Annotated in this window: 101 protein-coding genes, 2 tRNA genes and 1 pseudogene (1 of these 104 running past the window's edge); 46 read left to right on the top strand and 58 right to left on the bottom strand. The window is 50.1% G+C overall.

The features are described from left to right. Window positions 1-350: 350 nt before the first annotated feature. The 3 genes from E3U44_RS14950 to E3U44_RS14940 are packed head-to-tail and all read left to right on the top strand — an operon-like array spanning window position 351 to window position 2,670. Window positions 351-899 (top strand): HPF/RaiA family ribosome-associated protein, encoded by a 549-nt coding sequence (locus E3U44_RS14950; RefSeq protein WP_134358921.1) that lies wholly within the window; start codon window positions 351-353, stop codon window positions 897-899. Window positions 900-914: 15 nt separating this feature from the next. Beyond that, complete coding sequence (corA, locus tag E3U44_RS14945; protein ID WP_338040769.1) at window positions 915-2,009, top strand: magnesium/cobalt transporter CorA; 1,095 nt, start codon at window positions 915-917, stop codon at window positions 2,007-2,009. 25 nt (window positions 2,010-2,034) lie between these two features. Next, window positions 2,035-2,670 carry a DUF599 domain-containing protein gene (locus E3U44_RS14940; RefSeq protein ID WP_134358920.1) on the top strand — a complete coding sequence of 212 codons (636 nt, stop codon included), beginning with the start codon at window positions 2,035-2,037 and terminating at the stop codon, window positions 2,668-2,670. Here the strand turns inward: E3U44_RS14940 and E3U44_RS14935 are convergent. The 4 genes from E3U44_RS14935 to E3U44_RS14920 form a co-directional block, all read right to left on the bottom strand. Then, window positions 2,565-5,834: an efflux RND transporter permease subunit gene (locus E3U44_RS14935; RefSeq protein WP_134358919.1), complete on the bottom strand. Its 3,270-nt coding sequence runs from the start codon at window positions 5,832-5,834 to the stop codon at window positions 2,565-2,567. The two genes, E3U44_RS14940 and E3U44_RS14935, sit on opposite strands and share 106 nt — an antisense overlap. 192 nt (window positions 5,835-6,026) lie before the next feature. Beyond that, window positions 6,027-7,229, bottom strand: a complete 1,203-nt coding sequence (locus tag E3U44_RS14930; RefSeq protein WP_240761533.1) for an efflux RND transporter periplasmic adaptor subunit — start codon at window positions 7,227-7,229, stop codon at window positions 6,027-6,029. Between the two features lies 1 nt (window position 7,230). Further along, window positions 7,231-8,628, bottom strand: a complete 1,398-nt coding sequence (locus E3U44_RS14925; RefSeq protein WP_134358918.1) for a TolC family protein — start codon at window positions 8,626-8,628, stop codon at window positions 7,231-7,233. Window positions 8,629-8,751: 123 nt separating this feature from the next. Further along, a complete protein-coding gene (locus E3U44_RS14920; protein ID WP_134358917.1) occupies window positions 8,752-9,252 on the bottom strand; it encodes a hypothetical protein in 501 nt (166 codons plus the stop codon). Between the two features lie 265 nt (window positions 9,253-9,517). On the opposite strand from E3U44_RS14920, the gene E3U44_RS14915 reads away from it, so the two are divergent. Next, window positions 9,518-12,646 (top strand): DEAD/DEAH box helicase, encoded by a 3,129-nt coding sequence (locus E3U44_RS14915; RefSeq protein ID WP_134358916.1) that lies wholly within the window; start codon window positions 9,518-9,520, stop codon window positions 12,644-12,646. Between the two features lie 3 nt (window positions 12,647-12,649). Continuing rightward, a complete protein-coding gene (locus E3U44_RS14910) occupies window positions 12,650-13,519 on the top strand; it encodes an SWIM zinc finger family protein (protein ID WP_134358915.1) in 870 nt (289 codons plus the stop codon). Here the strand turns inward: E3U44_RS14910 and E3U44_RS14905 are convergent. Both E3U44_RS14905 and E3U44_RS14900 read right to left on the bottom strand, forming a co-directional pair. Then, window positions 13,514-14,167 carry a PIG-L deacetylase family protein gene (locus tag E3U44_RS14905; protein ID WP_134358914.1) on the bottom strand — a complete coding sequence of 218 codons (654 nt, stop codon included), beginning with the start codon at window positions 14,165-14,167 and terminating at the stop codon, window positions 13,514-13,516. The genes E3U44_RS14910 and E3U44_RS14905 overlap by 6 nt on opposite strands. A gap of 388 nt (window positions 14,168-14,555) precedes the next feature. Next, window positions 14,556-15,128 (bottom strand): hypothetical protein, encoded by a 573-nt coding sequence (locus E3U44_RS14900; protein ID WP_134358913.1) that lies wholly within the window; start codon window positions 15,126-15,128, stop codon window positions 14,556-14,558. Window positions 15,129-15,263: 135 nt separating this feature from the next. Here E3U44_RS14900 and E3U44_RS14895 point away from each other — a divergent pair, with 135 nt between their 5' ends. After that, entirely contained in the window at window positions 15,264-16,949 is a 1,686-nt protein-coding gene (locus tag E3U44_RS14895) for a SagB/ThcOx family dehydrogenase (RefSeq protein ID WP_134358912.1), read from the top strand. On the opposite strand, the gene E3U44_RS14890 is transcribed toward E3U44_RS14895, so the two are convergent. The 3 genes from E3U44_RS14890 to E3U44_RS14880 form a co-directional block, all read right to left on the bottom strand. Beyond that, window positions 16,915-17,439, bottom strand: a complete 525-nt coding sequence (locus E3U44_RS14890) for a urate hydroxylase PuuD (RefSeq protein ID WP_134358911.1) — start codon at window positions 17,437-17,439, stop codon at window positions 16,915-16,917. The two genes, E3U44_RS14895 and E3U44_RS14890, sit on opposite strands and share 35 nt — an antisense overlap. A 460-nt stretch (window positions 17,440-17,899) precedes the next feature. After that, a complete protein-coding gene (locus E3U44_RS14885) occupies window positions 17,900-19,990 on the bottom strand; it encodes a PAS domain-containing hybrid sensor histidine kinase/response regulator (protein ID WP_134358910.1) in 2,091 nt (696 codons plus the stop codon). A gap of 93 nt (window positions 19,991-20,083) precedes the next feature. Then, window positions 20,084-20,368: a hypothetical protein gene (locus E3U44_RS14880; protein ID WP_134358909.1), complete on the bottom strand. Its 285-nt coding sequence runs from the start codon at window positions 20,366-20,368 to the stop codon at window positions 20,084-20,086. Between the two features lie 28 nt (window positions 20,369-20,396). Between E3U44_RS14880 and E3U44_RS14875 the strand changes: the two genes are divergently transcribed. The 4 genes from E3U44_RS14875 (at window position 20,397) to E3U44_RS14860 (ending at window position 25,674) form a co-directional block, all read left to right on the top strand. Continuing rightward, entirely contained in the window at window positions 20,397-21,875 is a 1,479-nt protein-coding gene (locus E3U44_RS14875) for an AAA family ATPase (protein ID WP_134358908.1), read from the top strand. A gap of 21 nt (window positions 21,876-21,896) precedes the next feature. After that, the gene (locus E3U44_RS14870) at window positions 21,897-22,886 is read left to right on the top strand and encodes an alpha/beta hydrolase (RefSeq protein ID WP_134358907.1); all 990 of its coding nucleotides are present in this window, start codon (window positions 21,897-21,899) and stop codon (window positions 22,884-22,886) included. A 132-nt stretch (window positions 22,887-23,018) separates the two neighbouring features. Next, window positions 23,019-23,573, top strand: coding sequence for a peroxiredoxin family protein (locus E3U44_RS14865; protein ID WP_134358906.1), 555 nt, complete (start codon window positions 23,019-23,021; stop codon window positions 23,571-23,573). Continuing rightward, window positions 23,539-25,674: a PhoX family protein gene (locus E3U44_RS14860; protein WP_240761531.1), complete on the top strand. Its 2,136-nt coding sequence runs from the start codon at window positions 23,539-23,541 to the stop codon at window positions 25,672-25,674. Before E3U44_RS14865 ends, E3U44_RS14860 begins: the two co-directional genes overlap by 35 nt. A gap of 34 nt (window positions 25,675-25,708) precedes the next feature. Here E3U44_RS14860 and E3U44_RS14855 read toward each other — a convergent pair whose 3' ends face one another. The 3 genes from E3U44_RS14855 to E3U44_RS14845 form a co-directional block, all read right to left on the bottom strand. Continuing rightward, the gene (locus tag E3U44_RS14855; RefSeq protein WP_134358904.1) at window positions 25,709-26,755 is read right to left on the bottom strand and encodes a DUF6635 family protein; all 1,047 of its coding nucleotides are present in this window, start codon (window positions 26,753-26,755) and stop codon (window positions 25,709-25,711) included. 13 nt (window positions 26,756-26,768) lie between these two features. Beyond that, window positions 26,769-28,046 carry a PQQ-dependent sugar dehydrogenase gene (locus E3U44_RS14850; protein WP_134358903.1) on the bottom strand — a complete coding sequence of 426 codons (1,278 nt, stop codon included), beginning with the start codon at window positions 28,044-28,046 and terminating at the stop codon, window positions 26,769-26,771. Between the two features lie 151 nt (window positions 28,047-28,197). Beyond that, window positions 28,198-28,668: an SRPBCC family protein gene (locus E3U44_RS14845; RefSeq protein WP_134358902.1), complete on the bottom strand. Its 471-nt coding sequence runs from the start codon at window positions 28,666-28,668 to the stop codon at window positions 28,198-28,200. A gap of 120 nt (window positions 28,669-28,788) precedes the next feature. On the opposite strand from E3U44_RS14845, the gene E3U44_RS14840 reads away from it, so the two are divergent. Next, window positions 28,789-29,328, top strand: coding sequence for a GlcG/HbpS family heme-binding protein (locus E3U44_RS14840; RefSeq protein WP_134358901.1), 540 nt, complete (start codon window positions 28,789-28,791; stop codon window positions 29,326-29,328). Window positions 29,329-29,355: 27 nt separating this feature from the next. Continuing rightward, on the top strand, window positions 29,356-30,552 hold the full coding sequence (locus tag E3U44_RS14835; protein WP_134358900.1) for a hypothetical protein: 1,197 nt from the start codon (window positions 29,356-29,358) through the stop codon (window positions 30,550-30,552). A gap of 26 nt (window positions 30,553-30,578) precedes the next feature. Here the strand turns inward: E3U44_RS14835 and E3U44_RS14830 are convergent, their stop codons facing one another. Both E3U44_RS14830 and E3U44_RS14825 read right to left on the bottom strand, forming a co-directional pair. Next, window positions 30,579-31,337: a DnaJ domain-containing protein gene (locus E3U44_RS14830; RefSeq protein ID WP_134358899.1), complete on the bottom strand. Its 759-nt coding sequence runs from the start codon at window positions 31,335-31,337 to the stop codon at window positions 30,579-30,581. Between the two features lie 5 nt (window positions 31,338-31,342). Beyond that, the gene (locus E3U44_RS14825) at window positions 31,343-32,059 is read right to left on the bottom strand and encodes a vWA domain-containing protein (protein ID WP_134358898.1); all 717 of its coding nucleotides are present in this window, start codon (window positions 32,057-32,059) and stop codon (window positions 31,343-31,345) included. 96 nt (window positions 32,060-32,155) lie between these two features. Here E3U44_RS14825 and E3U44_RS14820 point away from each other — a divergent pair, with 96 nt between their 5' ends. Further along, window positions 32,156-33,028 carry a class I SAM-dependent methyltransferase gene (locus tag E3U44_RS14820; RefSeq protein ID WP_134358897.1) on the top strand — a complete coding sequence of 291 codons (873 nt, stop codon included), beginning with the start codon at window positions 32,156-32,158 and terminating at the stop codon, window positions 33,026-33,028. Between the two features lie 114 nt (window positions 33,029-33,142). Here E3U44_RS14820 and E3U44_RS14815 read toward each other — a convergent pair whose 3' ends face one another. Continuing rightward, window positions 33,143-33,871, bottom strand: coding sequence for a glycosyltransferase family 4 protein (locus E3U44_RS14815; protein WP_240761526.1), 729 nt, complete (start codon window positions 33,869-33,871; stop codon window positions 33,143-33,145). A gap of 150 nt (window positions 33,872-34,021) precedes the next feature. Here E3U44_RS14815 and E3U44_RS20115 point away from each other — a divergent pair, with 150 nt between their 5' ends. Then, entirely contained in the window at window positions 34,022-34,183 is a 162-nt protein-coding gene (locus E3U44_RS20115) for a hypothetical protein (RefSeq protein WP_240761524.1), read from the top strand. A gap of 12 nt (window positions 34,184-34,195) precedes the next feature. Here E3U44_RS20115 and E3U44_RS14810 read toward each other — a convergent pair whose 3' ends face one another. The 3 genes from E3U44_RS14810 to E3U44_RS14800 are packed head-to-tail and all read right to left on the bottom strand — an operon-like array spanning window position 34,196 to window position 36,692. Then, window positions 34,196-34,576 (bottom strand): 6-pyruvoyl trahydropterin synthase family protein, encoded by a 381-nt coding sequence (locus tag E3U44_RS14810; RefSeq protein WP_134358895.1) that lies wholly within the window; start codon window positions 34,574-34,576, stop codon window positions 34,196-34,198. Between the two features lie 14 nt (window positions 34,577-34,590). Beyond that, a complete protein-coding gene (locus E3U44_RS14805; protein ID WP_134358894.1) occupies window positions 34,591-35,622 on the bottom strand; it encodes a zinc-dependent alcohol dehydrogenase in 1,032 nt (343 codons plus the stop codon). After that, on the bottom strand, window positions 35,598-36,692 hold the full coding sequence (locus tag E3U44_RS14800; RefSeq protein WP_134358893.1) for a RibD family protein: 1,095 nt from the start codon (window positions 36,690-36,692) through the stop codon (window positions 35,598-35,600). The genes E3U44_RS14805 and E3U44_RS14800 overlap by 25 nt, the downstream gene beginning before the upstream one ends. 50 nt (window positions 36,693-36,742) lie before the next feature. On the opposite strand from E3U44_RS14800, the gene E3U44_RS14795 reads away from it, so the two are divergent. The 5 genes from E3U44_RS14795 to E3U44_RS14775 all read left to right on the top strand — a co-directional run bounded on the left by E3U44_RS14795 (window position 36,743) and on the right by E3U44_RS14775 (window position 41,077). Beyond that, window positions 36,743-37,492: a CDP-alcohol phosphatidyltransferase family protein gene (locus E3U44_RS14795; protein ID WP_134358892.1), complete on the top strand. Its 750-nt coding sequence runs from the start codon at window positions 36,743-36,745 to the stop codon at window positions 37,490-37,492. A 10-nt stretch (window positions 37,493-37,502) separates the two neighbouring features. After that, window positions 37,503-37,877: a hypothetical protein gene (locus E3U44_RS14790; RefSeq protein ID WP_206054807.1), complete on the top strand. Its 375-nt coding sequence runs from the start codon at window positions 37,503-37,505 to the stop codon at window positions 37,875-37,877. 85 nt (window positions 37,878-37,962) lie between these two features. After that, window positions 37,963-38,553 (top strand): ATP-dependent zinc protease family protein, encoded by a 591-nt coding sequence (locus tag E3U44_RS14785; protein WP_134358891.1) that lies wholly within the window; start codon window positions 37,963-37,965, stop codon window positions 38,551-38,553. 41 nt (window positions 38,554-38,594) lie between these two features. Beyond that, window positions 38,595-40,139 carry an inactive transglutaminase family protein gene (locus E3U44_RS14780; protein ID WP_134358890.1) on the top strand — a complete coding sequence of 515 codons (1,545 nt, stop codon included), beginning with the start codon at window positions 38,595-38,597 and terminating at the stop codon, window positions 40,137-40,139. Then, window positions 40,136-41,077 (top strand): alpha-L-glutamate ligase-like protein, encoded by a 942-nt coding sequence (locus tag E3U44_RS14775; protein WP_134358889.1) that lies wholly within the window; start codon window positions 40,136-40,138, stop codon window positions 41,075-41,077. The genes E3U44_RS14780 and E3U44_RS14775 overlap by 4 nt, the downstream gene beginning before the upstream one ends. A 15-nt stretch (window positions 41,078-41,092) precedes the next feature. Here the strand turns inward: E3U44_RS14775 and E3U44_RS14770 are convergent, their stop codons facing one another. The 3 genes from E3U44_RS14770 to slyD all read right to left on the bottom strand — a co-directional run bounded on the left by E3U44_RS14770 (window position 41,093) and on the right by slyD (window position 43,729). Then, window positions 41,093-42,391, bottom strand: coding sequence for an APC family permease (locus E3U44_RS14770; RefSeq protein ID WP_134358888.1), 1,299 nt, complete (start codon window positions 42,389-42,391; stop codon window positions 41,093-41,095). Window positions 42,392-42,417: 26 nt separating this feature from the next. Then, window positions 42,418-43,002: a uracil-DNA glycosylase gene (locus tag E3U44_RS14765; protein ID WP_134358887.1), complete on the bottom strand. Its 585-nt coding sequence runs from the start codon at window positions 43,000-43,002 to the stop codon at window positions 42,418-42,420. Window positions 43,003-43,243: 241 nt separating this feature from the next. After that, window positions 43,244-43,729, bottom strand: a complete 486-nt coding sequence (gene slyD / locus E3U44_RS14760; protein ID WP_134358886.1) for a peptidylprolyl isomerase — start codon at window positions 43,727-43,729, stop codon at window positions 43,244-43,246. 310 nt (window positions 43,730-44,039) lie between these two features. On the opposite strand from slyD, the gene E3U44_RS14755 reads away from it, so the two are divergent. Further along, window positions 44,040-44,528 carry a hypothetical protein gene (locus tag E3U44_RS14755; RefSeq protein WP_134358885.1) on the top strand — a complete coding sequence of 163 codons (489 nt, stop codon included), beginning with the start codon at window positions 44,040-44,042 and terminating at the stop codon, window positions 44,526-44,528. A gap of 62 nt (window positions 44,529-44,590) precedes the next feature. After that, window positions 44,591-45,703 (top strand): M42 family metallopeptidase, encoded by a 1,113-nt coding sequence (locus E3U44_RS14750; protein ID WP_134358884.1) that lies wholly within the window; start codon window positions 44,591-44,593, stop codon window positions 45,701-45,703. A gap of 231 nt (window positions 45,704-45,934) precedes the next feature. On the opposite strand, the gene E3U44_RS14745 is transcribed toward E3U44_RS14750, so the two are convergent. Further along, window positions 45,935-46,537: a MarR family winged helix-turn-helix transcriptional regulator gene (locus tag E3U44_RS14745; protein ID WP_134358883.1), complete on the bottom strand. Its 603-nt coding sequence runs from the start codon at window positions 46,535-46,537 to the stop codon at window positions 45,935-45,937. A 234-nt stretch (window positions 46,538-46,771) separates the two neighbouring features. Between E3U44_RS14745 and E3U44_RS14740 the strand changes: the two genes are divergently transcribed. Then, a complete protein-coding gene (locus E3U44_RS14740) occupies window positions 46,772-47,362 on the top strand; it encodes a protoglobin domain-containing protein (protein ID WP_134358882.1) in 591 nt (196 codons plus the stop codon). Window positions 47,363-47,725: 363 nt separating this feature from the next. After that, a complete protein-coding gene (locus E3U44_RS14735) occupies window positions 47,726-48,151 on the top strand; it encodes a nitrosocyanin (protein WP_240761522.1) in 426 nt (141 codons plus the stop codon). 113 nt (window positions 48,152-48,264) lie between these two features. Here E3U44_RS14735 and E3U44_RS14730 read toward each other — a convergent pair whose 3' ends face one another. The 4 genes from E3U44_RS14730 to E3U44_RS14715 all read right to left on the bottom strand — a co-directional run bounded on the left by E3U44_RS14730 (window position 48,265) and on the right by E3U44_RS14715 (window position 55,275). Beyond that, window positions 48,265-51,036 carry a valine--tRNA ligase gene (locus E3U44_RS14730; protein ID WP_134358881.1) on the bottom strand — a complete coding sequence of 924 codons (2,772 nt, stop codon included), beginning with the start codon at window positions 51,034-51,036 and terminating at the stop codon, window positions 48,265-48,267. Between the two features lie 364 nt (window positions 51,037-51,400). Further along, the gene (locus tag E3U44_RS14725) at window positions 51,401-52,204 is read right to left on the bottom strand and encodes a DUF374 domain-containing protein (RefSeq protein ID WP_134358880.1); all 804 of its coding nucleotides are present in this window, start codon (window positions 52,202-52,204) and stop codon (window positions 51,401-51,403) included. Between the two features lie 216 nt (window positions 52,205-52,420). Beyond that, entirely contained in the window at window positions 52,421-53,089 is a 669-nt protein-coding gene (locus E3U44_RS14720; RefSeq protein ID WP_134358879.1) for an SOS response-associated peptidase, read from the bottom strand. After that, the gene (locus E3U44_RS14715) at window positions 53,089-55,275 is read right to left on the bottom strand and encodes an acetyl-CoA hydrolase/transferase C-terminal domain-containing protein (protein WP_134358878.1); all 2,187 of its coding nucleotides are present in this window, start codon (window positions 55,273-55,275) and stop codon (window positions 53,089-53,091) included. The genes E3U44_RS14720 and E3U44_RS14715 overlap by 1 nt, the downstream gene beginning before the upstream one ends. Window positions 55,276-55,503: 228 nt before the next feature. Here E3U44_RS14715 and E3U44_RS14710 point away from each other — a divergent pair, with 228 nt between their 5' ends. From E3U44_RS14710 to fadJ, 3 genes are all read left to right on the top strand, one after another. Continuing rightward, complete coding sequence (locus tag E3U44_RS14710; protein ID WP_134358877.1) at window positions 55,504-57,780, top strand: acyl-CoA dehydrogenase; 2,277 nt, start codon at window positions 55,504-55,506, stop codon at window positions 57,778-57,780. A 105-nt stretch (window positions 57,781-57,885) separates the two neighbouring features. Beyond that, window positions 57,886-59,178, top strand: a complete 1,293-nt coding sequence (gene fadI / locus E3U44_RS14705) for an acetyl-CoA C-acyltransferase FadI (RefSeq protein ID WP_134358876.1) — start codon at window positions 57,886-57,888, stop codon at window positions 59,176-59,178. Further along, on the top strand, window positions 59,175-61,418 hold the full coding sequence (gene fadJ, locus E3U44_RS14700; protein WP_134358875.1) for a fatty acid oxidation complex subunit alpha FadJ: 2,244 nt from the start codon (window positions 59,175-59,177) through the stop codon (window positions 61,416-61,418). The genes fadI and fadJ overlap by 4 nt, the downstream gene beginning before the upstream one ends. A gap of 71 nt (window positions 61,419-61,489) precedes the next feature. On the opposite strand, the gene E3U44_RS14695 is transcribed toward fadJ, so the two are convergent. Further along, window positions 61,490-62,275, bottom strand: coding sequence for a metallophosphoesterase family protein (locus E3U44_RS14695; protein ID WP_134358874.1), 786 nt, complete (start codon window positions 62,273-62,275; stop codon window positions 61,490-61,492). A gap of 192 nt (window positions 62,276-62,467) precedes the next feature. Then, window positions 62,468-63,376 carry a V-type ATP synthase subunit E family protein gene (locus tag E3U44_RS14690; RefSeq protein WP_240761517.1) on the bottom strand — a complete coding sequence of 303 codons (909 nt, stop codon included), beginning with the start codon at window positions 63,374-63,376 and terminating at the stop codon, window positions 62,468-62,470. A gap of 377 nt (window positions 63,377-63,753) precedes the next feature. Here E3U44_RS14690 and E3U44_RS20790 point away from each other — a divergent pair, with 377 nt between their 5' ends. Both E3U44_RS20790 and E3U44_RS14680 read left to right on the top strand, forming a co-directional pair. Then, entirely contained in the window at window positions 63,754-63,849 is a 96-nt protein-coding gene (locus tag E3U44_RS20790; protein WP_476703565.1) for a small membrane protein YohP, read from the top strand. Between the two features lie 436 nt (window positions 63,850-64,285). After that, the gene (locus tag E3U44_RS14680) at window positions 64,286-65,719 is read left to right on the top strand and encodes a sodium/proline symporter (RefSeq protein WP_134358873.1); all 1,434 of its coding nucleotides are present in this window, start codon (window positions 64,286-64,288) and stop codon (window positions 65,717-65,719) included. A 119-nt stretch (window positions 65,720-65,838) separates the two neighbouring features. Here E3U44_RS14680 and E3U44_RS14675 read toward each other — a convergent pair. Further along, window positions 65,839-65,915 (bottom strand) — tRNA-Glu (locus tag E3U44_RS14675). A 53-nt stretch (window positions 65,916-65,968) separates the two neighbouring features. Continuing rightward, window positions 65,969-66,044: transfer RNA gene (locus E3U44_RS14670), tRNA-Ala, on the bottom strand. Between the two features lie 134 nt (window positions 66,045-66,178). On the opposite strand from E3U44_RS14670, the gene E3U44_RS14665 reads away from it, so the two are divergent. The 4 genes from E3U44_RS14665 to rsmA all read left to right on the top strand — a co-directional run bounded on the left by E3U44_RS14665 (window position 66,179) and on the right by rsmA (window position 71,567). Continuing rightward, window positions 66,179-68,389 carry an LPS-assembly protein LptD gene (locus tag E3U44_RS14665; protein WP_134358872.1) on the top strand — a complete coding sequence of 737 codons (2,211 nt, stop codon included), beginning with the start codon at window positions 66,179-66,181 and terminating at the stop codon, window positions 68,387-68,389. A 95-nt stretch (window positions 68,390-68,484) separates the two neighbouring features. Beyond that, window positions 68,485-69,762, top strand: coding sequence for a peptidylprolyl isomerase (locus E3U44_RS14660; RefSeq protein ID WP_134358871.1), 1,278 nt, complete (start codon window positions 68,485-68,487; stop codon window positions 69,760-69,762). Window positions 69,763-69,786: 24 nt separating this feature from the next. Next, window positions 69,787-70,773 carry a 4-hydroxythreonine-4-phosphate dehydrogenase PdxA gene (gene pdxA / locus E3U44_RS14655; protein WP_134359859.1) on the top strand — a complete coding sequence of 329 codons (987 nt, stop codon included), beginning with the start codon at window positions 69,787-69,789 and terminating at the stop codon, window positions 70,771-70,773. Beyond that, the gene (gene rsmA / locus E3U44_RS14650) at window positions 70,770-71,567 is read left to right on the top strand and encodes a 16S rRNA (adenine(1518)-N(6)/adenine(1519)-N(6))-dimethyltransferase RsmA (protein WP_134358870.1); all 798 of its coding nucleotides are present in this window, start codon (window positions 70,770-70,772) and stop codon (window positions 71,565-71,567) included. The genes pdxA and rsmA overlap by 4 nt, the downstream gene beginning before the upstream one ends. 6 nt (window positions 71,568-71,573) lie before the next feature. Here rsmA and E3U44_RS14645 read toward each other — a convergent pair whose 3' ends face one another. The 4 genes from E3U44_RS14645 to E3U44_RS14630 are packed head-to-tail and all read right to left on the bottom strand — an operon-like array spanning window position 71,574 to window position 77,099. Continuing rightward, the gene (locus E3U44_RS14645) at window positions 71,574-72,164 is read right to left on the bottom strand and encodes a Maf family protein (protein ID WP_134358869.1); all 591 of its coding nucleotides are present in this window, start codon (window positions 72,162-72,164) and stop codon (window positions 71,574-71,576) included. Then, a complete protein-coding gene (gene oadA / locus E3U44_RS14640; protein ID WP_134358868.1) occupies window positions 72,161-73,987 on the bottom strand; it encodes a sodium-extruding oxaloacetate decarboxylase subunit alpha in 1,827 nt (608 codons plus the stop codon). Before oadA ends, E3U44_RS14645 begins: the two co-directional genes overlap by 4 nt. A gap of 23 nt (window positions 73,988-74,010) precedes the next feature. After that, window positions 74,011-75,429, bottom strand: coding sequence for an acetyl-CoA carboxylase biotin carboxylase subunit (locus E3U44_RS14635; RefSeq protein WP_134358867.1), 1,419 nt, complete (start codon window positions 75,427-75,429; stop codon window positions 74,011-74,013). A 35-nt stretch (window positions 75,430-75,464) separates the two neighbouring features. Further along, a complete protein-coding gene (locus E3U44_RS14630; protein ID WP_134358866.1) occupies window positions 75,465-77,099 on the bottom strand; it encodes an alpha-D-glucose phosphate-specific phosphoglucomutase in 1,635 nt (544 codons plus the stop codon). A gap of 176 nt (window positions 77,100-77,275) precedes the next feature. Between E3U44_RS14630 and htpG the strand changes: the two genes are divergently transcribed. From htpG to E3U44_RS14615, 3 genes are all read left to right on the top strand, one after another. Then, window positions 77,276-79,177: a molecular chaperone HtpG gene (htpG, locus tag E3U44_RS14625; RefSeq protein ID WP_134358865.1), complete on the top strand. Its 1,902-nt coding sequence runs from the start codon at window positions 77,276-77,278 to the stop codon at window positions 79,175-79,177. 80 nt (window positions 79,178-79,257) lie between these two features. Further along, on the top strand, window positions 79,258-79,875 hold the full coding sequence (locus E3U44_RS14620) for a response regulator transcription factor (RefSeq protein ID WP_134358864.1): 618 nt from the start codon (window positions 79,258-79,260) through the stop codon (window positions 79,873-79,875). Window positions 79,876-80,099: 224 nt separating this feature from the next. Next, window positions 80,100-80,405, top strand: a complete 306-nt coding sequence (locus E3U44_RS14615) for an STAS domain-containing protein (protein WP_134358863.1) — start codon at window positions 80,100-80,102, stop codon at window positions 80,403-80,405. A 102-nt stretch (window positions 80,406-80,507) separates the two neighbouring features. Here the strand turns inward: E3U44_RS14615 and E3U44_RS14610 are convergent, their stop codons facing one another. Continuing rightward, a complete protein-coding gene (locus E3U44_RS14610; RefSeq protein ID WP_134358862.1) occupies window positions 80,508-80,918 on the bottom strand; it encodes an Rrf2 family transcriptional regulator in 411 nt (136 codons plus the stop codon). 124 nt (window positions 80,919-81,042) lie between these two features. Between E3U44_RS14610 and E3U44_RS14605 the strand changes: the two genes are divergently transcribed. The 3 genes from E3U44_RS14605 (at window position 81,043) to E3U44_RS14595 (ending at window position 83,586) form a co-directional block, all read left to right on the top strand. Continuing rightward, complete coding sequence (locus tag E3U44_RS14605; RefSeq protein ID WP_134358861.1) at window positions 81,043-82,173, top strand: GNAT family N-acetyltransferase; 1,131 nt, start codon at window positions 81,043-81,045, stop codon at window positions 82,171-82,173. Between the two features lie 100 nt (window positions 82,174-82,273). Then, complete coding sequence (locus tag E3U44_RS14600; RefSeq protein WP_134358860.1) at window positions 82,274-82,912, top strand: L,D-transpeptidase family protein; 639 nt, start codon at window positions 82,274-82,276, stop codon at window positions 82,910-82,912. A gap of 35 nt (window positions 82,913-82,947) precedes the next feature. Continuing rightward, entirely contained in the window at window positions 82,948-83,586 is a 639-nt protein-coding gene (locus E3U44_RS14595) for an MBL fold metallo-hydrolase (protein ID WP_134358859.1), read from the top strand. 13 nt (window positions 83,587-83,599) lie between these two features. Here E3U44_RS14595 and E3U44_RS14590 read toward each other — a convergent pair whose 3' ends face one another. After that, window positions 83,600-84,010, bottom strand: a complete 411-nt coding sequence (locus tag E3U44_RS14590) for a cytochrome c (RefSeq protein WP_134358858.1) — start codon at window positions 84,008-84,010, stop codon at window positions 83,600-83,602. Window positions 84,011-84,679: 669 nt separating this feature from the next. Between E3U44_RS14590 and E3U44_RS14585 the strand changes: the two genes are divergently transcribed. Then, on the top strand, window positions 84,680-86,221 hold the full coding sequence (locus E3U44_RS14585; RefSeq protein ID WP_134358857.1) for an alkaline phosphatase D family protein: 1,542 nt from the start codon (window positions 84,680-84,682) through the stop codon (window positions 86,219-86,221). Window positions 86,222-86,247: 26 nt separating this feature from the next. Here E3U44_RS14585 and E3U44_RS14580 read toward each other — a convergent pair whose 3' ends face one another. From E3U44_RS14580 to E3U44_RS14565, 4 genes and pseudogenes are all read right to left on the bottom strand, one after another. Next, a complete protein-coding gene (locus E3U44_RS14580) occupies window positions 86,248-86,625 on the bottom strand; it encodes a thiol-disulfide oxidoreductase DCC family protein (RefSeq protein WP_134358856.1) in 378 nt (125 codons plus the stop codon). A 3-nt stretch (window positions 86,626-86,628) separates the two neighbouring features. Beyond that, window positions 86,629-86,967 (bottom strand): YkvA family protein, encoded by a 339-nt coding sequence (locus E3U44_RS14575; RefSeq protein WP_134358855.1) that lies wholly within the window; start codon window positions 86,965-86,967, stop codon window positions 86,629-86,631. Window positions 86,968-87,040: 73 nt separating this feature from the next. Beyond that, window positions 87,041-87,181: pseudogene (locus tag E3U44_RS20110) on the bottom strand (GFA family protein); the annotation flags it as partial. A 23-nt stretch (window positions 87,182-87,204) separates the two neighbouring features. Beyond that, complete coding sequence (locus E3U44_RS14565; RefSeq protein WP_240761834.1) at window positions 87,205-87,633, bottom strand: methyltransferase family protein; 429 nt, start codon at window positions 87,631-87,633, stop codon at window positions 87,205-87,207. 42 nt (window positions 87,634-87,675) lie between these two features. Here E3U44_RS14565 and E3U44_RS14560 point away from each other — a divergent pair, with 42 nt between their 5' ends. Further along, on the top strand, window positions 87,676-88,062 hold the full coding sequence (locus E3U44_RS14560) for an LOG family protein (RefSeq protein WP_134358853.1): 387 nt from the start codon (window positions 87,676-87,678) through the stop codon (window positions 88,060-88,062). Here the strand turns inward: E3U44_RS14560 and E3U44_RS14555 are convergent. Next, entirely contained in the window at window positions 88,046-88,423 is a 378-nt protein-coding gene (locus tag E3U44_RS14555; protein ID WP_134358852.1) for a YbaN family protein, read from the bottom strand. The two genes, E3U44_RS14560 and E3U44_RS14555, sit on opposite strands and share 17 nt — an antisense overlap. Before the next feature lie 311 nt (window positions 88,424-88,734). On the opposite strand from E3U44_RS14555, the gene E3U44_RS14550 reads away from it, so the two are divergent. After that, entirely contained in the window at window positions 88,735-90,039 is a 1,305-nt protein-coding gene (locus tag E3U44_RS14550) for a glycerophosphodiester phosphodiesterase family protein (protein ID WP_134358851.1), read from the top strand. Window positions 90,040-90,210: 171 nt separating this feature from the next. On the opposite strand, the gene E3U44_RS14545 is transcribed toward E3U44_RS14550, so the two are convergent. Together E3U44_RS14545 and E3U44_RS14540 are read right to left on the bottom strand one after the other, a co-directional pair. Next, window positions 90,211-90,945 carry a ZIP family metal transporter gene (locus E3U44_RS14545; protein WP_134358850.1) on the bottom strand — a complete coding sequence of 245 codons (735 nt, stop codon included), beginning with the start codon at window positions 90,943-90,945 and terminating at the stop codon, window positions 90,211-90,213. Window positions 90,946-91,034: 89 nt separating this feature from the next. Then, window positions 91,035-91,352, bottom strand: coding sequence for a methyltransferase domain-containing protein (locus E3U44_RS14540; RefSeq protein WP_134358849.1), 318 nt, complete (start codon window positions 91,350-91,352; stop codon window positions 91,035-91,037). A gap of 322 nt (window positions 91,353-91,674) precedes the next feature. Here E3U44_RS14540 and E3U44_RS14535 point away from each other — a divergent pair, with 322 nt between their 5' ends. Continuing rightward, complete coding sequence (locus E3U44_RS14535; RefSeq protein WP_134358848.1) at window positions 91,675-92,184, top strand: DUF1269 domain-containing protein; 510 nt, start codon at window positions 91,675-91,677, stop codon at window positions 92,182-92,184. Window positions 92,185-92,569: 385 nt separating this feature from the next. Beyond that, window positions 92,570-93,079 (top strand): DUF1269 domain-containing protein, encoded by a 510-nt coding sequence (locus E3U44_RS14530; protein ID WP_134358847.1) that lies wholly within the window; start codon window positions 92,570-92,572, stop codon window positions 93,077-93,079. 138 nt (window positions 93,080-93,217) lie between these two features. On the opposite strand, the gene E3U44_RS14525 is transcribed toward E3U44_RS14530, so the two are convergent. The 6 genes from E3U44_RS14525 to E3U44_RS14500 form a co-directional block, all read right to left on the bottom strand. Beyond that, on the bottom strand, window positions 93,218-93,733 hold the full coding sequence (locus tag E3U44_RS14525) for an Hsp20/alpha crystallin family protein (RefSeq protein ID WP_134358846.1): 516 nt from the start codon (window positions 93,731-93,733) through the stop codon (window positions 93,218-93,220). A gap of 140 nt (window positions 93,734-93,873) precedes the next feature. Beyond that, complete coding sequence (locus E3U44_RS14520; RefSeq protein WP_134358845.1) at window positions 93,874-95,472, bottom strand: glycerol-3-phosphate dehydrogenase/oxidase; 1,599 nt, start codon at window positions 95,470-95,472, stop codon at window positions 93,874-93,876. Between the two features lie 8 nt (window positions 95,473-95,480). Beyond that, window positions 95,481-96,992, bottom strand: a complete 1,512-nt coding sequence (gene glpK / locus E3U44_RS14515; RefSeq protein WP_134358844.1) for a glycerol kinase GlpK — start codon at window positions 96,990-96,992, stop codon at window positions 95,481-95,483. 133 nt (window positions 96,993-97,125) lie between these two features. Next, entirely contained in the window at window positions 97,126-97,821 is a 696-nt protein-coding gene (gene asd / locus E3U44_RS14510) for an archaetidylserine decarboxylase (protein WP_206054806.1), read from the bottom strand. Between the two features lie 880 nt (window positions 97,822-98,701). Further along, window positions 98,702-99,226 carry a cytochrome P460 family protein gene (locus E3U44_RS14505; protein ID WP_134358843.1) on the bottom strand — a complete coding sequence of 175 codons (525 nt, stop codon included), beginning with the start codon at window positions 99,224-99,226 and terminating at the stop codon, window positions 98,702-98,704. Window positions 99,227-99,532: 306 nt separating this feature from the next. Beyond that, window positions 99,533-100,099, bottom strand: a complete 567-nt coding sequence (locus tag E3U44_RS14500) for a CIA30 family protein (protein WP_206054805.1) — start codon at window positions 100,097-100,099, stop codon at window positions 99,533-99,535. A 50-nt stretch (window positions 100,100-100,149) separates the two neighbouring features. On the opposite strand from E3U44_RS14500, the gene E3U44_RS14495 reads away from it, so the two are divergent. Continuing rightward, the gene (locus tag E3U44_RS14495) at window positions 100,150-100,347 is read left to right on the top strand and encodes a DUF3565 domain-containing protein (protein WP_134358842.1); all 198 of its coding nucleotides are present in this window, start codon (window positions 100,150-100,152) and stop codon (window positions 100,345-100,347) included. A gap of 18 nt (window positions 100,348-100,365) precedes the next feature. On the opposite strand, the gene E3U44_RS14490 is transcribed toward E3U44_RS14495, so the two are convergent. After that, window positions 100,366-101,043: a TIGR04283 family arsenosugar biosynthesis glycosyltransferase gene (locus E3U44_RS14490; RefSeq protein ID WP_134358841.1), complete on the bottom strand. Its 678-nt coding sequence runs from the start codon at window positions 101,041-101,043 to the stop codon at window positions 100,366-100,368. A 257-nt stretch (window positions 101,044-101,300) separates the two neighbouring features. Between E3U44_RS14490 and E3U44_RS14485 the strand changes: the two genes are divergently transcribed. Both E3U44_RS14485 and E3U44_RS14480 read left to right on the top strand, forming a co-directional pair. After that, the gene (locus E3U44_RS14485) at window positions 101,301-102,524 is read left to right on the top strand and encodes a hypothetical protein (protein WP_134359857.1); all 1,224 of its coding nucleotides are present in this window, start codon (window positions 101,301-101,303) and stop codon (window positions 102,522-102,524) included. A 297-nt stretch (window positions 102,525-102,821) separates the two neighbouring features. Beyond that, on the top strand, window positions 102,822-105,359 hold the full coding sequence (locus E3U44_RS14480) for a putative bifunctional diguanylate cyclase/phosphodiesterase (protein ID WP_134358840.1): 2,538 nt from the start codon (window positions 102,822-102,824) through the stop codon (window positions 105,357-105,359). 81 nt (window positions 105,360-105,440) lie between these two features. On the opposite strand, the gene E3U44_RS14475 is transcribed toward E3U44_RS14480, so the two are convergent. The 8 genes from E3U44_RS14475 to nuoG form a co-directional block, all read right to left on the bottom strand. Beyond that, entirely contained in the window at window positions 105,441-106,877 is a 1,437-nt protein-coding gene (locus E3U44_RS14475; RefSeq protein ID WP_134358839.1) for an NADH-quinone oxidoreductase subunit N, read from the bottom strand. A gap of 3 nt (window positions 106,878-106,880) precedes the next feature. After that, the gene (nuoM, locus tag E3U44_RS14470; protein WP_134358838.1) at window positions 106,881-108,377 is read right to left on the bottom strand and encodes an NADH-quinone oxidoreductase subunit M; all 1,497 of its coding nucleotides are present in this window, start codon (window positions 108,375-108,377) and stop codon (window positions 106,881-106,883) included. Continuing rightward, a complete protein-coding gene (gene nuoL / locus E3U44_RS14465; protein ID WP_134358837.1) occupies window positions 108,374-110,347 on the bottom strand; it encodes an NADH-quinone oxidoreductase subunit L in 1,974 nt (657 codons plus the stop codon). Before nuoL ends, nuoM begins: the two co-directional genes overlap by 4 nt. Before the next feature lies 1 nt (window position 110,348). Next, on the bottom strand, window positions 110,349-110,657 hold the full coding sequence (gene nuoK / locus E3U44_RS14460) for an NADH-quinone oxidoreductase subunit NuoK (RefSeq protein ID WP_134358836.1): 309 nt from the start codon (window positions 110,655-110,657) through the stop codon (window positions 110,349-110,351). Continuing rightward, window positions 110,654-111,160 carry an NADH-quinone oxidoreductase subunit J gene (nuoJ, locus tag E3U44_RS14455; protein ID WP_134358835.1) on the bottom strand — a complete coding sequence of 169 codons (507 nt, stop codon included), beginning with the start codon at window positions 111,158-111,160 and terminating at the stop codon, window positions 110,654-110,656. The genes nuoK and nuoJ overlap by 4 nt, the downstream gene beginning before the upstream one ends. A gap of 107 nt (window positions 111,161-111,267) precedes the next feature. After that, the gene (gene nuoI / locus E3U44_RS14450) at window positions 111,268-111,810 is read right to left on the bottom strand and encodes an NADH-quinone oxidoreductase subunit NuoI (RefSeq protein ID WP_134358834.1); all 543 of its coding nucleotides are present in this window, start codon (window positions 111,808-111,810) and stop codon (window positions 111,268-111,270) included. Between the two features lie 18 nt (window positions 111,811-111,828). After that, window positions 111,829-112,788: an NADH-quinone oxidoreductase subunit NuoH gene (gene nuoH, locus E3U44_RS14445; RefSeq protein WP_134358833.1), complete on the bottom strand. Its 960-nt coding sequence runs from the start codon at window positions 112,786-112,788 to the stop codon at window positions 111,829-111,831. Then, window positions 112,785-115,343 carry the 3' portion of an NADH-quinone oxidoreductase subunit NuoG gene (gene nuoG / locus E3U44_RS14440; protein WP_134358832.1) on the bottom strand. Its footprint extends 159 nt past the window's final position, so the window shows 2,559 of its 2,718 coding nt (coding positions 160-2,718); its start codon lies off the right edge, out of view; its stop codon occupies window positions 112,785-112,787. The genes nuoH and nuoG overlap by 4 nt, the downstream gene beginning before the upstream one ends.

Here is a 115,343-nt window from a genome sequence, read left to right as displayed (position 1 = left end):
ATGGTCAGATTGATACTGCCACATTCGGGACGTTTACACTCGCCGCCCATTACGCCGCACGAGGCCTCTCCAATCCTGGATTCAGCAAGGCCCGTTCCAGAATCGTGCCGAAACAGCGACGTTCCTATGTCATGGTCTTTAGCTGCCCAACTTGCGTCTGCAATCCCCCGATATTTTTTACCTGCGTCGTGGGAGACGCGCCGGTTTGTCGCTCCTTCAGTGCCAGAAACTGTTTACCCAGAGGGTGCCTTTGGACGGGGGCTGGATAGCGAAGTTTTAACACAGGGCGCTCCTGCCTCGAATAAATTCGAGGGGTTTCGTGCCTGTGCTAACCTGAAACGGAGATTTCTATGAAACTACCTTTGGAAATTACTTTTCGTAATATGGAACCTTCGGAGGCCCTGGAAGCCAATGTCCGTGAACATGCAGGGAAATTAGACCAATTCTATGATCGAATCATGAGTTGTCGGGTGGTGGTGGAGCAGGACCATAAACACCACCGTCAGGGCAATCTTTATCATGTCCGAATAGATTTGACTGTGCCCGGTAAAGAATTGGTCGTCAGTCGGGAGCCTGAAAAGCACCAGGCCTATGAAGATGTCTATGTGGCGGTCCGGGATGCCTTCCGCACCATGCGCCGTCAGCTTAAAGAATATGCTCAGCGCCAGCGGGGTCAGGAGAAATACCACGAAGCTCCTCCCCAGGGGCGTATTGCAGCCTTATTTCCTGCTGAAGACTACGGCATCATCGAAGCTTCTGCTGGAGAGGAAATCTATTTCCATAGAAATAGCGTTTTGGGTGCGGATTTTGAGCAATTGAAAGTAGGTAATGAGGTCCGCTTTCACCAAGAGCAAGGAGAGAAGGGTCCCCAGGCCAGTACCGTAAAATTGATAGATTGATTGGGAAACAGCATATTGCTGAATAGGCGGATAGTGGATTACTTCACCAAAAGTTACCATCCCCCCGGTACCCCTCCTGGTACTTTAGTGGCAGTAGAAGGCGGCGTGGAGGCGCCGCTTTCAATCCGCCTGGTTGACTATACTGCTGCTGAACTCAGAGAGCAGGAGTTGGCCAATGCCGGTGAGTGCCAACCCTACCTCCAGGGACCCAGCAATACTTGGATCCATATTCAAGGCTATGCAGAACCTGCCGTTCTGCACCATCTAGGGGAATTGTTTAATCTTCACCCTTTGGCGATGGAGGATGTCCTCAATACAGGGCAACGTCCCAAGGTGGAAAGCTATGATGAGCAGTTGTTTGTCATCTTAGGCTTAGCTGTCTTTAACGATTCAACCATAAAGACAAGGCAAGTCAGCCTGTTTTTAGGTGAACACTATATCGTGAGTTTTTGCAACGGTAATCGTGATCCCTTTGGGCCAGTCAGAAAAAGACTACGAAAAAACGGTAAACGCTTTCAGTCCCGCCCCATAGATTATTTGTTTTACACTTTGATTGATGTGGTGATTGATGGGGGATTCCCTGTATTGGAGAGTTTTGGCGAGGAGCTAGAAGATCTCGAGGTGGAACTTTTACGGTGTCCAACGCGGGATACCTTGGCCTGGATTCACCGGATTAAACGGGAATTATTATTGCTGCGCCGAATATTTTGGCCCCAGCGTGAAGTGGTCAATGGGTTGCTGCGAGAGGATCACTGCCCAATTAGCGAGGGAACCAGAATATATTTACGGGACTGCTATGATCACAGCATCCAGATCATGGAGCTACTGGAAACCTATCGGGAGATGACCAGTAGTATGTTGGATGTTTATCTCTCCAGTGTCAGTCATCATACCAATGAAATCATGCGGGTATTGACCATCATTGCCACTATTTTCATCCCCTTGACCTTTATTGCGGGCGTGTATGGTATGAATTTTGGCAACAATTCTGACAGCCCTTGGGCGATGCCAGAGCTTAATTGGTATTACGGTTACCCCTTGATATGGCTAGTGATGATTGGGGTGGCTGTCTTGCTGTTAGTCTTTTTTAAACGTCGAAAGTGGTTTTAATGCGGGACGGTCCTTGTTTTTAAACATGCCGTACTGGGAATATGGGATAACGCTGTTAGCCTTCATTTTGTTAGGAGCTTATCATATTCGGTTGCGTCGGCAAATACGCAGGCAGCCTTTATCAACGGCAGTGGGCTTGTCTCAACGCATCCGCAGGCTGTGGGTAGAAAAGGTCATGGAAGAAGGACGGGACATTCTGGCCGTCCAAACCTTGCGTAATTGGACCATGGCGGCGACCCTGCTTGCTTCCACTGCAATTTTGCTTGGTCTTGGCATACTCAATGTGGTTTTTACCACCGAACAACAACCCCCTCTGTCCAAGTTGCTAAATTACCTGGGCTACGACAGTGAGTTATTGTGGCTGCTGAAGTTCGTGATACTGAGTGGGAATTTCTTTTTTGCTTTTTTTAATTTTACTTTGGCGATTCGCTACTACAATCATGTGGGTTTTATGATTAATGTTTCCGAGTGCCAGGAAGCCGGTGTTAGCGCCGAAGCGGTCACGGAGATACTGCAACGGGGAGCAAACCACTATAGTTTAGGGATGCGGGGTTATTATTTTGCCATTCCCTTATCTTTATGGTTATTGGGCTCCCTTTGGTTGCTTGGGGGGACACTGCTCTTATTGGGGGTGCTATATCGCTTGGATCGGTTGGTATAGACCCAGTCATAGAGGGCAGGCAGGACCAGCAGGGTGAGTAGCGTAGAAGAGAGGATGCCGCCGATGACTACAGTGGCTAGTGGGCGTTGCACCTCTGCTCCGGTGCTGGTGGCCAGGGCCATGGGTACAAAACCTAAAGAAGCCACCAGGGCAGTCATCAGCACCGGACGCAGCCGGGTCAGCGCCCCTTGCCGAACGGCTTCGTCTAAGGGTAAGCCATCCGTGCGCAGTTTTTTTATAAACGAAATCATCACCAAGCCGTTAAGCACTGCCACCCCGGAAAGGGCAATGAAGCCTACTCCTGCAGAGATGGACAGGGGAATATCCCGCAGCCAAAGGGCCAGTACTCCACCTGTCAGGGCAAAGGGAACGCCGGTAAATACCAGCAGGCCATCCTTAAGGGTGCCAAAGGTGCTATATAGGAGGATGAAAATAAGAAGGAGGGCAATGGGAACCACAATCTCAAGGCGCTGGGCCGCAGCGATCATTTGTTCGAATTGACCGCCCCACGTGGTCCAATAGCCTGCAGGGATTGCCACCTGGTCCTGAATTTTGGCCTGGGCTTCTGTCACAAAAGAACCCAAATCGCGGCCACGGACGTTAGCGGTAACGGCTAGACGGCGTTTGCCGTTCTCTCGGCTAATTTGGTTGGGCCCTGGGGTAACTTCCAAGGTTGCCACGGTACTGAGGGGAATATAACTGGGGCGGGGTAATGGTTTGGTAGCGTCCTGTAAAGCAAATTGTGGTGGTGCCGATCCCCCGGAGGGAAGGGGGATCGGGAGACGGTTTAAGGTCTCAAGATCACCGCGCAGGTGTTCAGGAAGGCGAACCACTAGGGGAAAACGGCGATCCCCTTCGTAGATCATACCGGTGCTGCCTTCCCCGATAGGGGTTTTTCCTCCCAGTGCCACGGTGACTACTTCTTGGACGTTAGCCACATTAAGCCCATAGCGGGCCATGGCTTGCCGTTTCATTTTTACAGTGACGACCGGCAAGCCTGTCACCGGCTCAACCCGGACATCCGCCGCCCCGGGTACGGTTCTCAGCACTGCCGCAATGCGCTCACCGGTGGTGAGCAAGATATCCATATCATCGCCAAAGACTTTGACCGCAATATCCGCCCGAACGCCAGAAATAAGTTCATTGAAACGCAATTCAATAGGTTGGGTAAACTCATATTTGTTGCCCGGCAGCTGGGTAATGCTGGCTTCCATTGCCCGGAGCAAGTCGATCTTGGGACGTTCCGGATCGGGCCATTCCACCCTGGGTTTGAGCATGATAAGGGTATCGGAGACATTGGGAGGCATAGGATCATTGGCAATTTCTGCCGTCCCAATGCGGGCGACGACCGTTTCCACTTCCGGAAAATCCATGATTTTTTTCTCCAGGGTACGCTGCATCTCCACCGACTGAGACAGACCGGTTCCAGTTGCCCGAATGGCTTGGACGGCAATATCCCCTTCATCCAGGGTAGGCACAAATTCGGTCCCCATGCGGGTCGCTAGCAGTCCGCTCAAGACCACGATTACTGCCGCCACAGTGATCACCACTGCTCTGTTGTTTAGGGCAAAATTTAGCGTTGGCAGATAGGCTTTTTTGGCCAGCCGCAGGGCAGGATTTTCTTTTTCCGTAATACGGCCGCTGACAAAGATAGCCACCGCCGCTGGAATAAAAGTTATCGAGAGAAGCATCGCCCCGAGCAGGGCGGCGACGACTGTAAAGGCCATGGGATGGAACATTTTCCCCTCCACTCCGGTCAGGGTAAAGATGGGAAGATAGACGACTATGATAATGGTTTGTCCAAAGAGGATCGCCCGGCGGGCTTCTTCAGAGGAGTTGAAGACGACCTCCAAGCGTTCAGCAAGAGTCAGGGTACGCCCTCGCCGTTGCTGTTCCTCCGCCAAATGTCGGATACTGTTTTCAACGATGACTACTGCCCCATCCACAATAATTCCAAAATCTAGCGCTCCTAGGCTCATGAGGTTGGCGCTGACCTTCTCGGTGACCATGCCAGTGATGGTGAACAGCATAGACAGGGGGATCACCATGGCGGTGATCAATGCGGCGCGGAAATTTCCCAAAAAGAGAAAGAGCACGACGATAACTAGCGTGGCTCCTTCCAGCAGGTTGTTTCTCACTGTGGCGATAGTCTTATCCACCAGGGTGGTGCGGTCATAGGCCGTTTTTGCTTCCACCCCCTCGGGTAGGGTCCGGTTGATTTCTTCTAGTCGGTTCGCAACCGCACGGGCTACCGTTCGGCTATTTTCTCCCATGAGCAGGAAGGCGGTGCCCAGTACGGTTTCTTCGCCTTCTCGGGTGGCCGCCCCCGTACGCAATTCCTTTCCCAGCACCACCTCGGCTACGTCTTTGATATACACCGGGACACCCTGATGGGTGCCGACGATGATATGGCGTATTTCTTCCAAGTTTTGGACTTGTCCCGGAGCCCGAATCAGATATTGCTCGCCATGGTGTTCGATATAACCCGCTCCCACATTGGCATTGTTGCGGGCGAGGGCGGCGAGCAAATCCCGGAAGGAGAGGCCGTAGGCAATGAGTTTTTTGGGGTAAGGGGTCACATGGTATTGTTTGATATACCCTCCCATACTGTTGATTTCGGTGACTCCCGGGACGGTGATCAGCTGAGGTTTGATCACCCAATCCTGGAGGGATCGAAGATCAGTGGGGCTATAGGGGGTGCCATCAGGCTTGAGAGCCCCGGATTCCGCCTCCATAGTCCACAGAAAGATTTCGCCAAGTCCCGTGGCGATAGGGCCCATCTTGGGTTCGATACCCGGCGGGAGGCTGCCTTTGGCTTCTTGGATGCGCTGATTAACTAGCTGGCGGGCAAAGTAGATATCGGTGCCGTCCTCAAAAATGACGGTTACTTGGGAAAGCCCATAACGGGAAAGGGAACGGGTTTCCTCCAACTGCGGAAGACCCTGCAGAGTAATCTCGAGGGGAAAAGTAATGCGCTGCTCCACCTCTAGTGGCGAATAACCTGGCGCTTCAGTGTTGATCTGGACCTGCGCATTGGTGATATCCGGTACTGCATCGATGGGCAGGCGCTGATAATTGTAAATTCCTAGCGCGGCCACGCCGAAGGTCGCCAAAAGGACCAGCCAGCGCTGCTGGACAGAAAATTTTAGAATGCGTGCAAACATGATTTTATCCGCAGACGAAGGAAGCGAAGCAAGTATCTCAGCAAAAGTTTTGCAGTATTCCTGGAGCGAGCCGGTGGCGTGGAGCCAGGGGACAGGGAAGTCCCCACAAACCCTTTTTTCAGGGAGGAAAAACGGGTTTGCGGAACACCTCCGGCTCGCTCCTAAAACACCTCATATTTTATTCATAGGTACTTATTCTGAGGCCATCGCTTTGTTGAGCTCGGATTTGAGCACAAAGCTGTTGTCGGCAGCATAATGCTCGCCGGCGGAGAGGCCGGTTACCACCTCTATCCACTGTCCGCTGCGGCGTCCTAAGGTGACTTCGCGTATCCTAAAGCCATTTTTTTCCTGGACGAAAACTACGGGCTTATTCTGATAAGTCTGGATAGCTTCCTCTGCCACGGCGACAGGAACAGTCACTTCCTCTTCAGCCACCTCCACAGTCACGAAAAGACCAGGACGCCAGCGTTCATCGGGATTGGGAATATCCACATGGGCCTCAGTAGAGCGGGTTTGGGCATCAACCAGATATCCCAAATAGGAAATAGTACCGGTGGCCTCCATGCTTAGCTCTTCGGATCTGACCGCGACTTTCTGGCCCAAGTGAACTCGATTGAGGTCCTCCGTATAGACGGTAATGGTTCCCCAGACGGTAGACAAATCAGCAATCATAAAGAGTTCGGCATCGGCCTTGACGGCTTCACCGCGCACAATATGCTTGCGTACTATCCGGCCATCAAAAGGAGCCCGTATGGGATAGCGGCTTAGTTTTGATTGGCTTTCTTTGGCAATGGCATTCAATTCTTGCTGGGATAATCCTAAAGCAAACAATCGTTGAGCAGCAGCAGTCACGGCAATCTTGGCTTCGGCCAAGGCTGTTTTTGCCGCTAGATAATCTTGCTCGGCAGAGACTTTCTCCTTCCATAGGCGTTCCTCCCGCTTGAAAGTGATCTGGGCTAACTCTCGCCGCTTAATGGCGGTGTAGTACTGGCTTTTTAAATCTGCCAGTTCCCGGCTTTCCAAGACGGCAATGAGTTCTCCCTTTTCGACGAGTGCCCCCAGATGTTTGTAGACCGCGGCAACAACACCTTCCACTCGGGGGACCACATGGGCTAGGCGGTTTTCATTGAACTGGATCTCGCCGGGGAGTTCTAAGGCCGTTTTAATTTCTGCCGGCTCAGCCACTCTCACCTGAATGCCCGCACTTTGCAGGGCTTGGGGAGTAATCGCAATAAATCCTTCTGCAGGAGTTGTTGTTTCGGCTTGGGTGTCTTCTGTAGGTTTGCCGTTTTCATGGTTTATTAGCGGCGTATCCATTTGCAAAATGAACCATCCGAGCAGGAGTCCTACCCCAATGACAATTAGGATGGCGAGTAGGGTTTTGCTTTTCATCATTTTATCCTTCAATGTTGCTAGCTGCCTCAAGCCGTTCCCCAATGAGTCGTTCTACCTCAGCCACTGCCTGATGGTAATCAGTGAGGGCCTGGAGATATTGGGATTTGGAGTCAAATAGGGTTCGTTGCGCGTCCAATACGCTCAGAAAATCGAATTTGCCCAGGCGAAAGCCTTGGTTAACCGCGTCGAAGGCACTTTGGGCGCCTGGAAGGACCTGGGTTTGGAGTATAGTCGCCTCGGCATGGGCAGTGGCTAGGCGCTGATAAGCGCTACTCAAAGCTGTGGCCACCTGCACTTCCACAGCCCGCCGCTCTTCCTCTGCTTTGGTGAGTCGGCGTTGGGCCTCGGCAATTCCCCCTTGGTTGCGATCGAATAGGGGAAGGGGGATGGAAATACCGGCCACGAGGGCATAATCCCCTGTGTCGGCATATTCGGTTCCCCCAAAACTCACTGTAAGATCAGGAATGGCCTTACTTTTTTCCAAGTCAATCAGGGCTTGGCGCTGAGCGAGTTCGTTGGTCCAGCGGGCAAGATCGGGATTTTGCCTGACCAATTGGGCCAATTGTTCCAAGGAGGGCAAGGGGGAGAGCTCATTGAGTTGACCGACCGCTTTTTGAAAGCGAGGTGTGGTACTTCCCCAGACCGCTGCCAATTGATTCCGAGCGACTCTGAGTTCCCTTTTGGCCCGGGTCAGTTCGATGCGAACCGAAGAAAGGGCCACTTGGGCCTTGGTTTCTTCCACGGGGGAGATTTTGCCGGCTTGAACCCGTTTGGAGACCGTGGTTGCCACTTGTTCGGCGAGGCGCACCAGTTGCTGCGCCAAGGCCAGTCTCTCTTGGGCACTCAACACGGTGATAAAGGATTGCGCGACTTGGGTGAGCACCTCGACTCGCTTAGCCTCGTAATCCCAGCCAGCCAAGTCCTGGGTAAGCTGAGCCGCCTTGACTCTTTTGGCAATTTTACCCCCGAGGAGGATGAGTTGGCTGAGTTGAACTGTGGTTGAGGGGCCATCAAAACTTTTGAGCCTGGAATTGGCCAGATTGGAACCTTGGATACTCAGTTGGGGGTTGGGTAACAAGCCGGCCTGGAGCACAGCTGCTTCCCGCGCCCGGACTTCCTGAGAAAAAACGGCTAATTCCGGATTTTGGAGTAGGGCAAAGGCGGCCACTTCCTCCAGTGTGAGTTCCCCCGTAGGTTCGATAGCTTTTTGAGGAATGGATTGGGAGGCTTCTTTAAATTTTTGGACTAAAGGCGCTGGCGTAGGAGAAATGGTCGCGGATGTTTGCTCCAATAGGGTAGCATTTGTTGGCTCTCCGACAGGAGGAGAATAAGCGCGGCAGCCTCCTGTTAGCGCAGGTAAAGTTGTCAATAACAAGAGTGAAAGGTGCTTGGAAAGCATGCCAGGGTTTCCATCCTTTTCTGTAAAGACGCGGTAGTCGTCAGAATAAAATCAATTAAATAGAGAAACCTCCTGGGGGAGGAAAATGGGGCCCATAAGGGGGTACAGCCCTTTCTTGGGGACTTAATTCAGAAGGACAGTCGTGGGTAAGTGAAGGGGGATGGAGGGGACAGCCGGTGGCGGCTGGCCTAAATGGCGCGCACAGGCGAGTTCTGCCAAGGCAGGAAATGGGGGAGCAGTCGCTAGAAAAGAGAAAGCCGGGGAGGCTTTCGTTTCTTTGCTGTCGATTTTTTGACTGGTTGTGAGGATTGGCGGCTTATCCAGGGGAAGTTGAATCACATGGTCCGAATAGTCATGGTCCGCCCGGACATCCAAAGCCAATAGGGCCTTATCCAGCAGGTCATGCTGATAGGCCTCTAAAGAAGTCGTAGCTACGGGTTCGTGTTGGTCTACATAACCGGGATGGTGGAGGGCGATTTGGATCTTATCGCCGTGGTAGGTCAAGAATATTTTATGGGCGTGGCCAACGCTGGTAAGCAATAGGGGTATAGCCTGGGCACTGCCTACCCAAGCCAGCAGGTAGAGCAGCAGGCAAAAACAACCGATAAGCCGCCGTTTACTCATACATTATGGAGATTATCATAATCAGAACTGATAGACGAGTGAGACGCCAAAGATAGGGCGACATAGTCGGGGTTGGTGGAACCGAGGGTAAGCACAAAGGGCATTGTGTCCAGATTGATATCATCCTGGGCGAAGTCTTCCGTCTCTAGAGTTTCAATTTTTATTTTTATTATGGGGATTGGTTAATTTATATTGAGTATATTTAGCCAAAACGGGGGCGTCCGATAGGGCGGGGAGTAGTCACGATGACGATGTTCAAGACCTAATGCATATTCTCCACGGTACCTGGTTGCCCGGTGACGGGGCTCAGTTTGAAAATGAGGGCTGTTTCCTATTCTGGGTGGAGAGCGATACCCCATTGCGGGGTCGTCGGAAGCCCGCTGTTCATCCTCATCATCTCAGCCAACCCGCCCTTAGGGGTTTTTTCACCGAAGTATTGCCCCTTGCTAAGCCGCTGCTTACCCCTCTTAAAGTCAGCCAGGCGCCTACCTGGGTGACCTTGCCGAGCGGGGATAAGACTCCCTTGCCTTCCCTGGAGAAAGCCTACTACCAGGGAATCGAATTGCCTGAGTCCTTTACTTGGCAACCCTGGCAAGTGGATACCCTGGAAGTGGTTAATCCCCTACCGCTTCTAAAAGAGATCCATTTTCAGGTCCAGCACTATCCGGATCGGGTTGTGCTAGGCAATGACCTGCTGTTTTGGTACCGCTATGGATGTGCTTTCCGTGAGTTGATCAATCGGCACGAGTACATCCCCGCGTTACTGCCTCAGTCCCCTAAAACCCCTTCCGGTCGTCGTCAAAAACGGGCTTCGGCATTCAGCTTTGAACCCACTTGGCGGATCCTCTCGCCCCGTTATGGAGAGTTCCTCAACAGCTATGCTGCCACCATGCCGGTGGTTTGCCGGGTCGCCTCTAGAGGCCCAAATCAGGGCGAGGCAAAACCGGAATTCTATGATTCCCAAGATCTGCTGCAGCACTTTTCCGAACAGACCCTCAATAGGCTGGTGAGCGAGACCCCTTTTACCCAGAAGATTTATAAGGAAGTCGCAGGGACTTTTATAGGGGGCAGTCTGGGGCAGCGAGAGGGTCATGCTTCCATGGAAACTTGGAAGCAGTGGTGTGATTGGCGCCGCCGTTTGGAAAGCCTCCATGAAGAAGGCGGTTTTATTTTAGGTTTTCGGCTTCATGAGGCCTTACCCAAACGACCCGATGATTGGTATTTGGAGTGGTTGGTGACCTCGCGCCAAGATCCTTCCTTGCAGCTTTCCTTGAAGGAGTATTGGGAGTTGAAGGGAAACCAGCGCACCACCTTCCAGCGCCGTTTCGGCAAGGATTTTGAGCAGCGTCTGTTATTACAACTCGCCCATGCGGCGCGCATGTACCCTAAACTGTGGGAAGGGCTGGCGACCGATCGACCCGTAGGAATCCCTTTGAATCGACCCCAAGCCCTGGACTTTCTTAAGGAAAATGCCTGGGTGTTGGAGGATGGGGGCTATAAAGTAATCGTCCCCGCCTGGTGGACCCCCGAGGGCCGGCAACGGGCCCGGCTCCGTCTTCGCACCTCGGCTCCGACCCCCTCCCAGGGAGCCGTCGGCGGCTATTTCAACCTTCCCTCTTTGTTGCAATATCGCTATGAGCTGGCCATTGGCGACCAACCGGTGAGTGAGCAGGAGTGGCAGCTATTGGTGGAAAGCAAGGCCTCACTGGTCCACTTCCGGGGCCAGTGGATAGAACTGGATCAGGACAAAATGGCCAGAATGTTGGAGTTCTGGCAGAAGCAACCCGCCACTCCCCAGGAGATGTCCTTGACCGAAATGTTGCAGCGGGCTGCGGCCAGCGAGGAAGATGAGGAGATGGAGCTGGTCTGCGACGAAGCCCTGGCAGAGATGCTCTCGCGTCTTCGGAATAAAGAATCCTTCATCCCCCTGGCAACGCCGCCAGGACTGCAGGGGGAACTGCGTGGCTACCAACAGCGAGGGCTCTCCTGGTTGCGCTATCTGGAACATTTAGGTCTAGGGTCCTGTCTTGCCGATGATATGGGGCTTGGGAAAACCATCCAGGTTATCGCCTTGTTGCTCCAGGAACGCAGTGAGGAGCAGGCCGTTGGGCCGACCCTACTTATTGCCCCTACCTCGGTCCTCGGTAATTGGCAAAAAGAGTTAGAGCGCTTTGCTCCCCAACTCAAAGTCGCTATTCATCATGGTTCCCAGCGGCCACAGGAGGCTAAGGCGTTCCAGGCCGTCTGCCGGGAGCAGGATGTGGTCATCACCTCCTTTACCCTGGCCCGTAAGGATGCCAAACTTTTGGCAACCCTTCCCTGGCGTCGTTTGGTGGTGGATGAGGCCCAAAATATCAAAAACCCTAATGCGGCCCAAACCAAGGCGATTGTAAAATTAGAGGCTCCGCACCGAATCGCCCTAACCGGCACCCCCATTGAAAATCGATTGCTGGATCTTTGGTCCATCTTCCGGTTTCTTAATCCGGGTTATCTGGGAACCGCCACCCAATTTAGAAAACGCTTCGAGATTCCTATCCGCAAAGAGGAAGATGCAGCCTGTTCCGCCACTCTGAAACGTCTGGTGGAACCGTTCATTTTGCGTCGGATGAAAACCGATAAAACCATCATTGCCGAGCTGCCCGATAAGATCGAGCAAAAAACCTACTGCAATCTTAGCCAAGAACAGGCTTCCCTTTATGAGGCGGTGATCCAAGAAGTCAAGGATTCCTTAGCAGAAGCAGAAGGCATCCAGCGCAAGGGATTGATCCTCTCCACATTGATGCGCCTTAAGCAAATTTGTAATCATCCGGCTCAATTCCTCCAGGATGGCAGCGAGTTTTCCGAGGGTCGTTCCCACAAACTGGAGCGGGTAGCCCAGATGGTCGAGGAGGTGATGGCGGAAGGGGAAAGCTTGCTCCTGTTTACCCAGTTTACGGAGATCGGCCAGGCCTTAGAAAAACGCTTTCAACACCACTATCATTATCCTACCTATTATCTCCATGGGGGGACTTCCCGCCGCCGTCGCGAGCGCATGATTGCCGAATTCCAGGATCCTGACGCCAGACCTGCGGTATTTATCCTTTCCCTTAAAGCTGGCGGTGTCGGCATTAACCTCACTCGGGCCAACCATGTCTTCCATTTTGATCGCTGGTGGAATCCGGCGGTAGAAAATCAGGCCACTGATCGGGCCTACCGGATTGGTCAGACTAAGCAGGTCTTTGTCCACAAGATGGTGACTCTCGGTACCCTGGAAGAGCGGATCGATCAAATGTTGGAAGAAAAACAGCGTCTGGCGGGAAGCATCGTCGGCACCGATGAAAGCTGGCTAACGGAACTGGATAACGACGCTTTCCAGGCCCTGATTGCACTTAATCGCAGCGCCGTTTTGGAGTAATTTATGGCAAAAATAAGCCGTACTTGGTGGGGACAACGCTTCCTTGAAGCTTTAGAGCGGTGCACTGATCCGGGGAGGTTAAGCCGTGGCCGCAGCTACTCAAGCCCTCGTCGCCTGTTGTCATTTTCCCTAGAAGGCGCCACCATCAAGGCCAAAATCCGGGGCAATGTTAATCCCTATTTTGGGGTCTACAAGGAGCCCCGCTATCAGGTAGAGATCCAGCTCCGGAGTATTCCAAGCAAAGCCTGGACCGGAATTATTCAGCGCTTGGGCAGCAACGCGGGCTGGCTGTCCCGCTTATTGCTGAATGAAATGCCCGATGACATCGAAGAAGCTTTTGCTGCAAGCCAACAGACTCTCCTGCCGGGCTCTGAAAAAGACTTAAAAACCGACTGTACCTGCCCGGATTGGGCCAATCCCTGCAAGCATGTGGCCGGCGTTTATTATCATGTGGCCCACTTGCTGGACCACGATCCTTTTTTGCTATTTCAATTGCGGGGCCTGAGCAAGGAAAAACTCCAGCAGAAATTGGCGAAAACGCCCCTCGGACAAGCCTTGGCCAATGAGTTATTGCCCCAGGAAGAGTTAACTCCCGAAGGGGTCTCTCATCGCTACCCCCAGCCCAACCTTCACCCTGTGGAAAAAAATCTCACTTACAAAGCTTTTTGGAGCGGTCATTCACTGCCTGATCGATCGGGACATCCGCAGGAGGCCCCCAGGGAGGGTGCGCCTCGGCCATCTTCAGGCGTTCCGGCGTTGTTAATCAAAAAACAGGGAGATTATCCCCCCTTTTGGGAACGTGATAATTCCTTTATTGAGGCCATGGAACATATCTATCAGCAGGTGCAGGCTAAGAATAAAGAAAGCCTATAGCTTCATGACCAGAAAAACTTCCGCAAAGGCCCCTTGGGGGGCAGCTTGCTGAGGATCGGCAAAGACCGCTCGCCAGCGATTGAGCCCCAAAATCCCTTCCCCATAGGGGATAGAAGCGATCTGACTTTTATGGGCTCCTATGGCCTGCAATTTTTTTCCTATCTGGTCATCGATATATTCAATGCGATCCCAACGGGGGAATAATCCCCAAACTTCATAGGCCCATACGGCGTCTATGGAGAGGGGCGTTTCCTCGATACATTCCCGGGTTAGTTGTCCCGCCAGACGGTGGGTGGGGTGCCTGTCCCAGCGATCATGGAGGGAATAGACCTCTTCGGGCCGTAATTGTTTGATAAGCGCGCCGAGCCGATCTTTTGCCAAACGGTAATTGGGAGCGTTTTTTAGATCAGGGAGATCAAAAGAAATCACTTCTTTAATCCCTAACACTTCTGCCGCTTGGGTAGCTTCTTGCTTGCGAATGTCCGCCATGGTTTCTTCCGACCAGCCAAAGGGATTCGGACTTCTTCTCCCATCTGTCAAAATCACCGCGGTAATGGGGGCGCCTGCGGCGGCCTTTTTGGCCGCCGTTCCCCCCATCCCGATTTCCATGTCATCGGGATGGGCGCTAATGATCAAAATCTGGCCCATGGCATTGCTTGTGCGTCTATTATGTCTATAAAACCTTCTTTATAGAGAGGAAAGAAAGTGTGCCTGATCAAGCTCGTCAGCGTAATCTCGCCACAGATCAGAGCCACAAGCGTCAAGTGCAGCAGTCGCCGATGCTGTGACTTTCCAAACGCAGAGTCAAGCGTTTATATTGAAGTTTAAGGGCGTGATAGATCGACCTGACCCTAGAATTGATTTGGTTCAGCATCGACAGGCACTCTCTCCTACCTGTGTGGTCTTGGAGGCCACGGGGGGTTGGAAATGCCTGCCACCGCCGCCTTGATTTCAGCCAAGCTGCCCGTGGCCGTTATCAATCCCCGCCAGACGCGCGGTTTTGCCAGTTTCTAGAGTGGGTATCGATATCCCACTCCTAAGGCTTTTTTTCCAGACGAGGGGGAGTGGGCCCGGAAGTTTCCGCCTCAATAAGCTCTGTGGGCTTGCGTCGCGCCAGGAGCTTTTTAGCCGCTTTCCCCGCCAGGCCATCCTGGCGGGCCCGTACCACATAACCAGTCAAAGCGCCACCGGCGGCTAATAAGGTCAGTAGGCCAATAGTAAAGAACTGAAAAGAAAGCAGCCCTATTCCTAGGCCTACTGCGCCAACCACGGTGGCTCCCACCTTGAAATTGGCTTTGGCATGGGCGCGGTTGGTTTCCTTTACAATCCGCTGCTGGGTTTGTTCGAATGCTTGTCTCTTTTCTTTCTCCGTGGCCACAAGGAGCTGTTCTCGTTCCCGAAGCAACTTCTCCTTCATCCGCGCTAGGGCATCTTTCTTCATGTGATTGGCGATGGAGGCAAACCAGAAAGCAGTCAGAAAACTTGCAGTCAGTGCCAGCAGACCATATAGCTGCCAGTTTGCTTCAGGGGTTTCCCCAAAGGCAAAAACAAGCACTGCGGTGGCCGCCTGAACAATGATAATCCCCGGGAGAAACCTGAACATTGACATAAGTGTGAACCTCTCGGGATAGCAATAGGATAGAGGCAGATGAAGCCAAGTTGTTACCTGGCAAAAAATAGTCGAGACTTTAATCAATTTCATTATAAGATACCCGCAAGGTGATTTGCGAGGTGACGATGAGTTATGGATAAATCCCCTGGAAAGACGGCCCAAGATCGGGTTCGGCAATACCACCAGCGCAGCAAACATCACCTCAACCACTACGCTAGAGGGCCAGGAGGACTTGATTGGGCCACTCAGCCCGATCCCTTCCGCCGTTATGCAGGGTGCGACTATGTGGGTTTGCCCCTTACCGCAGATAGTTTGCAAACATCTTACCCGGCGCTATATCGCCCCCAGGTGATACCACCCCAGCCTTTGGCCCTGGAGACGGTTGCCGCCTTGTTTGAACTGAGTTTTGGCATCTCGGCCTGGAAGCAATATGGGGGGACGCGCTGGGCGCTGCGCTGTAATCCTTCCAGTGGGAACCTGCATCCTACAGAAGCCTATTGTGTTTCCCCGAATTTACCTGGGCTTCCCGCGGGGGTTTATCATTATGTGAGCGATGATCATCGCTTGGAGCAGCGTTGCCGTTTTCCCCAAAATTTCCCCGAACAGGCGCTTTCTAAGGGGGGAATAGTGCTCGGTTTGTCCTCTATTCACTGGCGGGAGGCTTGGAAGTATGGTGAGCGGGCCTATCGTTACTGTCAGCATGATGTGGGACATGCCATTGCCGCTGTCGTCTATGCCGCTGCTACCCTGGGCTGGTCAATTCGAATCCTTCCTAACTGGAGTGATGATGACATTGCGGCCTTGTTAGGATTAAATCGGGATGCAGATTACCAAGGGGCAGAACGAGAGCATCCTGATTTGATGCTCCTGGTGGGACCGGATCTCGATGATTTTAAGCCCCGCTCTGCAGAACCCTGGCTAGCAGGGGCCGAAGCAGGCCAATGGCAGGGGCAGGCCAATGCTTTGAGTTCCCACCATCGATTTGAATGGCCCATCATCGAGGAAGTGGCTGAGGCTTGTCGCAAGCCTACTACCCAGGAAACTCCTTGGTGCGCCCCCCCTCTGCCTGGGCCCTTGCCAACCAGGGACAGATTTTTGGCGGTCAATCTTATCCGCCAACGTCGCAGTGCCCAGTCTTTGGATGGGGTGACGGCCATTCCAGCTCCAACCTTCTTTCGAATGCTAGAGATGACCTTGCCTAGGCCCGGGTGCCCCCCGTGGATGGCCTGGCCCTGGGCACCCCGGATTCACCTGGTGCTATTTGTCCACCGGGTAGAGGGCCTCTCTCCAGGCTTGTATCTCCTCATGCGTCGCCCCGATGTCCCCTTACGGGTTGCCCTGGGCGAGGAATTTTTATGGCAGCACCCTGAGCATTGCCCAGACCATTTGGCCCTTTACCAATTAGTGGAGGGCGACGCCCGACGGGCGGCGGGCATCATTTCCTGTCATCAAGCCATTGCCGCCGACGGGGCTTTTAGTCTGGGCATGATAGGTGAATTTGAGGCGGCAATTAGTGAGGGGCCTTGGGGGTATCGGCGGCTTTTTTGGGAAGCGGGCCTAATTGGACAGATACTCTATCTGGAAGCAGAGGCGGCCGGTGTTCGGGGGACGGGAATAGGTTGCTACTTTGATGATGCCATGCACCAAACCCTGGGATTGAGAGAGACCCAGTTTCAAAGCATCTACCATTTTACTTTGGGAGGCCCCCTTGAGGACACTCGCTTGCAAACTTTGCCCTCCTACGCTCATCTGCCTGAGCGGAGGAGGGCATCATCATTCCCTTTTAAAAGGGCAGGCCGTGAGCGGCTCCACCCATAAATAAAAGCATGGGGATGGAGAGCATGGTATTGGTGCGGGAGGCGAGAAAGGCGACCCGCTTGGCCTTGGCCTTTTGTGCCTCAGTGGCCGGAACTAAACCCAATACTTTTTTCTGATTGCGCCAAATCAGTCCCCAAACATTAAGCAGCATAATCGTCCCTAACCAAGCCCCCATGCCAATGGTGGTCAAGGCGATATCATTAGCCCCAATACCCAGGGTGAAGGCCCCATGCAAACTATACTGAGGCGCCGCCATTAAATAGTAAGCCCCGGACAGCCATGTCACCAGCGCCGACCATCTAAACCACGCTAAAGCTCGGGGGGCGATGTATTTGCTGATGGCGGCGGGGCCTGGACCCTTTTTATCCTTAGCCGCTTCAGCTAGGGCCGGGACCTGGATAAAATTAAAATAGTAAAGCAATCCGATCCAGGTGATGCCTGAGAGAAAGTGCAACCAACGATCAAGGGCAAGTGAGGTTATGGATTCCATAGGGTCATCTCCATTAAGTTTAATAGCCCGAATAATTCACGAGATCACCACAAAGGCACAAAGAAATTAAAAACTAGAATGGATTAAGAAGTTTTCCTTCATCTTCGTGTTCTTGGTGTCTTGGTGGTAAAAAAAGCAGGTTAGCCGCCTGCTATTATTTTGATAATGAAAGTCAGCACTGCCGCCAGGACGAACCCGGAAATAATCGTGCCCAGAATAGAATTTAAGGGGTTCATGGTATCCTCCCACTTTTTAGAACAGTCGTAGTTTTCTTAAAATTAATAGTTTATCACCTATGAACGCAAATATTTCAAGAGCTTAAAGACAGGCCAGTGTTGACCCGTCAGAAAATTATTCAAAGCATTTTTTGAAGCGTTTATTCGCGTGCATTGGCGGCTAAAAACCGAATCTAGGTTGTTCAATGTCTCTATTTTCCTTTGTCTCCGTGAAAGCTGATGCTCTAGCCAGCACCCTCTTGAGGAAGGCGTGAGGCAAGTAGTGTTTCCACTAGGTGGATATCTATGGGTTTTAACAGGTAGTGATCAAAACCCGCCTGCTCGGCGCGATCCCGGTATCCTTCTAAATCATGGCCAGTCCATGCAATCAACATCATTTCTTCTCGGGAATGTCTCTTCCGAAGACGGTGGGCTGTTTCAAAACCATCTATACCCGGCATGCTAATATCTAGGAATACCACCTCAGGTTGGAAATTTTGCGCCGCTTCAATGGCAGAGAGGCCATCAGGCGCCATTTTGACTTTGTGCCCCAAAGCTTCCAGCAGCAGGGTAAAGGAAGCGCGGACATCTGGTTCGTCATCGACTACCAGGATGCGACGCAAACCTTGACTCTGCGCGGTGCTGGGGGCGGGGGGGGATTCCTGAGAAGGGGGGTTCAGAATAAGCGGCAGATGGATAGTAAACTCACTTCCTCGTCCGGGGCCTTCACTAAATGCGGAAGCTTTTCCCCCATGCATCTCAGTTAAACGGCGGACCAGAGTTAGTCCTAGCCCCAGACCGCTTTGGGCTTGATCCAAGGAGCGGCCAGTCTGAGTGAAGACATCAAAAATATAGGGGAGTTTCTCGGGCAAGATCCCGACTCCATTATCCCGTACCTGGATGACCGCCTCGCCCTCTTGGGATTGGGTTACCTGCAAGTGGATGTGGCCGCCTGGTGGAGTATAGTTAACCGCATTGTTGAGCAAATTAGCGACGATTTGCACTAACCGCACAGGGTCCGCCTCCACTTTAAGTGGCTGCGCCGGGAATGACAGGGTGAGTTCATGGTGAGCCGTTTCAATGGCAGGCTGAGTGGTTTCAACCGCCTGCATGGCCACCTCTTTAAGCTCTACCGGTTGGGTTTTAAGATTGATTTTCCCAGTGACGATCCGGGCCACATTGAGCAGATCATCCACCAAGCGGGTCAGGTGTTTGGCCTGCCGATCAATGATATCAATACCCTTACTCTGAATAGCTGGATTATGAAGGTGCATCCGCATAAGCTCCACCGCATTGCAGATAGGGGCAAGGGGGTTACGCAGCTCATGGCCTAGCATGGCTAGGAATTCATTTTTACCCCGGTCAGTTTCTTTGAGTGTTTCTTGAACGTGGACCAGATCATGAATGTCGGAACAGGCGCCGAACCACTTCGTAATCTGACCGGTTTCATTGCGGATGGGATGGGCGCGGCCCTGAAACCAGCGGTAGCGGCCGTTGCCATCGCGAAGTCGATATTGGGCTTCAAATAGCTCACCGGTTTCCATTGAATGTTTCCAGCGGGTTTTTACCTGTTCCAAGTCATCCGGATGGAGGGCCGCCATCCAGCCAAATCCCTCTGCTGACTCGGGAGCGAGCTGGGTGTATTCGTAAAAGCGGGGATTGATATAGTCTCTGGAGCCATCCGGGCGGCTGGTGAAGATAATGTCTGGCACCGTTTCGGCCATAACTCGGAAGCGCTCCTCGCTTTCCCGGAGGGCTTCTTCAGTCTGCCGTTGCTCAGTGATATCAAAAATTAATCCGGCGATGGCGGTGGCGTATCCCTGGGAATTGCGTTCTACCGTGGTGCTGACCACCCGCCACCACCGCCATGAACCATCCTTGTGCCGCAGGCGGTACTCTTGGCGGAGGACGGGAATTAAATCCTGAACAAAATCATGATAAGCCTGTAGGGTCTGTTCGCGATCTTCAGGGTGCAGCCGCTGCTTCCACCAATCCCAACGCTCCGGCACAGGGGGTATCTCATCTAAGGAGTACCCCAGCATTTCGGCGAATCGTCTATCGATGCTCCCCCAACTGAGGTCGGTGGCAAACTCATAATAGCTGGCATTGCTGGCTTGAATAACCGCGCTCTGCCGCCGCCGGATCTCGCTTAGGGCTTCCTCAGCCTGTTTGCGCTCGGTAATGTCCATGAACGCGCCTACGCACCCCCGAACTTGGCCTTGTCCATCAAAGAAGGGGGAGGCGTAACCATAGACGCTGATTGCCGAGCCGTCATTGAAGACCAGATCAAATTCTGAATCCCGGACTTCCACGCCATGGGCCGCGGCATATTGCATGGGAAGTTCCTGGGGAGAAATTTCGTGGCCATTTCGGCAGGGCTTGTAGTGCAGAGGGCGTTCATTGGGCGGGGCTGTTTTCGACAGGTTAACCTAGAGGGGGAGTTGTAGTAACTCATGGGCGCTCGGGTTACCGGTGAGGCGTTGACATTCAGGATCATGGGCAAATTTTTTCCTTGAGTTTTCATGACGATCTGCTGCCTCGCTCCTAAATAGATAAATCCCCTTTAAATCAAAACATAGGATCTTGGCAATTTGGCGATAAAGTTTCACTTCGAAGTGTTTGATTTTTGAAAGCTGAAAAACAGTCGTTCGGGGGAAACAGAATTTAAGGATACCTTCAGCCGATTTTTTTGCTACCGATAAATTTTCAACCAAGATGGATCAAATACTTGAATAGCACACAATGAGCGATCATTACGATATCGAACTTTTGATTAAATCCCATATCCCTATCATCGTTATTGAAACCCATGAAGAACTGCGTGCTGTAGAACTATTAACCCAAATTACACGGCGCTTGGCTAGGCCGGTGTTTAAATGGAGTGTGACCGAAGGTTTGAGACGTCTCGACCAGGATTACGCTCCCCAACGCCATAATAGTCAACCGCTCGATGTTCTGCAGCATATTAAGGCGGTTTCCCTGCCAGGTCTTTTTATTCTCGCTGATTTTCACCCCTATTTGGAGGATCCCCTCCATGTGCGCTTATTAAAGGATATTGCCCTCACTTGTGAAGTGAGGAAACACACGCTGGTGTTGTTGAGCCATCATCTTGATATTCCGCCAGAATTACAAAAATTTTCAGCCCGGGCCGTGTTGACTTTGCCTAACCCATCAGAACTGCATGCCCTAGTGCGAGAGGTGGCCAGAGAGTGGTCTCTCCACCACAGCGGCCAATCAGTTAAGGCCGATCCACAGGCCCTTCAAATGCTGGTGAGTAACTTGTCTGGCTTAACCTATAGAGATGCTAAGCGGTTAGCTCGCAATGCCATTTTTAATGACGGGGCGATTACCCAAAGTGATCTGCAGCGGGTAATGAAGGCCAAATATGAGCTTCTCAATCAGCAAGGGGTCCTTACCTTTGAGTATGATACGGCACGTTTTTCCGATGTCGGCGGTTTTAAGCGACTTAAGCACTGGCTTGAGCAGCGCCGCCGCCCCGTAACGGAGGGTTTGCCGCCGCCCCATCTTGGGGCGCCAAAGGGGATTTTACTACTAGGCGTGCAAGGATGCGGTAAGAGCTTGGCCGCAAAGGCAGTTGCGGGGACTTGGGGCATTCCGTTGTTGCGGCTCGATTTTGGCACCCTTTATAATAAGTTCTTTGGTGAAACTGAGCGCAACCTGCGGGAGTCCCTAAAAACTGCTGAAGCCATGGCCCCTTGTGTGTTGTGGGCTGATGAGATTGAAAAGGGGGTCTCCACGGATGGCTCGGACAACGCCACCTCGCGCCGTGTGCTAGGAACTTTATTGACTTGGTTGGCAGAGAAAAAAACTCCTGTATTTATCGTTGCAACTGCTAATGATATTGAGGCTTTGCCACCGGAACTGGTCCGCAAAGGTCGCTTTGATGAGATATTTTTTGTTGATTTACCGGATCAACCTGCCCGTGAAGCCATTTTCCGTATTCATTTAGTTAACCGAAATGGGGATGGAGCGGCGATTGATATTCCCTCTCTTGCGGTGATGAGCGAAGGGTTTTCCGGTGCAGAAATCGAACAGGTGATTGTTTCCGCCTATTACTCCGCCCATGCACAAAATCTCACCCTGAATACCCAAACCATTGCCGCTGAGATTGCGCTGACACGGCCATTATCAGTGACGATGGCGGAGAAGATTGCCTATTTGCGGTCCTGGGCGGCTGAGCGGACAGTGCCGTGTGATTAATTATTTGCTTAAGGATATGCCATGTTACTTCGAGTCCTTGGTAGTATGTTGTTGCTTTTATTGCTGTTAGCGTTAGTGGGGTGTGTCCCCCGCATGCAACGTCCAGGTGAGCCGGTGCAAATGCCAAGACTTGGGGCGAAGCGGTTTATTACCGCAGATGGTGAAATCCTTCCCATGCGCGCTTGGCTCCCGGAGGAGAAAGCAACCTCCGTGGTGGTTGCCATTCATGGATTTAATGATTACAGCCACGCTTTTGAGGCGGTTGGGACTTACTTAGCGCAACATGGCGTGGCCGTCTATGCCTATGATCAGCGAGGATTTGGCGCTACTCGTCAGCGGGGAATCTGGCCTGGTGTTGAGTTACTTGCTAGTGATCTTAAGGCCTTTATCAAAGCCGTGGGCGCCCAATATCGGAATCAGCCCCTTTATCTTTTAGGGGAAAGCATGGGGGGGGCTGTCGCTATGGTGGCGATGACCGCTCCGGATGCACCCCCCGTGGAGCGCTTGATCTTAGTCGCTCCGGCGGTTTGGGGAGGGCAAAGTATGAATAGGTTTTACCGCTCAGTATTATGGGTGTCAGCCCATACGGTACCCTGGTTGAGGGTAAGTGGGCGAGGTCTGAAGATTAGAGCTTCAGATAATAACGAAATGCTGAGGCAAATGCGTAATGATCCTTTGGTGATAAAAAAAACCCGCATCGATGCCCTTTATGGGGTGGTTCATCTCATGGATAAGGCTCGGGCGGCCATCTCTCAGCTCTATACGCCTACCCTGGTGTTGTATGGAAACCAGGATCAAGTTATACCTAAACAGCCGGTTTGTCGTCTTCTGGAAGAAATCCCTGGACCCCGTTCGGCAGCTTTTTACCCAGAGGGTTACCATATGCTGTTGCGGGATCGGGAGGCTGAACGAGTTTGGCAAGACTTGGCTGAATGGTTGCAGGCCCCCTCCCGGGTATTTAGCTCTAACACCCCAGCCGGATGTTTGCCGTTGCTGGCGCAAACTGACTAGGACCTGTTAATCCTAAGCTGGGACGGTCAATTGCTTGGGGGTAATTTACCCTGGCATAATCTAGAAACTGCCGTTTCTAGGATAAACGGTTAATTCATCCACAATATATAGAGAGATTTGAAGAGGTGGGATATGCGGTCTAGCGGAACTTTGGCGCCTGATTGGAATATCGTCCAATGGTTTAATACCAGCCAGCCCTTGCAGTTGGCTGACCTTCGTGGAAAGGTCGTGGTTATACATGCTTTTCAAATGCTTTGCCCGGGGTGTGTGGTCCATGGTTTGCCTCAAACCCAGAAAATTTATAACACTTTTGATGCCAATGAGGTCGCCGTAATTGGGTTGCATACGGTGTTCGAGCACCATGAGGTGGTGACCCCCCAGGCCCTTGAAGCCTTTATTCACGAGTATCGTTATACCTTTCCTATCGGGGTTGACCAGCCGGACGGGCAGTCAGGACCCCCCCTGACGATGCGGGCCTATGGGATGCACGGAACTCCCACCCTGATCTTGATTGATCACAAGGGCTGCATCCGCAAGCATAGTTTTGGTCGCGATGACGATATGGGGATAGGGGCGGATATTGCGACCCTTATCAGCGAAGCCAAGACAGCTGCGGTTGAACCATCCAGCCCTGAAGAGGGGCGTGCGGTGGGTGGTGGTTGCGACGAAGAGAAATGCACCGCTTAGATGCTCTGATAACGTGGAGGAAGATCGCAGCATTCTAACCTCGCAGGCGGAGCCTCTGACCCCAGGGGAATCCATTAGGAACATTCTCGAGCGCCGCCTCAAGCGACGCACCGTGCTCAAGGGAGTCGGGGTAGTGGCGGCCGCTCCCGTGCTTTCCTTGCTCCCTTCCCTCTGGACCCCAGAAGGGGTGCAGGCAGCCCCTAAAGGGGGGTTAGGGTTTACGCCTATTGCTGGCAGCAGTGCCGATAAAGTCATCGTGCCGGAGGGTTATCAGGCCAGGGTACTGCTTTCCTGGGGTAAGGCCCTGTTTTCTGGGGTCCCGGATCTAGACACCGGGCATCTCGATATTTTATTGACTCCCCAGGGGGCGGAACTTCAGGCGAAGCAATTTGGTTATAATTGCGATTTCAACAGTTTTTTCTCCTTATTCCAATCCCATTCCTCCCGGGGATTATTAGCTACCCACCATGAGTTTACCTCCGAGGAGCTCATGTTCCCTGGTTGGCCTGGCGACGATGCTCCGGTCCGGACCGATTTCCTGCGTCAATTTCCCGCCGTAGTTTCAGTCATGAAAGCAGCCCACGGAGTTTCCATCGTCGAAGTGATTCGGCGGGATGGCCAATGGTATTTTAAGCAGGATTCCCCCTTTAATCGTCGGATTACGGGGGAAACTCCCATGGAGCTGACTGGACCGGCTGCCGGGCATAGTTTACTACAAACGGCGGCCGATCCTTCCGGTAAAAAGGTTTTGGGCACCTTGAATAATTGCGCTGGCGGCAAAACTCCCTGGGGAACATTACTGACCTGTGAGGAAAATTTTGATCAATACTTTGGCCATCTTGATGGGTTAAAAAAACAGGCGGAGAAAGAGGGAGAAAAGAGACCAGAATTAAAGAAATATGCGGTCTTTCATGGGCGTTTGCCCCTGCCGAGGGGGTTGAGTTCCCGGGGCTGGGAGTTGGTTGATAAGCGCTTTGATGTGGCTGAACATCCCACTGAGGCGTTTCGTTTTGGCTGGGTCGTTGAAATCGATCCCTATCACCCTGATTCTACTCCTAAGAAAAGAACCGCCCTGGGCCGGTTTAAACGTGAAGGAGCGAATGTGATGGTGGCGCCGGAAGGCCAGGTGGCGGTCTACTCTGGCGATGATACACCCTTTGAGTATATCTACAAATTCGTGAGCGATAAGGCCTACGATCCCCAGAACCGTGCCCATAATTTGACCCTACTGGATAAGGGCACCCTCTATGTGGCCCGTTTTCAGGATGATGGCACGGGGCAGTGGTTGCCGTTGGTGTTTGGGCAGACTCCCCTTGATGAGGATCATGGTTTTACCAGCCAAGCGGAAGTATTGATTAATACCCGGCGAGCCGCTGATCTGGTGGGGGCGACTCCCATGGATCGACCTGAAGATATTGAAGCTAATCCAGTCAATGGCAAAATTTATGTCCCCTTGACTAACAATTCTTGGCGCGGTGCGGAAGTGAATACTTTCAATGGCCGCCGGATTGCGGGCACAGCGGATGCCAAAAACCCGCGTACCCCGAACAAATGGGGGCATATTATTGAAATGACCGAACATTCCCATGATCCTACGGCACTGACCTTTAGCTGGGAGATCTTTATTCTTTGCGGTAACCCTTCTCATCCAGAAGGCAAGTTCCTAACGTCATTGACCGGTGCGGAGATCGGTCCCCAGGATACTTATTTTGGGGGCTATCCGGCTGCCTCCCAGGTTAGCCCCCTCGGCTCCCCGGATAATTTGGCCTTCGACCGCTTAGGCAACTTATGGATCGCTACGGATGGTAGACCTGATGCCCTAAACCTCTCCAAGCCTATTAACAATGGCCTCTATGGAGTGCCCACGGCAGGTAAGAACAGGGGATGGGTGCGTCAGTTCCTGAGTGGTCCCCAAGGGTGCGAGGTGTGTGGTCCGGAATTTACTCCGGATAACCGGACTCTCTTTGTCAGTATTCAACATCCGGGAGAGGGGGGCACTCTCCGCAAAGGGGTCAGTGATTGGCCTGAGGGTAAGGGCCGGCCTCCGCGGCCTAGTGTCATTGCCATAACCAGAAACGATGGGGGCAGAATTGGCAGCTGATGCCCGTCTCAGAAAATGGTCCTTTTTAAGAGCGTTACCGTAAAAGCAGGTTGGCCGTTTCGAAAAGATCAACGAGACGTGCTGCATAGTGATCCCGGACTTCATAGGGATATTGCTTCCTTTCCATAAAATTTTTTTCGAGACTATTTATGAGGGTTAGCAAGCGGCGTTTATGAAAGCCGAGTAGACGCTGCAGGGGGTCGGCGAGTACGCCCGAGAGGGCGGCAATGCAGGCCGTGATTGCCATAATGGTAATAGTTAACCCAATGATCAATTCGGCCGATGGGGAGGCTGGAAAAATACGGTACCAGATCCCGCCTAGGCTTGCGCCTAAGGGGAAAGCAGCGATAGCCATCTGCTGGGCAACCAAAGCTGCCGCGGCAGGCCCGAGGGATAAAGCCCCTAGGGTTACTTGTTTCACCGTCAGAGCTCCAGTGCCTAACAATAATAAGGCATTGGTAATATCTGCGGCAGCAGCACGGGCGCCGCAATAGGTCTCAAGGGTAGTGGTGAGCCGCTGCTGGGCTTCAGTGTCTCCCAGCCGCTGTGAGGCTGCAGCCAGGACTACTTCAAGAGCGTCTGCAACTCTGGGATCGGCAAGAATTTCCTCGGCCAGGGCATCCCGCGTGCTTTGCCGCGTCCCCTGTGGATAGGGCAGTTCTAGGAGCTCCGTGTGGAGCAGCCAGGTGATTTCCCTGGCCACATTGGTTTCCAGAAATAATTGCCGTCCTGCTAACCAGTCTGCCAACCGGTATGCACCAAACCATCTCAGTCCAGCAGCGCTTAACATGGCGCCAGCCTTGGGAATGACCAGGAGCATATTGACGGGGGCCACCAAGAGATCCCATCCGAGGGCGCGGCGGTGTAGACGGAGAGTGCCCTTGAAGCTGAAGTGCCGGTCTACAAACCCTGTCACCAGGGAGCGTCGTTTGGCAAAGTAACGGCGAATAGAGTCTTCGATAATAGTTTCGGCAATCTTCTTATCCAGGAGATTTGTTGAGAAATTAGAATCGACCCTGTTCTCTACTGCCGCCGTGGGTGTCCCATCAATCGGATTGGCTTGTTGCGGTAACTGACTCATTGAAGTGCGGCGACTAGCAATCGCAGGCTCTATAGAGAATACGGTAGATACGTCCCCCTTGGTCATCGCTGACATAGAGGGAACCATCCGGCCCTTCAGCGATTCCTACGGGGCGGTGGGCCGCAGCACGGGGATCCTTGTGCTGACCGGCAAAACCCTCAGCGAACACCTCCCAGGCGCCAGCAGGTTCTTTTTCCTTGAAGGGCACGAAGACAAGATGATAGCCGCCTTGGGGCAATGGGGCCCGATTCCAAGAACCGTGAAAGGCAACGAATGCACCTCCCTGATATTTTTTCGGGAACTGGTTGCCGGAATAAAAGTGCAAGCCATTGGGAGCCCAATGGGCGGGAAAGGCCATCAACGGATTTTGTTTCTCTTGACAGCGGCCCACCGTTTTTCCATCTCCCCCGTATTCGGGGGCTAAGACTTTTTGCTTTAGCGCCGGGTCATGGTAGCAGTAGGGCCAGCCAAAATCACTATTTTCTTCGATACGCACCAGCTCTTCTGAGGGCTTTTCCGCATTCTGGGTCTCGTTGAAGTGAGGCCACAGATTTAACTGATCCCGTCCGTGGATCACCCCATAGAGTTCGCCGTCTTGGGGGCGCGCCGCAAGGGCAACCGTATTGCGAAGGCCGGTGGCAAAGCGAGCGCCATCTTGTTGATCCTGATGGGACTGATGGGCGTCAAAGCGCCAAATTCCAGCGCGGGTATTGAGTTCATCGCAAGGATCTTTTCCCGGCGAACCCGCAGCCCGGTCTTGTTTTTGACAGGCGTTGGAGGGGGAGCCAATATTGACATAAAGCTTGTCCTCAGACCCGAAAGCGATGCTTTTAGCCCGATGACCATGCGCTGCTGGCAGTCCTTGGACAATGGTCTCGGCTGCCCCCGCAGGTTCTAAATTTCCGGCACGCCATGGATAGCGTATGACGGTGTCATGGGTAGAGAAATAAAGATAGCCGCCATGAAACTCCACATCATCTCCAGAGCCGCTACCAAAACGCTTCTTTATGTCGGCAACGCCATTCCCCGTCGTATCCCGCAGCCCCAGGACTCCGCCTGGCCTATCGGTTGTACCGATGGCAACGAATACATCCCCATTGGGGGCAACCGTCAAATGGCGCGCTTGGCCCACTTGATCCGCTACAATAAGCGCGCAAAAGCCTTTGGGTAAGATGAGTCCCCCGTTATCTGGATCACAAGCAGGTTGTGCTAGCGCGGCAGTAGAAATCGAGGTCCAGAATAATAGCATGAAGGCTCCCCAAACGGGGAGGTCATTTCGTCTTTTTGCCATGAAACTTTTCCAAGAGGAGGTGATATTCATTCATCGTTTATTTTAGGGATGAGCTGGAACAACACTGTGGGCGGTTAAGGGGACAGGATAGGTGAGGGGAGAGAAAATTGCCACTCCCAGAGAAGGAGCAATTCATTCTCAGGCGACCTCCTTAGAGCGCAGGAGTCGTTGTGGATTGAAAACGCTTCCCTGATTCGAGTAGCTGTTTTAGGTTAGAAACTACGCTTTCGCTACCTGCCTTGACCGAGTAGGCGATAGCACTTTCAAAGGGTCTCATAAAAAGCTCTAGTTTCAATTCGAAGGTAAAGCAGACCCGGGTAGTTTCATTTATGGGTTCGAAATCATAGAGTGCTCGATAATGGGGACTTGATGTGCTTTCAAACCATATCCGTCGTGGCGGTTGATACTCAACCACCTGAAAAGTCGATTCCGTTTGACGACCGCTATCTATGCGTACCTGTCTGGCCAGGGTCCCTGCTCTCACTGGGCCACTGGTTATCTTTTCAAGTTCGATCACCTCGGGGGACCATTTGGGGTAATTTTCGAAAAAATCAACGGAGACGTACCGGAAGACATGCGCCAATGGGCGATCAACAAGAATGCTTGATTGGGCTTTAATCATCGTGTTTTCTCCTCACATATTTTAAAACTAGCAAATGGGGTATTAATCTCAAGAGGAGTTCACTCGTCTAGAGAGGGGTATTAGAATGGCGGTATCTGGAAAGTCATTGGGGAGAATCCTATGATGGGCAAAATAACATTAAAGATTAGAGTCCTTCGTTCTTTAATAATTCTTGGATTGGGTGGGGCCGTTGGTGCCCATAGTTTGGTCTTCGCAGAAGAGCTTCCAAAGCAATCCGTATTGCCCCTTGCTTTGGCCAATAAGGCGGCACTTGCTGCGGTTGATCAGTGTAAGAAAGAAGGTTATCGAGTCAGTGCTGCGGTAGTGGATGGGGCTGGCGTTGTGGTAGCGCTGCTAAGAGGGGATGGCGCCGGCGCCCATACCGTTGATAGTAGCCGGGGTAAGGCCTACACGGCTGCAAGCTTGCGGGAACCGACTCAAAAGCTAGCGCGGCTCATTGCCCAAACGCCAGAAATTCAAGCACTAAGAGATATGAATGAATCTATTTTGATCCTTGGGGGAGGGCTGCCCATCAAGATAGGGGGTGAAATTGTGGGCGGTATTGGTGTAGGCGGCGCTCCCGGGGCTATTTTAGATGAGAACTGCGCCCGCGCCGGTTTAGAAAGTTTGGGTGCAGATCCCTATAAAGAAAATAATTAGTAGCTGTGGGCAGAAGAGGTTACCGCTATGGATGAGAATAAGAAAGCTGAAGAGCTGATTTCCACAACGGATGAGTTAGCAGCCAAAACGGCCACCCTTGATGAGCAAAGCCGTTCTCTTAAGGCGACAACTCAGGAATTAACTCGCCGTACTGAAGAGCTGAACACTAAAATCGGTGAGTTGACCCAAAAGAGCGATAGCGCGGAGTCCCTGCTTGGGGCCCTGAAGGGCCGCTCCGACACCCTGGAGACCAGCACTCGCCAACTTGCTTCCGAGACCCAGGAGCTTCAGACCAAGACCGGCGATCTGGCCACTAAAGTGGAAGAGGCCTTAGGTGCGGCAACGACTCTAGAACGAAAGGTCAGCGGTCTGACCACTTCTAAAGACGAGCTGGCAGTCCAATTGGACGCCTTAAAAGCCGATTCAGATGAATTAAATACCCGGACCACCAAGCTTGAAAACAAGTCCGCCAATCAGGCCTCGCAACTTAGGGCGCTTGGAGCTCGAACGGATAAGCATATCTCCCGCTCCCATAAATTTTTCTGGGTGCTAGGGATTGCCGTAGCTCTCTGGCCAGTTGCTGGGGTTTGGTTGCATCTCAATCATACTAAAAAATTAGCGGCCCAAGTGCCTATGGAAGGTCCAGCGTCGGCAACATTAATAGGCCAGTTGAATGAGGCGGACCAGGCCCAAAATGAGCTTCAAGCCCAGATTGCACAAACCCAACCGCAAGACGCTCAAACCAGTGGGGAACTGGAAGCAGTTCAAGAAACGCTTATCCAACATAACCGTTTATGGAGCGATCTTAAGCAAAAAACAGTCGGCTTAAATGCTTCCATGGGGCAGTTAGAGCAGCGGGTCAGTGCTCTTGAGCAAAAGTCGCTGCTGAGAGAGGAGATTAGCCGTTTGGGGCCTAGCTTGCATAACGCTAATTGGTTGCTCGGCCAACCGCCTGAACACTATACGCTGCAATTGTTAACTGCAATCAATGAGGCGTGGCTGGCGGATTTTATTGAGCGTTATCCGCCTCCTCCGAATTCGGTCCATTTCCATACTGCTGAGGGGGGATGGTATCGGCATAGGGTGGTCACTGGCGTTTATGAGAATATTGCCTCCGCTTCGCAAGCTCTGCAAGCACTTCCCGACCCTTGGAAAAAATACAACCCCTGGATTCGGAGAATAGGCCCTATTCAGCAAAATATTTCAGCCCGTCCCGGGGAGTAAACCATAGAGGTTCAAAATGGCGGGGTTTATTTCCCCAGCAAGAGGTCTTTGGCTTGGTTAATTTTGGCAGCAAGATAATCGGATCCTCCATGATCCGGGTGGACTTTCTGCATGAGCCGGCGGTGGGCGGCAACGACTTCCTGTTCACTGGCGCCGGTCGCCAAGCCTAGGATCTGATAGGCCTCTTCCGGTGACATTCCCCCATTACCGGAGGGGTGATCTTGCTGGGTTTTGGCATTGGCTTGGTCTTGCCAATCTTCTCCGTAGACCCGCTCCAAATAGGCCCGTACTAGGGCCGCCGATTCTTCATCTGTCGCCTGACATTCCAGAAGCAACTGAGCCAGATCCGGTAGGCCTAGGGTGTCCAGGGATTTGCCGGCGAAACTGCCTGCCAGCACTTCTCCTGTCATCTCTCCAGTCTCGTGATCCAGGGTCATGCGCACAAACCGTGCTTCCACGGTAGAACGGTGAGGGGCGGCACTTCCGGAGCCGGCATTCCCAAAACCGGTATTGACGCGCTGGTAAGCCCATAACCGTTGCAACAGGGGAACAAAGCGGAGTAAGGGCAACAGCCGTGCAACCCCTGCCGCTAGGGCGCCTAACAGTGCCATCACCCAGGGCAGTCGGCCTGTGGCCATAAGAAATAAGAAAAGGCCGATAGCCAGTGCAATACCGGCCCGGCGCATATACTGGATTACCACCGGGCGCGGGGTTTGGTCAATCCAGCGGCGTAGTAAAATGGCCCCAATGAGGACCAGCAAAGCAAGCAGAACAGCAGGACGCACGTTGACTAATCTTTTTTGACTTGATGAATGAGCTGCAAGGTCACTCCACCTTGGCGCTGGCTAAAGTTTTCCAAGGCATGCCGTCCTCCGGTGGCATAGACTGCCACGGCGCTTAATAGATCACGCAATTGCTCCGCGCTGGCGGCATTAAAGCGGCAATAGGCGCCCTGGGTTAATTGGGCTATTTGCCGAAAGGCCTGTTCCGCCAGGGGGTCATAGCCTTCCTGAAACACAAAGACGGGTATGCCTAGAACCCCAAGCTCACCGGCAATATGACAGAGACGATCCACGTTCTCTTCCATGCAATCGCCCACGAAAACCAAGGCGTTGACTTTTTGTTTTCGGGCTTCATTCCGGGCATGCTGCAATAGCCTTTCAATTTGAGTGTAGCCACCAAGGCAACTCACGGCAGTCATCTGTTTCAGGAGCGCATCGGAGTGGCGGACCCAAGGACTGGCGAAAAATTCTTTAAACCCCCGATAATAACATAGCTGGATTTCAAGCCCACCCAGGGCGGCCGTTTCCTGGAACATCCGGGCCTGGAGATGGCAAGCTCGGTCCCAGGTGGGTTCCCGGCTTGCGGTGGCATCCATGGCGAAGATGAGGCGGCCATAGCGGCCACTGGATTTAATCCGGGGCATGGCCGCGACTTTTTTAAGGAACGCATCCACTTCAGTGCTGCGGGCTTCTGGTTGAAGTGATTTGCCTGCTTTTTCTGTCATAGTCTTAGGATAATACAATAAGATAGGGAACGGTTTAGCGTGTAAATAAGTAAGTTTCTTATTGTTATTAGGCGCAAAGTGATGGCGTAGGTTTCAATGAATACCAATCATTTGCAGAAATCTTATCAAAAGGCCCATATTGATTGGCTTTTGCTCCGATATCCACTGGATGCAACAGCCCGTAATCGGCATCTTGAAGCCCAAGCTTTAAGTCAGCTATCGGCGGGTGAGAGGCTTCGGGTTTTGGATCTAGGAGCCGGTGCCGGGGCTAATGTTGGCTATTACTGTCGCCTTTTGCCTCCCCCGGCCCAGTGGTGGTTGGTGGAGCGGGATGCTGGGCTTCTAAAGCAGCTTCCTCGGTTTGTTAAGGGTGTGGGAGAAGAAGAGGGCAATAATATTATCCCCAAAGCCATCCATCCTGTGAGAGGGAATTTCTTAGATCCGAATTGCCCTATTTATAGCCACTCCTTTGAGCTGGTCCTTGCCAATGCCGTCTTCGATCTCTTAAGCGCCGATCAATTTCAGCGGTTACTCCAGCTATTTCGCCAGGCCTGGGGAAAACCTTTCCCCCTGTTTTTATTTACCCTCAACCTGGATCGAGGCCTTTGTTTTGATCCGACTGATAAAGAAACGGAATACTGGTGTCGGCGTTACGAAGAGCATATGCACCGGCCCCAGCATTTTGGCCGGGCCATGGCAGCCCATTGTGGGCAGTGGATGGAGGAATTGTTCCTGGAGCATGGCTTTAAGGTGGAAAGCGGCCCCTCCGTTTGGGAAATATCCCCTCTGCAAACGGGTGCTCTCCTGGCAAAACTCGATTTTTTCGAAAAGGCAATGACTGCATGGATGGGAACCGATACTCGGCAGAGGAATTCATTCCAACAATGGTTAGCGCAAAAACGGCAGCAGGCGTATCAGCAAGAACTTTCATTGTTGGTTCCTCATCGGGATGTGTTGGCGAGGATGTAGTTAGGACATCAGAAGTGTGGTTTGTGTTCGCTGAAATAGATGATATCCGCACCGGAAGTTAGCGTTCTTTCTTTGATTAAATTGGTATGAGATAGGTGTCTGGTCCAAGTATAATCACTCTCCCAAGGCTTCTAAAAAATACTGGAAAGCCATTTCCCAGGTTGGCAAGAAAGTTTTTTCTTTAATCTTCTGTGCTTGCTTCTTTAACAGATAAAGTTCTTTGGGATGGTGAAGTAATTTTGTCAGGGTTGATTTAAAATTTTTTTGATCCCCCACTGGAATTAAAAATCCATTTTCCCCTTCTTTAATCCACTGCGAGGTTTCGCCTACTCTGTAAGCCAAGACCGGAATACCCGCTGCTACCGCCTCAGCAATAGCCATGCCATAAGACTCAAAGCGTGAGGCTGAGACTAAAAGATCGGCGTCGGTTAATAATTTGCCGAGGCGTGAATGGGGAACGCTGTGGTATAAGTGGACTGATTCTTTTAAGTTGCTATTATTTAATTTTCTTTGAAAGTGACAGTAAACTTCAGGTTCTGTATGCAAATCACCCAGCAACCTCCAGGTGCCTTTAAAGGGAGGAGTTAGTTGCTGTAAGTGAGACAAAATGTCTAATTGCCCTTTGCTGGGGCTTAAAGTGCCGACGGTTATTAATCGGGGGAAAGGATCCTTATTCCAGAGATCAGATGGGGCGGTATCCAGTTCGGTAAACTCAATGCCGGGAGGGCAATGATAAATAGTGCCAGTGTATAAAGATTCATTTTTCAAATAATCGGCTAGGATAGAACCGGGGACAAGTACCCCATCTGCCAAGGTAAATAAGTAGCGTTCTTTTTCTTGCAAGGCTTTCCGTGTTGTAGCAGAAAGAACAGGGTCCATGCAGGGTAGAAAATGGAGCAAAAAATAAAGACGGGTTGGGGTGTCTCTTTTGGCAAGGGCATGATTTAGGCGAACTGGATTGAGGTCAGTAAGGTAAAGACTATCCAGGACAATATGGGCCGGTGCGGTGGAGGGGAGGAATTGGATCTTAGCGGGTATGTCTTCGGCATCAGCATGAATGCCGACCCCGGCTCCCGTGGCGGTGAGACGTTGGCACAGGGCCTCATTGACCCGGAATCCTCCAGAAACGCGGGCTTTAGGCGCGGGCGCCATTAGGTAAATCATGGTTCAAGTGACCGTTCCCTCGTAGGAGCCCCTGGCCACATGGCTTTCTTCCAGGGTAATTTTCAGTGTTCCCTGGAAAGAGTCCCGTACCCGTTTGGCAAGTTGGCCGTGAATATAGTGAGCCAAGTATTCGGTGGTGGTATTAACGCCACGGAAGGGCTCTTCTTCATCCAGGTTTTTATAGTTAAGCAAGGCCAGGACGGCTTTTAGGGCATTGAGAGCCAGGCCGATGTCAATGACTATGCCATCCTGGCTGAGTCTCTCGGTACGAAACTCGGCGGTCACATTATAGGTGGCGCCATGAAGCTTTTGCGCGGGGCCAAAAACTTCTCCTTGCAAACTGTGGGCAATCATAAAATGGTCTTTAACGGCAATGGCATACATAAGTACAAAAAAAATTAAGTTTTCTGAAAGTAATGCTCAAAGGGACGGTAAATAACGGCAAAAGAAAAGCCGTCTGGGTTTTTATGGTAGAGTTGCTGCATAAAAAGGGGTAGATGATCAAATTTAATGATTTGTGAAATGAGAGCATCCAGCAGTGGATTTTGCAAATGCACTAGGACCTGTTCTAAACGCTGTTGGTGAGTTAGATGCCCCCGCTTGGATTTGGCAATCGTGCTCACTTGAGAGGAAAGAATCTGTTTCCGTTGGAAATGGAAAGAACCGCCGAGATGGAGGGATACGGGGCGATGGCCTAACCAGCTTACTTCGATGACCCGACCCTCAAAACCCACACTGTCTAACGCCGTTTGCAGTCCTGAGCCTTGCCCCGAGCTATGAAAGCATAGGGAAAAAGCCTCCCGGGGAGAGGCCTGGGGGTCAAGGGTAGTGAGCCCCCATCCTAGTTCTTCAATCAATTGCCGGCGCTGCTTGTCAATTTCAATAATCACAGGCTGGCTGTCCCAGGCAGTTTTGAGCAAAAAAGCAATGAGCAGTCCCACCATCCCCCCTCCGACGATGGCAACGGGCACCGGAGGTTGGTATTCACTATCCCAGATGGCGTTCAGGGCGGTTTCCATGTTGGGGATCAGGGTGGCCCGCAGGGGAAGAAAATCTTCCGGCAGCGGCAGCAGTCGATCGTCCGGGATGATGGCGTAATTTTGGTGGGGATGCATGGTGAAGACCCGCCGGCCAGCATAAGGGCCGTTAATGGCCTGGCCCACCAGGCAATACCCATATTTAACCGGCAGCTCAAATGAGCCTCCCATGGACGGGCACTCCATGGTGCTCCAGCACTCAGGAGGCACGTGCCCTAATCCCACTAATCTCTCCGTTCCAGGGCTGATGCCCGTTACCCAGGTTTCGATGAGGCTATGACCCTCCGGTGCCGGTAAAGAAAGCGATTCCTGGCGAATGGAACCCCTCCCCGGCATTTCGACCCAGTAGGCCCGGGTGTTAGAGGGAACTAGGGTCGGTGGCGAGGCAGGCATTCCAATAATATTTCCTTATCGAGATAGAAGTGGGTCATATGAAAATAGGTTCCCTCTTGGATACGGTCGACAGGAGGTAACTGGAATGAGGGCAAGCCGGAGCCCAGCAGCAGCGGTGCAATATGAAGATGAAGCAGATCCGTACGTCCCGCTGCGAGGAAAAGGGAGAGGGTTTTCCCTCCGCCTTCAACAAAGACGGAACGTATTCCTATGGCCCACATCGTCTCTAAGACAGCCTTCAAGTCCATGATTTTGCTATTATTACCACATTCTTTGTCTCTTATCGGCAACGGCGTGACTTTTTCGGGAATAGGGTAGCGTTCCTTGACTTTATCGAGACTGCTGGAATGGAGTAACCAATTGTTTCCCGGTTCATGGAAGATCCGGTAGAGTTTTTCTCCGGCGAGTAAATGGCAGTGGCGGTCGAGAACCACCCGATCAGGGTTTTCCCCTTGAACTTCACGCACCGTGAGCCGCGGATTATCTTTTTCTACGGTGCTGCGGCCTACCAGTACGGCGTCATGAAGGGCCCGGAGGCGGTGGGCGTGCTTGCGATCGGCATGATTGCTGATCCACTGGGAATGTCCACTCACGGCGGCAATTTTACCGTCCAAGGTTTGTGCCAGGTGACCGCTGACCCATGGCGAGTAGTTTTGGGATGCGATATGATGGCCGGTGAGACAAGGTAAGTAAAGGCGAAAGGCGGTCAGGAGGTGGCAGGGTAGGGCTGGACCCCGTGAATAGCACCACGGCGATTCGCCGAAAGATAATGCCGAAGGATCGAAGGCGAGCAGCGTTGGAATAGGGCCAAAAGTTAGGTTGTCTAAGTGGGGATAAGGCGGCTTGGGTGCGGATAAATAAACAACAATAAGCGCCTTGGGTTTGATTTTTGCTATCACTTCAAGATTAGCTGTGAACTGCCATAAGGGGGTCTGATCCCCGCTTTCATGGGGATAGAAGAAAACACAGGGAGTCTCTGGTGCGGAAACATCGTTTCGGCACCAACGCTTAAAATCAAGCAGGCTTTCCCAGATTTCATCGACCGAGGAGTCAAGTACGGCACATTCCATAGCTCTAAAATCGTCTGTCGCTTATATTTTGGAGTGGTGAGTTTTTAACGATGAGTGAGCAACACCTCGATCATAGTTCCCGAAAATGCTATCGCAAGTTTTTGATTTTCCAATCGTCCATATCCATTTTGCTGTTGGCGGTGACAGCATTTTATCTGCAAATGCTTTCCCCTGGCTATGCCTTTGGCATTGTCCTAACTGCTCTTTGGGTTATGGGCAGTCATGGTTTTTTGGCCTACTTCCTCCGCGCCTGGCGAACGCCTGCAGATTGGGTGACGTTACTTCGGTTTTGGGTAGGAATCGCAGGTTTGATGATAGCCTCCTGCGGCGGGGCGGTAGCGCTGGTTTTGGTCATGATGATCATAGCTTCTTTTGGTGATTGGATGGATGGACGCCTTGCTACCCTCTATGGAGGGACTCCCCAAGGGGCAATTCTTGATGCTGAAACCGATCAGGCCCTGGTTTTTATGCTAGCGGTATTAGGAGTTACCGTGGGAGGTTTAGGTGTGTGGTTACTTTTATTTCCTCTTTATCGTTATGGCTATGTCTTATTGTTGGAAGTTTTTGCGATCCCCGCAGATGATCCCAAGCCTAAAGCCGGAGGTAATCTTCGCGGCCGGATTGTTTGTGCAGCGACGCAGGTCGTTCTATTAGCGAATCTGCTACCCCATTTGGCTTTGCCGGCAAAAAATTTATTGAGTGCTTTGGCTCTGGTTTTTCTAACCTACTCTTTTGCGGATGACATTCTCTATCAGTTCAGGGAGCGGTTCATACCCTCCCTTCACTCTCCAAAATCTTAACGCTAAAGCAATGTCTGTTTCCGAGACCATCATATTAGGCACTTACGGGTTAATGCTAGCTGAGTTGATTTTTCTACCGGTACCTAGTGAAGCTTCTGCTTACCAACTGTTGACTTCGAGACAAGCCCAGGAAGCACGGCTTTCAGAGGCTCTGCAGCAAGTCCATGGGATGCCTGTAGGGCGCAAGTTATTGGTCTTTTTGTTACCCACAAGTTTGACTGTGATTGCCTTTATTTCTGCCTTTGTTGCAAATTTTTTCCCTCAGTTGAAGGACTATTTATTGGCTATCCCCGTTTTGGAGAGAGTTATTGCACCTACGGCGCCGAGTCCCTCGTTATTTAGGTTTTTAATAACAGGGGATTTTATGATTAATAACATTAATTAGTATGTTTTCAAATGTTTGACAGTGGATGTCGTCGTTTTTTGTTAAGATTTATGCTCTCTTAAATTTAAAAAAGTTGAGAAGTTCTATGCAACGTTTTGGCGGCGTAATAGTGTTCTGGCTGCTGGCACTGGGTGGTGTATCGGAAGCAGCAAATTCAGGCAGTGAAGGCGTTGGAGCTAAAGAACGAATTATCATGGGATGGGTGGAGCGAGTTGCTCTTATTCCCTGGGGGGCCGAGCTTAAAGCAAAGCTAGATTCCGGTGCCAAGACTTCATCATTACATGCCGAAGACATTGAAAGGTTTGAGAAAGATGGCGAGGAATGGGTGCGTTTTATCATTGAGCTGGAGGGGAAAGGGGAAGAGATGGAGCAGCTCCATGTGGAGCAGCCACTGGTCCGTAATGTGAGAATAAAACGACATAAGGGCAATGCCAAAAGACGACCCGTAGTTAACTTGAAGTTTTGTTTAAATGGCAGGAGCTACGAGACCCAGTTTAGTTTGGTTGATCGCAGTCAGTTAAATTACCCCCTCCTTTTGGGTCGTCGCTTTCTGAAGGATGTGGCCCTCATTGATCCCAGTAAAACCTTTCTCACTAATGAAGGATGGGATGCTTGCTTGATAAAATATGCCGCCGACGAAGCCTCGGATCAAAAAGCCGAAATACGACAAAATTAAATCCCTTGCGCTGGGATTAGCCTTCTATTGGAAAATAAAATTTGAAGAATTTACACGTCAAAATCCTTGCCCTTTTTCTCATTATTATTGGGACAGGTGTAACTTATTATAAGGTGACGCGCCTGGGTTTGCCGGTACTACCGGCTGAACAAACCGAAGTTTGGATGGTGGAGGCCCGTCTTGAATTTGAGGCTAAAGGCAACCAACCTGTGAAAGCTCGGTTCTATGTCCCCAACAATCCTCTTGGCTTTACGGTGGTGGATGAAGATTTCATTTCTACCAAGTATGGCTTGACCATGGAAGACAACGGTATTAATCGTATTGCCCAGTGGGCTGTGCGCCGGGTCCGAGGGAAACAAGTCTTGTATTACCGTATTGAATTAGCCCCTGAGGTAGCTGTTCCGATAAAGGCGCGCAGCGGAATTACTCCTCCATTTCCAGCCGTTCCTGATTATCCTGAACCCATGGGGTCAGTGGTGCAAGCGCTATTGGACGAGGTGCGCCGCAAATCTGCCGATGTGGCTTCCTTCACGGGGGAGCTTTTGGTCCGTCTTAATGCCCCTAACCCTGATGAAAATGTTCAGGTTCTGCGTAAAGGTGTTGAGGATTCGGCTGCCTGGGTAGATCGGGTTATTTATATCTTGGCGGGTGCCCGGATTCCTGCCCGCATCGTTCATCTCTTACAGCTAAAAGATGGCATAAATCACGGTACCTTGACTCCGTGGTTGGAAGTCCATAATGGCCAGGAGTGGTTGGCTTTTGATCCCAAAACTGGAAGCCGAGGATTTCCTGGGAATGCATTGATCTGGTATGTAGGCAATGATCCCCTGATCAACTTGGAAGGAGGAAGTTCACCCAAGGTTGAATATTCCATTTCCAGTCAATTTCAAGAGTTGGTTTTGGTGGCGGAACGACGGGCACGGCAAATTAATTCCATGATTATGGATTTTTCCTTATTTAGCCTTCCTGTTCAGACGCAAAATGTTTACCGGGTTCTTTTATTAATCCCCATTGGGGCATTTTTGATTGTGGTGCTACGGAACATTATTGGCATTAAAACCTTTGGGACGTTTATGCCCATATTAATAGCCTTGGCGTTTCGGGAAACCGAACTCCTCTGGGGAGTCCTGTTGTTTACGGGAATCGTGGCCCTAGGGTTGCTACTGCGTTTTTATTTGGAATACCTTAAATTACTGCTTGTACCACGCCTAGCTTCGGTACTGGTAATGGTCATTCTCTTAATGGCCGTCATTAGTGTACTCACCCACAAAATAGGGTTAGAACGGGGTTTGTCTGTGGCCCTTTTCCCTATGGTGATTTTGACCATGGCCATTGAACGTATGTCCCTGGTGTGGGAAGAACATGGTCCCGGGGAAGCACTGCAACAAGGCTTGGGGAGTCTTTTGGTGGCCGTATTAAGTTATTTGTTGATGACCAATAAGTTATTAGGGCATCTGGTTTTTGTTTTTCCTGAATTATTATTGGTGGTTTTGGCCATGACTTTGTTAGTAGGACGCTATGCCGGTTATCGACTAACGGAACTGTGGCGGTTTAAGGAATTTTTGAGAAAAACGGATACCCGATGATCCTTCCTTGGCGGCGTTTACGGCAGCTTGGCATTCTAGGGATGAACCAACGCAATGCCGACTATATCTTGCCTTTTAACCCGCGACGCCATTATCCCTTGGTCGATGATAAGAGACTAACCAAGCAATTGGCCTTAGGCGCGGGAATCGCGGTGCCCCAGCTTTATGGCCTCGTCGATATAGTTCACCAGATTAGGAGCTTGGATAAGCTTCTCGGTCCCCATGAGGACTTTGTCATCAAGCCTGCCCATGGCAGTGGTGGTGAAGGGATTTTGGTGGTGACTGGACGCTACAAGGGGCGTTATCGTAAGGCCAGCGGGATAATTCTGACTGAAGAGGAAATCGGCCATCATATCGCCAATATTTTAAGTGGCATGTATAGCCTGGGAGGATTGCCTGACACTGCCCTTATTGAATATCGGGTTAAATTCGATCCGGTATTTGAGGCCGTCAGTTATTTAGGAGTCCCGGATATCCGCACGCTGGTCTTCCGCGGGGTACCGGTATTGGCGATGATTCGGCTGCCTACCCGTCTCTCAGATGGCAGGGCCAATTTACACCAAGGGGCTATTGGTGTCGGTATCGATTTGATGACCGGCCGTACTAGCTCTGGCGTATGGCGAGAACAAGCGATTGATCATCATCCGGATACGGGTGGGGGAATAAGGGGGTTAGAAATACCCCATTGGGATGCCATTCTTGAACTGACTGCCCGCTGTTTTGATTTAGTAGGCTTGGGTTATATTGGGGTGGATATTGTTTTGGATCGGGAGCTGGGTCCCTTGATGTTGGAGCTTAATGCCCGCCCTGGCCTGAGTATTCAATTAGCTAACAAGGCTGGCTTGCGGGCTCGTCTCCAACGCATTCAGAGCCTTGGGGAGATTCCCTCCGCTGCCTCTGAGCGGGTGGCTTTAGGAAAGGGATTATGTAATCTTTAAAAGGGCTTCTCACATCTATCGCTGTATTAACTTGTAAAGGGGCAAGCCCGTAGCCACGAGTAATATTCCGTATAAAGCTTGTTCCCAGTTGTGAATGGCACTGGCAAAGGCTACTCCTAGAGAAGCCAGCAGATAAAGCAAAGGCGTTAGAGGATAACCGGGGCAGCTAAAAGGGGGAGGGGCTCCATTCTGGCGCCTAAAAATAAATAAGGATGCAGCCGCCATGGAGGATAATAGCAGAATAGCTAAAGTGGCCCAGTTGACAAGCCGCTCGATTCCTCCGGTAGCCGCAAGTAAAGCAGTCCAGAGGCCGCTGATCCAGAGGGCTCCCGAGGGAACTCCGGCGGCATTAGTACGGCTAAATATTGGGGGGGCAAGGCCATCGCAGGCCATTGCATAATAAATGCGCGCTCCTGCCATCAGAGTCACATTGGTGGAGCCTAAAATGGCTATTGCGATCATCACCGAAAGGGGCTGTTCGGCACCTGGGCCTAATAGTCGCCGGGCGGCTTCTGCCCCCGCTGTTGTGGACCCGGTCAGAGTTTCCTGGGGGACCACCATCAGCAATAGGAGGTTAATCAGTAGATAAAGTAATATTACCAATAGGGTACCGCCGAAAAGACCCCGAGGTAAATTTTGTCCCGGATCTTTGATTTCGCCTGCCACATAGGCGGCTGCATTCCAACCTGAGTAGCTAAAGAATACCGGTACCATTGCGGCTCCCAGTGCTAGCAAACGGTCATTGAGCTGAATAGCTGGTGGCTCTGGCCAGTGGGTTTCCGTTTCACCAAATAGAAGTCCGCCACTGAATAGTCCTGCAAGTCCGATTAAAGGAAGGGCAGTTAACAAAGCCGTTGTCCTTCCCGCTACCCTTGCTCCGGCGATATTCGCAAAGGTGAGTAGCAGGATAAGCAAGGGAGCATAAGTCAATTGGATGACAGGGGAGCTTCCCTGGAGTATCGGCCAGGCCGCTTGGAAATGGGTCACAACAGCAATAGCCATAGCGGCAGCCGAACCTGAGAAGGTAATGGCCAGCGCAGCCCATCCCATCAGGAACCCCCAGGCGGGGCCGTAGGCAAGAGTCAGGTATTGATAGTCGCCTCCGGCTTGGGGAAATCTAGCGCCTAGCTCACCATAGATAGCTGCTCCGCAGAGGGCAAGAACCCCTCCCAAAATCCAAGCTGCAAGGGGCCATATCATCCCTGGAAGCCAATCAACGACTAAACCCGGAGTGATGAAGATGCCAGCGCCCATCATGTTGCCGGCGACCAACCAGACGACCGTTAGGGGCCCTAACTCACGTTTTAGACCCATTACTGTTCACAGATTGAGAAAAATACCTAAATTCCAGCGGCCAAGCGCTGCTGGAGCTTGCTAAAGTCATGTTCCAGTGCCGTTTTCCTAGTTTCATCCCGCAAGGCCGCCGCTGGATGATAAGTGACCAAGGTGGGTAAATTTTTGACTTCTATCCAATTGCCTCGCAGCTCGGTAATTTTTGCTTTCGGATTGACTAAGGTTTGCAGGGCGGTTGCGCCCAGCAATACCAACAGTTTAGGTTGAAGTAGTTCAATTTGCCGTAGTAAAAAAGGGAGTTCTTTTTTAATTTCGCTGCGATAAGGTTTACGGTTGCCGGGAGGATGGGTTTTGAGGATGTTGCTGATATAGATTTGCTCTCGTTTTAACCCAATTTGACTCAATAAGGTGTTGAGTAATTTTCCTGCGTTCCCAACAAAAGGCCGGCCAGTTTTTGCTTCCTGGACACCTGGAGCTTCGCCGATGATCATCATTTCTGCTTGGAGCGACCCTTCTCCAAATACGAGTTTTTCCCCTGTGGTCACCTCAGAATCCAAATAATGCTCACAGAGCTGTTTGAGCTCATTAAGAGTGGCAACCTTTTCCAGTTGTTCATGTAAAGGGGTTTGCACCTTTTTTACCTAGCTGGGAAAAGTTATTTTAAGTATCTCAGTAAAAGTTTTGAAGCATTCCTGAAGTGAGCCGGTGGCGTGGAGCCAGGGGACAGGGAAGTCCCCGCACCGAGTTCCTAAAATACCTCATATTTTATTCATAGGTACTTAATTGAGAGCCTTTGAGAGAGACAAGCCCCGCTAGAGCGAGGCTTGCACTTTTTCGGGTTTGACCTATTAAAAAGTAGGGGTAGCAATACTGCTAAGCGTGGTGATGGCCACCTGCACCATGCACATGACCATGTTCTAACTCTTCTTCCGTTGCCTCACGGATATCGATCACTTCCACATCGAAGTCTAGTTTTTCACCAGCCAGGGGATGATTAGCATCTACCATTACTTGCTCAGTCCCAATGTCAGTCACCGTGATTAACTGGGGACCGCTGGGGGTTTGGGCCTGAAATTGCATGCCTTCTTGCAGCTCATCAACTCCTTGGAAAGCATCCCGTGGAACGGCCTGGATAAGCATATCATTGCGCTCTCCATAGGCTTCCTCTGGGTCTATACTGATATTGAATTTGTCACCTTCAGTTTTTCCAGCAAGTGCTTTTTCGAGCCCAGGAATAATACTTCCTATCCCATGTATATAGGCTAATGGTGTTTCCTGGGAAGAGCTATCAAGCACAGTGCCTTCTTGGTTTTTTAAAGTGTAATGAATATAAACCACTTTTCTATCAGAAACTTGCATAATAACACCTTCTATGTTGCAGCAGTAGGATGAGTTATGGTATCGATTCTTATTATTAACTTATAGGTTTTGATTAAATTTAGACGCTTAAATTCAAATTATAGTGCCCATTTAGGGAGATGAAGAGGTAAGCGCAGGTTTAAATCTCTTAGATGAGCAAGCTTGAAATCAATTTGAAAAAATGATGGTCATAGCAGAGGGCACTGGATTGTGCTGGAATATGACAGAGTAGAAAAATATCTTACCCCATAGTATAGCGGATATTTTGGAATGAGTCGGCAGCTTTCCGCCAATTAAAAGGAGAGAAAATATGACCTTCAAGATAGATGTAGCAGGCAATGTCAGCCTTAGTCTAGCCAGGGTGATTGATGCCGAGATAAAAGATCAAGTAGGCAGAAATCCTCCCACCTTGCATGCGGTGCTAAAGGCGATGAATGAAGGTCTGGTCGATAGACTGATTAGGGAAGGAACTATCGACGCTGAAGAACGAGAGAAGCTTTTTTCTGAAATCAATGCCCTGATTGAGGGGTACGGTAAAGACACGCTTGCACAAAGCTTTATGAAGTATAGGGCGAGTGAAAATTTAGCGATTGTGATCCAGGCGGAAATAGACAATCCTGATGCTATTCAGCCTGTTACGCTTGGCTCGGTGCTAGGAGCCATGAGGCAGGGTTTGGTGGCCACACTCGTCGGTACGGGTGATATTGATCCAGATGAAGACGAAACGTTGGTTGCTGAAATAGAGCAGTTAATCCAGATGAATGGGTCTAATGCCCTCGCGGAAGAGTTTTTGCCTTAATTACAAGAGGGGACATCGACTGCTATATAGGCGAATATTAAGAATTAAATTGCATCTATTCCATGGACTTAATCAGCGATAACCAGCTATTTTGCTTGATCGAAGAGCTGGTATTACAGCACTCTCCAAGTGGTGCTGAGCAGGAAATAGATAGCTGGCTACTCGAACGTTTTGCTGCCTTGGGCCAGGAAACCTGGCAGGATGCCGCAGGCAATCTTATTGTGAGGGTGCCTGGAAAAAATCCTGGCGCGATTGCTATTACGGCGCATAAGGATGAAATTGGTGCCATTGTAAAATCTATTGATAACCGAGGGCGGGTGGAGGTGAGGAAATTGGGTGGAGCTTTCCCCTGGGTCTACGGGGAAGGTGTCGTGGATTTGCTCGGTGACCATGCCTGCATTAGTGGCATTCTTTCTTTCGGTTCCCGCCACGTCTCCCATGAAGCTCCACAGAAAGCTCAACAGGATCAAGCGTCTCTACAGTGGCAGAATGCGTGGGTTGAAACGAAGTGCACGCCGAAAGAGTTGGATGCTGCGGGAGTGCGTCCGGGTACTCGGATGGTGGTAGGAAAACACCGTAAACGTCCCTTCCGCCTGAAGGACTATATCGCAAGTTATACCCTGGATAATAAAGCTTCAGTGGCGATTCTGCTGGAATTGGCCCGGAATCTCCAGAGACCTTTGGTGGATGTTTACCTGGTGGCTTCTGCCAAGGAGGAAGTAGGCGCGATAGGAGCACTTTATTTTACTCAACGACAATCTCTAGAGGCCTTGATCGCTTTGGAGATATGCCCCTTGGCATCTGAATACCCCATCAAAGAAGGGGTTGCCCCTGTGCTGCTTTCCCAGGACGGTTACGGCCTTTACGATGAGGGGCTCAATGGACTTATTAGGCAAGCTGCGGCCCGCCGAAAAATCCCCCTGCAATTGGCGACGATTAGTGGTTTTGGTAGTGATGGTTCTATTGCCATGAAGTATGGCCATGTGCCCCGGGCTGCTTGCTTAGGTTTCCCCACCCAAAACACCCACGGTTATGAAATTGCCCATTTAGGGGCCATTACCCATTGCATTGAAATTCTTTATACGTTCTGTACCCAGGTTCAGGTAGATTATGGAAGTATTCAGAAAAGCCAATTGAAAGGCCGGTGGGGTATGCTAGATTTTATGAAGGGGTAGACTGTTATCCATCATCCATATTAGCAAAGACGAGGAGGAGTAATGCGGAAGCCGCAGTTTGTTTGGGTCATTGCTGATTGGTGTTGAGTTCTTTTCTCTTTACTGCTCAAGCACAGGAGGCAAGTCAGGTAGGGAAGCTCAACGACAAAATGCAAGAAACCTTGAATGAACAGATTAATGCGGAATTGTATTCTGCTTACTTATAGAGGGAGAGGTTGCGCCCTGGGGGATCTAGGGCGCAGTGACCGCTTCCGGTTTGCGAGAAGAGGCGGGATAGGCGTGCTCTTGGCAAATCTTGAAGGTCTCTTCTTCCTTAAGTATTTCCTGAGTTAGCCCGCAGCGGAAAAGCTGATTGTTATTGGTAGTCATTAAATATTGGCAAGTATGGCATTGCCCGAAGGTGTGGTGATGATTTGCTTTCTGGAGGTTGCGGAGCAATTGTTCAAGGACCTGTTGGGTCGTTTGCAGCTCTGTTGTGTTTAATCCAGTGAAGGCCGATTCCTTACTGGGTAGTGAGGAAAGCTTTTGAGCTAGCGCCTGGCCTTTGGAGGTGAGCACTAAATGGACTACACGCCGATCTTTCGGATCAGGTTCTTTTTGAAGGTATCCATGTCGTTGTAATACTAATAGGGACTGGGAGGTGGTGCCCTTTGTGGTACCTAGATACTCCGATACAGCCATGGGTGTATTGCTGTATCGGTTGCATTGGGCAAGATAACGCAAGACCTGGAGATGGGCAGGATGTAGGTTCAGCACTGCTGCAGTCTTCCGCTCTTCTGTCCGAAGCAGGGTTCCAACGCGCTCTAGTAGGTCAAATAATTTTTGCTTGTCCATGATCTGTAATCATACTTAAAAATTTCTATGGAATCGATACCCTACTTGACAAATGTTGAAAGTCTCATTTATGGTATCGAATCGATAATATTAACGATGGAGGACATCGTGATGAAGAAAAAACTGCAAGCAATGTTTAGCTTCATACTTCTGGGGATTGTTAGCAGCATTGCTTATGGGGGTGGGGACGACAAAGTTGCTTACTCAGAGGGTTAAGGAAAAAGGAAACGGATAATGAGCGAACAAGAAATACCGGGGTATACTTACGGAGCAGAGGCAGTAGCTAAATCTCCCGTCTCTTTGGAGGACTTCGATCTTCTTAAAAAGACAGTACTCTTTACTGAAGATGATGAAAAATACTTGCGCCTTGCTGGCGAAGTATTAGCCGATCAGGTGGACGAGGTTCTGGACTTGTGGTATGGCTTTGTGGGTTCTCATCCTCATTTGGTGCACTATTTTTCCAACCTGCAGGGTGAGCCTGACAGCGATTATTTAACGGCTGTGCGCAAGCGTTTCGGTCAATGGATACTCGATACCTGCAACCGCACTTATGATCAGGATTGGCTTAATTATCAGCATGAGATTGGTTTAAGACACTACCGTACCAAGAAAAACCAGACTGATGGTGTCCAGTCCGTTCCCATCATTAACTATCGCTATTTAATCACCTTTATTTACCCCATTACGGCGACCATCAAACCATTCTTGGAGAAAAAAGGCCACCGTGCAGACGAAGTTGAGAAAATGCATCAGGCTTGGTTCAAATCGCTTGTGCTTCAGGTGACGTTATGGACTAATCCCTATCTGCGCCCAGAAGATTATTAATTGCCGATAATCAGCAGTGAGTGATTTGGCGGGGCTGATTTTCCCGTTCAGTGGCGGTCAAGAAATAGGGCGTTTTCGCTTTATTTTTATTTGTCTGTAGGTATTCACTTCAATGAGTCACAATATTGACGATTGACATCGGTGATCTTCCCATCTAAAGTATCGACTCGAAACCAAATCGGTTAGTTTTGATATAAAAACATAATGCGTAAACAGAATACAATCCTAAACAGCAATTGAAATTCCTAGGGGTCGTTTAAGTAAAGATCTTAAAGAATGTTCTTTTGTCTGTTAAGGAATTGTAAGTGCCCCTAAAGAGGGGCTATTTCACTTATAAACTAAAAATTGGGTAGAGGAAAGTTAATGATGAAAATGACCAAAGCTCTCTTGGTAAGCTTTGCTTTTGGATTATTGTTGATAGGCGCAGCACAGGCAAAGGATGTAAAGCCACAAAGTTTCACGGTAGTTATCAACGCGTATGATACCACCATTCCAGAACTCAATGTGGAAGGTGTAACGGTCAAAAATATTCGCGCTTTCAATGTCCTCAATGAGCCCGAGGCGCTAGTTGTTCAGAAAGGAACTCCAGTAGAGATTACTATAGACAACAAGTCCCCCATCAGCGAAGGGTTCTCCATCGACGCCTATGGGATCCAAGAGGTGATTAAAGCGGGTGAGACCAAAACCATTAAATTTAAGGCTGACAAGGCTGGGGCCTTCACCATTTGGTGTCAGCTCCATCCCAAGAATATCCATCTGCCTGGCTCCTTGAACGTCGTCGAGCACTAAGGGGTTTTGCAGAGAGTTTATGAATAAGCCGTAGGTAAGGCATTCGATGCCTTATTTGCTGCTTATGGTTGGGCCGGATTTTATCCGGCCCAAATTTTTTATAGCCTTGACATTTACAGGGCGGCTATTTCAGCATGTTGCTGTTCCAGGGTGGTTAAGGCAGCAGTCAATTCCTCGGCCCGTTGGCGTTCTTTTGCCACGATTTCAGCCGGAGCCCGTTCCACATAATTTTGATTAGCCAGCTTGTTTTTGACCCGTTCTAGATCTTTGCCCATTTTTTGGATTTCCCGATCCAAGCGTTGGAGTTCCGCTTCTTTGTCAATGAGCCCAGCCAAAGGAATGAGAAGCTTAAGTTCGCCCACTAGGGCCGTTGCTGCAGGGGGTGGGGTTTTCTCACCAAGCCACTGAATAGAGTCCAGTTTGGCCAGAGTGGCTAGAAATTCCTGGTTGGTTTCCAACCGTGTCCGGTCATGGCCCGTGCCGGCTTGCAGCAGTAGCGGAATGGATTTATTAGGGGCGATATTCATTTGTGATCGGATGGAACGCACCCCCGTCACAAAGGCAATGACCCACTCTATCTCCTCGACGGCATCCTGATCGATGGTGTCAATTTCCGGCTGGGGATAGGGTTGCAACATCAAAGTTTCCCCTTGGCGGCCAGCCAGCGGTGCTACTTGTTGCCAGATTTCCTCGGTAATAAACGGAATGATAGGATGAGCAAGTCGTAATAGGGTTTCTAGCACTTCCACCAGGGTGTGGCGGGTCCCCTGCTTGGCGGCCTCTGGACTGGCCGGATTATTCAGCACCGGCTTAGAAAGTTCCAGATACCAATCGCAATATTCATTCCAGGTAAAATCATAAATAGCCTGGGCGGCACGATCAAAACGATAGTTTTCGATGCCTTCAATGACTTGTTGGGTGGTTGATTGCAAGCGGGACAGGATCCAGCGTTCCGGAGTGCCCAGTACCTTATCCCCTGCGGTCTGCTCTGGATGAGGTTGCCTTTCTGAGGACATATTCATTAGGACATAGCGGGCGGCATTCCAAAGCTTATTGCAGAAATTACGATAGCCCTCAATCCGGCCCAAATCGAAACGGATATCTCGACCCCGGGTCGCCAGGATGGCAAAGGTGAAACGCAGGGCGTCGCAACCAAAGGCGGGAATTCCCCGGGGGAATTCCTTGCGGGTGGCCTTTTCGATGCGTTTGGCCATGGCCGGTTGCATCAAACCGCTGGTCCGTTTAGTCACCAAGGTTTCCAGATCGATGCCATCAATGAGATCCAGGGGATCGAGAACATTACCCTTGGACTTAGACATTTTTTGCCCTTCGGCATCGCGAACCAGACCATGGATATAGACTTCCCGGAAGGGAACGTCTTCCGTGAATTTAAGGCCTATCATGATCATCCGGGCCACCCAGAAAAAGATGATGTCAAATCCGGTAACCAGTACGCTGGTCGGATAGAAGGTGTGTAATTGGGGCGTTTCCTCCGGCCAGCCCAGGGTGGAGAAAGGCCATAGGGCTGAGGAAAACCAAGTGTCGAGAACGTCCGGGTCCTGTTTTAAAGGAAGGTCTGGAGAGAGAGTATATTTCTGGCGGACTTGGGCTTCCGTGGGGGCCACATAAACTTTTCCATCCGGATCGTACCAGGCCGGAATCCGGTGTCCCCACCAAATTTGGCGAGAGATACACCAATCCTGAATATTCCGCATCCACTCAAAATAAACCTTGTTCCAGTTTTCGGGGATAAAGCGGATCTGCCCATTTTCCACCGCTTTAATCGCGGGTTCGGCCAAGGGGGCGGCTTTGACGAACCACTGGTCGGTCAAATAAGGTTCAATAACGGTGCGGGAGCGATCGCCCCGGGGGACCATCAGCTTATGATCTTCGATTTTCTCCAATAAACCGGCGGCTTCCAGATCAGCCACGATTTGCTTACGAGCCTTGAAGCGGTCCAAGCCTTGGTATTTTTCGGGGGCATTTTCGTTGATACAAGCATCTACCGTGAAGACATTGATTAAGGGCAGCTTGTGTCGTTGTCCCACTTCGTAGTCGTTAAAATCATGGGCGGGAGTGATCTTCACACAGCCGCTACCGAATTCTGGCTCCACGTAGTCATCGGCAATCACGGGGATAGTGCGGTTCGTCAGAGGAAGGGCCAGTGTGGTGCCGATGAGATGCTGGTAGCGGGGATCTTCTGGGTGTACCGCCACTGCCGCATCCCCGAGCATGGTCTCGGGACGGGTGGTCGCCACTACCAAATGCCCGTTGCCATCCGCTAGGGGGTAACGCATATGCCAAAGATGGCTATGCTCCTCTTCCGAAACGACTTCTAAATCCGAGATGGCCGTATGCAGTACCGGGTCCCAATTCACCAAGCGCTGGCCGCGATAGATGAGCCCTTCATCGTAGAGGCGCACAAAGACCTCACACACCGCTTGGGACAACCCCTCGTCCATGGTAAAGCGCTCCCGGCCCCAATCCACGGAGGCCCCCATGCGGCGGAGCTGGCGGGTAATGGTGCCGCCTGAGTGTTCCTTCCATTCCCAAACCCGCTGGATAAACGCCTCCCGACCTAAATCATGGCGGGTTTTCCCCTCGCCATTGAGCTGTTGCTCGACTACCATTTGGGTGGCGATTCCGGCATGGTCGGTGCCTACTTGCCACAGAGTATTATCCCCCCGCATTCGGTGGTAGCGAATCAGAGCATCCATAATAGTGTCTTGGAAGGCATGTCCCATATGGAGGTGCCCGGTGACATTGGGCGGGGGGATCATGATGCAGTAGGGGGCATTATCTCCCTGGGGGGCAAAATAACCTTTTTGTTCCCAGGTCTGATACCAGTATTGTTCTATCGCTTGTGGGTTATAGCTTTTATCCATGGAAGTTAGCAAATCGCTGGTTATCGGAGAAACGAGAAAGGGCAGAAGTTCTGCCCATGGCTAAGAAACTGGCGGAAAGCCCTTTTTAAAGTAGGGGGTAAGGCGGGTTAGCACCGTACCCACCAAAATTTTAAGCGCTTAAGTAAGGGAATCTCGCTCGACCTTGATCCCCCCTTCGCTGAAAGCAAGGCTTTCCGACAGCTTTTTAAAACCATTATACCTTCAGCGCTAGGTGTAAGCACCTAGTAGGGCTTAGTGAAGAAGCTATAGGGAGTGCCTCGAAAGGCGCAATGCAAGCTCTGACCTTTTTTCTGTTTTTCCCACCGTGCTTTGCACTTTATATTTCTATGGTGCGTGTAGCTTCTCAGTTCCACCAGTGATCTCCTTGTTCGCAAAGCTCCTCTAGGACCTGTTGCATCCGCATGTGGATTTGGCGCATTTTGTCTTCGCTGGCATTCGAGGGGACCCAAATTGGAGGTGCCTTCAAAACGATTGCTCGGGTGAAAGGTATCGGGATTTGAAATCCATCCCAACTATTGAGTTGGATTTTGTGTTTCATTGAAACATGAAAGCAGGAGATTGCTGCTCCTGTCTTTCGGGCGAGAATAACGGGACCGACTTTCGCCACATGTCGCGGACCCCTGGGACCATCGATGGTGAAAGCGGCGTCACGTCCCTGCTGGATCTCCTTCACCATCGCGGAGAGGGCTTTCAAGCCGCCCCGTGAGCTAGAGCCGCGGACGGCACTATACCCATGGCGTTGAATGCAGTGGGTCATTGCCTCGCCATCCAAGTTCATGCTAGCCATGACAATGATGCCCCGGTTCCGCCAGTACCAGGTTGCCGGGAAAATGCGACCATGCCAGAAGGTGAGGATCGCGCGGGAGCCAGCCGCGTAGATCTGTTCCAGATACTTATCTCCTTGAGACTCCCAGCGAATGGTGCGACAAATGATGGTGATGATCCAGTAACCCAGCCATCCCATGAGACGAACTTTGCCGTATTGCCACCGCGTAAGGGTCGGTTGTTTCGTTTTTTTAGGGTGACGTTTAAACTTGTCTTTGCAGTTGGATGAGCAGAAATAATAGGTTTCGCTCTCGACGCCAATTTTTAACTGGGTAGTCTCAGGATCTACCGGAGTTTGACAGAAGACGGGGTCCGTTTTCATGATTTTTCGGTACTTTTTAGTTACTAATCGCTAATCAATATTCTGAGTGGGAGTCCCCATAAACTTTACTATTTAAAACACTTTTTGCCTCAACCATCGTTTGAAACTATTGAGAGCAAAAAATAATAGATTAGGTCTTGCTCCATACTTACAGAAGCATATATCTCTGAAAATCATAACACACGAACTCCAGTCATCTTAAAGACAAATTTGGTATCAACTTATAGACACCATACATTCAGGATCATCATTCGCTGGTCTATTCACCCGTCGGCTCACGGGGTAATCGTCCATTTTTTCCGGCGGATAGGGTCTTAACAGCGCTGTCAGGGTATGGGTATCTTGGTTTTTGGGATTGAGCCAAGCTTCGTAGTCGGCAGGTTCTAGGATGACCGGCATTCGGTCGTGAATTGGTCGAATGAGTTTATTGGCGTCGGTGACAATAATCGTGCAGGAATCGATGCATTTGCCCGTTTCCCCTTCCCAATGTTCCCAGAGCCCAGCAAAGGCAAACACTTCGCCATCGCGCCGGCGGATATAGTAGGGTTGTTTGGTGCCATCCGCTGCTGATTTCCATTCGTAGAATCCATCGGCAGGGATAAGGCAACGCCGATGCCGGAATGCGCTCCGGAAGGCGGGTTTAGTAGCAATGGTCTCAGCGCGGGCATTGATCATGCTATAGGAGGTTTTTTCTTCCTTGGCCCAGCTGGGAATGAGCCCCCAGCGTAGCATGGCCAACTCTCTCTGGGAGGATTCCCTGCGTACGACGGGAACGGCTTGGGAAGGGGCAATATTGAACCGGGGAGTGAGCTGTTGCATTTGAAGGAGATGAAAATGGGCAGCGAGCTGTTCAATGGGAGCATGAAGGGTATAACGACCACACATTAGATTGCACCGATTTGAGAAAGTCCATAAAGTACCAATTTTTGCATTAATTTTTCTTTCAATGTGGTGGGATTATCCAGCTGTAATCGCTTTAGGTAGGCTGTGGCGCTTTCTGGTGTAGAAGTCATCATTTTGAGCTGATGCCTATTGGGGATAGCAAACCTTTTTTTAGCCACCATGGTTTGAAGTAATTCGAACACTCTCATTAAAACCATTTCTTCCGGGGTAAATTCAGTGCCAAAGGGTAGTTCCGGGACAAATCCCTGTGCTTTATAAACATGAAAATGCTTTTCAAGGCGCTCTGGATAGTTATCTTTAAAACCGTCAGGAATTTGGTAGCCTTTAGGAATTTTTCCTGCTTTTTTAGCTTCTTTGAGTAGGGCTTCTTGAAACCTAGAATCAGCAATCTTCAATAAGGCGATGATGACTTCCCGATCATTTTTGCCTCTTAGATCAGCAATGCCGTATTCGGTTATCACTATATCTCGTAAATGGCAGGGAATGGTGGTATGACCATAGTTCCAGACGATATTAGAACTGATTTCGCCGTGTTTTTCTCTAATGCTCCGGAGCATGATAATGGAGCGGGCATCAGATAAAGCATGGGCCATGGCAATGAAATTGTATTGACCACCGACTCCACTCACGGTACGACCATCTTCCAGTTTATCTGAAATTATGGCACCATCAAGGGTGACCATAAGGGCGGAATTAAAAAAGCGGCCATCTTTTCTTTGTAGTCTTTTGAGGTCCTCATCACCATAAAGTTGATTAACATAAGAGATCCTCTTCATACAGAACTGCTGACGTTCTTCTGTTTTTAGATTCCGTAGAAAATTATAAAATCGCTGGGGGCCCAGGAAGAAGCTTGCATGGAGTAAATGTCCTCCTTTGATCTGAGGCCCTAAGCAATAATGATAAATTTTCTCGGCAGCGTGAGTATCCGTGAGGTCGGCAGGGATGTCCATCCCCCTAGGAGAGTAGAGATAACCATCTTGGTATGCCCATTCTGTTTTAAATATACCCCACTCTTGTAGTAGGGCAACAGCTTTGGCGTTAAGCTTGGGAGGGATGATTTTTTCTTCTATGAGGCAAGACAAAGTTTCTGGAGAAACTTGGCTGCTAATTCTTTTTTTATTGAGGAGCCGTTGAAGGGTTTTATGGGGATAGACTTTTCGTTTTAGCACTCCACTACGATAAAGTTGCATGAAACCTTCAACGAACATTTCGCTGTTGGCATAGAGACCTTCTTTAAAAGAGTTTATTCCTCCCACGTTATGGATCATATTTCCAAATTTATCCAAGGTTTTTGATTCCGATAAAAGATCGCCATAAACGGAATTATGTTGATGTCTCATATTGATGAAATAGGTGACAGCATCCCCTAGTGAACCAATTCCAAGCTGAATTGTTCCCCCGTCCTTGATAAGTGTGCTGGCATGAAGCCCAATCATATAATCGGCCGAATTAATTGCCATGTTGGGGGGGGCAAAGAGTTTGAATGTATATTGAGGATGGTCCACAATGGCGTCAAAATCATCCGGCGATATCAGTGCATCACCGTACATAAAAGGTAACTCAGGATTGACTTGACCTAGTATGGCAATTTTTTTTCCGCCCCGTTCCTGTTGACGCATTTTAAAGATAATATCAGGAGTAAGATCAGGATTGCAGCTTAGGCTATAGTGATTCTCATTCGCTACTAGTTGAGTGCTGCTAATAAGCTGGGCAAAAACATTAACACCGCTATCTAAAGCGTCTCGCACCACATGGGTATAGTTGCTACTCGTAAAATTTTGCTGGGCATGGAGGCTATTGAGAAATTTACCAGGTTGTAAATAAAATTCAGCAATTTCTATATTTGGAGGAACCTTGTTCTTCTTAAGTGCCGAAACATACTCGAGCTCAGGATAACCGCCAAAAATTCTTGTGGAAAGCGGCTCTATTAATCTGCGATCAAGCCCGTTCTTCCATTGTGGTTTTGTTAGAGTTAGGGCCGTAAAGATTTTTAATTTTAGGCTGGGATCTTGAACTGCTCGACGGAAGAATTCGTTGATTAAGTGGTTAGGTTTTCCTAGCCCAATGGGGGTGCCAAGCACGATGTGCTTGCCCACTTTGCACAAAGTATTTTCGACACAGCTTTCAACATCGGTATAGTAAATGGGTCTTTTATTATTTCTCAACATAGTGGGCTTTGGCCTTTACCTAACAGGATGACACTCTAGGGGATGAGATGATTGTAGCAATGTTCCTTGTGGGAACAACAGCAAAAAACGTTACTCTAATTTTATGCTTAAGTGGACTACACTTAATTTGTGTGCGACCTGCTTTAGTGATCCTCGCTCTTCCTAGCGTGTGATCTGCTTCTAGCAAAGGGCAGGGTGCTTCTCAGCGAGAACCATAGGGGGTTAAGAATGGCTACTTTTCTCTCATCTTTGCGGCGCAATCTGATTAGTCGACCGGTACTCAATAGGATACGCCGCGTATTACCCCCTCTTTCAAAGACAGAGCAACAGGCATTGCATGCAGGCACAGTAAGTTGGGAGGCCGAACTCTTTTCCGGAAGGCCCGATTGGAAATATCTACATGATTTACCTCCGTCCCAGCTTACGGAGGAGGAGCAGGCCTTTATCGATGACCCTACCGAAGAACTCTGTCGGCTCCTGGATGATTGGGAAATTAACCATGAGCGGAAGGATTTGCCCCCCGAAGTTTGGCAGTTTATCAAGGATAATGGTTTTTGGGGAATGATTATCCCTAAGGCCTATGGAGGACTGGAGTTCTCGGCCTTGGCTCACTCCTCGGTCATTGTCAAATTGGCCAGCCGGAGTGTGACGGCTGCGGTGACTGTTATGGTACCTAACTCTTTGGGTCCCTCGGAGCTTTTGTTACTCTACGGCACTGAAGAACAAAAAAGCCATTATCTCCCCCGATTAGCCCGGGGCGAGGAGTTACCCTGTTTTGCCATGACAGGTCCTACCGCCGGTTCCGATGCCGCTTCCATGCCTGACTCAGGGATCATTTGCTATGGTGATTATCAAGGCAAGCGTACTTTGGGTATGCGGGTTTCCTGGAATAAACGCTACATTACTCTAGGTCCCGTTGCGACCGTATTAGGGCTGGCATTCCACTTATATGATCCGGAGCATCTGTTGGGGGAGAAGGAAGATATTGGCATTACCCTCGCCCTGGTTCCTACGGGCACGCCGGGCGTTCAAATTGGGCGGCGCCATTATCCTTCCTATCAAGCTTTTCAAAATGGTCCCACCACGGGCCAGGATGTGTTCATGCCCCTAGAGTGGATTATTGGCGGCCAGGAGCGGGTTGGCCAAGGGTGGCAGATGTTGATGGAGTGCCTTGGGGTAGGGCGCTCGGTATCTTTGCCCTCCCTAAGCACCGGGGCTGCCAAACTATGTGCCCGCACCACGGGGGATTACGCCCGGGTACGAAAACAATTTCACCTTCCCATTGGTAAGTTTGAGGGAGTAGAAGAGGTCCTGACGCGCATTGCGGCCAATGCCTACTTGCTCGATTCCCTTCGAACGACGACTACCGCGGTGGTTGATCAGGGGAATAAACCTTCCATTCTTTCCGCCATCGCCAAGTACCACTCCACTACGCGCATGCGGGAGAGCATCAATGATGCCATGGACGTGCATGGGGGCAAAGCTATTTGCGAAGGACCAAATAACTATCTGGCAAATAGCTACCATGCGATTCCCGTGTCCATTACCGTGGAAGGGGCAAATATCCTTACTCGAAGTATGATTATTTTCGGTCAGGGTGCGATTCGCTGCCATCCTTATCTTCTCAAAGAGATGCAAGCCGCTCAAGACCCGGATGAAAAGCAGGGGTTGATAGCCTTTGATCAGGCTCTTTTTGGGCATATGGGATTTTTGCTGCGCAATCTGGGTCGGGCCTGGTGGCATAATCTTACGGGTGGGCGTTGGGCCCATGCCCCGGAAGGGGGTGTCACGGTTGGCTATTATCGACAATTGAGTCGTCTCAGCGCCTCTTTTGCATTGGTTGCTGATCTTACCTCGTTAATTCTGGGGGGAGAGTTGAAACGGCGGGAGAAACTATCGGGTCGTCTAGGGGACTGTCTGAGCCATATGTATTTACTCAGTGGTCTTCTAAAGAGATTTGAGGATGATGGTCAGCCACAGCAAGATCTTCCCTTGCTGCATTGGTGTAGCCAGAGAGAACTTTATCTTATCCAACAGACATTCGAGGATATCTTGGCAAATTTTCCCTCCCGTCCTGTAGGTTGGCTATTGCGCGGGGTTCTTTTCCCTTGGGGCAGACGTTTCAGAAAGCCCCCAGATGACTTAGGGCGGGAGTGCGCTAGCCTGCTATTGTCCCCCTCTACCACACGAGATCGGCTGACGGCAGGAATTTTCCTGGGCAGTGGCAGAGAGGAAGATCCTATGACTCGTTTAGAACAAGCCTTTGAAGCGGTAATAGCTGCCGATGAAATTAATGGAAAGCTCCATCAAGCAGCTAAGGAGAAAGGGCTGAAAAGCCTCTCCCTTGAAGAGGCCGTGGAGGGGGGAGTTATTTCAGAGGGAGAGGCAAAGACGGTTGCGAAAGCCAAAGAACTGACCTGGGAAATCATTACTGTGGATGATTTTGCGCCGGAAGAACTCACTGGAGTGGGGCTTGAGGAACGGAAGCAAGCCGTATCAGGGTGATAAAAATTCCCAGAACGAGAAAGGGAGAATTTTTTACCTTTCCTTGAATTTGGCGCCAAATCTTCTAAGGTTGTCTTTATCTGTATTTGATGGAAATCGAAGCGAATGAATAGTAATAGGCAAGCGGTGATTGTAGCGGGGGTACGCACGCCGTTTGCTAAACGGCAAACCGCATTTAAATATTTTACTCCTTTAGATCTGGGAAAGTTGGTCTGTGCGGAACTTTTAGAGCGCGCTGATTTGGAGCCTAAAACGGTGGATCAGGTGGTCTTTGGGCAAGTGATTCCTTCCCTTCAGGCCCCTAATGTCGCCCGGGAGATTGTATTAGGCCTTGGAATGCCTCCAGGGATTCCCGCTTACACGGTTTCCAAGGCTTGCATCACGAGCTATCAAACCACGGTGAACGTGTTAGAGGCCATCCAGGAGGGGGCCATTGAGTGTGGAATTGCCGGTGGGACAGAGAGCGCCAGCGATGTACCTATGATGGCTTCTAAGCCCCTCCAGGATGCCTTACATGATGCCGCTAGCGCCAAAACCCTGGTCCAGCGTCTCGCTCCTTTCAGGAATCTTTCTCCAAGTGATCTGCTTCCTCGCCCGCCGGCGATTGCAGAACCCTCAACGGGGGAAACCATGGGGGAAGCGGGTGAGCGGATGGCAAAGGAAAATGGTATTTCCCGAGAAGCTCAGGATGAGTTTGCCCACCGCAGCCATCAACGAGCAGCCCATGCCTGGCGAGAAGGAAAATTTTCCGATGAAGTCATGGCCGTGCATATCCCTCCTGATTTTACCGAGACCTTGGTGGAGGACAACTTGCTTCGACCCGAGTCTGATCTGGCCACCTATGCCAAGTTGAAGCCTGTTTTTGACAAGAAATACGGTACTGTGACGGCGGGAAATAGTTCTCCCTTAACTGATGGGGCCAGTGCCCTGCTGTTAATGAATGAAGCTAAGGCCAAGGCATTGGGAATGCCTATTCTGGGGAAAGTACGAAGTTATGCCTTCGCGGCCCTGGACCCTTTTGATCAACTGCTGTTGGGGCCTGCCTATGCAACACCCATTGCCTTAGAACGGGCGGGGATGACCTTAGCGGATATGGATTTGATCGATATGCATGAGGCCTTTGCCGCCACAGTGCTTTCCACGATTCAAGCCTTCGAATCGGCTACTTTCGCGCGGGAAAAATTAAACCGCAGTGAGCCTATTGGAAAAGTCGATTGGGATAAACTCAATGTCAATGGAGGGTCGATTGCCATGGGCCATCCCTTTGCTGCCACGGGTGCCCGGGAAATCGCCCAAACTCTAGGGGAGTTAAAGCGCCGGGGGGGTGGGGTGGCCCTATGTACCGCCTGCGCCGCAGGAGGAATGGGGGCTGCCATGGTGTTGGAGGTGACTTCATGAGGGATGTAGGGAACACTCAATCACTATGGGTTGAAAGACGAGAGGATAACGCTGCCATCATTTGGTTTGATGTTCCTGATGCCCCCGTCAATACTCTCCAAGCAGGTTTTGAGCAGGACTTTAATCATGTGCTTGAGCAACTGGTGGCAGATAAGGATTTGGAGGCGGTGGTACTGGCCTCAGCCAAAAAGGATTTTATCGCTGGTGCCGACATCAAGATGTTAACTCAATTGCCGGATTCTGAGGCCGCAAGGCAGCTCTCCCATGCAGCGCAAGGGGTGATGAAACGGGTGGAATCTTTTCCTCTTCCCATTGTGGCGGCAATCCACGGAGTTTGTTTAGGTGGAGGGCTAGAGGTGGCTTTGGCCTGTCAGGCACGGGTCGCCTCCAACAGCGATCGAACGCAATTTGGCCAGCCTGAAGTCAAATTGGGAGTCATTCCCGGGGTGGGAGGGACTCAGCGTTTACCTCGCCTGGTGGGTCTTGAATCGGCACTGGATATGATATTGACGGGCAAGACGGTTTCCGTCTCTAAGGCCCGGGCTATGGGATTGGTTGATGAAGTGGTTCCCCAGCCAGTCCTGTTAGAAGCGGCTCTGGCCCGTGCCCGTGAACTTTCCTGGAAAGAGTTGAGAGAGAAAAAGGAGGGGGAAGCTCGCTCTTCCCGTGGGCTTAGTCAGGTTCTTGGCAGCATTTTGAACCTGCGGAAACTTAGAACGCTGCTCTTAGAGGAGAATCCAGCGGGCCGGTCTGTTTTATTTAACCAGGCAAAGAAAAAGGTCCTGTCCCATACCCATGGCAATTTGCCAGCTCCCCTTCAGGCGCTGGAGGTGATCAGAACCGGCATTGAGGAGGGCTTGGAAGCGGGTTTTAAGGCGGAAGTGGAAGCCTTCGGTGAATTGGCCGTGAGCACCAAAGCCCGTAATCTCATGGCCCTGTTTTTAGCAAGGACCGCGCTGAAAAAAGACGCAGGAACAGAAGCGGAGGTAAGCTCTCGGGAAGTGCATAAGGTCGGCGTTTTGGGGGCGGGGCTGATGGGCAGTGGGGTAACCTATGTGACCGCCGCTGAGGCAGGTTTGCCCGTGCGCTTGAAAGATGTCAATCACGAAGTTTTACGGCGAGGGCTTCGCTCGGTATGGAATTCCGTGACTGAGCAAGTCCAAAAACGGCGTATGACGTTAGGGGAGCGTGACCGTGTTCTAGCTTTGGTCCGTCCTACGACCGAGTACACAGGGTTTAAACAAGCCGATGTGGTCATTGAGGCCGTCAGTGAAAACCTTGAAGTAAAACATCAGGTACTACGCGAAGTGGAAGCCTACGGTAGTCCTGAAATGATCTTTGCATCCAATACTTCCACCATTCCCATCCATAAAATTGCTGAAGCGAGTCAGCATCCCGAGGCTGTGATTGGGATGCATTATTTCTCGCCTGTGCCTAAAGTGCCTCTCCTTGAGGTTATTGTGACCGACAAGAGCGCACCGGAGGTTATCGCCACCTGTGTTGCACTGGGCAAACGCCAAAACAAAACGGTAATTGTGGTTCGTGATGGAACAGGCTTTTATACCACACGGATATTAGGCCCCTATATCAATGAAGCTATTCATCTTTTAGCCGAGGGGGTTTCCATTGAGGAGATTGATAAGGCATTGGTTAATTTTGGTTTTCCTGTGGGGCCCTTCAAGCTAGTGGATGAAGTGGGTATTGATGTGGTTCAAAAGATCGCTCAGATCTTGCATGGCGCTTTCGGTGGGCGGATGAAACCCACACTGATACTTGAAAAATTAGTGGAAGCTGATCGGCTTGGCAAGAAGAATGGTCGGGGTTTTTATCGTTATCAAAAAGTGGATGGAACTTTTAAAGGCAAAGGGAAACAAATAGATAAATCCGTATATCCCTTATTGGATGTTAAACCTCAAAAAAAGCTTGAGGCTAATAATATCGCGATGCGCTGCCTTTTGCCGATGATCAATGAGGCGGTGTATTGTTACAGCGATGGCATTCTGCGGTCGGCCCGTGACGGCGATGTGGGCGCTGTTTTCGGGCTTGGTTTCCCACCCTTTTTAGGAGGGCCATTTCGCTTTATTGATAACCAAGGTATAAGTGAGATTGTCGAACAGCTCGCTCACTACCAAGATCAATTGGGTGAGCGTTTTACTCCTGCGCCCCTCCTTGTTGAGCTTGCTCAACAACGGATTGGCTTTCACGATGAGAAGACGCCTGCACCGGGGGGAACCCTCTGAGAGGGAGAAGTAGCGAATGCTACCTTTTATAGCAGTTTCTCAAAATTCTTCGGGTGCTGGGGAGGGGTGTCTTAGATAAGCCTGGTTTGTTCTAGCAATGCTTCTTTGCTTGTAGTAAAGGCATCGCCATTATAGGTGTAAATCTGTATTACAAGTTTATCTTGATCAATTTCTACCCAGTTAAAGCGATTCTCCTGTTCTCTCAACCGGGAAGATAGGGCGGTAGAGGCACTTAGATAAGTGGTTTTATGATATACATCCCCCAGCGCGGTAACGGATGCATGGTGGGCGTGGCCTGTCAAAACCAAATCCACTTTGAGTTTATGTAAGGCGCGCAGTGCTTTCTTTGCACCAAAAACAACCGTATCCACAGGTGTATTGAGTGCTTCATGAATCGGATGGTGAAAAACACATACCCGTCTTTTTGCCAAGCTTTGGTTATAGACATTCTTCAAATCTTTAAGCTGAGCACTTGATATAGCGCCATTGGCCCAATTCCAGTGGGGTAAGATAGGCCGCGCTGAATTAAGACCGGCGATAATGACATCATTCCTTTCATGAACGGGACACAAGTTTTCATCAATGTGGCGTTTATATTTTTTATAAGGGTCAATAAAACGCTCCCATAGATCATATCTGGGAATATCATGATTCCCAGGCACACAAAAGGTGGCTGCAGGAAAACCATCTAAAAAATTTTTTGCAGCTTCGAACTCTTGGGTCGATCCGGTTTGGGTGAGATCGCCGCTAACGATGATAATATCCGGGAGGATGCCCGTGATTGCATATTTGAGCTGCTGTACGATCTCCGGTGTTTCCGCGCCAAAATGCAGATCCGACAGATGAATAAGCTTCATACAGCAGTCATAATACCATGTTGCTCGGTTGTGGATGCTAAGCCTGATTGGGCATTAAATAGATAAGAGTGCTCCCCGTATGCCATGTGAGCTGCAATAGAAGTGGCAGAGGCACCCACCCGGCCTAAGATGGTCCTGCTGGCATGCTGGAGGAAACAGGGCCAACAGAACCAAAAGCCGGATTATATATTATTAGGTCCCTGTGGCTCTTTGCTGTATTGCATAAAAGCGCCGCACACGACTAGCCCCTATCCAACCGCCGATGATCGCCATCGCTAAACCGAGCAGACTACTAATAAATGTCGCCCATAGGATGGCTTGAGTATAGGTGGCTATGGTATCTAGGCGCTGTTGAACTTCTTGTTCCACTCCATTAATGATAGCATTGATCTCCGCTTCCGAAAGGTTGGTATTAACTGCCAGCACGTCTTTTGCTGCCTGGGTATTACCTTGCAAAAGTTGCATTGCGGCTGCTTGTAAAGTCTGGGCGTCCAACTGCTCGATGGCGCGCTCCACTTCCTCTGGCGATACACCTTCCTCAGCGGTTCGAGCAGTGATTTCACTGGCTTGACGTTTAAGTTGTGCCTGAATTTGAGTAACAAAAGGTGATGTCGCTCCATTGTCAGTCTCTGCCGTTGCGCCTACCGCCGCTGCCGGTACTACTGCAGCGCCGCCACTAAGCAATGCTGAACCCGTTTGCATTAACCCGGCAATACCTGCATAACCGAGAAAAATCAGCAAGATTATACTCACGCCCCACACGGTAACGCCGTGCAGCATACCAATGATTTTGACCGTCTTATCTGCTAACCGTCCGGCGAACCATCCACCAAGAAAAAAGGTCACTAGTGCAGTCAGTAGCAACCAAATAATAGATCCCCAGCCTAAGCCTTCCTCCATTGCCTTAGAGTCGAAGGTATCAGCAATACTGAGTCCAATTGCTGAACCCAGCAATACCATTAGCCAGCTTACACTGATTACGACTACGAGGCCGGCTATAACAGCGCCCCAGTTTATTTGGCCCGGATGCTCAACAGTAGTAACCGTCCGCTCAACATGGTCCATAGGGATTTGCTCTTCACGTTCTAGATTACGTGCCATAAAAGCTTACTCCTTTCATTTTAGGGTTTGGCTTGCAGAAAGTCTTTCTACGTACGTAGCGTATTAATTTATTCATTGAGCAAGGCTTGGGCCAATTTTATAGAGGATGGAAAAACAGCGGATTTAAAGGCCTAAATAGGATTTCAGTCCCCCTATGATCTAGGCTTGTCTGCCATTTTTTTCAGAGTTTTTTGTAATTCTTACAAGGCTAGATGGCAGTGGATCAGAGGATTTTTTGATACTTCTGCACAGCCATGCCGGGCTGTTAACTTGACAAGATTGGGGCAGAAGCTAGGCTTTAGTAATGTGTTTTATTTTTTTATTTCTCTTGTGCGTGCATTAATCTTTGGCATCGTTGATTACTAAGGTGAAGCTAGATGGGTAGTATTTTAAAATTTTTTGGCAGCGTGGCCGGCATTATTTTTCTTATTGGTTTGCTAGTGGTTATCGGGTTGCTCGCTCTGATCTTCTAGAGAGGTGTAGGTTGGTTTGTAAAGGTTTTGCTGTAGCAAAGGTGACTAAATGGTGTTGCTGCATTTTTATGCAAATACCTGAGTAAGTACTAGATTATCTGCCGCCCCCCTTTCTTGCTTAGCTGAGATGAGGGAGCGTTTCTAAATTAGCTAGCAATTTTGTATTTTGCAGAGGCACAATCACATCGAATTCAGGTTTGGCGTACCCTTACCATACCATTTTTACCTTACCATACCGTTTTTACAAGGCTCAATAAAAATTGGTTGCCCCGTCTCGCTCCTAGGTATGGAGTTGATAGACGCGCACCGCCGCTTAGCTTTTTAGGCATGGCATTGTTGCGGGCTCAACCCTTTCCGTTAATTACTAGGCCCCCTGTCATTCATAAAGTACAGGAAGTAAGGCCAGGAAGCCTACTTTCTTGTTGGGAATAGTTTCATGGTTATAGTCTTTAGTTTTTTATTCTTTCTCGCAGTATTTGCATTTATTGGTTTATTGTCGGCGCGCAAAGCACAGGGGAACCGAAGCGATTATTATGTTGCTAGCAATTCGGTTAAGCCTTGGCTTGTAGGTTTGTCGGCGGTGGCTACTAACAACAGTGGCTACATGTTTATTGGTGTTATAGGTTATACCTATACAGTTGGACTGGCTTCAATATGGCTTGTGGTTGGCTGGATCCTGGGTGATTTTTTAGCCTCGCAGTTCATTCACCGGCACTTCCGGGAGGCTACTGCCCGGACTGAGGAGGTGACCTACGGGGGTGTACTTAGCCAGTGGTATGGCACCGAGCTAAATCGGTTGCGCCGCACAGCAGGTCTTATCACCGTGATCTTCCTCGGTACTTACGCAGCAGCACAGCTTAATGCCGGCAGTAAGGCACTGTACGTGTTATTCGATTGGCCCTTCTACGCGGGAGCGCTTATAGGCGCGATTCTAGTCGTCGGTTATTGCTTTGCCGGGGGCATTCGTGCTTCGATTTGGACTGATGCGGCCCAGTCCTTCGTCATGTTCGGGGCCATGCTTACCTTGCTTTACGCCACCGTGACGGCCCTTGGCGGCCCGAAAGAGGCTTGGGCGGAAATGGGCGAAATTGAAGGCTTTCTGAATTGGACCCCTACAGATACGCTTGTTCCTGGAGTAGCCGGCCTTGCCTTTTTTGTCCTCGGCTGGTTATTTGGTGGTTTCTCCGTGGCAGGTCAGCCCCATGTTATGGTCCGATTTATGGCACTGGATGATCCTAACCACATGACTCGGGCACGTCTATATTACTATCTGTGGTATACATCATTCTATTTTATGGCCACAGGCGTGGGAATGCTCTCGCGCGTGTATTTACCGGAATCACAGAACTTTGATCCGGAGTTAGCCCTACCGACCATAGGTTTGCAATTGTTGCCTGATATGTTGGTGGGGTTGCTGCTAGCGGGTATTTTTGCCGCGACGATGTCCACGGCAGATTCGTTGGTATTAGCGTGCTCAGCGGCATTCACCCATGATTTACTGCCACAACGCCTTGAGAATATGGGCGAGATAAAGACGGCCACTGTGGTGGTTACAGCATTGGCACTGGCAATTGCGCTCAGCAATAATGAGGATGTGTTTACCCTGGTTATCTTATCCTGGTCATTTCTGGCCTCCGCTTTTGTGCCTTTGTTATTGATTTATATTATGGGTGGCAAACCCACAGACCAGCAAGCTTTGACTATTCTAAGTATGGGTGTCGGTGTGGCTATTGCCTGGCGCTGGTTGGAGTTCCATCATGCTCTCTATGAAGGGATGCCTGGGATTCTAGCGGGCCTGGCAACTTATGGTGTGCTACGCCTGTTTGGAAAGGTCGATACTCTTTCAAAGGGAGAATCGAGCACCAAATAGCCCTAAGTCGTAGCTTCCATCATGAAGGTTGGAGGTGACCTTCGTTGTTGTCTACTTTTAGCGATGGATACTTAGAGAATCGCTGCTTTAGGGATTGGGTATGGAAGTCATGAATTAAATGGCGTCCCCAAGGGGATTCGAACCCCTGTTACCGCCGTGAAAGGGCGGTGTCCTAGGCCGTCTAGACGATGGGGACAAATTCTGTTTGTGGCTAGGCTTACTCACCTTAAGTGGGTAGGCCTAAATGCCTGGTGGAGCCAGGCGGGATCGAACCGCCGACCTCTTGCATGCCATGCAAGCGCTCTCCCAGCTGAGCTATGGCCCCTCCAAAGAAACGCACACTCTACGAGTTTAGCGGCAATATGTCAAGCTCCATTCTATCCTTGGCTTAAAAAGTTTGAAGATCAGTAGATTCTATGCGATTTTTACGCGCCATATTAATAATAATACTCATGCTGCGTGGAACAGAAAAAGAATACTATCTTATTTGTGGGGCTCTTTTCTTTCCTTTTGGGATTAGTTCCTATGGCTAGGGCACAAATACCTCAGTGGGAAAAATGTGAGCGGTTTATTGAGCCGACCTCAGAGGCGTTGTTAGACCCGGAGCCTAAGGGCCCCGTGGATGTTACCGCTGATCAAGTTGAAGTGGAGAAGGAGGGACTCTCTATTTTTAGCGGCGATGTCAAATTTAGACGCCGGGGGCAGTGGCTAGATGCGGATGAGGTGCTTTATAACAAGCCAACTAATACGGTGGAGGCTTTTGGTGATGTGCGCTATCAAGATGCTATGATGGATGTTATCAGTGACTCCGCTAAAGTGAATTTGGAGACGGATGTTGGCGTCGCCGAAAATGCCCGCTATTTTTTGCGAGATTACCATGCTCGTGGAGTAGCAGCTGAGGCGGAGCGAGAGGGTTCCGTCAAGACAGAGTTGCAAGGTGCCACCTTTACGACTTGCGATATTGGGGATAATGCTTGGCAGTTGAAGGCAAGCCAGGTGAGCCTGGATCACGAAGAAGGGGTGGGCTGGGCTCGCCATGCCCGTCTCAAACTGTGGGATGTTCCCATACTCTATGCCCCCTTTCTGCGCTTTCCCATTGATGATCGGCGCAAATCTGGGTTTCTGGTGCCCTCCGTGGGGAGTTCCAGTAACTCGGGTGTGGATATCAGCACACCCTATTATTGGAACATTGCCCCGGATCGGGATGCAACTATTACCCCCCGCTACTTGTCCGAGCGGGGCCCCATGCTGGCAGGGGAGTTGCGTTATCTTAATCCTCGCAATCATGGTAGAATTCTAGGCTCGATTTTGCCCCACGATGACAAGAAGGGTGATTATCGCGGCGCTTTTTCCTATCAGCATACCGGTAGCCCTTGGTCGCGTTGGTTTACCAATCTGGATATCAATCTCGTTTCTGATGACACCTATTTTGAGGACTTAGGTAATAGCCTGAGCATTGCCAGTACTACCTACCTTAATAACCAGCTAGATGTTAGCTACCAAGGTGAGGGTTGGTATGCCCTAGGGCGTTTCCAAAGTTTTCAAACCATTGACAGGACTATTCCTGGCTTTTCTCGCCCGCACCAACGGCTACCTCAGTTGTTGGTGGACGGTTATTTTCCCGATCAATTTTTGGGGTTGGATTTCGACTTTCACGGCGAGGTGGTAAACTTTCAGCGGGATGCTCTACCGAACGGGGTACGTTTAGACTTGTGGCCTACTGTGAGTTTGCCCTTCCGCACTCCCGGCACCTTCTTTACCCCTAATATTGGTGTGCGGGATACCCGTTATTTCCTAGATGATACCCCTCCGGGTACGGACAACACGCTCAGCCGTACCTTGCCCATTTTTAGCATAGATACGGGCGCTATTTTTGAGCGATCACTGGCTTTGTGGGGCAGCCGTTTGCGCCAGACTTTAGAACCGCGCGCCTACTATCTTTATATTCCTTTTGAAAATCAAGAAGATTTTCCGGTTTTTGATAGCGCTCCATTGGATTTTTACTTCGCTCGGCTATTCCAACCTAACCGTTTCACGGGAGCGGATCGCCTGAATGATGCCAATCAACTAACTCTAGCGGTCACTACCCGTTTGCTACAGTCCAGCACGGGGGATGAACTGCTGCGGGCTTCCATCGGCCAGATTCAATTTTTTCGTGATCGTAAGGTCACCTTGCCTGACTTCTCTGAAGAGACTGATTCAAGTTCTGCCATCATTGCGGAAATGGCTGCTCGGTTGGCGCCGGAGTGGTTGCTGCGAGGTGAGTTGCGCTTTGATCCCCATGAGGAGCGGGCTGATTTGGGTACTGCCGAACTGCGTTATCGTGGAAAAGGGGGGAGCCTGCTGAATATGGGTTACCGCTTCCGTCGGCAGTTGTTGGAGCAGGTTGATATCTCTGGCCGCTATCCGATTACGAAGAATTGGAGTGTTGTCGGACGTTGGTATCATTCAATTGCCGATGATCGGCTCCTTGAAGTCTTGGGGGGGGTGGAGTATGACAGTTGTTGTTGGGCGATACGCCTGGTGGGGCGCAGTTACATTACCAACATTGAGGGGGATAGGAACAACTCGGTTATGGTCCAATTGGAGCTAAAAGGATTAGGTAATTTGGGACAAAATGTGGAATCGTTACTGAGGCGGACAGTGTTAGGCTACGGAGAACAGTTCTAACTGGCAGTCTCTTTCGTGCGCACAGCGCATGAATGTGCAATCATATACAGGTAAAGTTTTGCTGTTAATCCCACTGTGAAGCTGATGGAGTAGCTATGCGAAGATTGCTCGTTGCTGTCCTTGCTCTATCTTGGTCTATGGGGAGTTTTGGGGCGACCATTCTCGATCGTATTGTGGCGGTAGTGAATGAAGAAGTCGTACTGAAAAGCGAATTGGACCAGATGGTCCATACGGTTCAAGAACAGTTGGTGGTCAAGGGAACGTCGCTCCCGCCAGATTATATGCTAGAGCAGCAGGTGTTAGAGCGGCTGGTGATGCAACAGTTGCAGTTGCAGTTGGCCGCACGTACCGGCATCCGCGTCGGTGATGAAACTCTCAATCAGGCCTTGCGCCGAATCGCTGAGGATAACGGGCTAACTCTTAGCCAGTTTCGTGATGTCTTAGAACAAGATGGTTATGACTTTCCTTCTTTTCGCGAAAATATTCGCAGGGAGTTGATCATTTCTCAGCTCCATAAGCGGGAGGTTAACGATCGTGTGACCGTGAGCGAGGCGGAGATCGATAATTTTTTGACAACCCAGAGAAAACAAGGCAATCAAGACGTTCAATACCAATTGGCCCATATTTTGGTTGCAGTGCCTGAAGCGGCCTCTCCAGAACAGCTCCAGGCGGCTCGGACTAGGGGGGGACAATTATTGCATCAGTTGCGGGAGGGAACGGATTTCGAGAAGGCGGCAATCGCCTATTCCGATGGGCAACAAGCCTTGGAAGGAGGTAGTCTGGGTTGGCGCAAAATGGGTCAGCTCCCGACCTTGTTCGTTGATGTGGTCCCCAAACTTCAAGTAGGTGAGATAAGCGAATTAATTCGCAGTCCCAGCGGCTTCCATATCGTCAAGCTTCTGGATCGCCGAGGGGAAGAGCAACAGGTTGTGACTCAGACGCATGCTCGCCATATTCTTGTTCGTACCGACGAACTGACCAGCAATCGGGATGCTCAGTTACGCCTTGGCCAGTTGCGCCAGCGAGCTTTTCAGGGGGATGATTTTTCTGAACTGGCACAAGCCCATTCCGATGACAAAGCCAGCGCCTTAAAAGGGGGTGATCTGGGTTGGATTAGTCCGGGCCAGATGATCCCCCGCTTCGAAGAAGTGATGATGTCCCTGGACCCGGGGGAGATCAGCGAACCTTTCAGGACTCAATTTGGTTGGCATGTGGTTCAAGTGCTGGACCGGCGGCAGCAAAACATGACTGAGGAATTCAATCGGAATCGGGCTCGGATGGAGATTCGCCAGCGTAAAATCGAAGAAGAATTGGAAAATTGGTTGCGGCAGCTCCGGGATGAGGCCTATGTGGAATATCGTCTGGATAGCTGAAGGACGTTGTCTTTCCCTATGACTATGCCCTGTCTGCGGCTGGTGCTCACTCCTGGTGAACCTGCTGGAATTGGCCCCGATATCTCGATCCAGTTGGCCCGCCACCGGCGGGAATATGAACTGGTGGTGGTGGCCGACCCCGAGGTCCTTACTCAGCGCGCACGACAGCGGGGGCTAGCGCTAGCCCTTGATCCCTATGATCCCGCCCAGCCGCCGGAGCCGGGGATACCCGGGAGGCTGAAAATACTACCGCTGCAGGCCCCTGCGCCAGTGACTCCAGGCCGTCTGTCCCCTGCTAACGGAGCTTACGTCTTGGACGGCTTGCGGCGCTCTGTGGCGGGATGTTTGCAGGGAGAATTTGCCGCTTTGGTTACCGGTCCCGTCCATAAAGGGGTGATCAATCAGGCGGGAATGGCTTTTACCGGCCATACCGAGTTTCTGGCCGGGCTTTGTAATAGCCCCCAAGTTGTGATGATGCTGGCAACTCCTGGGTTGCGGGTCGCCTTAGCCACCACCCATTTACCCCTGCGTGAGGTCAGTGCTGCTATTACCCCCCAGAGCCTAGAAGGTACCCTGCGGATATTGCATCGTGATTTGAAGCAGCGCTTCGGAATCCCCGAGCCCCGTATTTTAGTCTGTGGACTGAATCCCCATGCAGGAGAGGGGGGGCATTTGGGGCGGGAGGAAATCGAGATCATCGAGCCGGTCCTGGAAACCTTGCGGGCGGCGGAGGGAATGCAACTTTTGGGACCATTACCCGCGGATACGGTATTTGTGCCTCGCTACTTGGAAAATGCGGATGCGGTGCTCGCCATGTATCATGACCAGGGATTGCCTGTGCTTAAGCATCTGGGCTTTGGGCAGGCAGTTAATATTACTTTGGGATTGCCGATTATTCGCACTTCGGTGGATCATGGCACAGCCTTAGACCTTGCCGGCAGCGGCCCGGTGGATAGCGGCAGTCTGGAGGCAGCTGTCAAGGCCGCCTTGGAACTGGCAAAGAGACAATGAATATTCCAGGCTACCAGGCGCGCAAGCGCTTTGGGCAGCATTTCCTCCATGATAAACAGGTTATTGATCGCCTGCTCAGAGTTATTCATCCCCAATCGGGCGAGTTAATGGTGGAGATTGGCCCGGGTCAAGGGGCCTTGACTCTTCCTCTGCTTCGTGGCCTGGGGCATCTTGAAGCGATTGAGTTAGATCGGGATTTAGCGGCCTACCTGGTCGAAAGCTGCGCCTCGGAAGGGGATTTACGCCTGCATAATGTGGACGCCTTAGCCTTTGATTTTCGTGCCCTTGTTCGGGAGCAGAACCAGCGCCTGCGGGTGGTGGGCAATTTACCCTATAACATCTCAACCCCCTTGTTGTTTCACCTATTGGCCCAGGTCGAGGTCTTGGAGGACATGCATTTTATGCTACAACGGGAAGTGGTAGTTCGGTTGGCCGCCAAACCTGGGGGTAAGGATTACGGACGCTTGAGCGTGATGGTGCAGTTTTATTGTGGGGTCGAACCCTTATTCACGGTGAAACCTGGAGCTTTTATGCCCCCACCAAAGGTGGATTCGATGGTGGTGCGCTTGAAACCCTGCCGACCATCCCTGGCACCGGAAATTCCCCACGCCGCTCTCAATCGGGTGGTTTCCCAGGCCTTTTCCCAGCGGCGTAAGACTCTGGCCAATGCCCTCAAGGGCCTCTTGGGTTCCGCCGATTTAAAAATTCTTGGAATGGATCCCCGGCAGCGGCCGGAGACGGTGGATTTGGAACAGTATCTTGCTCTGACCCGTTATTGGCTAGAGCATCAATAGGTCGTTTTATAAAACCGGATAGCCTTCTTGTTCCAGCAGTTCGGTCAAACGAATGAGGGGGAGGCCAATCAAGGTGTTTGGGTCGTCTCCTTGAAGGCATTTGAAAAGGGCGATTCCCAATCCCTCGGATTGGAAACTCCCGGCACACTGATAAGGACGCTCCCGTTGAAGATAGTGCTTTATCTGTTTTTCCGTGAGTGGGCGAAATTGAACCCGAAAGGGTTCAACAGTGGTTTTGGCTTTACCAGTGGTAGTATTGAATAGACAAAGCCCAGTATAAAAGATCAGCTCCCGTCCTGAGGCAGCCCGCAGTTGTTGCAAAGCCCGTTCGTGGGTCCTTGGCTTTCCCAGAATCTGTTCATCCAGAACCGCCACTTGATCGGAACCAATGACCAAAGCATGGGGAAATTCAGCCCCTACCGCCCGTGCTTTAGCCTCCGCTAGGCGGGCCACTAATTGCTCGGGCTGTTCTTGGGGTAGAGGCGCTTCATCAATGTGGGGAGCGCCGGTCTCAAAAGGCAAGCCCAAGCGTTCTAGCAAGGCGGCCCGATAGGGAGAACTCGAGGCGAGGACGAGGGTCGGAGACGCTAAACTCATTGGGGGTTGCTTTCGATCTCAAGCAGTCGTTCTTCTGGGGTCACGTAATCCCCTTTGGCCACATGGAGGGTCGTTACTTTACCCCCAATAGGAGCCACGATTTCCGTTTCCATTTTCATCGCCTCGACTACCAAGACCGGCTCCTTAGCGGCCACCTGCTGGCCGGTTTCTACCAGCACCTCCACAATGGTCCCCGGCATGGAAGTGGTCACATGGCCCGGTGCCGTTGCTTTGGGTCGGGAGCCCGTCTTTTTCCCCGGAACGGTGGCTTCATCCTGGGGTGTGGGCGCTTCCGATAGGGTTTCTAGCAACAGCTCTTCTTGCAGTCCGTCCACGTAGACATGGAACAAGCGTTGACCGTCTGGATGCAAACCGCTGCCGCTGACCCGAACGTTGTAGGTTTCGCCATGGCGAGTAATATTGAACTCAATGGGAACGCCCCCTTTTTGGCCGTGCTCAGGCGGTGGGTTGAGGGGCTCTGGCTGCAAGGTGCCGGCAGCCCGCTCTTGCAGAAAGGTTCGGCCAATTTCTGGGAACATGGCATAGGTCAGGACATCTTCCTCTGATTGGGCCAAGTCGCCGATTTCCTGCTTAAAGCGTTCCATCTCTTCCGGTAATAGATCGGCGGGGCGTCCTTCAATGACGGGCGTGTTGCCAATGGCAAGCTGGCGTACACTGCCGTTAATAGAGCCAGGAGGTTGGCCATAGCGGCCTTCCAGGTAGAGCTTAACCTCGTTGGTAATATTCTTGTAGCGCTCGCCAGTCAGCACGTTAAGCACCGCCTGGGTCCCCACGATTTGGGAAGTGGGAGTCACTAGGGGAGGATATCCCAGATCGCGGCGAACCCGGGGAATTTCTGCAAGTACCTCATTCATGGCCGTGAGCGCCCCTTGATCTCGCAGTTGATTAGCCAGGTTAGAAATCATTCCTCCAGGTACCTGATTGAGCTGGACTCGGGTATCCACCCCCGTATAGTCGCTCTCGAATTGTGCATATTTGCCGCGCACATCCCGGAAGTAAAAGCCGATCATTTGCAGGAGTTCTAGATCTAAACCCGTATCAAAGGGGGTGTCTTTAAGGGCGGCCACCATGCTTTCGGTAGGTTCATGACTGCTGCCGCCCGCAAAGGCAGAGATGGCGGTATCGATATGGCGGCAGCCGCACTCGATCGCCTTAAGGTGACACATGCTGGCCAGTCCGGCAGTAGAGTGAGTATGGAGGTGGAGGGGTAATGACACCGAATCCACGAGGGCGGAGACCAACTCGGCGGTGGCAAAAGGAGTGAGAAGTCCCGCCATGTCCTTAATCACAAGACTATCGCAGCCCATCGCCTCCAGTTCTTTAGCTTGAGCGACAAAGGTCGCAATATTGTGGACTGGACTGACCGTGTAACAGATAGCCCCTTGGGCATGCTTGTCGGCGCCTTTGACGGCCTCGATGGCAGCCCTGAGATTACGCAAATCATTGAGTGCATCAAATATTCGGAAGACGTCAATCCCCCCAGCCGCCGCCTGCTGGACAAAGGCCTGCACCACATCGTCTGGGTAGTGGCGGTAGCCCACTAGATTTTGCCCTCGCAGGAGCATCTGTAGGCGGGTATTGGGGAGCGCCTCCCGTAACCGGGCGAGACGTTGCCAGGGGTCCTCCTTAAGAAAGCGTAGACAGCTATCGAAAGTGGCTCCTCCCCACACTTCCAAGGACCAGTAGCCCACTTTGTCGAGTTCTGGACAGATGGGCAGCATGTCCTCAGTGCGGAGCCGGGTGGCGATAAGGGACTGATGGGCATCGCGCAAAATGGTGTCGGTGATATGTACCCGGGACAAGGTTCAACTCCTTCGGCTCAAGATCAAGCTCCCATGTGAGCGGCGATGGCTGCAGCGACTACGGCTGCTAGCTCCGGCTCACGGGTATCGGCGCTGTAGTTCAGCAATTCCGGGTGATTATCCACGAAGGAAGTATCAAACTCTCCCCTTCGGAACTCTGGTGAGGCCAGAATTTTTCGATAATAGGGAATCGTGGTTTTAACGCCATAGATACCGATGTCATGCAAGGCCTGGTGGGCACGATTGAGTAATTTTTCCCAGCTCATGGCCCAAACCGTGAGTTTGACACACAGGGAGTCGAAATAAGGGGGTAAATCATAACCGGTGTAAATAGCTCCATCGGTGCGTACGCCTGGACCGCCTGGTGCGTAGTAACGGGTGATGCGGCCAAAGCTAGGCAAAAAGTCATTTTTAGGATCTTCAGCATTAATGCGAAGTTCCATCGCATAGCCCCGATGTTGGATATCTTCTTGCCGGTAGCTTAAGGATTCACCGGCTGCAATGCGCAGTTGCTCTTGGACGATGTCTACTCCCGTGATAGCTTCGGTGACCGGGTGTTCCACCTGCAGCCGTGTATTCATTTCCATGAAATAGAAATTGCCCTGGGCATCCAGTAGAAATTCCACTGTGCCGGCATTACGGTAACCCACCGCCTGGCAGGCTTTAACGGCCAGCTTGCCAATTGTGGCCCGTTGTTTCTCGCTGAGCTGAGGAGAAGGGCCAATTTCAATCAGTTTCTGGTGGCGCCGTTGAATAGAGCAGTCCCGCTCGAACAAGTGAATGGCATGGCCTTGGTGATCGGCCAGGACCTGGACCTCAATATGGCGTGGGTTAACCACACATTTTTCTAAAAAGATTTCCGTGCTGCCAAAGGCCTTTTGGGCTTCAGAGACTACCCGCTCGTAATTACGGCCTAGTTCTAGGGGGGAATTACAGCGGCGAATACCTCGCCCACCGCCACCAGCGGTAGCCTTCAGCATGACGGGATAGCCGATTTGCTCAGCAAGGCTTAGGGCTTCCTCTAACCCCCCTAAGCTGGTGTGACTGCCAGGGACGATGGGGATGCCCGCCGCCTCCATAGTATGGCGGGCTTCGATTTTGTCGCCGAGGCAGTGAATGACCTGGGCGGGGGGACCCACAAAGCGGATCCCGTACTGTTCGCAGCGCTCTGCCAAGCGGGGATTCTCGGATAAAAATCCGTAGCCGGGGTGGATAGCATCGCATCCGGTGGCACGGGCGAGGGCGACGATACGGCGGGCATTAAGGTAGCCGGCCAGGGGATCTGCGCCTACATTATAGGCTTCGTCCGCTTTCTTGACGTGGAGGGCATGGCGGTCCACGTCCGTGTAGGTCACCACAGAAGTAATGCCCAGTTCGGCGCAGGCACGGATAATACGTACTGCGATCTCGCCTCTATTAGGAATTAAAAGTTTTTTAATCAAAAAATTAATCCATAGGTAATAGTGGTCTGTTAGGGTTAGGTGATGACCGAAGGTTGTGGTCGGCCCGTACGCTGCTGAATTTGGGCTACGTGATCGGCAATTTGAATAAGGTTGGCAAGGGCCACTTGGGTATCTAGATCGTGCCAAGCTGGATCCGGTTCAAAGGTTTCCAAGTAGACCCGTAGGGTCGCCCCTTCAGTTCCTGTCCCGGAGAGACGGTAAATAATCCGGGCGTCGTCTTCAAAGCAGAGCCGAATTCCCTGTCCGGTGGTGATGCTGTGATCGACAGGATCGGTATAGCTAAAATCATCAGCAAGAATTACCTCCCGTTGCCCGAAGCGTTTACCCTTTAATTTAGGAAGTTGCTTACGCAGATCCTCCATTAGTTGCTGGGAAATATCGGTGGGAAGATCTTCGTAGTCGTGGCGGGAGTAAAAATTGCGGCCACAGCTGGCCCAGTGCTCCCGGACAATGGCCTCCACCGACTGGCGGCGTACCGCCAAAATATTGAGCCAGAATAGGGTTGCCCAGAGTCCGTCTTTTTCTCGGAGGTGATCAGACCCGGTGCCAAAGCTTTCCTCGCCACACAGGGTAACTTTGCCCGCATCCAGAAGATTGCCGAAAAATTTCCATCCAGTGGGGGTTTCAAAGCACTCGATTCCCAGGGCTTCAGCAACCCGATCGGCTGCCCGGCTGGTGGGCATGGAGCGGGCAATACCGGCTAAACCTAACCGATAACCGGGAATATGATGGGCGTTAGCTGCCAAAATAGCCAGGCTATCGGAAGGAGTCACAAAGAAACGTTTGCCTAGGATCATGTTACGATCCCCATCCCCATCCGAGGCGGCGCCGAAGCTGGGGGCGTTGCCCCGATACATTTTGGTCACTAGAGATTTGGCATAGACAAGATTGGGATCGGGGTGGCTTCCACCAAAATCCGGCAGGGGGTCACTGTTCAATACAGTGTCGGGATCAGCCCCCAAACGGTGTTCTAGAATCTCCCTGGCATAGGGGCCGGTAACCGCATGCATGGCGTCAAAATGCATGTGGAAGACCCCGGTGTCAAACAGGGTTTTGATCCGGGGGAAGTCAAATAATTCTTCCATTAACTCCACATAATCAGCCAGGGGGTTGATAATCTCAATAGTCATCCCAGCCAGATTCCGAACTCCGAGGGTGTCAAGGGGGATATTCTCGGCTTCCACCATCAGATAGCGGTCAATTTCCTTGCTCCGGGCATAAATAGCGTCAGTGACCGATTCGGGCGCTGGGCCGCCGTTGCCAATATTATACTTAATCCCAAAGTCACCCTCCGGCCCTGCTGGATTGTGACTGGCGGAAAGAATTATCCCGCCAAAGGCTTTATAGCGGCGAATGACACAAGAAACCGCAGGGGTAGAAAAGAGCCCCTCACAGCCCACAAGTACCCGGCCCACCTTGTTGGCAGCAGCCATCTTGAGAATGATTTGAATGGCCTCTGGATTGTAATAGCGCCCGTCCCCCCCTAAAACTAGCGTTTTTCCTGTAAGCTTCCCCAGGCAATCGAAGAGGGATTGCACAAAATTTTCCAGGTAATGGGGTTGTTGAAAGTGTTTAACCTTTTTTCGCAGACCAGAAGTCCCCGGGCGCTGGTCAGAATAGGGGGTAGTCGGTACAGTACGGATATTCATGGTAAATAGTGCTCTCGCAGAGGCTGAGTTATTCTCTTTATAGTTAGATATCATGAAATAGTCACATTCAACCATAAGGAGTGTTTGAAATCGACCCTTGATTCCGGGGGAGTTGCCCTTATGTTAGCTGATTGGCATCAATCCAGTTTCCATTATACGGAGGAGATCCACATACTATGACTGTAGCAAGCCATAAGGAAACTTTGGGCTTCCAAACCGAGGTGAAGCAACTGCTGAGCCTCATGATCCATTCTTTGTATAGTAACAAGGAGATTTTCCTGCGGGAGTTAATCTCTAACGCGGCTGATGCGGCTGATAAGCTGCGTTTCGAAGCGCTCACTGATGATGCGCTTTACGAGGATGATAGTACCCTCCGTATTCGCCTCAGCTATGACAAAGACAAGCGAACCATCACTATCACCGATAACGGCATTGGCATGGGGCGCCAGGAGGTTGTTGATAATATCGGCACGATTGCCAAGTCGGGCACCCGGGCCTTTTTGGAAGCTCTTTCCGGCGATCAGGCTAAAGATGCGCATCTTATCGGGCAATTTGGCGTGGGTTTCTATTCTGCCTTCATTGTCGCTGACAAGGTGGTTTTGGAAACCCGGCGGGCAGGGGTGGGTCCGGAGCACGGCGTACGCTGGGAATCGAGAGGTGAGGGCGATTATACCATTGAGACCATAGAGAAAGCGTCTCGCGGGACCCAGGTGACTCTCCACCTGCGGGAAGGGGAGGAGGAATTTTTAGATGGTTGGCGTTTGCGCCATATTGTCACTAAGTACTCAGATCACATTGACTTACCCATTGAAATGAAGCAGGAAAGTGGGGGCGACAAGAAGGAAGATGAGCAGGAAGAATGGGAGCAGATCAATAAAGCCACCGCTCTTTGGGCTTTGCCTAAAAGCGAAATCAAAGAGGAAGAATATCAGGCCTTCTATAAACATGTCGCCCACGACTTTGAAGATCCGCTGGCGTGGACCCATAACCACGTGGAAGGTAAGCTCGAGTACACTTCTCTGCTTTTTATCCCTTCCCGAGCTCCCTTTGATCTCTGGGACCGAGACCGTATGCACGGTATCAAGCTCTATGTGCAACGGGTATTTATTATGGATGATGCCGAGCAGTTAATGCCCCGCTATCTCCGCTTTGTCCGGGGAGTGGTGGATTCCAACGATTTGCCCCTCAATATCTCCCGTGAAATTCTCCAGAATAATAGGGTGATTGATAGCATCCGCGCTGGCTCGGTGAAGAAGGTTCTGGGATTATTGGAGGATATGGCTAAGCGTGACTCCCAAAAGTACCAAAGCTTTTGGAAAGAATTTGGGCAGGTCATGAAAGAAGGACCTGGTGAAGATCCCAATAACCGGGAGCAGATTGCCAGGCTATTACGTTTTGCTTCCACTTATCATGACAGTGACGAGCAAACTGTCTCTTTGGCCGATTATCTGTCGCGGGTGAAAGAAGGACAGGAAAAAATTTACTATATCACTGCTGATACTTTCCTGGCTGCCAAGAGCAGCCCCCATCTGGAAGTGTTCCGGAAAAAGGGGGTTGAGGTTTTACTGCTTTCCGATCGGGTGGATGAGTGGTTAGTGGCATCGCTCCCTGAGTTCGAAGGTAAGCCCTTGCAGTCGGTCACCAAAGGTGAGCTGGATTTGGGCAATTTGGAGGATAAGCAGGAAAAACAACAGCAAAAAGAGGTTGAAGAAGACTTTAAAGGCCTTGTTGAAAAGGTTCAGAAAAGCCTCGGTGACAAAGTCAAGGAGGTGCGAGTCACTCATCGTCTAACGGATTCCCCGGCCTGTTTAGTGGTTGAACAGCATGATATAAGCGGCTATCTTGAGCGCCTCCTTAAGGAGGCAGGGCAACAAACGCCTCATGTCCAGCCGATTCTTGAACTAAATCCAACCCACCCCATTATTGTTCGCCTTAAAGGGGAGGAGACGGAAGAAGGCTTCGATGATTGGGCTAACCTTTTGTTTGAACAAGCTTTACTTGCTGAGGGAGGGCGTCTTGAAGAACCTGCCCTATTTGTTAAACGTTTAAATAATTTACTCTTGACAGTAGCAGGTTAAGCAGGTTAACCCCGAGGGAGAACGATAGTCTCCATTGGTCTCCCTAAGAATTGAAGGTGATCCCCTATGAAAGCTTAGGCATGGCTACACGTGAACCTGTGGTGTTTATTGTCGATGATGACTTTGCGGTTAGAGACTCATTGGGTCTGTCACTCCACTCAGTGGGTTATCGTGTAAAGTGCTGCGAATCTGTCAACGCTTTTCTCAGAGCCTACGAGCCTAACCAGCCTGGCTGTGTTGTTTTAGATGTTTGTATGCCAGAGAGCACAGGTTTGGAGCTGCAAGAGTATCTTGCCTCTCAGGAGGTTGATATTCCGATTATTTTCATCACAGGTCATGCTGACGTGCCGACGGCAGTGCGGGCGGTGAAGCAGGGAGCGGTGGATTTTTTACTTAAACCCTTTAACTTTGAGACCTTACTAGAGTGCGTTCATAAGGCTATTGGCCTAGATCAGATTAAACGGACCGAGCGAGCGCAACGGGATACCATTGAAAAACGGTTGGCTTCCCTGACTCCTAGAGAAAGGGATGTCCTCAACCAGGTAATCGAGGGAAAGCTCAATAAGGTGATCGCTGCCGAGTTGGGGGTTAGCATCCGTACTGTGGAAATCCACCGTGCCCGGATTATGGCTAAGATGAGAGTAAGGCGTGCTACTGAATTAGCACGCCTTGTTCTAAAGCTCCGACGTTCCTCATAGACGGGTTGCAGGCCCGAAAATGGTTCTTCGTAATAAGTAGAATTACCTATTTAGCTCCCGTAGCGAGCTATTTATACTAGGCGGATACTAGCCGGACCTATTAATTAAAGGTCTAGAGAATAGATGCTGCGCTATATTTTGTAGTGCGAAGCAGTTCAGAATAAAGGGAGGTACTGATGTTGCAGCAGCAATTCCCTCGCCTATTGAACCAAGGAGAGCCTGCTATGTCTTTTAACGTTGGCACCGCTACAGAAACGAATGTGATTACTTTGGCCACCTCTGAGATACTAGATTTCTCCCTATGCCAAGAGTTTTGGCATGCAGCGCAACAAGCCCGCGATAGGGATGTAATATTTGTTATTGACATGGGGCAAACTGAGATGATTCGCGATTCTGGTTATGCCTTGCTATTGATGTTAAGAGAATGCACGGGAAAGGATCAGAGCGATATCAATATAGTCAATTGTCGCCCAGAACTCCAAAGGCAACTGCAAGCACGAGATTTTGATCGTTACTTTACGTTTACGTGACCCCGGGGAGACGATCAAAAAGAGAATAAAAAAATATTTTATTTTTATAAAAATATTTTATTTTTATAGATATAGGTTATAGATAAAATTGGTAATTTAGAATTAGCACTCGCGTAAGTGGGGCCAACGCTGGGTGAGATCCGCCAGGGTGATTTGGTTCAGAAAATCATAAAGCCGTACGCTGAAGTCATTCCAAAGTCGTTCGGCTTCACTTACGGAATTATTAGCAATAGCCAAAGGATTGAGCTTACCTGGTTGTTTATCTACTGCAGCAATAATTTCGGCAATGGTGATTTCCTCGGCAGCTCGGGCAAGATGATAGCCTCCACCTGGACCCCGCACTCCTTCCACTAAACCGTGGTGGCGTAGGTTAGCAAAGATTTGCTCTAGATAAGAGACAGAGATATTGTCAAGCTGGGCTATATCTCCTAATGTAACTGAGCTTGGCTGCTTGGCCAAGGCCAAATTCATCATGGCGCTAATCGCATAACGGGGGCGGTTGGAAAGTCTCATAGGCAACTAATACATTACCAGACGAGATAAAATAATAACATACAGAGCGTCAAAAAATCACCACTGGGCTGTATATAAATCTTGAGTATTCTAGTCAAGATAGACGATCCAGAGTAGGGTTGCCATGCGATTTAAAGTTGCTGAATCTATCGAGATCCTTGCTTCTGAGCAGTGGAATGTATTGGAGGGAACCGATAATCCTTTCCTATGTTATGAATTTCTAAGTGCCCTTGAGCGCCATGGCTGCATCGGGACCCATGTGGGTTGGCTTCCACGATATCTGCTTGCTGAGGATGAACAGGGTAGCTTGCTGGGGGCGGTTCCTTTATACCTCAAATACAATTCTTTTGGCGAATTCGTATTTGATTGGTCCTGGGCTGAAGCGTGGGAACGGGCTGGAGGACATTATTATCCTAAATTAGTAGTCGCCGTACCTTTTAGCCCTGTGACCGGCTCACGGCTACTGTTGAAGCCGGGTGTAGATAAAATGCTAGTCCATGGGCTTATTCAGACGGCAATGACGCTGGCTAAAGAGTGGGGAGTTTCATCCCTTCACTGGTTGTTTCCTCACCAGCGCGAGATAGAGTGGCTGGCAGGCTGTGGGTTACTCTTGCGCCAAGGCTATCAGTTTCATTGGTGCAACCGAGATTATCAAGATTTTGATGGGTTCTTGGCGGCCTTGAGTTCAAAGCGGCGTAAGGAGGTTAGGCGAGAACGTCGCCAAGCCCAAACACAAGGGGTAGAAATCAAAGTTATCCATGGTAATGAGGCCACCGATTTAGAGTGGCACGCCATGTATCAATTTTACCGGGCTACCTTTAATGCCAAAGGGAATTACCCTGCTCTTACTTTGCCCTTTTTTAAGTCTCTGGGGCGGACCATGGGGCAAGCGGTGGTATTGGCGTTGGCTACTCGAGGGGATAAGCCTATTGCAGGGGCTTTATACCTACGAAGCCAAGACACCCTTTATGGCCGCTATTGGGGATGTCACGAGTACTTGGCTAGTATGCACTTCGAACTGTGTTATTACTGCGGTCTAGAATATTGTATTAAGCACCGTTTACAATGGTTCGAGCCTGGAGCCCAGGGGGAGCACAAGATTAGCCGTGGTTTTTTACCCACCGTCACTTGGTCCGCTCATTGGCTCAGTGACTCCAGTTTCCATGGGGCGGTTGCTGATTTTCTTGTCCAAGAGCGCCGGATGATAAGGAACGCTATAGTAGAATTGGGAGAGCATAGCCCTTATCGGCAATAATTAAGCAAAAAGAGGCATGGGAATTGCTATAGCTCCTGAGTGAGTCAAACCGTTGGCGGCAGGACAATTCTTCCAAAATAACAATAGGAAATCTTGAGTAATGCCTAATTTTTTGTTGTTATTCATTAGCTTGGCACTGATTTTAGCAAGTCCACCTGTGATCGCAACGCCGCCTACTGAGCTTCCTTACGAAATTATTGTCATAAAGTCCAAACGATTACTGATGGTGAAAAAGGGGGCGCGGGTAATTAAAAAATATCATGCTGCCCTAGGACAAGGGGGGATAGGGGGGAAGCGTGTTGAGGGAGACAAACGCACTCCAGAGGGAGAATATGAGATAGTAGATTCTTGGCCCAGTCGTAAGTTTTATTACTTCATACATCTCAATTATCCTGGTCGTCAGGATGCCATGGCGGGGTACAAAAAAGGGCTGATTTCATGGGAGGAGCTAATCCATATTTACCGAGCCCATCAAGAGCAAAACGGGGTTCCCCCCCAGCAAACTCGGTTAGGGGGATTTATAGGGATCCATGGTATCGGGGAAGAAACAAATCAAAAATTAGCGATTCACCATGATTTTGACTGGACTCGAGGTTGTATTGCTCTTACCAACGCTGAAATTGATGAATTGCGTCAGTTTATAGGGCCGGGCACCCCGGTAACCATTCTTAATGATCCCGCTGATAAACGTTTGTTTGTTGGTATTAACGTAGAATCAAATATTTCCCTTGCAGATTAACCCATTTTCCCTGGTTGATGTTGATAAAGTAGTGTATGAAATTTGAAATCTTGCCCGTTACTCCGTTTATGCAGAATTGCACCCTGCTTGCTTGTGAAGAGACCAGGAGGGCAGCAGTCGTTGATCCAGGGGGTGATTTGGAGCGAATCCTGGAAAAAATTGAGGCTAACCGATTAAAAATAGAGAAGATTCTGGTAACCCATGGGCACATTGATCATGCTGGGGGCGTGGCCGAATTGGCTCGCCGGTTAGGCGTGCCTATCGAGGGACCCCAAATAGAGGATAAATTTTGGATTGATTCATTGCCTTCGCAAAGTGAAATGTTTGGTTTTCCTCCTGCTGAATCCTTTGCGCCTGATCGTTGGTTAGAGCAGGGTGATACGGTCTCCTTTGGCAATATAGTACTTAACGTTTATCATTGTCCAGGACACACGCCCGGCCATGTAATTTTTTTTCATCCGAATAGTCACCTGGCCCTCGTTGGAGATGTATTGTTTCAGGGTTCCATTGGCCGCACTGATTTCCCCCGCGGCGATTATGATGCTTTAATCTGCTCCATTCGTGAACGTCTTCTTCCTCTGGGAGATGAGGTCCGATTTATTCCAGGTCATGGACCCATGTCCACTTTTGGAGAAGAGCGACGATTGAATCCATTTTTGAGGGAAAATAGCTGAGCCAAAAGTTCTGCTACTGCTCCTCTCTCACATGCTTATGGCATTTTGCGCAAGTTACGGTCAACTGGGAGTAACTACGGGCAGCGATGTCAAGGTTTTTATCCTTAGCCGCACCTATGAGTTCCTGCAGGTGGTCACGAAACTCAGTACTATATTCTTTATATTCTGGGGTTTTCATAACATACCATTCGCTCGCATGACTCATTGCCAGCATTCTTTTGGCTTCCTCTAAGATCTTAAAAAAATCTTCCTCGATTAAGCCCTCCAAAACATCGTGGGAACTAGAGAGTTTCACCTGCATAAACTCTTTTACCTTGCTTTCTTCCTCTGGTGGGTTGGCTGCATTGAGAGGATGGAGCGCCACTACAGACAGCATAACAATGGCAAAGAAACAAGAACTGGTCAGAGTCAATTTATTATTCATAGAACCTCCTTAATTTTATTCCAATCACTAAATTGTAAAAGGCCCTGCATTAAAAACTAGGCTATATTGAGACAGGAATCAAAACCTATCGGAGCTATTATCTAAATAAATTATAGTCTTTCCCGTTTGAGTTAGACCTCAGGAGCTTGGGGGTCAGCGTGTCAAGATATGCTGCTGGAAGCTTGACGTCGGGCCACGTTTGTCCCAAGCCCAACGGGATTTCCTCTACGGGGGAACCGCTATAGCTTCTGACATTTTATTACACACCTGTAATCGATGAAAAAACCATAAAATATAAATACTTATAAGAAATTTATCCGACATGCATTGCTATAATGTAGTCAAACCTGAGTACAGTGGGGGAGACTGATGGTGGAATTTAAGAAAAATGATTAAGTTAATATATCTTAGTTTTGGAGCCATTTCTGTCTTCACGGGTTTGATTATATTTTGGTTACCAATTCCGCTTGGGCTTCCATTAATCTTAATTGGGTTGCCAGTTTTAATAAAACATTCACCGCGCGTATGAGATTGGATGAATCAATTAGCCGAGAAATATCACCTAGTTGAGCAGATATTGAAGCGTATTAGCTCTGATAAAAATTAAATATATTTCTTGAAAATTAATTTATCCTTAGCCATTTTAAATAATTTAATCATTTGAATAATATGGAAAACTCAAAAAACTTTCAGATCGAGCCGCTTGAAAATATGGTATCTGTCGGCGCTGTAAAGGCAAAATCAGCTCGATTATGGATTCGTTCAGAAAGACCCGGAACTTTGTGTTTACGTTGGTGGAAAATAGGAGATCAGGAAAATGTACAGGAAGGATATATAGCAATAGAATATGAAAATAAAAATGATAATACTTACAGTATAGAATTTCCATTTACCTTGGAGAACCAATTTTTAGAGCCTTTAACCCGATATGCTTATGAAGTCAAACATTTAACAGATGATCAGCTCATTGGAGCAGGAACTTTTGAAACAGCTCCTAGTCATCCCGATCAAACACCGAGTCGTTTCTCAATTGCGTTAATGAGTTGCAATCAGCCATTTGATGAAGATGGTTTGGTCCACTTAGAATCTATTCAAATGCTGCGTGCCGCAAAACGATGTATGGAGTACCACGATACCAAATTCGTTTTGATGATGGGAGATCAGATGTATTCAGACTATCCGCGGAATCTTTCTCTTTTTAATCCAGATTATCTTTCTTTTATTGCATCTGAAGATAAAAAAAACATTTTGGAATATAAGAGCGAAAGTATACGGAAGATATTTCAACATCGTTATCGGTATTTCTGGAATCTTGCCGATTTAAAAACAATACATAGGGAGTATCCCTGCTATCCTATTTGGGATGATCATGACATTATTGATAATTGGGGTTCTGATCCAAAGCATCAAACTCCCCAATGGCAGGAGTTCTTCATAGGAGCAAAATTAGCTTATTTTGATTATCAAGCTTCCTGCGTGATGGATTATCAGAAAGAACTACCGGATTCGTTTGATTATGATATTAGCTATGGAAATACAGCTGTCTTTGTCCTGGATTTGCGTTCTAATCGAAAGGCTGGAAGAAATGGAAAACTTTTTTCTAAAAAACAACATATAAAAATTGAAAAATTCTTAAAAGCACATAGAGACAAAAAAATATTGTTTTTTGTACTGAGTGTGCCTGTTATTCATTTACCTCGTTTTCTAGCAAAGCTGGCAGCTAGAATTACTTATTCTGGTGAAGATTTTTCAGATCGGTGGTCTTCTGGTGCCCATGTGCAGGATAGAAATAAATTTCTAGAAACGATTTATCAACATCAGCTTAAGTATCCTTCGCAAAAAATGATTTTGCTAAGTGGAGATATTCATATTGGGTGTGTTCACCGTATTAAGTGGAATAAAGAAGGACCTAATACTTATCAAGTGGTTTCTAGTCCCATTACCCATATCAATACTTTTTTTGTGCAATTCTTTTCAAAGCTTCTTATTCGGGCTAACCGAAAGGTATCGATTAATAATGGTTTATTGAATGCAAAAGTTAATTTTTTAAAGGGGGTAAAAAGCTATATAAAAAATCCTTATGGTGGATTAAATCTTGGTCTTATCGAAATTAAAACGCCTCAACCTGGTGTTGATCCGAAAGTTAGATTTTATATTTATGGACATCAAGGGGAAGAACCTGTGTGTGTTTACTGTTCACCCTATATATGAGGTTGATGCTAAATTTAGTGGTGAACTCACCAATGGTGTTTTCGGAGATTCCACTTATACAAAAACCAGGCAAATGCATTATAGAGAAAAATAGAAATCTGTTTTATTATAGGAAAGGAAACAAGCTTAGCTTTCCAACGCTCATTAGGTGAATGCCTCCAAATGACCTCGAATGCTTCAACTCCTACTTTTATTTCTCCTTTTTCATTTATTGCATGAAGCCTTTTTCGGACAAATTCAAGATCAGGTGATATCTCATTATGGATGCCTGATTGGGTATGAACATCTTTCCATTCTATTCTACAGTGAGCCATTTTCGCCTTTTGATTTTTTATCCCTGCATTACAGACTGGGCATGCACTGTTGTAGTACACTTTTATAGGTTTTTTATCATTATTTTCCATAAATTATCTTTTAAACCACTGTTCGATTTTAACCCCTGCTTTGTCTGAGTGTTCTTCTTTTATATGAGTCGATATCGTTGCAACTGCCGATAATAGTACGCCTAAATCATCCACATAACCCCCTGGCAGTAAATCAGGTAAAGTATCAACTGGAGAGATAAAATAAATTAAAGCACTATAAATAACTGTTTTTGCCCATTTGGGAGTATCTTCATCTTGTAAAGCATAATAAAGTTTCAAAGCGGTTTCTATAACATTCACTCCTGCTGATTTTGCATATATGCTGATCTTCTCCCAGAAGACCCTCTCTGAGTATTGTGTCGTTCGATTCCGTTTTTTCATAATTAAGACCCAAAGTTTTCAAGCCCTAGCCGCTTATGCCATTGTGCAAGAGATTCTTCCGGATTTTATAATCTCCACCTAGATTAATGGTATAGCCCCCACCGCCCGCGGTTTTTCGGCAGATAGAGCAATAACAGAGGTTAAAGGGGTAAGGGTGTGGGGAATGAAGTGTAAAGCGTACGCTGCCGCAATGGCATGAACATTTAAGCTGCATGTATTTGACCTCCCCCTAACTTGTTAGAAAATAAAAGGAATAAATTTTTTTGTTCTTGCTATATAATCGAGATATTCAGGGAAATAATTCTTTAATAGAATCTCCTCAATATGGGATTTGGCTATTAAAACTATTACTAACATTGTCAAGCCGATAAAATTTAGATAATGGAAATTGTAGGTTGTGATACCCAGCATTACTATGCATAAACTGGTATACATAGGATGGCGGATATATTTGTAAGGGCCATGAGTAATAAGATTGGCATTATGTTTTATTTCAGGGTGGATATTAAAATTATTTAACCGGTTAAAGTAAAGTGTGATTATTCCAGCGACTAATCCAATAGTCACTAAGAATAAGCTAGACGTAAAATTCCTATCTGCTAGAGCAAAAGGAAAGTAGCATAAAATAATTGCTACAAACTGTAATGTGACTAGAAAATAACCCATCAACTTAATATTCATGTGACAAAATATATAAAAGAGATAATCATGAATGGCAAAACTACTAATGATATAGGCCGTTATTCGCTCCTCGGCAAAGTGGAGGGGGCAGAGAAAGTATTCCTGTCGGGCAGACGGAACCGGGAATCGGATTTAGAAAGCAAAGTGATGCTTGTTAAATACTCCTCTGCATCTGTAATCATGCCTGGTAGTTTCGGTACTCTTGATGAAGCTTTTGAGGTCGTCACACTGGTGCAGACAGGAAAATTAGAGCGGTTTCCCATTATTGGCATGGATGGCGATTTTTGGGAATATTTACGGCGTTTCGCTCAAGAAACCATGTTGAGCGAAGGGGTGATTAGTCCCAAAGATGTAGAAATTATCCATATTGCGAACACTGTGGATGACGCTGTTGAGATCATTCAGCAAGCGTAGGGTGGGCACGGTATATTTTAATCCTCGCAATAAAAAACAGGGCGTAGGCAACGATTAAGGCGCCTAATATTTTAAGGATAGTATTCTCGATAGCGAAGATCACTGAATAACCCCCGAAAAAAATTAATGAGAGAATAGCAATGATCTTGGCTCTCAAGGGAATAGTTCTATGCTCATGCCAATTCTTGATCATCGGTCCGAAGGTAGCATTTTCTATAAGCATTTGGTGAAGTCTTGGAGAGGATTTGGCAAAGCATCCCGCGGCCAAAAGGAGAAAAGGGGTCGTAGGAAGGAGGGGGAGGATAACTCCCACTGTCGCAAGCCCCGTAAAGGCAAAACCTAGAACTTTGTAGAACCACATGAATAAAATGACCTAACGGATTAAGTACCTATCTCTTCTGCATCCGGTGAAGGGGAAATAGCGGTGGGCCTATTCCCCACTGCACTGTGTTTGAGCTTTATATATTATAGAGAATTGTAGGGAGAGAATCAGGGGCTATGAGCACCTTATTAGCTTTGGCCGGGCGGCGATAGGGCAACGTCTATTATTGGCTTTTCATTAGCCCTTAACAATACTGCCATTTAACAGACATAAAACCTCAGTAGTGTGGCGCGTTGGATCCTTTTCGATCCCGCCTGAACCCTCTTTATGATAAAGAACTGGAGGATCTAATGCGCCTAAATAGCTCTATACTTATGATTACCATTATCTTTGCAGCATTATCCGCCCTTACCCCTGCCGACGGTTTGGGAAGTTATGAAGACCATAAGTGGGGAAAAGATAAGCAGGAAAAGCTGTTCGCCAATAAAAAAAGGGGCCAACCTGTGCAGCTTGGTCCCCGGCCATTCTATCTCGTGGAAGACATGGAGAAGGGCGAGCTCAAGAAGGCCCTTCAAGCGTGTGCCCAAGGTCCCTTCTACCAGACCGATTTTTCCATCGGCCACCGGGGCGCCCCCCTGCAGTTCCCCGAACACACCAAGGAGTCCTACGAAGCAGCCGCCCGCATGGGGGCCGGTATCCTAGAGTGCGATGTCACCTTCACCAAGGATAGAGAGTTGGTATGCCGTCACTCCCAATGCGATTTGCATACCACCACCCATATCCTTGCCACCGACCTGGCTGCTAAGTGCTCTGTACCCTTTACTCCCGCTGAGATCGACCCTTTTACCGGCGAAACTATTGCACCGGCTTTGGCCAAATGCTGCACCAGCGATATTACCCTAGAGGAGTTCAAGACCCTTCAGGGTAAGATGGATGCTTTCAACCCCAACGCCACTACCGTCGAAGAGTATATGAACACCACTCCAAGCTGGCGTACCGATCTGTACTCCACCAAGGGTACTTTACTCAGTCATGCAGAGAGCATTGAGCTCTTTAAGACATTGGGCGTGAAGTTTACCCCTGAGCTTAAAACGCCCGCTGTTAATATGCCTTTTGAAGGCGATTATACCCAGGAGGATTATGCCCAGCAGTTGATTGATGAGTACCATGAGGCAGGTGTTCGGGCGAGGAAAGTGTATCCTCAGTCTTTCAATCTCGATGATGTGCTCTATTGGATTAACAATGAGCCCGCCTTCGGCAGGCAGGCGGTGCTTCTTGATGACGCCAACTCCGTTAGCGAGCTGGACTCCTCCCTGGCTGCCATGGAGAGCCTTGTTGCCCAGGGGGTGAGAATTATCGCGCCCCCCATGTGGGCACTGTCGGAACTTAATGAGAATAATGAGATTGTGCCCTCGGAGTATGCCTTGAATGCCAGAGCCGCTGGTCTTGACATTATCACCTGGACGATGGAGCGCTCCGTTCTGCTCAAGGACGGCGGCGGTTGGTACTACCAGACCATTACCGATGCCATCAACAATGATGGCGACATGCTGGAAGTGCTTGATATCCTGGCGAAAGATGTGGGTATCCTGGGCATGTTTTCCGATTGGCCCGCGACGGTGACCTACTATGCCAATTGTATGGGCTTAAGATAACTCCAGCTAAAGGGCAGGCGGGTGCTTGAAAGTTATCATGAGAGGCCCGTCTGTCCTCTGGGCTAGGGACGGGAGACCCTTCCTTCCCTCTCTCCCACCTGGACCAAGTTGTGGGGAGGAACCCTCTAGCTGGACCCACCGTCCACGGACATCACCCTTTCTAAAAAGGTATCACTTGGATAGCACGATGAGGATGGCCACCAGGATGTCAGCACCGAAGGCTAACAGGCTGTAATTTCGATGCTCCTTTTCATTTTCCGCCTGGGGCAGCAGATGGGTAGCGCCCACATAGATGAGCACCCCTGCCGACAAGGACAGTAAGGCTCCCAGTAATGGTTTATTAATCTGGCTAATGTAGGGATAAGAAATCAGCGTACCTAGAGGCGTGGTCAGTGAGGCGGCGAGAAAGGCCAGGATCAAAGATGTTTTTTCGCTAAATCCCCCGCGTAAAAGCAGCAAGTAGGTGATGATTCCTTCAGGAAATTCATGGAGTACCATGCCGGTGGCGGCCAGTGCTCCAGTAAAGATGCTGACAGTAAACGTGATGGAGTACATGAACCCGTCAATAAATGAATGGAAACCAATACCAAACATGGGGATCAGTCCGATACTGTAACGGGAATTCGGATTCTGCTCACAGACAAAAGCGGTGATAAATCGGCTGAGCAGATGCAGCAGAACAAATCCCACTAGTAAGTACACAGGGGCATTGACATTCATCTCGAAGGACTTCGGGATGATGTGCAAAAAGGATACGGAAATCAGCACGCCAGCGGCGAAGCAAACGAAGTAGATGCTATATTTTCGGCCCCAGGCCTCAAAGTGGCGAATAGTGTAGATACCCATCGCCGTCACCAGTGCTGCCAAGGAACTAGCTGCCAATGCCACCCAGAATGTGTTTTCCATGTTATTTGCTCCAGGGTACCTTAGCGATTGTAAGCAGAACAGTGAGCAAACCCCATTCTAGATGGACAAGGAGCGGCATGCCTTGACCATCATGAAAGCCCCCTCGCCATGACCAGCGCGCAAGGCTTTGATCTTGCGGATCTCTGGCAGTCGAAGCTGTTATTCGTAAAGGGGAGAGCTTCGGCGATGGCCTGTGCAGAGGAAATGCCTCTTTTGGTCGCATAGGCCTGTACCTTATGTGCCGGGTCGATGCCAACCTGGACCCTTAGCGGGGCGGCGAAGCGCCCAGTACCGACGCCGATAGCGAGCCCCAAGCCATGCCAGGGCAGCAATGAAGCGCTATCTTTCTCCATCAGGATAGCTTGCTTTGCCATGCTAAGTGGGTCCAAGTTTTTGAGAACTTGCATTGACCCTACTATAATTAAATTATGAAAAATTTCCTAGGTCGCAGCTTTATAACAGGTGCGAGATCAGACTTTGGTGTTGCAGAAAGAGCACTAAGGGCAGAGCAAGAGGATTTTCGCTGTACTCTTCGCCAAAGATCTTTTGGAAGATCACGTGCTAAACTTCAACGAATATTCCTGAGAAATAGCGAAGTCACAATACCTTGCTGTGATGAAGGGGAAAATTAAGCTCAAAACTGCACAAGTTTGTCAAACCCGTATCATCGAGTACATGCTGTATGTAAAGGTCGATGTGCAGAAGACGTAGCAGAGAGGAAAAAAAGATATGAGAAGACTCTATTTTATGGTACCTAATGTTGGCAGTGCCAAAGCCATAGTTAATGAGCTGTTGTTGGCTCGGGTAGAAGAGCGGCATATCCATATTATTGCCAAGGAAGGAACCCCTATGGAAGATCTTCCGGAGGCGGGACTCGCGCAAAAAAGTGATTTTGTCCCAGCCCTGGAGAGGGGCATTGCGGTAGGTGGCGCCACCGGTGTTTTGGCGGGAATAGTCGCTGTCACCTTTCCGCCGGCAGGGCTTGCCCTGGGTGGCGGAGCTATATTAGCGACGGGCCTTGCGGGTGCCGGTTTTGGAGCATGGTTTTCCTCCATGATTGGCTCAGATGTCCCTAATACGCAAATTAAGCAATATGAGGAAGCCATTGAAAAGGGAGAACTCCTGATGATGGTAGATGTCCCCAAAGATCGGATTGATGAAATTGGTGAATTGGTGAAAAAACATCATCCCGAGGCAGAAATTAATGGGACTGAACCTACTATTCCGGCATTTCCCTAATCTCCAAGTTCTTTCTTTCCTACCCTCATAGGAAGAAACCCCATTTCAGAAGTTCCTGTCAATTCAACCCCGGCTGGTCTTTCCCGTTAAAAGGGATGAGTCCAGTCCCGGGGAACGGACTTTGAAGCCCACCCTCTAATTGAATAGAGTACTGCCTGCTGGTTCAAACCCAGTGGGATGGTAATAAAGTGCTGGATTTGCTCTTTAAACGGCGAAAGCACAGGGGCAGATTCAACTCCTTGCGCTGCTTCCTTTTTCGTTAGGAGTTCAATAGAGCTGAAAAGTTAAGCTCGAAATTAAGCGAAGTTTTTACTATACAACATAGAGTAAAACAAGTGCTTCGTTCAGAAGCCTACATGCAGATGCAGCAAAGAGGGAAAAGAACATGAGAAGACTTTATTTCTTGATACCTGATGTTAAAAATGCTCGCAAAATTGTCAACGAGCTGTTGTTGGCCCGGGTGGAAGAGCGGCATATCCATATCCTTGCCAAGGAGGGAATTCCCCTGGAAGATCTTCCAGAAGCGGGATTGATGCAAAAAAGCGATTTTATTCCAGCACTTGAGAGAGGAGTTGCGGTAGGCGGCGCTACCGGTGTTTTGGCAGGATTGGTGGCTGTCACTTTTCCGCCGGCAGAAATTATCCTTGGTGGGGGTGCCATATTAGCGATGAGTCTTGCAGGCGCCGGTTTTGGGGCATGGTTTTCCTCCATGATTGGCTCAGATGCGCCCAATTCGCAGATTAAGCAATTTGAGAAAGCCATCGAACAAGGAGAACTTCTGATGATGGTGGATGTTCCCAAAGCTCGGGTTGATGAAATTGATGAGTTGGTGAAGAAGCATCATCCGGAAGCAGAAATTAGTGGGACCGAACCTACCATTCCGGCATTTCCCTAAAGGCGTTACTGTTTAGAGGGTCGAATAAAAAATTAATGGGGCGTGGTGTGCTTGTGATCATAAACTTCGGTGCATAGGCGGCGTTACTCTGCCGTGGCAGTTTTGCCGCTATGCACCGGAATATTGTAAGGCCGTACTTTATTCGACTTTGATGCGACGCCGTTTTGATTTTTTTACCTTGGGCAAGGTGAGCTCCAAGATACCTTCTTTGAAAGAGGCTTTCCCTTTCTCACTTTCCACATCACTGGGTAAAGTAACGGTGCGGGCAAAGCTGCCACGGGATATCTCGTGGCGATAATAATCTCCTTTTTCTTCTTTTTCTTCAGTACTCGTGGTGGCTTTAATAGTGACCGTATTATCGGTAACTGAGATATCTAGGTCTTTTTTTTCTACTCCCGGCAGTTCGGCGCGGACAACCACCTCTTCATCCCGATCGACCACATCCACTCGGGGGATTCTGCCTTCAGGGGGCCAGGTGAGTTCACCCCACATCGGCCGTTCCCGTTGAAAAGGGCGCATCCAACCCCGGGGAAAGGCACTTTCGAACCACCGTTCCATTTCTTCAAAGGGTGAGAGCATGCGGGTAGGTTCCACCCTCTGCTTTTCTATTTCTTTCCCCGTCTCTGATGTTGGTTTTCCGCTTTCTTTCGGCATTGCTAACGCTCCTTAATTTCTTCTAAGTGAAGGCTGGCCAAGGAAAAATATAATCCTTAATATTATCTAGAACACTATGGCGGAGGTTTCAATAGGCTAGAGCGATTTCTTGGTCAATTATTACTACAGATTTAATTTCCCTAAAAATACTCAGCAAATTTTTCCTTAGCTTGTTGACCAAACAGGGTCTCACAAGCCTCCCTCACTCCTGCTGACCTCTTAAGTTCTTGCTGCCGTATAATTAAGGCGATTTTAGAGCGTCTGCGTAGAAAATCTTCTAGTCTGACAATCATTTCTCTTCGCGCTGCCAGTTGCAGTTCGCAGCGGAGATATTCTGTTCCTTCAATGAGAACTTCAGCTTGTTGAGGATCGGTCCGGATCATTTCTAATAGGTTAATCGCCTCTGATCCGTATCTTCGCCAGAGGCGGCAGGTCAGTTTTTCCGTCGAATTTGGTGGAGTGTAGCCGTCTAAATCCATTAATTCGGCCTGATGCAAAAATGCTTTTTTTATGGCTTCCGGTGGTTCACCAAACCAGGAGTATTGGGGATGGGGAAGGATGACTCCTAGAGCCTGCACTAACTCGCAAATTTCTTCTCCCACATTGAGGCAATCTGTCAGCTTTCCCCCAAAGATGCTGATATGGTCGCTTTCCCAATTGACATCAATCTCGTGTTTACGGGAAAGCTCCAACCAATCTCTTTTTCCCGAGGTGCCTGTTTTGACGACTAGAGGCCTAACTCCACAGCGCGCGGCGATGATATCTTCCGTTTTCAAGGGCTCCTTGAGGGTAAGCAGTTTATTAATATTATCAAGAATAAATTGGCGATTTTCCGCAGTGACGGTGGTAGTAGGATCTTTTACTGGGGTGTCGGTCGTTCCGATACAGGTTTTTACACCCATGGGAATGGCAAAAAATAAGCGTCCGTCACTGGCAAAAAAGGCAAGTACCCGCTGATGAGGGGTGAGTCTGTCGACGATTAAATGCACCCCTTTAGAGAAGACATGTTGATGGGGCGTTTTTTGGCCGGTCAGCTGGTTATGTTGGTCCACAAAGGGGCCCGCGGCATTGAGCAGGACTTTAGACTTAATTTCGAATTCTTTACCATTCATATGATCCCTAGCCTGGGTTCTCCATACCTTATCGGTTCCTCTTTGGGCCCCTAGGGATTCCACATAATTGGCGGCGATACAGCCACAGTTTAAGGCGGAACGGATAAAATTAAAGACAAATCGGGCATCATTGTCATGTAAGTAGGCATCGGAATACTCGAAACCTCCTTGACTATTTTCTGTATTGATAATGTCTTCTTCTTTTTTTATATCATTCCGCGACAGGAGGCGGGGAAGTTGGGTAAATCCCTTGCCCATCAACCAATAGAGCCAAGCACCTAGCCACAGGAGTAAGCGAGGGTATCGAAAGTCTTGGGGAACCGTTGTAAAAAAACGGATTTCTTTGACGGTGGAGGGATAATTCTTCATTAATTGATTTCTAGACTGGCACAGTTTCCAAACTAGCCGGAAATCGTAAGTTTCCAAATATTTGATTCCACCCCAAATGAGATTAGAGGAATGCTGGCTGGTAAAACCTGCAAAATCTCCCTTGTCAATTAAGGCGACTTTAGCGCCTCTGCCGGCAAGAGCCGCCGCAGAGACCGCACCGTTAATCCCTCCGCCGATGATCAAAACATCATAAGTGGTGTGAGACAGCTTTCCTAGGTTGCGCTCTCGCAGTTGCATGAGCTAAGCTACTCTTTTTCCTGGGCCCAACCTTTGGCTCGCTCCACCGCTCTTTGCCACTGGTGGTAGAGGCCCATGCGTTCCGTTTCAGATAGGGTAGGCTCATAGCGGTGGGCAAGTTGCCATTGGGAATCCAGTTCCTTACGGCTCTGCCAGAATCCGGTGGCCAGTCCCGCTAAATAAGCCGCCCCCAAGGCGGTGGTCTCTGTAATCTTGGGAACTTCTACCGCTACCCCGAGAATATCTGCCTGGAATTGCATCAGAAAGCGATTGATTGAGGCACCCCCATCGCAGCGTAGCACTTTTAGCGGGATTGCCGAATCTCGTTCCATGGCCTTGACCACATCCCGAGTTTGGTAACCCATGCTTTCTAGTACTGCCCGCACCAGATGGGCTTTAGTGGTGCCGCGGGTAATTCCCAGCAAGGTACCGCGGGCGTAGGGATCCCAGTGGGGGGCGCCAAGGCCGACGAGAGCTGGCACAAAGTAGACCCCCTCGTTGGTTTCTACTGAGCGGGCTAAGTCCTCGGTTTCTGAGGCGTGGTTGATGATCCCTAGGCCATCTCGCAACCACTGAATTCCCGCCCCCGTGATAAAGATGGCGCCTTCTAAGGCATATTCAACGGGTTCATCGCCGATTCCCCAGGCGATGGTGGTCAGCAGCTTTTCCTGGCTTAAGATAGCCTCTTTACCGGTATTCATCAGCACAAAGGAGCCAGTCCCGTAAGTATTTTTAGCTAGCCCTTTCCCATAGCAGGCCTGGCCGAAGAGGGCAGCCTGTTGATCCCCTGCAATTCCTGCAATAGGAATGCCGCCGGTTCCGAGAAGGGCTTGGGGTATGGTTTCCCCATAGACATAAGAAGAGGGTTTGACTTGGGGCAACAGGGCGGGGGGAATATGGAGCAGTTGCAAGATTTCCTCATCCCACTGTAAGTCGTGGATGTTATAAAGTAGGGTTCGACTGGCGTTGGAGTAATCGGTAATATGATTCTTGCCGCCTGTGAGCTTCCAGACGAGCCAGGAATCGATGGTGCCAAAAGCGATCTCACCGCCTTCTGCCCGTTGTCTGAGGCCATCCACATGGTCAAGAAGCCATTTGACCTTAGTGCCTGAGAAATAGGGGTCGATAACAAGCCCGGTTCGGTGCCGGAAGGTCTCCTCCAGACCCCTGGCTTTGAGTTTTTCACAGAGCGGGGTGGTGCGCCTATCTTGCCAGACAATCGCTTTTGCCACGGGTTCTCCCGTGCTTCGGTCCCACATCACCACCGTTTCCCGCTGGTTAGTAATGCCGATCGCTGCCAGATTGGCGGGCTCTAGATGGGCTTCCTGCAAGGCGGCGGCGACTACTTTTTGGGTGACTGACCAAATCTCGTTAGGATCATGTTCCACCCATCCTGGCCGGGGGTAATGCTGGGTAAATTCTGAATAGGCTCGGCCCTGAATGCGCCCCTGCTGATCAAAAATCAAAATGGTGATGCCGGTAGTGCCCGCATCGATAGACAATACATGACTTGTTGCCATTTTGCTTTTTATATCCCTCCTAATGGGCATAAAATCACCTTCTTTTCTTGGGAGAAGGTCGCCAATTTGATACGCCGTTCCCTGGTCTCTTCGATTCCTAAGTATAAATGCTCCTCATTGATTTTGCTTGGTTTTAAATCTCTGTCCATGCCAGCAGAGGTTGTCCCATCCGTACTTGGGTTTGTGGTCGAAGCCAGGTACAGGGTTTCAGGGGGGGAGTCGAAAAAACAATAATGGTGGAGCCCTGATGAAAATATCCCATCTCCTCGCCTTTTTTAAAGGAAGCTTCACAGGGAATGTGGTTCGGTCCTTGGTATTTAAGGTTAAGCAGGACATCCAGAAAATTCAGGTGCATGCTAGCGATCAGGATGGCGGCGACAGGCACCAAGGTGATGGCCTGGCCAAAGGCAGTGGTGTCTAGGGGAATCACCACCCGTTCATTTTTGCAATAGAGTCGTTCAATGTACTCCAGTGCAACCGGGTTAACATTCCAGACATCGCCGGAAATATAGTTGACCTCCCGAACTTGGCCGTCGCAGGGGGCGTGAAAGCGATGGTACATGCTGGATTTGAGCCGCAGTGTCATATACCAGCCGTTCCGATAACGGGCTACTTGTTCCGAGTCTCCAAGCAGGTCTTCCAAAGTATAGGGGAATCCTTTCGCCTGTATCAATTGTGTCCCCTCAATGGCCCCCATCTCGCCGACGACAGCATCGCAGGGACTGATTACTATTGCTGGGTCGGGATCAATCGTTCGGGCACCGTCTTTAAGCTTGCGGGTAAAACAGTCATGTAGATTTCGAAAGGACTTGTTTTGCGCTTCTTCCAAACGGAGATCATCTACGAAGAATTGCCAGACTGCAATTGAAGCTTTGGCAATTAAGGGATTTTTCTATTCGACTAAACCAGCCCATGAATAGAGTCAGGAGACGGCGCAGAATTCGATTAGTCAGCCAGAAGTTGATATTCTTTTGCTGGAAGAATTGAACAATAAATTTTTTTATTATTGATGTCCCTAAACGGTAAACAAGACAATGAATCCAGAAATCTTTATTACAATTGTGTTGCTTGGCGGGAGCACGTTGGTTTTTTTATTACCCCGATTACGAGCAAGGTTTCTTCTATCTCAAGCGAAGCATCGTTCCCTCTCCGGTCATGCCAAAATATCGAAGCTAATTCTTGTGAAAAATTCCTATTTATCTTCCCCAAAAATTTGACCTTAAACAAGATTCGATTGAGTGAGTTATGGTTTGCTTTACCTAATATACAGCTTTACTAGAGTCTATGTAGCTACTAAGTATCTTAGTAAAAGTTTTGAAGTACTCCTGGGGCGAGCCGGTGGTGTGGAGCCAGGGGACAGGGAAGTCCCCGCAAACCCTTTTTTCAGGGAGGAAAAAAACGGGTTTGCGGAACACCACCAGCTCGCTCCTAAAACACCTCATATTTTTATTCATAGGTACTTACTAAGGAATCGAAGTCGAAGATAGTGGTGTGTTTGAGCGAGAGGTTGAGAAATATCCTACAGTAAGCATTGTTACAAGGGTAATTAGGAATTATTACAAAATTTATTAAAAATTATTAAGAATTGTTAAAGGTATTTGTATTGAAGGGGTAAAACGGAGGGCTGGCGTTAGAAAAGAGGTGTTAATGGTTGGTGTAAGCCACGCGGCAATGGTATGCCACGTGGCTTAGGTTTAGGATTTTGCCGTTTAGTGATGTTTGGCGTAGTCGGTAAGTTTCTGATGGGTGAACATGTAGTCCTGGCTTTCCAGAGGAGTATGACATTGGGCGCACTCTAGATCATTGCTCTTGGGGGTCCCGTCAGGGTTATACACGGCGAATCCCCAATTGCCTGCACGATGCTCCTGGGGGTAAGCCGCTTCCCAATTGTCCCTTTTCTCCATGACAGCAACTGCGGCAAGTGAATCAATTTTGAAGATAGCGTTGCTGCTGGGAATAGGTTTACCTTCGGCATCCGTTTTAGGTTTGTATATTTCCATGACAATGATCGATCCTGAATCCGCGGTCTGGCCTTCCTTGTGGCTGGAAACGGCGGTCTCATTGGCATAGAGTTTGGCCACCTGTTTCTGATTGGCGCGGTTAATTGTGGCATACTTGCTAAAAGACTGCTCATAACCCTCGGGAAACTTGACAAACTCAGGGTCCCCGCCCCCATAGGCGTAGAAGGGAGACAAAGCACAGATTATAGTCACTAATTTCAAAGGGTATTTCATGTATTATTCTCCTTTATCATTGTGTATTGCGCTCAATTGGGTTTTTTCAGAAAATCGCTTGTCAGGAGATTGGCATTAAGTAGGCCTGGTAACAGTCATATATAGACCTTCAAACGACTACTTTTACCCTGATAGGCGAATCCTGTTTGTGCCCCTTCAAGCATTATATAGCGCAGTCACCCATAATATAAAACGGGTTCCTCACTTGGGTAGCCGAATCCCGATTGACAGGAGGGGATTTATAAAAAGTCTTAATTTCCTAGTGAGGGAGGGTAAGGACAAAGCAGTGAATGAGAACTGACCCTATTAATAAGCTTTAATCCATTCAATCTGCAATTGAAAATCGCCTGCCTGCTTGTCGGCAATCATTACGCCTATCTGGAAAATTGCGCTAGAATCGAGTGGTTTTTCATCTTCCAAAATGCGGCCACGGAAGGTGGGCACAAAGGTAGCAAAGGGTAGTTTCACTACTTCCCAGGCTTGATTGGAACTCTGAAATTTGGTTTGATAGGCGATTCCATCGAATTGAGTATCGGTACGCAATCTAAGGCGATATAGCTGGCCATCGCCACGAATACGGACTGCTAGGCCAGTGAAAGACGATAAATCTAATTTTCCAACCGGCCAGCGTACTGAGGCAAAGCCCCCTCTGTTTGCTAATGACACATGCCCTTCAAAAATACCTGTTCCCGATGAGATTATACGGAAGTTGCTTTTTGAAAGGCCGCCCATAACACCATCATTGATGATTTGCCAGGAGCGTGGCTCTTGGCTTCTAAAGTCAATAATCATTTGATTTCCAGATAAAAAACCAGTTAATGGTAATAGCATTAAAACAACAAGAATAATGAGGCGGGTCGGGGCTTTCATCATGCACAGTATCTCTTTACAGCGGTTATTTAATATTGAATTATAGTAATCCCATGGAGCGCAAAATAGTCGACTATCATCAAGATGAGCAGGGCGATTGGGTGGCGGATCTGGAGTGTGGTCACAGCCAACATGTTCGGCACCAGCCGCCATTTATCAATCGACCTTGGGTCGTGACTGTGGAAGGGCGCAAGTCCAGGTTGGGACGAGTACTCAACTGTATCCAATGCGATTCAAAGGATGGGAATTGAGGATACTCTCTCAATGATTTAGCGTACGTCCTGAAAGAAAGCCAAAGCCGTCCTTGGAATAGGCAAGCGTAATGTCACACACAACTGAATCAAGACTACTTGTCCGGTGCTACGCCATATTCCCTTCTTGACAAATTTACGAGAATCGGTGACAACCGTACTTGCCATGAGTATGGGCTGGGTCACCTGAATAAGTTTCTGACAAAAAGCAATATCTTCCAAGATGGACTGGTCTGGAAATCCACCGAGTTCTTGGAACAGCCGCTGTCTAACAAACATGGCTTGATCCCCATAAATAATTCGAGTCGAACGGCAGCGGAAATTATCCATGAGGGAGATCAATCGCAAGGATCCATTTTGGCCGGAGAAGCGATGGCGGAATCCTCCTGCAGCTATATGGTCGTCCAAGGCATCAATCGCCATGAGGGCATCTTCAGGGAGCAGAGTGTCTGCATGCAGAAAGAGTAACCAATTCCCCTTGGCCCGAGCGGCACCTGCGTTCATTTGAGAGGCCCGGCCTTTAGGGGAACTCAAAAGTTGAATGGAAGGATAGGCTTTTGCAACCTCTTGGGTTCGATCAACGCTTCCCCCATCAACCAGGATGGCTTCAAAAACACCAGGTTGTTTGAAAAGGCAGTCCAAGGTGGCGGGAAGAGCCTTTTCCTCATTATAGGCAGGGATGATAACGGAAATCATGGAGAATTCGATAGCTTGGTTGGATCCCCCTGGGGGAGTAGCGTGGAACTTCGAACCTATTTATCTTTATCTAAGCTGCCCTTGCGAGCCGCAAAATCAAGAGGCAGCTCCCTTGCCTCTGGTTAGCCGGTGGTGTTCCGCAAACCCTTTTTTCAAGGAAGAAAAACGGGTTGGATGCGCGCCCTGAGGGCATCCTCCGGATGCCCCGATAAACACCTCATATTTTATTCATTAGTGTAGTCCAGATGAACATACCTATGCAGACCCAAAAAGATCAATTTTTTGCGGCACTTGAAGCGGCGGGAATGCCCCCCGTCCCTGATGAATTTTCAGTGGTGCCATGGTATCAAGCCATTTCCCCTCGGATCCTAGAGGAAATCCAGGTCTTTATTCGTACTTTTGAAGATGTCACTACGCGGCCGAGTTGGCAGGAAGCTGTGACTGCCGCCGCCCCGGCGATTGCCCAGCACCCACGCCCTGAGGTTTGTTTTTTTAGCGCTTGGGATTTTCACTTGCCACCGGATCAGAGCTGGCAAATGATTGAATTCAATGATAATGGTTCCGGTCTTCTCTTTGCCGCGCTAGTGAATGATCGCTACTATCAAATCTTTGATTTATTTCAACAGGCTGCCCTCCAGCCTCCGCCTGCTTACAATGAATTGACTGAACGAATCATTGCCTCTGTGAAGCAGGAAGTCATGGCATTCTTCTCCCACTGGCCCCAGGGATTGTTCTTGATTTTGGAGGATAGGGAAGCGTTGCAAGGGGGAAAATTTCGTCACGAATTGATTCTCCTGCGGAACCTTTTTCGGCAACAGGGTTGGAGAGCGGAAATAGCCGCCCCTGGAGAAATGGGTTGGGATGGACAGCAGCTATGCTGGGAGGGAGAGACGGTTTCTTTTATCGTGAATCGATCCACGGATTTTCTCTGGGAGGCGGAGGTTTTCTCTCTGCTGCGCGCTGCCTATGAGGCAGGTCAAGTCTATGTGGCGCCTAATCCTTTTACCTATGCGACTCGCAGCGATAAGCGCCTCATGGAACGGCTTTCCTTATCTGACTGGGATCAGGAATTGGGGATTCAACCTCAAGAGCGGGCTATTTTGAGTGCCCACATCCCGGAAACCCACTGGCTGCGTCCAGAAAATGTGGAAGAACTTGCTCCCAGGAAAGAAGAATTTATTTTTAAGCCTGCCCAAGGATTTGCCGCCAGAGGGTTACTGGCCAGCACCAAGGTAGGACGCTCCCGCCTGCGCCGTTTGCTGAAGGCAGGGGCCGGCTATGTGGCCCAGAAAAAAATCCCCAAAAGCCCTTTGCATGGAGAAAGAAGCATTCCGCTTTGGACTGATCTGCGGGTTTGGGCCTATCGAGGGCAAATACTCCTCTTGTCAGGTCGGGCTTCCAGTCGCCCCGATAGACTCGATTTATCCCCGCCAGGGGGATGGATTTCCACTTATGTTCGTTGTAGCAAAACGCCATCGTAGTCTGAATGAGGTGGAATAAAACCAGGAGCTTAGAAGTGTCGGCCCCGGGAATATGATTTTATTCATAATCTCAGTTTTTTGGCCGATATTATCCAATACCTCGACCAAAGTTTTGGGGATTTATTCCCCTGTATCCTGGTTCTACCCTGCTAGGCTGTTCTAAAAACATAAAGATAGGAGGGGACGTCGACCTAGGCTAAGTAGTCCTATGGTGCCATGTCACTGCTTACGGTATCCCGCCATTGTGTTTTTTTTCAGGTGCTTGGTTGGGTACGATAAAGACAGTCATGGTGCGTAGTGATTAATTTTATCGATCTCGGTTCTGAAATCTTCCGTACTGGTTTTTTACTGGCCATTTTTGGTTATCTGCTGTGGGTGGGTAGGACACGACGTAACTTGCCTCCAAGGGGTTGGAATACCCTCCTCAGCGGCTTTGGTCTGCTGGTATTTGGAAGTCTCCTTGATATTACCGACGAATTCGAGGCGTTAAACCCTTTTGTTATCGTCGGCAACACCCATACCCAGGCGCTCTTGGAAAAAGTCGTGATTTTTCCCCTGGGCTATCTCTTGCTGTTGCGGGGATTGATGCGGTGGATGCCGGCTGTTCATGGATTGTCGCGGGAGTTGGAGTGTCGCAAGCAGGTGGAAAGAATCTTGGAAGCGATAGTGGAAACCCGCACGGGTGAATTGAAAGCGGCTAATTTGGCCCTAGCGGAAGAAGTCGTTGTGCGTAGGCAAGCGCAGGAGTTTTTGGAAATCACTCGGGCGAGGCTTGAGCACCTACTCACCGCCAGTCCTGCTGTTATCTACTGTTGTAAAGTCGGCGGCAACTATGCCAATACTTTTGTCAGTGAAAATGTCCAGGCCTTAGTGGGCTATAAACCCAAAGATTTTATTGAGGATTCCCGTTTTTGGATTAACCATGTGCATCCAAGGGACCGGGAGCGAGTGGTGGCGGATCTGGACGCATTACTTCAGCGCGGTGAGGCATGCTATGAATACCGTTTCCAGCACCGAGATGGAAGCTACCGTTGGATACATGATGAGTTGCAGTTGGTGCGGGATACAGAGGGACAACCTTTCGAGATCGTTGGCTATTGGGTTGACATTACCCATCCCAAGCGGGTGGAGCAGACGCAGCAACGGTTAAGTGCTATTTTGGAAGCTTCTACTGATTTTGTCGGCTTTTCGGATAATGAGGGGATTGCCCAATATGTCAATCAGGCCGGCTGCCGCTTGGTGGGGATGAGCGCTGAGGAAGCGGTGGGTCGGCCAATCACCGTATTTACCCCGGACTGGGCCAATATTATTATCCAAAATGAGGGTTTACCAGCGGCGAAGCGCCAGGGTTGGTGGCGGGGGGAGACGGCTTTGCTGCATCGGGAGGGTCATGAGATTCCCGTATCCCAGCTTATCCTAGCCCATCACACTTCCGAGGGGGAGGTTGAGTTTTTTTCCACTGTAGTTCGAGATATCAGTGAGCATAAGGCCTACGAATCCCAACTGGAGTACCAGGCCAACTATGATAGCCTTACGGGCTTACCTAACCGGAATCTGCTGCAGGACCGACTCGAGCACGCCATTGCCCATGCCTGGCGCGTCAGGCAGGGGGTGGCTGTACTTTTTCTGGATTTGGACAGGTTTAAAATGGTCAACGATAGCCTGGGCCATGATGTTGGTGATGCGCTGTTAAAGGCTGTGGCTGAGCGGCTGAGGGGCTGCGTTCGTGATGAGGACACGATTTCCCGCCTGGGCGGGGATGAATTTGTGTTGGTGTTGGAAGAATTGCGTGGAGGCGAGATGTCACGCCTCATCGCCAACAAAATCCTAGCGGCCCTGCAAGCCCCCTTTGCCCTTGAGGGGCAAACTTTCCGTATCAACGCCAGTGTGGGTATCAGCCTCTTTTCTAGGGATGGGAAGGATGCCTTGACACTGCTCAAAAGCGCTGATACAGCGCTTCATTGGGCAAAAGCCCAGGGGCGAGGGTGCATTCGCAGCTATACCTCGGAGATGAATGCCCAAGTGGTGGAGCGCCTGACCATGGAGCAGTCACTGCGCCAGGCCTGGGAGCGGCAGGAGTTCGTACTCCACTATCAGCCGATAATGGATTTGCAAACCGGTAATATGGTGGCCGTGGAGGCGCTGTTGCGTTGGCAACACCCCCGGTTGGGGGTTGTTCCCCCCGCCAAGTTTATTCCTTTGGCTGAAGAATTGGGGATAATGCCCACGGTTGGAGAGTGGGTGCTGAGGACCGCTTGCCTCCAATCCCGCCGCTGGCAGGATGCTGGATTGCCTATGCTGACCATGTCGGTGAATCTCTCGACACAACAGTTTATCCAGGTCGATCTTACCGACCGAGTCGCCCACATCCTAGATGAAACCGGTTTACCGCCTTCTTGCCTTGCTATAGAAATTACCGAAAGCCAGATCATGCAAGATGTCGAAAGTGCGGTCGCTTCTTTAAGGGCTTTCAAGGAAATGAAGGTGCATTTGTCCATTGATGATTTCGGCACGGGTTACTCTTCGCTGATTCATCTCAAGCGCTTTCCCTTGAACCGTTTGAAGATTGGTAAAGATTTTATCCATGACTTCACCAAGACTCCAGAGGATGAGACTATTGTATTGGCGGTGATTTCTTTGGCTCACAGTTTGGGCCTCAAGGTAGTTGCTGAAGGGGTGGAGACCGAGGAACAGCTTCGATTTTTGTGGGAGAATGGTTGTGAGGAGATGCAAGGCCATTATTTCAGCCCCCCTTTACCCGCCTCGGAAATGGAAGGTCTGTTGCAAGAAAACCGTCAATTGCCGTTGCGTTTAGCTTACCAGCAATGTCATTAAAAGCCTCTGGTTTCAGGCTCTAAATTTCTCCACATTAGCGGTGGTCTGGAGCAAAACGGCCTAGGATTAACCTTCAAGGGGCTAAAGCAGCGTCATGGCCACGGTTTGAATGAACTGCATTAAGGGCCCGGGATAAACCCCCCACCACACTAGCAATAGAGCAAGGAGGGCAAGCGCTAAACTGCCAGTCAGCGGTAGGGTAGAAGGATAGACCCGTTCTATTTCTGCCGTAGGCAACCGGTACAGGGCAATGATGATGCGCAGGTAATAAAATAGGCCCAAGGTGCTGCCAATAATGAGTGTCAAGAGGAGTGGCCACAGGGCGGCCTCAACACTGGCGGTAAAGATATAAAACTTGCCGATAAACCCTGCTGTCAGGGGGATACCGGCTAGGGAGAGCAGGGTGAAAGTAAACATGCCCGCTAGGACCGGCCGGCGCCAGAATAACCCCTGATAGTCTTCTAGGTTTTGCTTTTCTTGAGCTGGTGAGGAGAGCACGGTCACCACCCCAAAAGCGCCTAAGTTCGTCACGAAATAGACCACCCAATAGAAAGTAATTGCTTCCACGCCCAGGCTTCCGCTAGCCACAAGGGCTACCAATAAATAACCTAGGTGAGCGATGGAGGAATAGGCCAGAATCCGCTTGATATTGTTTTGCAGCAGCGCAAGTAAATTACCGACCAAGATGGAGAACAAGGCGATCAGACTGAACATCACGGTGAGGGGGGGATGATTGCCGCCTTCCACTTGAATAAAAAAACGCAGTAATAGGGCAAATACCGCCCCTTTGGATACGGTGGTGAGAAAAGCAATCACGGGGGCCGGTGCTCCTTGATAAACATCGGGAGTCCAGAGGTGAAAAGGCACCCATGAAAGCTTAAAGCTCAGGCCGCCGATGATGAAGGCAAGGCCCGCTAAAAAAAAGACATTAGAAGAAATTTCGCCGTGGTTAAGAAGAGCGCTGAGACGCCCAAATTCTAGGGTCCCCAGTTCGGCATAGATAAGGGCGATACCAAATAGCAAAACCGCCGAAGAAGCACCGGAAAGAATCAAATATTTCACCCCCGCCTCAAGGGAAGGTCGTAAATGTCGCGGGTAGGCCAGCAAAGCAAATAGGGATACGCTTAAGATTTCAAGGCCTAGGAAGAGGGAGATAAAATGATTACTAGCGGCCAGAATAGTTGCTCCTAGGGTGGCTAGGAGCAAGAGCATATAGAACTCTTCGGGCTGATCTTCAAGTCCTTGCAGGTAACTATAGGCCAGGAGGGCTACGGCTAAGGCCGCGACCAAGATGAGCCCGGTGTAAAACAGGGCATATTGATCGATGATCAACAAGGGCGGCAGCTGATGGGGGGTTACCCCAGCAGCGATGGGAATCATCATCAAGCAGAGCAGCAATGGGATCATTGTCGCCACCAGGGCCAATCGATGCTGGCGATAAAAAGCCACCACCAAGGTAAGGGTTAGGGACCCCAGGGTTAAGGTCAGCCAAGGCAGCAAAGCAATGAAATCAGTCATGGGTCAGTTTTGCCTTGACGGTTCCATGACCCATTGCTGTAGCCCCTCTAGGGCAGGATGGGCCATATCGAATACCGGTTGAGGATATAGTCCCAGCCAAAAGAGGATCAAAATCATGGCGCCCATGGCGACCATATCCCCGGTGGAAAAGTCCGCAAAGCGCCGTTGCTCTTCCGCCTCACCGTGGAGAGTTTTCTGCACCATGATCAAGGCATAGACCACGGAGAGAATAAGTCCTAGGGCGGCGGCGGCGGTGAAAGCAATATTGACCTGATAAGCCCCCAGCAATACCAAGAACTCTCCCATAAAATTAGCGAGCCCAGGGAGGCCTAGAGCCGCTACCGCAAAAAATAAACTGATGGCCGCTAGCCGGGGAGCCTTGCTCCATAGCCCTCCCATGCGGCCCATGTCCCGGGTGTGAAGGCGTTCTTGCAGGGCGCCGGCGACCATAAACAGGGCCGCGACGGAGATGCCATGGGCCAGCATTTGCATGACGGCGCCTTGGAGGGCCACCGGATTCCAGGCAAACACGCCCAGGAGGACAAAGCCCATATGGCTGATACTGCTGTAGGCGATTAAGCGCTTGACATCTTGTTGGGCGAAGGCCAGTACCGCCCCATAGAGAATCCCGATTACCCCGAGTAGCATGATCACCGGGCTATAATCAAACGCAGTGGCAGGAAATAGGGGGACCACGAAACGGAGCAATCCATAAGCCCCAGTCTTTAAGAGTACTCCCGCTAAAATTACGCTGCCGCCGGTGGAGGCCTGAGTATGGGCGTCCGGCAGCCAAGGATGCAAGGGCACCGCGGGCAGCTTGACGGCAAAGGCAATAAAAAATCCCAGCGCTATCCAAAAGGCGGTATTGGGATCGAGAGAGGCGCCTAGCAGGTCGAAATAATTAAAGGTCAACACACCCGTATGCTGATAATGGGTCCAGACCAGCACCAGAATTGCCACCAACAGCATCAGGCCACTGCTATGGGTAAAGATAAAAAACTTAAAGGCCGCTGGGAGGCGGCGCTCGTGGCCCCAAATGGCAATGAGAAAATACATGGGGACTAGCATCACTTCCCAGAAGAAAAAGAACAGAAACAAATCCAAGGCCATGAAGACCCCGAGTACGCCCGTGAGGACCCATAACAAGTTGAAATGAAAAAAGCCGACCCGATATTGGATCTCGGTCCAAGAAGCCACTACTGCCATGAGCCCCAGGAAACAGCCCAGGAGTACCAAGAGGAGGCTCAGTCCATCCAAAGCCAGATGAAAACGGATCCCAAAATGGGCAATCCAGGGCCAGTCCAGTTCCACTAACCAAGCGCCTTGTCCGGCAATGGCAAAGGGACTCCCTTGTGATAGCCACAATGTCGCCACCAAGAGGAAATTGATTCCTAAGGCAAGTAAGGCAATGATCCGCGGCCAGAGGGGATGCCGGCGCTCGGCATACCAGGCCCCAACTCCCCCTACTATTAAGATTACAAGTAACCAGATGAGTATCATAGGAACACCACCATGGCGATAAGTAGGGCAGCCCCAGCAGCAATCCCTCCGGTATACCAGCGTACCAGTCCAGTTTGGGTTCGGCTGAGCCCCTGGTGGCCCACTTGCGCTAGCCAGGCCATTCCCCGATAAAAGGCATCAATGAAGTCATCTCTATTGACGCGGGCGAGCCACAGGAAAGGCCACACCAATAGCCAGCCCATTCCCCGAGAAAAGGCATCGATAAAGTCACTCCTGTTGAAATGGGCAAACCACTGCAAAGGTCGTACTAGGAGCAGGTGGTATACCCCGTCAAAGCCCCAACCGACGTACCAGAAACGCCGCAATGCCGAAACCGGCGTTTTTTCTAACAGGGTCTGGCGCCATTGGGGCTTACTCAAGAAAAATAAATAAGCCAGCACAATACCTAGCAAGGAGACCGTCGAGACTATAAATTGCAAACCAAGCTCCACCCCTGGGCTTCTATACCCTGTTTCCAGCTCAGGAAGGGTTAAGTGCAATAGGCTAGAAAAAAAGGGTTGATCCCCGCCCATTGGTAACAATTCCACCCAGCCCCCAACGATGGAGAGCAGGGAGAGCAGCAGCAAGGGAATACCCATGAGAATGCCCGGCTTTTTGCCCACAGTCGTTTTTACCGGGCCAAAAAAGGCGATAAACCAGCCCCGAAAAATATACACCGCTGTTAATAAAGCCCCTATAAAGCCTGCTGCCCAGAGCCAGGGACCCCCTAAAGGGGATGACCAAACCTGCCAGAGAATCAAATCCTTACTATAGAAACCAGCGGTAATCAGGGGTAAAGAGGCCAGGGAGGCGGCACCAATGAGAAACCCCCAGAAGGCGAGGGGAAGCTGCCTTCGCAAGCCGCCCATTTTGAAGATGTTGTGTTCGTGCTGCAGGCTGGTAATGACTACCCCAGCGCTCAGGAACAGCAGGGCCTTAAAAAAAGCGTGAGTCATGAAGTGAAAAATAGCCGCCGACCAAGCGCCGACCCCTAAGGCCAAAAACATATAGCCAATTTGGCTCATGGTGGAGTAGGCCAGAATCCGTTTGATATCGGTTTGGACCAAGGCGCTACAGGCTGCCAGCAGTAAAGTAAACGCCCCGATCACCGCCACCGCCGTGTGGACAGGGGGAGCCAGTTCAAACAGCACATGAGTGCGGGCGATCAAGTAAACTCCGGCAGTAACCATGGTGGCGGCGTGGATGAGGGCGCTTACCGGGGTGGGGCCAGCCATGGCATTGGGCAGCCAAGTTTGCAGGGGCAGTTGGGCTGATTTGCCGACCGCGCCCCCGAGCAGCAGGGCAGCCGCCACTAGGGCTAGCGTAGAGCCTACAGGCCACGCTTGCGAGGCCCGTTCCATGAGCAATTGAATATTGAGTGTTCCCAGGTGAGTGACCAACAACAGCAGCCCTAGGGCCATGGCGGTGTCCCCGACCCGGGTGACCAGAAAAGCCTTGCGGGCCGCATAACCATTGGCAGGGTCCTGGTACCAAAAGCCAATCAGCAAGTAACTGCACAGCCCCACCCCTTCCCAGCCCAGATAAAGGAATAACAGATCATCGGCCAATACCAGCAGCAGCATGGAAGCAACAAACAGGTTCATATAAGCAAAGAAGCGCTGGTAATCTGTTTCGTCGACCATAAATTCGGTGGAATAAAGGTGGATCAGAAAGCTTACCCAGGTGATGACCAAAATCATTACCAAGGATAGGGAATCTAAATGGAGGGCAATGCGGGGAGTAAAATCGGCAATGGCTATCCAGGTCCATAAAATTTGCCTATAGGTATTTCCTGGAAGTTCGGATTGTAGAAACTCCATGCTAAGCCCCACCGTTAAAAGGGCGGATAGAACCACCGAACCCACGCCAATGAAGGCGCTAAGTCTTTTCGACAGTCGACCTGGGGCCAGTATTAACAGGATAAAACCGGCCAAAGGTAGCGTGGGGACTAGCCACAGGAGTTTTAGCATCTCAGCCCCTCATCTCGCTGATGCGATCGGCATCTAAAGTGCCAAAATGTCGGTAAATTAGCAGAATAAGTGCCAAACCGATGGCTACCTCTGCAGCGGCCAGGGTCAGAATAAGCATAAAAAAAATCTGCCCCTCCGCTTCTCCCCAACGGGCCCCGGCCACAATAAAAGCTAGCCCGGTGGCATTGAGCATGATTTCCAGGGACATGAGCATAAATATCAGATTGCGGCGTCCCAGAATGCCCATTAACCCCAGCAAAAAAAGAGCAGCGGCCAAATACAAACCATGCTCTAGGGGGATTGAAATCATTCTGGGTCCTCCTCCTGTTCCCTTCGCCCTAGGTGATAGGCTCCTACCAAACCTGCCAGCAGTAACATGGCTGCAAGCTCAGCCGCCAATAAATAAGGACCAAATAGGGCCCTGCCCACCTGTTGGGGTTCAACCATTCCAGCACTGGAGAGGAGACTGTTTTCTTTCTCCAGGACATAAATTAGCTCTATCAACAAAATAAAGGACAGAATTCCAGGCCCTATCCACATATTAGGAGTGAGCCAGCGATTTTCCTGGACAATGCTCTTTTCCCCTAAATTGAGCATCATCACCACGAAGACAAAGAGCACCATAATGGCACCGGCGTAGATGAGGACTTCTAAGGCGGCCGCAAAAGGCGCGCCGAGGAGAAAAAAGATTAAAGCCACCGAGAGCAAAGAAACGATTAAATAAAGCAATGCATGGACAGGATTTAATTGGGTGATCACCATGGCCGTGGAAATAATGGCGACAAAAGCTGCAATATAGAAGGTGATTTCCATAAGTATTTTTAGCTTTTCGGTGTTGACTACTTCTAAGAATAGATTGGATTAGCTACTTTTTAGGGTGTTTTTTTTGCTCTCGAAATTAAAGTTGATTTGGGAAACAGCTAAGGCATTAGTCCGCGTACATCCACCGGTGGTTCTTCGTTTTCCGCTTCTCCTTTATCCTTACCACGAACCGCTAATCCGGCTACTCGATAAAAATTATAATCGGGATATTTTCCGGGGCCGCTGATCAATAAATCTTCTTTCTCATAAACCAAATTTTGCCGCTCATATTCGCCCATTTCGAAATCTGGAGTGAGTTGAATCGCATAGGTGGGACAGGCTTCTTCGCAAAGGCCACAAAAAATGCAACGAGAAAAATTGATGCGAAAAAATTCTGGATACCAGCGGCCCTGTTCGTCTTCCGTTTTTTGCAGAGCAATGCAATCGACAGGACAGGCGACGGCACATAAATTACAGGCGACACAGCGTTCCTCACCATCCGGATCCCGGGAGAGGATAATGCGCCCGCGCCATCTTGGCGCGATATAGGGCTTTTCCTCTGGATATTGGATTGTTGCTTTGGGCCGGAAAAGATGGAGAAATATAGCCCAGAGAGTTCTCAATTCACTGCCTAGGGAAAGACTTTTTAATGAGTTCCACATGGCATCCCTCCTTTGAGATTAGGTTCCTTCGATAGTGAGTACCACAGCGCCAGTAACCACTAAGTTGATCAATGTCAGGGGCAACATGAGTTTCCAACCATAGGCCATGAGTTGATCATAGCGGGGCCTGGGGAGAGCGGCCCGTAGTAAAATAAAGAAAAATGCAAAGAAAGAAAGTTTAATAAAGAACCAAACTAGAGGCGGCAGCCAAGGTCCTCGCCAACCGCCAAAGAAAAGAGTCACAATCATGGCTGAGATAAGGAGAATAGCCAGATACTCACCAACAAAAAAGAGGCCGAATTTCATCCCCGAGTACTCGGTATGGAAGCCCGCCACCAATTCATTTTCAGCCTCAGGGAGATCAAAAGGCAGACGATGGGACTCTGCGATTCCGGCGATCAGAAATACCACCAAACCAAGAAATTGGGGAATGCAAAACCATAATCCTTGTTGTGCGGCCACAATTTCACGCAGATTAAAGGAACCGGCCAGCATCACGACCCCCATCAGGGACAGGCCCATGAAAACCTCATAGCTCAACATTTGCGCTGCCGCCCGCAGGCTGCCCATTAAGGAATACTTGTTGTTGGAGGCCCAACCGCCTAAAACCACGCTATAGACGGCCAAAGAGGACATGGCCAGAAAAAACAGTAATCCAATATTAAGATCAATAATGCCTATATCCGGGGTAATGGGAATGACGGCAAAGGCGAGTAAGGCCGTTATCACAACCACCGTTGGCGCCAGGATGAAAACCCGCTTGTCGGCGAAAGGGGGTATCCAATCTTCCTTGGTAAAGAGCTTGATGACATCAGCTACCACTTGCAGTATGCCGAAGGGGCCGACCCGATTGGGCCCGTAGCGATCTTGCCAAAATCCCAGCAAACGGCGCTCAATCCAAATCAGCAAGGCCGCCAAGGTAAGCAATACTCCTAAAATGCCGACGATATTGAGCAATGATGCCAAGATGGTATTCATGGTACTTCCTTGGACAGTTGGCCCCAAGCGGGCAGATGGGCCATGTCCTTTAATGCCGGCAGACCCCAGGGAATTCCGGCTATCCCTTGGGGTAAAGTTTTTTGGTAACAGACTGGCAGGTGGTAGGGTTTTCCCGCCAGAATGAGTTCCACTCCGCCGCCGGGGGCCACTTCAAGTTTAGCGGCATCTTCCGGATGAAGGGCAAGGTAGGGCCTAGGGGCCCGTTCAGCGATGGCGGGTGCCAGGATGCTTAGTTCTTCGCTGCCAAAAATATGGTACAGGGGTAAGATCAGCCATTGATCTTCCCGGTGGGGGAAAGCTGGAGGCGTTTGTTCGAAATAGATGGCCTTTGCCTCCGGAGGGGGTTCAATCAGGCGGATGCCGGGAATGCCCCCCCGCAGGGGCCCGCCCACCTCTTCTTGGAACTTGTTGACCGATTGGACGGAATTCCAGGCGGGCGCCCAAAAATACGGTATCAGCGCCCCTGGCAGTTGCCCATAATAGCCCTCCATGGAAAAGGAAAAAGGGGAATCAGGGTCTGCTGGCGGTTTAGGCTCGTGGACACTCAGGTGAGCGCCCATGGCAGTACGCCCGCTGTAGCGATGGGGCTCGCGGGCGATCCGCATCCCTTGGATGCGAAATGTTGCCGGGGGAGCGGCTTGGGGGATATTTCTGAGAGAGTCGATGCTTTCGGCACAGGCGCGAGTGACCCCATCTAGATCATGCCAGAGACCTTCCTCGTGTCCAGCGGCGGTTATGGCCTCCTTTAGCCAACGCCAGCTCTCCTGGATATCGCCCTCTGGAACAAAGACCTGAAAGAACCGTTGGGCTCGCCCTTCTTGATTGACCAGAGTCCCATCCCCCTCGGCGAAGGTTGCGGCAGGAAGCGCTAACTGGGCTTTTGCTGCCGTGGCGTGGTTAATATGGTCGATAAGGATGAGTTGTTTGGCCGCGCTTAGGGCGGCATCAATGGCCTCCTTATCCGCCCGCCGATACAGATCATTCTCCAGGACGATCAGCGTATCCGCTGTGCCCTTCTCCAAAGCCTGAAAGGCTTGACCGAGATCGCCGCCCTCCATAAGGCCTAGCCCCAGGCTGTTGCACTCAGGTACTGTGAAAAGAAGATTGACCTTGTTGTCATCGCCACCCAATGCTGAGGCTACATTAGCGGCAGCTTGGATGATTGTTTCGCTTTGGCAGCCGGTGCCGGAAATGATCAAAGGCCGTTTTGCCGATGTTAGCGCTTGCGCAATGGGCTGGGCGAGCTTGCGCAGTGCCTCGGAAAGATTCGCGACGGCAGGGGCTTCAGAATTGAGTTCATGGGCCACAGCAAAGCCCAACCGAGCCAGATCCTCGGGGGCAGCATGCCAAGTCTGAGTGGCGATATCGTCGAGCCGGGTGGCGACTGGCGAGGCAATAAACAGCGGGTTCCGTTGCTGTTGGGCGGCATTTCGTACCGCGGAATCTTGCCAGCGGGGAATTTTTTGCTGATCGGCAATCTCGAAAGCCCGGTGGCGCACCGATTGGCGCAGGGTCAAGGCCAGCCTCGGAGCGGTATTGGTGACGTCCTCGCCTAAGATCAAGATGGCGTCGGCTTGCTCCGCATCCTGTAAAGAGGCCGAGCGGACCGGCCTGTTCTTAAGAATATGGAGAATGAGGGATATGAGCTGCTGCTCCCGGGCCGCTATTCCAGAATAGAAGTTTTCAGGCCCCACCAGGGTGCGCAGGGCAAAATTGGCCTCCAAGGAGGCGCGGGGCGAGCCGATGCCGATGATCCTACCCGCTTGGGAGAGCAGGGAGGCTAGGTATTGCCGGGCCTCGGCCTTAGGAACTACTTCGGCCTTTTCCCCATTCTTTTCCCGCCACAGGGGTTGGCGGATTCTCCGGTCGCTGTTGACAAAGTCATAGCCGAACCGTCCCCGATCGCAAAGAAAATAACCGTTGACCGCTTGGCTATAACGGTTTTGAATCCGTCTTAGCTCTCCATAGCGTTCGCCGGGACTGGTGTTACAACCCAGACTACAGTGGACGCAAAGGGAAGGGGCGGTTTGCAGGTCCCACTTGCGCGTGTAGCGGGCGCTCAAAGTCTTGTCGGTAAACACCCCCGTGGGGCAGACCTCCACCAGGTTGCCGCTGAACTCATTTTCCAGGACCCCATCCTCATGGCGGCCGAAGTAGACATGGTGGTGGGTGGCAAAGACATTGAGATCTTTTCCGCCAGCATATTCCCGATAGAAGCGCACGCACCGGTAGCAGGCGATACAGCGGTTCATCTCATGCTTGACAAAGGGACCTAAGTATTGATTGCGGAAAGTACGCTTCTTAAACCGGTAGCGGCGGTAAGTGTGTCCAGTCAGCTGGGTCATATCTTGAAGATGGCACTCTCCCCCCTCCTCGCACACTGGACAATCATGGGGGTGATTGATCATTAGCCATTCGATGATGCTGGTGCGAAACGCTTTGGCCTCGGGATCATGGATAGAGATGCGGGTGCTGTCTTGAGCCGGAGTCATGCAAGACATGACGATGCGCCCCTTCGTATCCTCTTCGTTCTG

The sequence above is a fragment of the Nitrosococcus wardiae genome (assembly GCF_004421105.1).
GTDB classification, from domain to species: domain Bacteria; phylum Pseudomonadota; class Gammaproteobacteria; order Nitrosococcales; family Nitrosococcaceae; genus Nitrosococcus; species Nitrosococcus wardiae.
Note: the sequence above shows the minus strand (reverse complement) of the source record. Positions and strands in the feature narration are given on the sequence as shown.

Bases quoted from the DNA above. Each gene is read 5' to 3' on its own strand.
- htpG (WP_134358865.1), top strand. From the start codon at position 77,276: ATGACTGTAGCAAGCCATAAGGAAACTTTGGGCTTCCAAACCGAGGTG.
- E3U44_RS14530 (WP_134358847.1), top strand. From the start codon at position 92,570: ATGAGAAGACTTTATTTCTTGATACCTGATGTTAAAAATGCTCGCAAA.
- E3U44_RS14870 (WP_134358907.1), top strand. From the start codon at position 21,897: ATGTTACTTCGAGTCCTTGGTAGTATGTTGTTGCTTTTATTGCTGTTA.
- E3U44_RS14930 (WP_240761533.1), bottom strand. From the start codon at position 7,229: ATGATGAAAAGCAAAACCCTACTCGCCATCCTAATTGTCATTGGGGTA.
- E3U44_RS14610 (WP_134358862.1), bottom strand. From the start codon at position 80,918: ATGAGACTTTCCAACCGCCCCCGTTATGCGATTAGCGCCATGATGAAT.
- E3U44_RS14885 (WP_134358910.1), bottom strand. From the start codon at position 19,990: ATGCAATATGCCGCGGCCCATGGCGTGGAAGTCCGGGATTCAGAATTT.
- E3U44_RS14500 (WP_206054805.1), bottom strand. From the start codon at position 100,099: ATGATGAAAGCCCCGACCCGCCTCATTATTCTTGTTGTTTTAATGCTA.
- E3U44_RS14825 (WP_134358898.1), bottom strand. From the start codon at position 32,059: ATGACAGAAAAAGCAGGCAAATCACTTCAACCAGAAGCCCGCAGCACT.
- nuoH (WP_134358833.1), bottom strand. From the start codon at position 112,788: ATGAATACCATCTTGGCATCATTGCTCAATATCGTCGGCATTTTAGGA.
- E3U44_RS14585 (WP_134358857.1), top strand. From the start codon at position 84,680: ATGGAAAACTCAAAAAACTTTCAGATCGAGCCGCTTGAAAATATGGTA.
- E3U44_RS14845 (WP_134358902.1), bottom strand. From the start codon at position 28,668: ATGATTAAAGCCCAATCAAGCATTCTTGTTGATCGCCCATTGGCGCAT.
- nuoJ (WP_134358835.1), bottom strand. From the start codon at position 111,160: ATGGAAATCACCTTCTATATTGCAGCTTTTGTCGCCATTATTTCCACG.
- E3U44_RS14895 (WP_134358912.1), top strand. From the start codon at position 15,264: ATGGATAAATCCCCTGGAAAGACGGCCCAAGATCGGGTTCGGCAATAC.
- E3U44_RS14645 (WP_134358869.1), bottom strand. From the start codon at position 72,164: ATGAGTTTAGCGTCTCCGACCCTCGTCCTCGCCTCGAGTTCTCCCTAT.
- E3U44_RS14495 (WP_134358842.1), top strand. From the start codon at position 100,150: ATGGAGCGCAAAATAGTCGACTATCATCAAGATGAGCAGGGCGATTGG.
- E3U44_RS14535 (WP_134358848.1), top strand. From the start codon at position 91,675: ATGAGAAGACTCTATTTTATGGTACCTAATGTTGGCAGTGCCAAAGCC.
- E3U44_RS14725 (WP_134358880.1), bottom strand. From the start codon at position 52,204: ATGAAAACGGACCCCGTCTTCTGTCAAACTCCGGTAGATCCTGAGACT.
- E3U44_RS14520 (WP_134358845.1), bottom strand. From the start codon at position 95,472: ATGCAACTGCGAGAGCGCAACCTAGGAAAGCTGTCTCACACCACTTAT.
- E3U44_RS14695 (WP_134358874.1), bottom strand. From the start codon at position 62,275: ATGAAGCTTATTCATCTGTCGGATCTGCATTTTGGCGCGGAAACACCG.
- E3U44_RS14505 (WP_134358843.1), bottom strand. From the start codon at position 99,226: ATGAAATACCCTTTGAAATTAGTGACTATAATCTGTGCTTTGTCTCCC.
- nuoK (WP_134358836.1), bottom strand. From the start codon at position 110,657: ATGATTTCAATCCCCCTAGAGCATGGTTTGTATTTGGCCGCTGCTCTT.
- E3U44_RS14615 (WP_134358863.1), top strand. From the start codon at position 80,100: ATGTCTTTTAACGTTGGCACCGCTACAGAAACGAATGTGATTACTTTG.
- E3U44_RS14590 (WP_134358858.1), bottom strand. From the start codon at position 84,010: ATGAATAATAAATTGACTCTGACCAGTTCTTGTTTCTTTGCCATTGTT.
- E3U44_RS14855 (WP_134358904.1), bottom strand. From the start codon at position 26,755: ATGAGTCAGTTACCGCAACAAGCCAATCCGATTGATGGGACACCCACG.
- E3U44_RS20115 (WP_240761524.1), top strand. From the start codon at position 34,022: ATGGGCCGGTGCGGTGGAGGGGAGGAATTGGATCTTAGCGGGTATGTC.
- E3U44_RS14490 (WP_134358841.1), bottom strand. From the start codon at position 101,043: ATGATTTCCGTTATCATCCCTGCCTATAATGAGGAAAAGGCTCTTCCC.
- E3U44_RS14595 (WP_134358859.1), top strand. From the start codon at position 82,948: ATGAAATTTGAAATCTTGCCCGTTACTCCGTTTATGCAGAATTGCACC.
- E3U44_RS14555 (WP_134358852.1), bottom strand. From the start codon at position 88,423: ATGTGGTTCTACAAAGTTCTAGGTTTTGCCTTTACGGGGCTTGCGACA.
- E3U44_RS14630 (WP_134358866.1), bottom strand. From the start codon at position 77,099: ATGAATATCCGTACTGTACCGACTACCCCCTATTCTGACCAGCGCCCG.
- E3U44_RS14720 (WP_134358879.1), bottom strand. From the start codon at position 53,089: ATGTGTGGTCGTTATACCCTTCATGCTCCCATTGAACAGCTCGCTGCC.
- E3U44_RS14840 (WP_134358901.1), top strand. From the start codon at position 28,789: ATGATGGGCAAAATAACATTAAAGATTAGAGTCCTTCGTTCTTTAATA.
- nuoL (WP_134358837.1), bottom strand. From the start codon at position 110,347: ATGCTAAAACTCCTGTGGCTAGTCCCCACGCTACCTTTGGCCGGTTTT.
- E3U44_RS14785 (WP_134358891.1), top strand. From the start codon at position 37,963: ATGCAACGTTTTGGCGGCGTAATAGTGTTCTGGCTGCTGGCACTGGGT.
- E3U44_RS14790 (WP_206054807.1), top strand. From the start codon at position 37,503: ATGTCTGTTTCCGAGACCATCATATTAGGCACTTACGGGTTAATGCTA.
- E3U44_RS14475 (WP_134358839.1), bottom strand. From the start codon at position 106,877: ATGACTGATTTCATTGCTTTGCTGCCTTGGCTGACCTTAACCCTGGGG.
- E3U44_RS14950 (WP_134358921.1), top strand. From the start codon at position 351: ATGAAACTACCTTTGGAAATTACTTTTCGTAATATGGAACCTTCGGAG.
- E3U44_RS14545 (WP_134358850.1), bottom strand. From the start codon at position 90,945: ATGGAAAACACATTCTGGGTGGCATTGGCAGCTAGTTCCTTGGCAGCA.
- E3U44_RS14910 (WP_134358915.1), top strand. From the start codon at position 12,650: ATGGCAAAAATAAGCCGTACTTGGTGGGGACAACGCTTCCTTGAAGCT.
- E3U44_RS14865 (WP_134358906.1), top strand. From the start codon at position 23,019: ATGCGGTCTAGCGGAACTTTGGCGCCTGATTGGAATATCGTCCAATGG.
- E3U44_RS14600 (WP_134358860.1), top strand. From the start codon at position 82,274: ATGCCTAATTTTTTGTTGTTATTCATTAGCTTGGCACTGATTTTAGCA.
- E3U44_RS14875 (WP_134358908.1), top strand. From the start codon at position 20,397: ATGAGCGATCATTACGATATCGAACTTTTGATTAAATCCCATATCCCT.
- E3U44_RS14915 (WP_134358916.1), top strand. From the start codon at position 9,518: ATGCATATTCTCCACGGTACCTGGTTGCCCGGTGACGGGGCTCAGTTT.
- E3U44_RS14745 (WP_134358883.1), bottom strand. From the start codon at position 46,537: ATGGACAAGCAAAAATTATTTGACCTACTAGAGCGCGTTGGAACCCTG.
- E3U44_RS14660 (WP_134358871.1), top strand. From the start codon at position 68,485: ATGCGAAGATTGCTCGTTGCTGTCCTTGCTCTATCTTGGTCTATGGGG.
- E3U44_RS14620 (WP_134358864.1), top strand. From the start codon at position 79,258: ATGGCTACACGTGAACCTGTGGTGTTTATTGTCGATGATGACTTTGCG.
- E3U44_RS14890 (WP_134358911.1), bottom strand. From the start codon at position 17,439: ATGGAATCCATAACCTCACTTGCCCTTGATCGTTGGTTGCACTTTCTC.
- E3U44_RS14935 (WP_134358919.1), bottom strand. From the start codon at position 5,834: ATGTTTGCACGCATTCTAAAATTTTCTGTCCAGCAGCGCTGGCTGGTC.
- E3U44_RS14565 (WP_240761834.1), bottom strand. From the start codon at position 87,633: ATGGGTTATTTTCTAGTCACATTACAGTTTGTAGCAATTATTTTATGC.
- E3U44_RS14740 (WP_134358882.1), top strand. From the start codon at position 46,772: ATGAGCGAACAAGAAATACCGGGGTATACTTACGGAGCAGAGGCAGTA.
- E3U44_RS14800 (WP_134358893.1), bottom strand. From the start codon at position 36,692: ATGGAATGTGCCGTACTTGACTCCTCGGTCGATGAAATCTGGGAAAGC.
- E3U44_RS14575 (WP_134358855.1), bottom strand. From the start codon at position 86,967: ATGAAAAAACGGAATCGAACGACACAATACTCAGAGAGGGTCTTCTGG.
- E3U44_RS14905 (WP_134358914.1), bottom strand. From the start codon at position 14,167: ATGGGCCAGATTTTGATCATTAGCGCCCATCCCGATGACATGGAAATC.
- E3U44_RS14680 (WP_134358873.1), top strand. From the start codon at position 64,286: ATGGTTATAGTCTTTAGTTTTTTATTCTTTCTCGCAGTATTTGCATTT.
- E3U44_RS14850 (WP_134358903.1), bottom strand. From the start codon at position 28,046: ATGGCAAAAAGACGAAATGACCTCCCCGTTTGGGGAGCCTTCATGCTA.
- E3U44_RS14820 (WP_134358897.1), top strand. From the start codon at position 32,156: ATGAATACCAATCATTTGCAGAAATCTTATCAAAAGGCCCATATTGAT.
- fadI (WP_134358876.1), top strand. From the start codon at position 57,886: ATGAATAGTAATAGGCAAGCGGTGATTGTAGCGGGGGTACGCACGCCG.
- slyD (WP_134358886.1), bottom strand. From the start codon at position 43,729: ATGCAAGTTTCTGATAGAAAAGTGGTTTATATTCATTACACTTTAAAA.
- glpK (WP_134358844.1), bottom strand. From the start codon at position 96,992: ATGGCAACAAGTCATGTATTGTCTATCGATGCGGGCACTACCGGCATC.
- E3U44_RS14920 (WP_134358917.1), bottom strand. From the start codon at position 9,252: ATGAGTAAACGGCGGCTTATCGGTTGTTTTTGCCTGCTGCTCTACCTG.
- E3U44_RS14485 (WP_134359857.1), top strand. From the start codon at position 101,301: ATGCAGACCCAAAAAGATCAATTTTTTGCGGCACTTGAAGCGGCGGGA.
- E3U44_RS14810 (WP_134358895.1), bottom strand. From the start codon at position 34,576: ATGTATGCCATTGCCGTTAAAGACCATTTTATGATTGCCCACAGTTTG.
- E3U44_RS14690 (WP_240761517.1), bottom strand. From the start codon at position 63,376: ATGGCACGTAATCTAGAACGTGAAGAGCAAATCCCTATGGACCATGTT.
- E3U44_RS14710 (WP_134358877.1), top strand. From the start codon at position 55,504: ATGGCTACTTTTCTCTCATCTTTGCGGCGCAATCTGATTAGTCGACCG.
- nuoM (WP_134358838.1), bottom strand. From the start codon at position 108,377: ATGATACTCATCTGGTTACTTGTAATCTTAATAGTAGGGGGAGTTGGG.
- E3U44_RS14580 (WP_134358856.1), bottom strand. From the start codon at position 86,625: ATGGAAAATAATGATAAAAAACCTATAAAAGTGTACTACAACAGTGCA.
- rsmA (WP_134358870.1), top strand. From the start codon at position 70,770: ATGAATATTCCAGGCTACCAGGCGCGCAAGCGCTTTGGGCAGCATTTC.
- E3U44_RS14900 (WP_134358913.1), bottom strand. From the start codon at position 15,128: ATGTCAATGTTCAGGTTTCTCCCGGGGATTATCATTGTTCAGGCGGCC.
- E3U44_RS14730 (WP_134358881.1), bottom strand. From the start codon at position 51,036: ATGGATAAAAGCTATAACCCACAAGCGATAGAACAATACTGGTATCAG.
- E3U44_RS14605 (WP_134358861.1), top strand. From the start codon at position 81,043: ATGCGATTTAAAGTTGCTGAATCTATCGAGATCCTTGCTTCTGAGCAG.
- E3U44_RS20790 (WP_476703565.1), top strand. From the start codon at position 63,754: ATGGGTAGTATTTTAAAATTTTTTGGCAGCGTGGCCGGCATTATTTTT.
- E3U44_RS14750 (WP_134358884.1), top strand. From the start codon at position 44,591: ATGGACTTAATCAGCGATAACCAGCTATTTTGCTTGATCGAAGAGCTG.
- E3U44_RS14795 (WP_134358892.1), top strand. From the start codon at position 36,743: ATGAGTGAGCAACACCTCGATCATAGTTCCCGAAAATGCTATCGCAAG.
- E3U44_RS14835 (WP_134358900.1), top strand. From the start codon at position 29,356: ATGGATGAGAATAAGAAAGCTGAAGAGCTGATTTCCACAACGGATGAG.
- E3U44_RS14525 (WP_134358846.1), bottom strand. From the start codon at position 93,733: ATGCCGAAAGAAAGCGGAAAACCAACATCAGAGACGGGGAAAGAAATA.
- E3U44_RS14550 (WP_134358851.1), top strand. From the start codon at position 88,735: ATGCGCCTAAATAGCTCTATACTTATGATTACCATTATCTTTGCAGCA.
- nuoI (WP_134358834.1), bottom strand. From the start codon at position 111,810: ATGTGGAACTCATTAAAAAGTCTTTCCCTAGGCAGTGAATTGAGAACT.
- E3U44_RS14940 (WP_134358920.1), top strand. From the start codon at position 2,035: ATGCCGTACTGGGAATATGGGATAACGCTGTTAGCCTTCATTTTGTTA.
- E3U44_RS14540 (WP_134358849.1), bottom strand. From the start codon at position 91,352: ATGCAAGTTCTCAAAAACTTGGACCCACTTAGCATGGCAAAGCAAGCT.
- E3U44_RS14770 (WP_134358888.1), bottom strand. From the start codon at position 42,391: ATGGGTCTAAAACGTGAGTTAGGGCCCCTAACGGTCGTCTGGTTGGTC.
- pdxA (WP_134359859.1), top strand. From the start codon at position 69,787: ATGCCCTGTCTGCGGCTGGTGCTCACTCCTGGTGAACCTGCTGGAATT.
- E3U44_RS14775 (WP_134358889.1), top strand. From the start codon at position 40,136: ATGATCCTTCCTTGGCGGCGTTTACGGCAGCTTGGCATTCTAGGGATG.
- E3U44_RS14715 (WP_134358878.1), bottom strand. From the start codon at position 55,275: ATGTTGAGAAATAATAAAAGACCCATTTACTATACCGATGTTGAAAGC.
- E3U44_RS14560 (WP_134358853.1), top strand. From the start codon at position 87,676: ATGAATGGCAAAACTACTAATGATATAGGCCGTTATTCGCTCCTCGGC.
- fadJ (WP_134358875.1), top strand. From the start codon at position 59,175: ATGAGGGATGTAGGGAACACTCAATCACTATGGGTTGAAAGACGAGAG.
- E3U44_RS14805 (WP_134358894.1), bottom strand. From the start codon at position 35,622: ATGCCTGCCTCGCCACCGACCCTAGTTCCCTCTAACACCCGGGCCTAC.
- E3U44_RS14925 (WP_134358918.1), bottom strand. From the start codon at position 8,628: ATGCTTTCCAAGCACCTTTCACTCTTGTTATTGACAACTTTACCTGCG.
- E3U44_RS14755 (WP_134358885.1), top strand. From the start codon at position 44,040: ATGACCTTCAAGATAGATGTAGCAGGCAATGTCAGCCTTAGTCTAGCC.
- E3U44_RS14735 (WP_240761522.1), top strand. From the start codon at position 47,726: ATGATGAAAATGACCAAAGCTCTCTTGGTAAGCTTTGCTTTTGGATTA.